The 114,294-nt window shown below is 70.0% G+C and carries 93 protein-coding genes and 1 pseudogene (2 of these 94 running past the window's edge); 41 read left to right on the top strand and 53 right to left on the bottom strand.

The features are described 5' to 3' along the window. A protein-coding gene (locus tag BLU09_RS30510) for an FG-GAP-like repeat-containing protein (RefSeq protein ID WP_090493720.1) crosses the window boundary here: on the bottom strand, positions 1–506 show its beginning. Its footprint begins 2,362 nt before the window's first position; the window shows 506 of its 2,868 coding nt (coding positions 1–506); the start codon lies at positions 504–506; its stop codon lies off the left edge, out of view. Between the two features lie 175 nt (positions 507–681). On the opposite strand from BLU09_RS30510, the gene BLU09_RS30515 reads away from it, so the two are divergent. The 4 genes from BLU09_RS30515 to BLU09_RS30530 all read left to right on the top strand — a co-directional run bounded on the left by BLU09_RS30515 (position 682) and on the right by BLU09_RS30530 (position 5,636). Continuing rightward, positions 682–1,308 (top strand): hypothetical protein, encoded by a 627-nt coding sequence (locus BLU09_RS30515; protein WP_090493722.1) that lies wholly within the window; start codon positions 682–684, stop codon positions 1,306–1,308. Positions 1,309–1,407: 99 nt separating this feature from the next. Beyond that, positions 1,408–2,445, top strand: a complete 1,038-nt coding sequence (locus BLU09_RS30520; protein ID WP_090493724.1) for a DUF2169 family type VI secretion system accessory protein — start codon at positions 1,408–1,410, stop codon at positions 2,443–2,445. A gap of 116 nt (positions 2,446–2,561) precedes the next feature. Next, positions 2,562–3,026 (top strand): DUF4150 domain-containing protein, encoded by a 465-nt coding sequence (locus BLU09_RS30525; protein ID WP_090493726.1) that lies wholly within the window; start codon positions 2,562–2,564, stop codon positions 3,024–3,026. A gap of 75 nt (positions 3,027–3,101) precedes the next feature. Continuing rightward, positions 3,102–5,636, top strand: coding sequence for a TIGR02270 family protein (locus BLU09_RS30530; RefSeq protein WP_167371194.1), 2,535 nt, complete (start codon positions 3,102–3,104; stop codon positions 5,634–5,636). A gap of 8 nt (positions 5,637–5,644) precedes the next feature. On the opposite strand, the gene BLU09_RS30535 is transcribed toward BLU09_RS30530, so the two are convergent. From BLU09_RS30535 to BLU09_RS30560, 6 genes are all read right to left on the bottom strand, one after another. Further along, positions 5,645–6,379 (bottom strand): immunity 49 family protein, encoded by a 735-nt coding sequence (locus BLU09_RS30535; protein WP_167371195.1) that lies wholly within the window; start codon positions 6,377–6,379, stop codon positions 5,645–5,647. A gap of 55 nt (positions 6,380–6,434) precedes the next feature. Further along, on the bottom strand, positions 6,435–7,037 hold the full coding sequence (locus tag BLU09_RS30540; RefSeq protein ID WP_143043227.1) for an imm11 family protein: 603 nt from the start codon (positions 7,035–7,037) through the stop codon (positions 6,435–6,437). Between the two features lie 148 nt (positions 7,038–7,185). Continuing rightward, a complete protein-coding gene (locus BLU09_RS30545; protein ID WP_143043228.1) occupies positions 7,186–7,788 on the bottom strand; it encodes an imm11 family protein in 603 nt (200 codons plus the stop codon). A 16-nt stretch (positions 7,789–7,804) separates the two neighbouring features. After that, positions 7,805–8,491, bottom strand: coding sequence for an AHH domain-containing protein (locus BLU09_RS30550; protein WP_090493738.1), 687 nt, complete (start codon positions 8,489–8,491; stop codon positions 7,805–7,807). Between the two features lie 17 nt (positions 8,492–8,508). Continuing rightward, the gene (locus BLU09_RS30555) at positions 8,509–9,066 is read right to left on the bottom strand and encodes a DUF6484 domain-containing protein (protein WP_090493740.1); all 558 of its coding nucleotides are present in this window, start codon (positions 9,064–9,066) and stop codon (positions 8,509–8,511) included. Positions 9,067–9,137: 71 nt separating this feature from the next. After that, a complete protein-coding gene (locus BLU09_RS30560; RefSeq protein WP_090493742.1) occupies positions 9,138–9,632 on the bottom strand; it encodes a CinA family protein in 495 nt (164 codons plus the stop codon). A 299-nt stretch (positions 9,633–9,931) separates the two neighbouring features. On the opposite strand from BLU09_RS30560, the gene BLU09_RS30565 reads away from it, so the two are divergent. Next, positions 9,932–11,779 (top strand): penicillin-binding transpeptidase domain-containing protein, encoded by a 1,848-nt coding sequence (locus tag BLU09_RS30565; protein WP_244172154.1) that lies wholly within the window; start codon positions 9,932–9,934, stop codon positions 11,777–11,779. Positions 11,780–11,876: 97 nt separating this feature from the next. On the opposite strand, the gene BLU09_RS30570 is transcribed toward BLU09_RS30565, so the two are convergent. Then, positions 11,877–14,453 (bottom strand): glycoside hydrolase family 15 protein, encoded by a 2,577-nt coding sequence (locus BLU09_RS30570; protein WP_090493746.1) that lies wholly within the window; start codon positions 14,451–14,453, stop codon positions 11,877–11,879. Between the two features lie 219 nt (positions 14,454–14,672). Between BLU09_RS30570 and BLU09_RS30575 the strand changes: the two genes are divergently transcribed. Further along, positions 14,673–15,224, top strand: a complete 552-nt coding sequence (locus BLU09_RS30575; RefSeq protein WP_090493748.1) for a hypothetical protein — start codon at positions 14,673–14,675, stop codon at positions 15,222–15,224. On the opposite strand, the gene BLU09_RS30580 is transcribed toward BLU09_RS30575, so the two are convergent. The 6 genes from BLU09_RS30580 to BLU09_RS30605 form a co-directional block, all read right to left on the bottom strand. Continuing rightward, positions 15,212–16,555: a sensor histidine kinase gene (locus tag BLU09_RS30580; RefSeq protein WP_090493750.1), complete on the bottom strand. Its 1,344-nt coding sequence runs from the start codon at positions 16,553–16,555 to the stop codon at positions 15,212–15,214. The genes BLU09_RS30575 and BLU09_RS30580 overlap by 13 nt on opposite strands. Further along, the gene (locus tag BLU09_RS30585) at positions 16,552–17,985 is read right to left on the bottom strand and encodes a sigma-54-dependent transcriptional regulator (protein WP_090493754.1); all 1,434 of its coding nucleotides are present in this window, start codon (positions 17,983–17,985) and stop codon (positions 16,552–16,554) included. Before BLU09_RS30585 ends, BLU09_RS30580 begins: the two co-directional genes overlap by 4 nt. Before the next feature lie 62 nt (positions 17,986–18,047). Further along, positions 18,048–18,725: an ABC transporter ATP-binding protein gene (locus BLU09_RS30590; RefSeq protein ID WP_090493756.1), complete on the bottom strand. Its 678-nt coding sequence runs from the start codon at positions 18,723–18,725 to the stop codon at positions 18,048–18,050. A 7-nt stretch (positions 18,726–18,732) separates the two neighbouring features. Then, positions 18,733–19,494, bottom strand: coding sequence for an ABC transporter ATP-binding protein (locus BLU09_RS30595; protein ID WP_020478064.1), 762 nt, complete (start codon positions 19,492–19,494; stop codon positions 18,733–18,735). A 57-nt stretch (positions 19,495–19,551) separates the two neighbouring features. Then, the gene (locus BLU09_RS30600; protein WP_186817765.1) at positions 19,552–21,981 is read right to left on the bottom strand and encodes an ABC transporter permease; all 2,430 of its coding nucleotides are present in this window, start codon (positions 21,979–21,981) and stop codon (positions 19,552–19,554) included. After that, the gene (locus tag BLU09_RS30605) at positions 21,981–23,225 is read right to left on the bottom strand and encodes an HlyD family secretion protein (RefSeq protein WP_090493761.1); all 1,245 of its coding nucleotides are present in this window, start codon (positions 23,223–23,225) and stop codon (positions 21,981–21,983) included. Before BLU09_RS30605 ends, BLU09_RS30600 begins: the two co-directional genes overlap by 1 nt. Positions 23,226–23,407: 182 nt before the next feature. Here BLU09_RS30605 and BLU09_RS30610 point away from each other — a divergent pair, with 182 nt between their 5' ends. From BLU09_RS30610 to BLU09_RS30620, 3 genes are all read left to right on the top strand, one after another. Beyond that, positions 23,408–24,967 (top strand): AMP-binding protein, encoded by a 1,560-nt coding sequence (locus BLU09_RS30610; RefSeq protein ID WP_090493763.1) that lies wholly within the window; start codon positions 23,408–23,410, stop codon positions 24,965–24,967. A 101-nt stretch (positions 24,968–25,068) separates the two neighbouring features. Then, positions 25,069–26,613, top strand: a complete 1,545-nt coding sequence (locus BLU09_RS30615) for an RAD55 family ATPase (protein ID WP_090493765.1) — start codon at positions 25,069–25,071, stop codon at positions 26,611–26,613. Continuing rightward, a complete protein-coding gene (locus tag BLU09_RS30620) occupies positions 26,610–26,978 on the top strand; it encodes a response regulator (RefSeq protein ID WP_090493767.1) in 369 nt (122 codons plus the stop codon). Before BLU09_RS30615 ends, BLU09_RS30620 begins: the two co-directional genes overlap by 4 nt. Here BLU09_RS30620 and orn read toward each other — a convergent pair. From orn to BLU09_RS39575, 5 genes are read right to left on the bottom strand one after another with little or no spacing between them, the layout of a single operon-like run. Further along, positions 26,975–27,526, bottom strand: coding sequence for an oligoribonuclease (gene orn / locus BLU09_RS30625; protein ID WP_090493768.1), 552 nt, complete (start codon positions 27,524–27,526; stop codon positions 26,975–26,977). The two genes, BLU09_RS30620 and orn, sit on opposite strands and share 4 nt — an antisense overlap. 39 nt (positions 27,527–27,565) lie before the next feature. Then, the gene (locus tag BLU09_RS30630; RefSeq protein WP_090493770.1) at positions 27,566–28,762 is read right to left on the bottom strand and encodes a bifunctional alpha/beta hydrolase/OsmC family protein; all 1,197 of its coding nucleotides are present in this window, start codon (positions 28,760–28,762) and stop codon (positions 27,566–27,568) included. Between the two features lie 3 nt (positions 28,763–28,765). Continuing rightward, positions 28,766–29,257 carry an archease gene (locus BLU09_RS30635; protein WP_090493772.1) on the bottom strand — a complete coding sequence of 164 codons (492 nt, stop codon included), beginning with the start codon at positions 29,255–29,257 and terminating at the stop codon, positions 28,766–28,768. Then, positions 29,254–29,946 carry a dienelactone hydrolase family protein gene (locus BLU09_RS39570; protein WP_090493777.1) on the bottom strand — a complete coding sequence of 231 codons (693 nt, stop codon included), beginning with the start codon at positions 29,944–29,946 and terminating at the stop codon, positions 29,254–29,256. Before BLU09_RS39570 ends, BLU09_RS30635 begins: the two co-directional genes overlap by 4 nt. 25 nt (positions 29,947–29,971) lie before the next feature. Continuing rightward, on the bottom strand, positions 29,972–30,655 hold the full coding sequence (locus tag BLU09_RS39575; RefSeq protein WP_090493779.1) for a phosphoribosyltransferase: 684 nt from the start codon (positions 30,653–30,655) through the stop codon (positions 29,972–29,974). 135 nt (positions 30,656–30,790) lie between these two features. Here BLU09_RS39575 and BLU09_RS30650 point away from each other — a divergent pair, with 135 nt between their 5' ends. Continuing rightward, positions 30,791–31,696 carry a ribose-phosphate diphosphokinase gene (locus tag BLU09_RS30650; protein WP_090493781.1) on the top strand — a complete coding sequence of 302 codons (906 nt, stop codon included), beginning with the start codon at positions 30,791–30,793 and terminating at the stop codon, positions 31,694–31,696. A 499-nt stretch (positions 31,697–32,195) separates the two neighbouring features. Here BLU09_RS30650 and BLU09_RS30660 read toward each other — a convergent pair whose 3' ends face one another. From BLU09_RS30660 to BLU09_RS30670, 3 genes and pseudogenes are all read right to left on the bottom strand, one after another. Then, complete coding sequence (locus BLU09_RS30660) at positions 32,196–34,091, bottom strand: M12 family metallopeptidase (protein WP_090493785.1); 1,896 nt, start codon at positions 34,089–34,091, stop codon at positions 32,196–32,198. A gap of 282 nt (positions 34,092–34,373) precedes the next feature. Further along, a pseudogene (locus tag BLU09_RS30665) lies at positions 34,374–35,048 on the bottom strand (IS30 family transposase); the annotation flags it as partial. A 42-nt stretch (positions 35,049–35,090) separates the two neighbouring features. Further along, entirely contained in the window at positions 35,091–35,507 is a 417-nt protein-coding gene (locus tag BLU09_RS30670; RefSeq protein WP_090493789.1) for a hypothetical protein, read from the bottom strand. Positions 35,508–35,841: 334 nt separating this feature from the next. Here BLU09_RS30670 and BLU09_RS30675 point away from each other — a divergent pair, with 334 nt between their 5' ends. After that, the gene (locus BLU09_RS30675) at positions 35,842–36,594 is read left to right on the top strand and encodes an enoyl-CoA hydratase (RefSeq protein ID WP_090493791.1); all 753 of its coding nucleotides are present in this window, start codon (positions 35,842–35,844) and stop codon (positions 36,592–36,594) included. A gap of 64 nt (positions 36,595–36,658) precedes the next feature. On the opposite strand, the gene BLU09_RS30680 is transcribed toward BLU09_RS30675, so the two are convergent. Next, positions 36,659–39,412 (bottom strand): M1 family metallopeptidase, encoded by a 2,754-nt coding sequence (locus BLU09_RS30680; protein WP_090493793.1) that lies wholly within the window; start codon positions 39,410–39,412, stop codon positions 36,659–36,661. A gap of 95 nt (positions 39,413–39,507) precedes the next feature. Between BLU09_RS30680 and BLU09_RS30685 the strand changes: the two genes are divergently transcribed. Beyond that, complete coding sequence (locus BLU09_RS30685) at positions 39,508–40,551, top strand: lysophospholipid acyltransferase family protein (protein ID WP_186817758.1); 1,044 nt, start codon at positions 39,508–39,510, stop codon at positions 40,549–40,551. On the opposite strand, the gene alr is transcribed toward BLU09_RS30685, so the two are convergent. Further along, the gene (alr, locus tag BLU09_RS30690) at positions 40,508–41,737 is read right to left on the bottom strand and encodes an alanine racemase (RefSeq protein ID WP_090493797.1); all 1,230 of its coding nucleotides are present in this window, start codon (positions 41,735–41,737) and stop codon (positions 40,508–40,510) included. The two genes, BLU09_RS30685 and alr, sit on opposite strands and share 44 nt — an antisense overlap. 205 nt (positions 41,738–41,942) lie before the next feature. Between alr and BLU09_RS30695 the strand changes: the two genes are divergently transcribed. From BLU09_RS30695 to BLU09_RS30705, 3 genes are read left to right on the top strand one after another with little or no spacing between them, the layout of a single operon-like run. Continuing rightward, positions 41,943–42,842: a sigma-70 family RNA polymerase sigma factor gene (locus BLU09_RS30695; protein ID WP_090493964.1), complete on the top strand. Its 900-nt coding sequence runs from the start codon at positions 41,943–41,945 to the stop codon at positions 42,840–42,842. Positions 42,843–42,854: 12 nt separating this feature from the next. Beyond that, positions 42,855–45,833: a tetratricopeptide repeat protein gene (locus BLU09_RS30700; protein ID WP_090493799.1), complete on the top strand. Its 2,979-nt coding sequence runs from the start codon at positions 42,855–42,857 to the stop codon at positions 45,831–45,833. A gap of 60 nt (positions 45,834–45,893) precedes the next feature. Beyond that, complete coding sequence (locus BLU09_RS30705) at positions 45,894–46,559, top strand: metallophosphoesterase (protein WP_090493801.1); 666 nt, start codon at positions 45,894–45,896, stop codon at positions 46,557–46,559. Between the two features lie 25 nt (positions 46,560–46,584). On the opposite strand, the gene BLU09_RS30710 is transcribed toward BLU09_RS30705, so the two are convergent. Both BLU09_RS30710 and BLU09_RS30715 read right to left on the bottom strand, forming a co-directional pair. Continuing rightward, entirely contained in the window at positions 46,585–47,880 is a 1,296-nt protein-coding gene (locus BLU09_RS30710) for a universal stress protein (RefSeq protein ID WP_186817757.1), read from the bottom strand. A gap of 35 nt (positions 47,881–47,915) precedes the next feature. Continuing rightward, positions 47,916–48,974 carry a 2-hydroxyacid dehydrogenase gene (locus BLU09_RS30715; protein WP_279627381.1) on the bottom strand — a complete coding sequence of 353 codons (1,059 nt, stop codon included), beginning with the start codon at positions 48,972–48,974 and terminating at the stop codon, positions 47,916–47,918. Positions 48,975–49,185: 211 nt separating this feature from the next. Between BLU09_RS30715 and BLU09_RS30720 the strand changes: the two genes are divergently transcribed. The 3 genes from BLU09_RS30720 (at position 49,186) to BLU09_RS30730 (ending at position 52,979) form a co-directional block, all read left to right on the top strand. Further along, a complete protein-coding gene (locus BLU09_RS30720) occupies positions 49,186–50,532 on the top strand; it encodes a nicotinate phosphoribosyltransferase (RefSeq protein ID WP_090493804.1) in 1,347 nt (448 codons plus the stop codon). A gap of 64 nt (positions 50,533–50,596) precedes the next feature. Beyond that, positions 50,597–51,745 (top strand): leucine-rich repeat domain-containing protein, encoded by a 1,149-nt coding sequence (locus BLU09_RS39580; protein WP_244172155.1) that lies wholly within the window; start codon positions 50,597–50,599, stop codon positions 51,743–51,745. A gap of 136 nt (positions 51,746–51,881) precedes the next feature. Continuing rightward, entirely contained in the window at positions 51,882–52,979 is a 1,098-nt protein-coding gene (locus BLU09_RS30730; protein ID WP_167371196.1) for a hypothetical protein, read from the top strand. Between the two features lie 15 nt (positions 52,980–52,994). On the opposite strand, the gene BLU09_RS30735 is transcribed toward BLU09_RS30730, so the two are convergent. Beyond that, positions 52,995–53,759, bottom strand: a complete 765-nt coding sequence (locus BLU09_RS30735; RefSeq protein WP_244172156.1) for a YIP1 family protein — start codon at positions 53,757–53,759, stop codon at positions 52,995–52,997. Between the two features lie 210 nt (positions 53,760–53,969). Between BLU09_RS30735 and BLU09_RS30740 the strand changes: the two genes are divergently transcribed. Beyond that, positions 53,970–54,401: an energy transducer TonB gene (locus BLU09_RS30740; protein ID WP_244172157.1), complete on the top strand. Its 432-nt coding sequence runs from the start codon at positions 53,970–53,972 to the stop codon at positions 54,399–54,401. Positions 54,402–54,439: 38 nt separating this feature from the next. On the opposite strand, the gene BLU09_RS30745 is transcribed toward BLU09_RS30740, so the two are convergent. Beyond that, a complete protein-coding gene (locus tag BLU09_RS30745) occupies positions 54,440–56,665 on the bottom strand; it encodes a serine hydrolase domain-containing protein (RefSeq protein ID WP_090493810.1) in 2,226 nt (741 codons plus the stop codon). Beyond that, positions 56,662–57,963 carry an SGNH/GDSL hydrolase family protein gene (locus BLU09_RS30750; protein WP_244172158.1) on the bottom strand — a complete coding sequence of 434 codons (1,302 nt, stop codon included), beginning with the start codon at positions 57,961–57,963 and terminating at the stop codon, positions 56,662–56,664. Before BLU09_RS30750 ends, BLU09_RS30745 begins: the two co-directional genes overlap by 4 nt. Positions 57,964–58,453: 490 nt before the next feature. Here BLU09_RS30750 and BLU09_RS30755 point away from each other — a divergent pair, with 490 nt between their 5' ends. From BLU09_RS30755 to BLU09_RS30770, 4 genes are all read left to right on the top strand, one after another. Beyond that, positions 58,454–58,744, top strand: coding sequence for a helix-turn-helix domain-containing protein (locus BLU09_RS30755; protein ID WP_316565019.1), 291 nt, complete (start codon positions 58,454–58,456; stop codon positions 58,742–58,744). 134 nt (positions 58,745–58,878) lie between these two features. After that, on the top strand, positions 58,879–60,402 hold the full coding sequence (locus BLU09_RS30760; protein ID WP_244172159.1) for a GspE/PulE family protein: 1,524 nt from the start codon (positions 58,879–58,881) through the stop codon (positions 60,400–60,402). A 26-nt stretch (positions 60,403–60,428) separates the two neighbouring features. After that, a complete protein-coding gene (locus tag BLU09_RS30765; protein ID WP_090493819.1) occupies positions 60,429–61,088 on the top strand; it encodes a PEGA domain-containing protein in 660 nt (219 codons plus the stop codon). Beyond that, the gene (locus BLU09_RS30770) at positions 61,085–61,450 is read left to right on the top strand and encodes a response regulator (protein ID WP_090493822.1); all 366 of its coding nucleotides are present in this window, start codon (positions 61,085–61,087) and stop codon (positions 61,448–61,450) included. The genes BLU09_RS30765 and BLU09_RS30770 overlap by 4 nt, the downstream gene beginning before the upstream one ends. Positions 61,451–61,462: 12 nt before the next feature. Here BLU09_RS30770 and BLU09_RS30775 read toward each other — a convergent pair whose 3' ends face one another. Both BLU09_RS30775 and BLU09_RS30780 read right to left on the bottom strand, forming a co-directional pair. After that, positions 61,463–62,068, bottom strand: a complete 606-nt coding sequence (locus BLU09_RS30775) for a hypothetical protein (RefSeq protein ID WP_090493824.1) — start codon at positions 62,066–62,068, stop codon at positions 61,463–61,465. 122 nt (positions 62,069–62,190) lie between these two features. After that, the gene (locus BLU09_RS30780) at positions 62,191–63,651 is read right to left on the bottom strand and encodes a sensor histidine kinase (protein ID WP_090493826.1); all 1,461 of its coding nucleotides are present in this window, start codon (positions 63,649–63,651) and stop codon (positions 62,191–62,193) included. A 274-nt stretch (positions 63,652–63,925) separates the two neighbouring features. Between BLU09_RS30780 and BLU09_RS30785 the strand changes: the two genes are divergently transcribed. Continuing rightward, positions 63,926–64,309: a serine/threonine protein kinase gene (locus BLU09_RS30785; RefSeq protein WP_186817755.1), complete on the top strand. Its 384-nt coding sequence runs from the start codon at positions 63,926–63,928 to the stop codon at positions 64,307–64,309. Here BLU09_RS30785 and BLU09_RS30790 read toward each other — a convergent pair. From BLU09_RS30790 to BLU09_RS30805, 4 genes are read right to left on the bottom strand one after another with little or no spacing between them, the layout of a single operon-like run. After that, on the bottom strand, positions 64,299–65,357 hold the full coding sequence (locus BLU09_RS30790; protein WP_090493830.1) for a hypothetical protein: 1,059 nt from the start codon (positions 65,355–65,357) through the stop codon (positions 64,299–64,301). The two genes, BLU09_RS30785 and BLU09_RS30790, sit on opposite strands and share 11 nt — an antisense overlap. Continuing rightward, positions 65,357–65,716, bottom strand: a complete 360-nt coding sequence (locus BLU09_RS30795) for a hypothetical protein (RefSeq protein ID WP_090493832.1) — start codon at positions 65,714–65,716, stop codon at positions 65,357–65,359. Before BLU09_RS30795 ends, BLU09_RS30790 begins: the two co-directional genes overlap by 1 nt. Next, on the bottom strand, positions 65,713–66,411 hold the full coding sequence (locus tag BLU09_RS30800) for a hypothetical protein (RefSeq protein ID WP_090493834.1): 699 nt from the start codon (positions 66,409–66,411) through the stop codon (positions 65,713–65,715). The genes BLU09_RS30795 and BLU09_RS30800 overlap by 4 nt, the downstream gene beginning before the upstream one ends. Next, positions 66,408–67,322, bottom strand: coding sequence for a hypothetical protein (locus BLU09_RS30805; protein WP_244172161.1), 915 nt, complete (start codon positions 67,320–67,322; stop codon positions 66,408–66,410). Before BLU09_RS30805 ends, BLU09_RS30800 begins: the two co-directional genes overlap by 4 nt. Positions 67,323–67,435: 113 nt before the next feature. On the opposite strand from BLU09_RS30805, the gene BLU09_RS30810 reads away from it, so the two are divergent. Continuing rightward, the gene (locus BLU09_RS30810; protein ID WP_090493836.1) at positions 67,436–68,677 is read left to right on the top strand and encodes a glycosyltransferase family 4 protein; all 1,242 of its coding nucleotides are present in this window, start codon (positions 67,436–67,438) and stop codon (positions 68,675–68,677) included. Here the strand turns inward: BLU09_RS30810 and BLU09_RS30815 are convergent. The 8 genes from BLU09_RS30815 to BLU09_RS30850 all read right to left on the bottom strand — a co-directional run bounded on the left by BLU09_RS30815 (position 68,608) and on the right by BLU09_RS30850 (position 77,693). Then, positions 68,608–69,801, bottom strand: a complete 1,194-nt coding sequence (locus BLU09_RS30815; RefSeq protein ID WP_090493838.1) for a glycosyltransferase — start codon at positions 69,799–69,801, stop codon at positions 68,608–68,610. The two genes, BLU09_RS30810 and BLU09_RS30815, sit on opposite strands and share 70 nt — an antisense overlap. 114 nt (positions 69,802–69,915) lie before the next feature. Then, positions 69,916–70,713, bottom strand: a complete 798-nt coding sequence (locus tag BLU09_RS30820; RefSeq protein ID WP_186817754.1) for a hypothetical protein — start codon at positions 70,711–70,713, stop codon at positions 69,916–69,918. 107 nt (positions 70,714–70,820) lie between these two features. Continuing rightward, the gene (locus BLU09_RS30825; protein WP_090493842.1) at positions 70,821–71,885 is read right to left on the bottom strand and encodes a cysteine hydrolase family protein; all 1,065 of its coding nucleotides are present in this window, start codon (positions 71,883–71,885) and stop codon (positions 70,821–70,823) included. Positions 71,886–71,943: 58 nt separating this feature from the next. Beyond that, positions 71,944–73,821, bottom strand: coding sequence for a hypothetical protein (locus BLU09_RS30830; RefSeq protein WP_186817753.1), 1,878 nt, complete (start codon positions 73,819–73,821; stop codon positions 71,944–71,946). A 4-nt stretch (positions 73,822–73,825) separates the two neighbouring features. After that, entirely contained in the window at positions 73,826–74,629 is an 804-nt protein-coding gene (locus tag BLU09_RS30835) for a protein phosphatase 2C domain-containing protein (protein WP_090493846.1), read from the bottom strand. A gap of 207 nt (positions 74,630–74,836) precedes the next feature. Next, positions 74,837–75,538: an NUDIX hydrolase gene (locus BLU09_RS30840; RefSeq protein ID WP_020478054.1), complete on the bottom strand. Its 702-nt coding sequence runs from the start codon at positions 75,536–75,538 to the stop codon at positions 74,837–74,839. 59 nt (positions 75,539–75,597) lie between these two features. After that, positions 75,598–76,605, bottom strand: coding sequence for a diacylglycerol/lipid kinase family protein (locus tag BLU09_RS30845; RefSeq protein ID WP_090493847.1), 1,008 nt, complete (start codon positions 76,603–76,605; stop codon positions 75,598–75,600). 83 nt (positions 76,606–76,688) lie between these two features. Then, positions 76,689–77,693, bottom strand: a complete 1,005-nt coding sequence (locus BLU09_RS30850; RefSeq protein ID WP_090493849.1) for an SDR family NAD(P)-dependent oxidoreductase — start codon at positions 77,691–77,693, stop codon at positions 76,689–76,691. 365 nt (positions 77,694–78,058) lie between these two features. On the opposite strand from BLU09_RS30850, the gene BLU09_RS30855 reads away from it, so the two are divergent. The 5 genes from BLU09_RS30855 to BLU09_RS30875 all read left to right on the top strand — a co-directional run bounded on the left by BLU09_RS30855 (position 78,059) and on the right by BLU09_RS30875 (position 88,268). Beyond that, positions 78,059–79,864: an Ig-like domain-containing protein gene (locus BLU09_RS30855; RefSeq protein WP_244172162.1), complete on the top strand. Its 1,806-nt coding sequence runs from the start codon at positions 78,059–78,061 to the stop codon at positions 79,862–79,864. Then, entirely contained in the window at positions 79,839–81,425 is a 1,587-nt protein-coding gene (locus BLU09_RS30860) for a PEGA domain-containing protein (RefSeq protein ID WP_090493853.1), read from the top strand. Before BLU09_RS30855 ends, BLU09_RS30860 begins: the two co-directional genes overlap by 26 nt. A gap of 156 nt (positions 81,426–81,581) precedes the next feature. Further along, positions 81,582–83,000: an IgA Peptidase M64 gene (locus BLU09_RS30865; RefSeq protein WP_186817752.1), complete on the top strand. Its 1,419-nt coding sequence runs from the start codon at positions 81,582–81,584 to the stop codon at positions 82,998–83,000. Positions 83,001–83,119: 119 nt separating this feature from the next. Beyond that, positions 83,120–85,087, top strand: a complete 1,968-nt coding sequence (locus tag BLU09_RS30870) for an Ig-like domain-containing domain (protein ID WP_090493855.1) — start codon at positions 83,120–83,122, stop codon at positions 85,085–85,087. A 163-nt stretch (positions 85,088–85,250) separates the two neighbouring features. Next, positions 85,251–88,268 carry a putative Ig domain-containing protein gene (locus BLU09_RS30875; RefSeq protein WP_090493857.1) on the top strand — a complete coding sequence of 1,006 codons (3,018 nt, stop codon included), beginning with the start codon at positions 85,251–85,253 and terminating at the stop codon, positions 88,266–88,268. Positions 88,269–88,302: 34 nt separating this feature from the next. On the opposite strand, the gene BLU09_RS30880 is transcribed toward BLU09_RS30875, so the two are convergent. From BLU09_RS30880 to BLU09_RS30890, 3 genes are all read right to left on the bottom strand, one after another. After that, positions 88,303–88,833: a hypothetical protein gene (locus tag BLU09_RS30880; RefSeq protein ID WP_090493860.1), complete on the bottom strand. Its 531-nt coding sequence runs from the start codon at positions 88,831–88,833 to the stop codon at positions 88,303–88,305. Positions 88,834–89,470: 637 nt separating this feature from the next. Continuing rightward, entirely contained in the window at positions 89,471–90,217 is a 747-nt protein-coding gene (locus BLU09_RS30885; protein WP_090493862.1) for an SIMPL domain-containing protein, read from the bottom strand. A gap of 169 nt (positions 90,218–90,386) precedes the next feature. After that, entirely contained in the window at positions 90,387–91,022 is a 636-nt protein-coding gene (locus BLU09_RS30890) for a hemerythrin domain-containing protein (protein WP_090493864.1), read from the bottom strand. A 279-nt stretch (positions 91,023–91,301) separates the two neighbouring features. Here BLU09_RS30890 and BLU09_RS30895 point away from each other — a divergent pair, with 279 nt between their 5' ends. Next, positions 91,302–92,273: a PDR/VanB family oxidoreductase gene (locus tag BLU09_RS30895; protein WP_090493866.1), complete on the top strand. Its 972-nt coding sequence runs from the start codon at positions 91,302–91,304 to the stop codon at positions 92,271–92,273. Between the two features lie 17 nt (positions 92,274–92,290). On the opposite strand, the gene BLU09_RS30900 is transcribed toward BLU09_RS30895, so the two are convergent. Continuing rightward, positions 92,291–96,397, bottom strand: a complete 4,107-nt coding sequence (locus BLU09_RS30900) for a two-component regulator propeller domain-containing protein (RefSeq protein ID WP_244172163.1) — start codon at positions 96,395–96,397, stop codon at positions 92,291–92,293. A 410-nt stretch (positions 96,398–96,807) separates the two neighbouring features. On the opposite strand from BLU09_RS30900, the gene BLU09_RS30905 reads away from it, so the two are divergent. After that, positions 96,808–97,479: a hypothetical protein gene (locus BLU09_RS30905; RefSeq protein ID WP_244172164.1), complete on the top strand. Its 672-nt coding sequence runs from the start codon at positions 96,808–96,810 to the stop codon at positions 97,477–97,479. 31 nt (positions 97,480–97,510) lie between these two features. Here BLU09_RS30905 and BLU09_RS30910 read toward each other — a convergent pair whose 3' ends face one another. Next, positions 97,511–99,853 carry a serine/threonine-protein kinase gene (locus BLU09_RS30910; protein ID WP_090493873.1) on the bottom strand — a complete coding sequence of 781 codons (2,343 nt, stop codon included), beginning with the start codon at positions 99,851–99,853 and terminating at the stop codon, positions 97,511–97,513. A 349-nt stretch (positions 99,854–100,202) separates the two neighbouring features. Between BLU09_RS30910 and BLU09_RS30915 the strand changes: the two genes are divergently transcribed. Both BLU09_RS30915 and BLU09_RS30920 read left to right on the top strand, forming a co-directional pair. Then, complete coding sequence (locus BLU09_RS30915) at positions 100,203–101,936, top strand: S8 family serine peptidase (protein WP_244172165.1); 1,734 nt, start codon at positions 100,203–100,205, stop codon at positions 101,934–101,936. Positions 101,937–102,046: 110 nt separating this feature from the next. Further along, positions 102,047–102,724, top strand: a complete 678-nt coding sequence (locus BLU09_RS30920) for a hypothetical protein (protein WP_244172166.1) — start codon at positions 102,047–102,049, stop codon at positions 102,722–102,724. 59 nt (positions 102,725–102,783) lie between these two features. On the opposite strand, the gene BLU09_RS30925 is transcribed toward BLU09_RS30920, so the two are convergent. Then, a complete protein-coding gene (locus BLU09_RS30925; protein WP_090493880.1) occupies positions 102,784–103,242 on the bottom strand; it encodes a DUF2267 domain-containing protein in 459 nt (152 codons plus the stop codon). 424 nt (positions 103,243–103,666) lie between these two features. Between BLU09_RS30925 and BLU09_RS30930 the strand changes: the two genes are divergently transcribed. The 6 genes from BLU09_RS30930 (at position 103,667) to BLU09_RS30955 (ending at position 110,200) form a co-directional block, all read left to right on the top strand. Continuing rightward, positions 103,667–104,077, top strand: coding sequence for a hypothetical protein (locus BLU09_RS30930; protein WP_186817750.1), 411 nt, complete (start codon positions 103,667–103,669; stop codon positions 104,075–104,077). A 173-nt stretch (positions 104,078–104,250) separates the two neighbouring features. Continuing rightward, the gene (locus BLU09_RS30935) at positions 104,251–105,414 is read left to right on the top strand and encodes a cytochrome-c peroxidase (protein WP_090493885.1); all 1,164 of its coding nucleotides are present in this window, start codon (positions 104,251–104,253) and stop codon (positions 105,412–105,414) included. Positions 105,415–105,514: 100 nt separating this feature from the next. Then, a complete protein-coding gene (locus tag BLU09_RS30940; protein WP_244172167.1) occupies positions 105,515–106,015 on the top strand; it encodes an RNA polymerase sigma factor in 501 nt (166 codons plus the stop codon). Continuing rightward, positions 106,012–106,803 (top strand): hypothetical protein, encoded by a 792-nt coding sequence (locus BLU09_RS30945; RefSeq protein WP_090493889.1) that lies wholly within the window; start codon positions 106,012–106,014, stop codon positions 106,801–106,803. The genes BLU09_RS30940 and BLU09_RS30945 overlap by 4 nt, the downstream gene beginning before the upstream one ends. After that, the gene (locus tag BLU09_RS30950) at positions 106,800–108,332 is read left to right on the top strand and encodes a caspase family protein (protein ID WP_090493891.1); all 1,533 of its coding nucleotides are present in this window, start codon (positions 106,800–106,802) and stop codon (positions 108,330–108,332) included. The genes BLU09_RS30945 and BLU09_RS30950 overlap by 4 nt, the downstream gene beginning before the upstream one ends. Positions 108,333–108,397: 65 nt before the next feature. Further along, entirely contained in the window at positions 108,398–110,200 is a 1,803-nt protein-coding gene (locus BLU09_RS30955; RefSeq protein ID WP_244172168.1) for an Ig-like domain-containing domain, read from the top strand. A 57-nt stretch (positions 110,201–110,257) separates the two neighbouring features. Here the strand turns inward: BLU09_RS30955 and BLU09_RS30960 are convergent, their stop codons facing one another. The 4 genes from BLU09_RS30960 to BLU09_RS39585 all read right to left on the bottom strand — a co-directional run bounded on the left by BLU09_RS30960 (position 110,258) and on the right by BLU09_RS39585 (position 114,178). Continuing rightward, positions 110,258–111,664 carry a M24 family metallopeptidase gene (locus tag BLU09_RS30960; RefSeq protein WP_090493893.1) on the bottom strand — a complete coding sequence of 469 codons (1,407 nt, stop codon included), beginning with the start codon at positions 111,662–111,664 and terminating at the stop codon, positions 110,258–110,260. Positions 111,665–111,785: 121 nt separating this feature from the next. Next, positions 111,786–112,160, bottom strand: a complete 375-nt coding sequence (locus BLU09_RS30965) for a hypothetical protein (protein WP_011557140.1) — start codon at positions 112,158–112,160, stop codon at positions 111,786–111,788. A 121-nt stretch (positions 112,161–112,281) separates the two neighbouring features. Further along, positions 112,282–113,472 carry a Kelch repeat-containing protein gene (locus BLU09_RS30970; RefSeq protein WP_090493974.1) on the bottom strand — a complete coding sequence of 397 codons (1,191 nt, stop codon included), beginning with the start codon at positions 113,470–113,472 and terminating at the stop codon, positions 112,282–112,284. A 178-nt stretch (positions 113,473–113,650) separates the two neighbouring features. Next, the gene (locus BLU09_RS39585; RefSeq protein WP_244172169.1) at positions 113,651–114,178 is read right to left on the bottom strand and encodes a hypothetical protein; all 528 of its coding nucleotides are present in this window, start codon (positions 114,176–114,178) and stop codon (positions 113,651–113,653) included. A 51-nt stretch (positions 114,179–114,229) separates the two neighbouring features. Here BLU09_RS39585 and BLU09_RS30980 point away from each other — a divergent pair, with 51 nt between their 5' ends. After that, a protein-coding gene (locus tag BLU09_RS30980; RefSeq protein ID WP_090493897.1) for a hypothetical protein crosses the window boundary here: on the top strand, positions 114,230–114,294 show its start. Its footprint extends 133 nt past the window's final position; the window shows 65 of its 198 coding nt (coding positions 1–65); the start codon lies at positions 114,230–114,232; its stop codon lies off the right edge, out of view.

A 114,294-nucleotide genomic window follows, 5' to 3' on the forward strand; every position in this document is an offset into this window, starting at 1 on the left:
GCGGAGAGGGCCACCTCGCCGTTCGCCCACTGGTAGGCGGGCGCGGCGGTGATGAGCTCGCGCGTGAAGAGCAGCGACATGGCCACGCCGAACATGGACGGGTTGAAGACGTGGCGCCCCTGGAAGGTGAGCACGTACTTCGAGCCGATGGCGATCCACACCGGCAGGAGGAGCAGCCAGCTCGAATGCGAGTAGTTGAGCAGCAGCGCCAGCGAGCAGCAGGAGATGTACGCGCTCAGGGGGACGACCTTCTGCCGCTTCAGCCCCCAACCCAGCGCGACGTCCAGCGCGCTGCCCGTCACCACGATGGCGGCCATCTGCCACGGGCTGCGGTTGAAGCCGAAGAAGGTGAAGCCGAGCACGCCGTAGAGCGTCAGCAGGAAGGCGAAGGGCAGGCGCGGGTCGTTCCAACGAGGCCAGACCCAACCCCAGCGCTCGACGCGCGGCGCCGTGTGTTGCGGGATGTACACCTGTGCAGCCGGGCTCACCCCGGGACCAACGCTCATGGAAGCCCGCCTCCCGCCGAAGCGCGTCGCCGCGCGCGTGCGGAGCGTGCCCCGTGGAGCGCGCCCTGTCCAATCAGGTCAGGGGCTTGCAAGCGCCCCTCCTGTCCATGCATCCATGCCATGCCCGGGGCATTGCAAACTCCGGGCACAGGTCCTTCAGCACGCGCGCTTTCCGATGCCCTCTCCGCACACCCGAGCCCTTCTCGCCATTCTGGCCGCTGTCTGCATCGTGGCGGCGGCCGGGTTCCGTCACGCGCAGAATGTGAAGGGCTCACGCGGCGGACGCATCTCCGGCCCCAAGCTGGCGTGGCTCTTCTACGCGGTGTTCCTGTGGTTCCTCGCGTGCCCGCTGGTGGCGCTGGACGTGGCGGTGCCGGCGGAGGCGCGAGGCGTGCTGGGCGCGTTCGCCGCCTTCATGTGGCTGCGTGGCGTGGCGGAGCTGTACCTGCTCTACGGCGTGAAGCGCTGGCGGCCTCCGTATGGCGTGGCCCATGACGTGGCGTGCATCGCGCTGGTGCTCGGCGGCCTGTTCTGGGGCCGGGCGCGGTGGCTGGGCGTGCTCGGCCCCGAGGACCTGTGGGCCCTGGCCTTCCTGGGCCTGGTGCTCGTGAGCCTGTTCGTCGAGGTCGCCTACGCGGCCCTGTTCTTCCACGCCGTGGAGGGACGCACCACGGGCGAGGACGGCATCTGGTTCGCGGACGAAGAGCAGGCCCGGTTCCGCCGCATCAACCGGCTGACACTTGCGCTCAACGTGCCCCTGTTCGCGGGACTCGTGGGACTGCTGGCGGTGGGGGCGTGGTAGGCGAAGTGACGGCACGCTCGGAACAGCCTGGGGCATGACTGCTACACTGCGCGTCTGCGCTGGCGCAGCCGGACCTCCTGCCCGCCGAGTCGAAAAGCCATGGGACACCCCACCCTCGAGAACGAAACGCCCTTTGCCTTCGACATGATGGGCCTCGCCGACGAGGACGGGCGTCCCCTGCTGCTGCTCGTCGTGAAGGCCACCTATGCCATGGGACCCTCCGGGCTGAAGCTCGCCGACACGCAGGCGCCGGTGACGTGGAGCGGTGAGTCCTGGGGCAAGCCCGGCGAATCCAGCGACAAGTTCGAACCCGAGAGCGCCTTCATCAAGCTGGCCACGGACGTGGCGCTGATTGGCCATGCCTACCCGCCCCAGAAAGGCGCCACCGAGGCGCTGGTGGCGCTTCAAGTCGGGCCGCTGAAGAAGGCCGTGCGCGTCGTGGGCGAGCGGACCTGGTTCAAGAGCATGGGGCACGTCACGGCCACCAAGCCGCTCCCCTTCGACAAAATCCCGCTCACGTGGGAGCGCGCCTTCGGCGGCTGGGACAAGACAGACACCGCGAAGCCGGCCTTCGAGCCGCGCAACCCCGTGGGCGTGGGCTTCCGCGCCAGTCCTCGCCACTTCGAGGAGGGGCTGAAGCTGCCCAACCTGGAGGACCCCGCCACGGAGCCCCTGCGCCACTTCGGTCAGAAGGTGGTGCCCGCGGGCTTCGGCTTCACGTCTCCCCATTGGCAGCCTCGCGCCCGATACGGCGGGACCTACGACGAGGCCTGGAACAAGACGCGCAAGCCCTTGCTGCCCAAGGACTTCGACCGGCGGTTCTTCAACGCCGCCGCGCCGGGCCTCATCGCTCCCGGCTACCTGAAGGGGGACGAGCCGGTCATCATCGCTGGCGCCTCTCCCAAGGGCCGGCTGTCCTTCTCGCTCCCAGGACAGTCCGCGCCGGTCGTCATCGTGACGCTCGCGGGCGGCAAGGACGCGACGCCCCCCATGCACCTGGACACCGTGACCCTGGACACCGATGAGGAGCAGGTGACGCTCCTCTGGCGTGGACACGTCACCCTGGCCGAGGGACTCCACGATGTGCGGGGCCTGAAGGTCACCGCCCAGGGTGCGCGCGCGCCCAAGGCGGCCTGAACGGAGCCTGCGTAGGGACATGTCTCCAGCGGCGCCGCCGCGCTCCAGCTTCGCGGGGGCCTGGCTCGCACCGCGTGGCCCCGCCAGGGTATTCTGTTCCCCTGGAGGTGACTGGCATGGCGGTCAATACCGGTGTGAACAAGATGTCCGTGGTGACGAAGGACAGCGGCGGCGTCACCGTGGCCTTCCCGGATGTTTGCAAGACACCCAGCCCGGCCGGGCCCGTGCCCATCCCCTACCCCAACGTGGCCCAGTCCTCCGACACCGACAAGGGCACGAAGAAGGTCTCCGTGGCCGGCAACCCGGTGTGCGTGAAGGACTCCAACTTCAAGATGAGCACCGGCGACGAAGCCGGCACCGCGGGCGGGGGCGTGGCCTCCAGCAAGACGAAGGGCAAGGCGGAGTTCGTCAACTTCTCCTTCGACGTGAAGTTCGAAGGGAAAAACGTGGCGCGCGCCTTCGACCTGATGCTCCACAACGACAAGAACACGCCGCCGTTCCCCGTCATGCAGGGGCCCGTCATCGCCATGGGTGGCAATGAAGGCAAGCCCCAGTGCCTTGTCTGCGAAGAAGACATCTAACAACGCGCCACGATGTCACCTCCTCCCGGTAGCCCCCTTCCCTCCGAGCGGCACGACGCATCCATTCGGATGGACATGGCCAGAGACTTCCTCGCGGACGCGTCCTTCTTCTGGACGCTGCGTGAGCAAGGGCTCCTCGCCCCCGACTATTCCCTGCAGGAAATCCAAGCAGGGCCCGAGCAACGGCTGCTCGCGTGCCTGGACGCGTTGCTGCTCGGTGGTCCTCGGGTCACCCGGGAGTTGTTGCTGCCAGCGCTGTCGTCGGACGAGCCGGAGCAGGTGGCCTGTGCCGCCAGCGTCCTCCTGTCACAGCCCGGGCAGGAACACCTCGGCGCCGTGCTCTCCACGCTGGCGGACGAAGGCGGTGCCCATCCTTCGAGCCACGGAGCCGCATGGGCGCTGGAGCTCCACCCAAGCCCTCGCGCTGTTCCCCAACTCCTCGCGTTGCTCGATGAAAGCGCCCCCGCCGTGCAGGCACGGGTGCTCGACATCCTGACGGCGTGGGGGACGGCTCCCTCCCGGAAACTGGATGAGGCCGTTACGTCGAAGGACAGCGCCCTGGCCCAGGCGGGACTGCGCGCCGCCCGTCGCGTCCCTTCCCGGCTGGAACGCGCCGCGCTTCAACGAGCCCTGGAGTCCAACGACGCGGAGGTTCGCAACACGGCGCTGGAGACCGCCTTGCGTCTGGGCCACGGCTCCGCATGGCCCCACTGCGTCGACGCCGTCCGTCGCAAGGATGCAGGCTGGGGACCTTCCGCGGCACTCCTCGCGATGGGGGGCGACCCTCAAGAGTTGGACCTGCTCCTGAAGGCACTCCAGGAGCCAGCGCTGCGAAAAGAGGCGCTCTGGGCGCTGGGGCTCAGCGGGCGCGTCGCCGCCGTGGGCCCCCTCCTGGAGGCCATGAAGGACGAGTCGGTCTCTCAGGTGGCGGCGGAGGCCTTTTGCGCCATCACCGGCCTCGTCCTCACCGGACCGTTCGTGTCGGAGGCGGAGCCCTGGACCCCCGATACACCCGAAGATGAAGAAGCGCCGCCCCTGGGCCCTGAGCACGCCCTCCCCGTGCCTGCGCCGGGAGCCGTGGCGAACTGGTGGCAGCAGGTCCAGAAGGATTTCTCGCCCCAGGTCCGATACCTCGGCGGGAAGCCCTTCAGCACCGAGACGCTCCTCGATGCCCTGATGACGGGCCCCATGCGCAGACGCTCAGCACTGGCGCTCGAGCTGGCCATCCGGAGCCAGGGCGCATTCCAGCTTCGGGTCCGCGATTGGGCTCCGAGGCAATGGAAGACACTCCAGGCAGCGAAGGCGGGCTTGCAGGGGCGATTGCCGCTGGGGCCATTCCGCGCCTTCTCGCCGTCGGCCGTCCTGGCTGACGAGTCCCCCATTCAAGCGGACGCACTCTTCCAGCGCGTGGTCTGGCAGCGCCCGCCCCCACCGGGTGCGCTCGCCATCACGGGCCTTGGGATGGTGTCGTCGCTGGGCGATGGCGTGGTGGGGAGCTGCGCGGCCGCTCGCGTGGGCGTGGCCCGGCCAGACGGGCTCGAGGACCTCACCTTCGTGGACGAGGACTCGGGTGAGTCGCTCCCCGTGACGGGGCATGCCATCCCGCACCTCACGCAAGGGTACGCGGGCGTGGGGCGCCTGGTACGGCTGGGGACGGTTGCCCTGGCGGACCTCCAACACCACTCCGGCATGCAGGCGGGGCCGCGCACGGGCATCTTCCTCAACCTTCCCAGTGGCTTCCTCCTGGCGGCCGCGGAGCGACAGGAGCGACAGGCCGCCAGCGAAGAGACGGAGCCCGACGGCGAGGCAGAGGACGCTGATGCCTCCTCTGATTTCGACGAAACGCCGCTGCTCGCCGAGACACTTCGCGAGCGCTACGCCGAGACACTCCTGCCCCGGCTGCTCGCGCAGGCCGCCGTACCGGGGGGCGTCACCCAGCAGGCCGTCTTCTTCGGAGACTCCCCCGGCTTCGTCACGGCCATGCGTGCCGCGGAACGCGCGCTGCGGTCCGGCGCGCTGGACCGATGCATCGTGGGAGGCATCGACAGCATCGTCGAGCTCGAGTGGCTGGACGCGCTGGACGCGCTCCGAATGCTGAAGACGCGTGAGCGGCCCACCGGGCTGATGCCTGGTGAGGGCGCGGCCTTCGTGCTCCTGGAACTCGCGGACGCGGCCTCTCGCCGCGGCACGCCGGCCGTCGCCTACGTCGACGCCATGGCTGCGTCCTCCGAACCCGAGCACCTGTTCGCAGGCAAGCCGCACGTCGGCGTGGCCCTGTCCTCCGTCATCGCGGAGGTGCTCGGGAGCCTCGAGGACCGTGGCCAGACGACGGGGCTCGTCATCGCGGACCTCGACGGCACCGTGCCCCGAGCGCAGGACTGGGGCTACGCGCAGCTACGGCTGAACAGCGCGCCCCTGAAGGAGGCTGTCACCTGGTACCCCGCGGATGTGTGGGGAGGGCTGGGCGCCGCGACCGGTGCCGTCGCGGTCTGCATGGCGGCACGCGGGTTCGCGAGGGGCTACCTGCCCACGTCAGGCGTCCTGACCTGGCTCTGGGGATGGAACGGGGAGCGGGCAGCCTTCCACCTGCGCCCGCCCTCCGCACGCTGAGGCAGACGTCAGCGCGCGAGCCGAGGAAGCATCCGGTACTCGGGGTGGGTCCGCAATTGCCGGCCCTCCGCCAACCGGAGCAGGGCGAGACCCTCGACGAAGATGTGGCGCTCGGTCTGGAAGCGCTCTGGGTGGGACGGCACGCCCGCGTCCTTGAACTCTTGGGCCCGCTCAACCAGCAACTCATCCAGCGCCAGGTCGAACGCGTTCTGGTCCGCTGACGCGAGGGCTTCGCACACGGCGAGCCGCGTGGAGCCCGTGTCGGCGGAGCACTGCTGGAAAGCGGAGAGGGCACGCTCGGCCCCAGCGGAGAGCCCCTGGGTTCCCGCGAGCAGGAGTTCGTGGAGGAAGTCCGCGTAACGGAAGTCATCCTCGAACTCGTCCTTCTCCGACCATTGGCGGGGCGAATGCCGGGCGATTTCCTGCGCCAGGCCGGCCTCGCCCGCGGCGAGCGCATCGAACAGCGGCTCCGTGCGGCTGGCACACGCGAACCGCCCTGGAGTCGCGTCTGAACGCGCTTGGGCTTCGGCCAGCAAGTCCCTGCGAGCGGTGGCGGACTGACGCAGGCATCGCTGGAAGGCGAGCGTGTCCGCCTCCACCAGCAAGGTGCTGATGGCGGCGATGCGAAGGTACGTAGAGAGCCGCGTCAGCAGCGTCTCTCGCTGGATCGCTGTGAGCGGCTGCTTCAGCCCTTTCTCCAGCTCCTCAACCGCAAAAAACGCATTCTCGCGAATGAAGTCCATCTTCAGCATCGACGAGCCCCCGCTGACTGTTCCAGCTTCAAGGTGAGTGCACGACTCAGGCCCGCCCGCGGAACTCGGAGCCGAAGTCCTCCAACTCCTGGAACAACACGCCCAGGCAGTCCTCGTCCACGATTCGCTGGCCCAGGTCTTCACGAACCAGGATGAGGCTGGTCTGCTCCGCGAGCCGGAAGATCTTCACGTCCTTGGGGATCTTCTTCTCATTGAGGGCCAATCGCCGGAAATACAGCACCTGATCCTTGGCGATGTCGTTCATGTCGAAGTCGGACTTCTTCGCGTTCATGCACGCGACCGACCCCAGCACGTTGGCGATGTAATACGGCGTAGTCAGGACTTTCTTGCGGGGCGTCCGGAGACGAATGGACAGGTATTCGATGGAACCCGCTAGCGTCTCCTGCTCCAGGATACCCTTGAGCTTTTCGGAGACCACCAGCATTCCGAACGCGTTCGGGATGCTGTCCGTCAGCGTGCTGCCCCGCTCTTTCGACAGGTCGAACACAAGGCCCTTCGGGAACCATCCCTCACAGCGGACGCCCTCCGAGAGGAGGTAACCGCGCCCATCCAGCTCTTCCTTGCGGAAAGAGTCCAGCCACGCGAAAGACTCGTCCTCATCGTCATCCACCCAGGGGTAGTAACTCACGCCAATCCGCTCCACTTTAGCGTTTCTTCGCCAAGCCCCGCTTCTTCGGATCTGCTGACTCCCCACACGCGGTGGGGCAGCCGGTGGAACTCCGAGTCGCGCGCCCCCGAGGGGAGGAGCCAGCTCCAACCTCAAGGAGATGCACTGCTCAGGCCCGCCCGCGGAACTCGGAGCCGAAATCCTCCAACTCCTGGAACAACACGCCCAGACAGTCCTCATCCACGATTCGCTGGCCCAGGTCTTCACGAACCAGGATGAGGCTAGTCTGCTCCGCGAGCCTGAAGATCTTCGCGTCCTTGGGGATCTTCTTCTCATTGAGCGCCAATCGCCGAAAACGCCTCACCTGCGTCTTGACGATGGAACTCATGCTGAAGTCGGACTTCTTCGCGTCCATACACGCGACCGACCCCAACACGTTGGCGATGTAATAGGGCGTGGTCAGGACTTTCTTGCGGGGCGTCCGGAGGCGGATGGGCAGGTATTCGATGAAATCCGCCGGCGTCTCCTGCTCCAGGATGCCCTTGAGCTTTTCGGAGACCACCAGCATCCCGAACGTGTTCGGGATGCTGTCCGTCAGCGTGCTGCCCCCCTCCTTCGACAAGTCGAACACAAGGCCTTTCGGGAACCATTCCTCACAGCGAACGCCCTCCGTGAGGAGGTAACCGCGCCCATCCAGCTCTTCCTTGCGGGAAGAGTCCAGCCACGCGAAAGACTCATCCTCGTCGTCATCCACCCAAGGGTAGTAGCTCACGCCAATCCGCTCCACTTCAGCGCTTCTTCGCCAAGCCTCGCTTCTTCGGAGCGGGCTTCGTGAACAAGTTGATGTTGATGGGGCCTGCTGTGGACACCATCTCCCAGTAATCCAACTGGAAGTCCATCAGCTCCGTCTTGACGTCTTCCGGAGGATTCCACTCCTTGTGCTTCTTGTCCTTGGCCAGCGCGTTATCCAGCAAGTTGCGGACGCGGCGCATATCGTCACTCACCAGTCTGGAATAGGCCGGATGACTCCCCATGTGGTGGGGCAAGCGGTGGAACTCCGAGTCGCGCGCCACTGCGGGAAGGAAGATGATGTTCTCCCCATTGTTGATGTTGTAGTCCACGCCCCGAAGCATCCGCATCTGGTCGCTGGTGAAGTTCTTATCGGAGAAGGCCTCCTCCGGAAGCAGATGGTGTGCCTGGTTGATGTACGGGGACTGGCCAATCTTGAAGTTCTGGCCGTGGACGAAGGTGTACCGGCGCGCATGCGTCAGGCTGCCAGGCTTGATTCGCTTGTCCCCGCGCACACGGGTGCCTCGCGCCTGAAGCACGCCCTGGATGATCTCAAGGTCCGCGTAGATCTTGTTCCGGCCACCATTGCCCTTGATGTGCTTGTGGCCTTTATCCCGATAGTCACGCGAGCGCCTGAGCCGGGCCTTCAGCTTGCCCATTCCAGCGAGATGATCTGCCTTCGCCATGCGTGCCCCCGTGGAACTCAGTTCAACTCAATCTTACCACCGCGAATGAGCTGGAGCCCCGAGGCCCGGCTCTCCACTCGAACCCCTCGAAGAAGGATGGTGCCGTCCCGGCGCAGCGTGATGCTTGCCTCGCCTACACGCAACACGATTTCCTTCTCGGCGCCGAGCACCAACCGGTCCTCCTTCGGGGTGTCCTTCGCCTCGGGTACAGAGGGCGCCGGAGCGCCAGCAGCGGCGTCGGGACGGCTCGCCACCTCGAGCAACTGCTCCAGCAGCGAAGGAGCGCTGGTGGCTTGAGCCAGTGCGACCAGAAGCGGACGTGCGGGGTCACCGTCCTCGAACAGCAGCACGACCTCTCGGCGCTCTTCCACCGCCGAACGCAACTGCTCAGCCCCGAGCGAGACGAAGCTCCGGGCCGCGACCGGCATGGACGTCGGATTGCCCGCGAAGTCCACCAGCGCCAGCCCCTCCGGATTCACCCCCATGAGCCTGCCAACACGCGCCCCTGTGATGGGCTCCCGGTGAGCGGCTTGGAGCGTCTTCTCGGGCTTGGCGCCATCATCATTCGAGGCCATGGGCCCCCCAATCCGACGTCGTGCCGTACAGTGCGACCTTCGCCCCAAGGAGACGGCGGACCTGAACGATATCAGGCCCTTCCCAGCCGCTCCACCAGCAGCGCCAGACTCCGGCCCACGATGGAGCGCCGGATCTGCCCCCGGTCCCCAGTGAAGGCGTGCCGCTCCACCGTGGCCTGTCCACCCCGCTGGAGCACCGCGAGGTAGGCCAGGCCCACGGGCTTCTGCGGCGTGCCGCCTCCGGGTCCCGCGATGCCTGTCTCCACCAGCACCCAGTCCGCCGTGGAGCGCGCCAGGGCACCATGGGCCATGGCCTCCACGACCTCGGCGCTGACGGAGCCATGCGCTTGCAGCAACGCCAACGGGACGCCGAGCTGCTCCACCTTGGACTCATACGAGTAGGGAATGAAGCCACGCTCGACCACCGCGGAGGCGCCGGGCACCTCCGTCAACGTCGCGCCCAGCAGCCCTCCCGTGCAGGCCTCCACCAACGCCAGGCGAACGCCCGCCGCGCGACACCGCTCCAGCGCCTGCCGCGCCAAGGCCTCCAGGGATGCTTCCGTCATGCGCCCCACTCCATCCCATCCGCGGCGGACCTGCACGCCCAAGAACGGTCACGCCGTGCGTTCCCGGCCGTGTCCTCGCTCGGGGCGCTGCGTCCGAGGCCACCGTAGCAGCCGGACGTGAGGCCCAGTCGGCGCACCGGGGCGGGGACACCGTCCACGGTCGCGCAGTCCGTTGACCGACATCCCCTGGCCGCACTCCGGGTGCCCTCGGCGGCGGATTCCTTGACCCATCCGCGCTCGTGCGCAACAGAGTGCCGCCCGTGTCCTGGCGAGCGTGGAAGGTTGGAGTCCTGGCCCTGATGGCCGCATTCCTGGCGGCCTGTGCGTCCAGGCCGGTGGCCCCTGCCCCTGTGCCAGTCCCAGCAGAACCGGTCGTCACGGGCCCGGTCGCCGAGGCCGAGGGCTATCTGCGCGCCTGGGCCGCGGGGGATGTCGCCTCCATGCGGCGCGCCGTCGTCAACCCGCCCGCGTACTTCGAGGTGATGCACCAGCAGTTCCGCGACGGGCTGCGCATCGTCTCCTCCCAGTTCGAGCTCGGACCGTTCCAGCGCGATGGCGACGCCAGGGTGGCCACCTACCGCGCCGTGCACCTGCTGCGCGGGCTCGGGGAATGGGAGCTGGAAGGAGCGCTGCGCTTCGTCCGTCACCAGGGCCAGTGGCGCGTCCAGTGGACTCCCGCCACGCTGCACCCCGAGGCCCGCGAGGGTGACCTCTTCTCCCGCACCCGCACGGCCCCGCAGCGGGCCGACATCCTCGACTCGCAGGGAACGCCACTCACCCTCCACGGAGAGGTCATCACCATCGGCGTCGACCCCACCCGCGTCCGGAACCACGCGGACGTGGCGGCGGCGCTCCAGGCACATACCGGCGTGAGCACCGCACAGTTCGACGCGGCGCTGAGCGCGGCGGGCACGGCGACGAGCCGCTTCGTGCCCATCATCGACCTGCCCCCCGCGCGCTACCAACAGGTGCGCCCGGCGCTGGCCCCCGTGCCCGGCATCTTCTTCCGCCGCAAGAGCGCCCGTACCCCGACGGACGGCTTCGCGGCGCACACCCTGGGCCGCGTTGGCGAGGTGACGGCCGAGCTGCTACCGCAGATGGGCCCCACCTATCTGCCTGGAGACCTCGTGGGCCTGTCCGGCCTGGAGCGGGCATACGAGGTCCAGCTCGCGGGCAGCCCCTCCGGTGACGTCCTGCTCATGCGCCCCTCGGGCAAGACGCAGGTCCTCTTCCACTTCGAGGGTGAGCCGGGAGCGCCCCTGTCCACCACGCTGCGCCGCGAGGTCCAGGCCGCCGCGGAGGCCGCGCTCGACGGTGTGGCCCACCCCGCGGCCCTCGTCGCCGTGAACAGCGCCACGGGGGCCATCCTCGCCGTGGCCAGCCGGCCGCTCTCGCAGCCGCTGCACCGTGCCCTCACCGGCCGCTACCCGCCCGGGTCCACGTTCAAGGTCGTCACCACGGAGGCGCTGCTCGCCCGAGGCATGCGAGTGGACTCCCCTGTCGCGTGCCCGCCGATGACGATGGTGCGCACCAAGCCCTTCCGGAACTTCGAGGGAGAGTCCCTGGGTGACACCACGCTGCGACAAGTGTTCGCCCACTCGTGCAATACCGCGTTCGTGACGCTCGCGACGGGGCTCGGCGGTGATGCGCTGAGTGCCGCGGCTCGCCGGTTCGGCTTCGATGTGCCCTACTTCCCCGGGCTGACTTCCGCCGGTGCATCGTTCCCCGCGCCCGCGGATGCCATCGAACTGGCGGCCGCCGCCATCGGTCAGGGGCGGGTGCTCGCGACGCCCATGCACATGGCCTCGGTCGCAGCGGCGGCGGAGTCTGGCGAGTGGCGCGCGCCCTACCTCGTGGAAGGACTGGACGGCGGACCGAGCAGCCCGCTCTCGGACGGCGTCCGGGCGCCGCTGTCCGCGCTGATGCGCGCCGTCGTGATGGAAGGCTCCGGGAAGGCCGGCCGGCAGGTGCCCGGGCTCGGCGGCAAGACAGGCACCGCCGAGTTCGGCACCGTGGCGCCGCTGCCCACGCACGCGTGGTTCATCGGGTTTCGAAAGGGCGTGGGATTCGCCGTCCTGGTGGAAGGCGGCGGCGTGGGCGGGCGCGTTGCCGCGCCCATCGCCGCGAAGTTCGCGGGTGCGCTGTAACGCGCCCGAGCGCTCTTTCACACACAGGCTCCGCAACGGCGCAGCGCCACGCGAGGCCACAGCGCGCGGCGCGCCTCCCGCCGCGCGCCGCCGACGCTCAGGCTCCGCGACGACGCAGCGCCATGGCCAGTCCCGCGAACGCCATCGTCACCCACAGCGCCACCGCGCCCGGCCCCGTCGCGTTGCAGCCGCCACCACCCACGTCCGCGCCGCTACCCGACGAAGTGCCCGCGTCGGGCGTCTGCGGCCCCGCGTCCGGTTGCTGCGTGCCCGCATCCAGCGTGCCCGTGCCCGCGTCCGGCGGCTTCGTCAGCGTGCTCTCATCGAAGTACGCGCCACACGCCGGGTCACTCACACCGGCCGCACGGTGGTCCAGCGCCAGCGCATAGGCGCCCGCACCGAAGCCCGCCATGGGCGTGTTGTACTTATACGTGCCGTTCAGCTCGTCATACGTCTCCGCCACGGCCAGGTAGTTCTTCAGCGACTGGTCCGTCACCCACTTCAGCACGCGGTCAGCACGCGCCACATCACCGCCCATGCGCTTGGCCATCGCGCCGCGCAGGCTGACGATGACCCACTCCGCGCTGTCGTACTCGCCGCCCCAAGGGCTCAAGTCCGCACCATCCGGGTGGTCATAGCGGTCATCGTTGCGCTGCCAGCCCGCACCCGCCGGTGAGGACAGGCGCAGGTCCAGTCCATGAAAGGTCGCCTGGGCAATCTTCCCCGCCGGGTCGAACAGCTCGAAGGCGAACGCGTCGAACACCGCCGCGTCCCAGTAGCCCCTGCCCTTCCTCAGCTCCTCCAGGTTCGAGGCCAGCGCGAAGTTCCTGTCCGTCAGCTGCTCCGCCATCGCCCGGCGCAAGGACTCGCCCGCCTGCCGGTAGCGCTGCGCGCGCTCCGTGTCGCCCACCCGCTGCGCCAGCTCCGCCGCGTCACACAGGCCGCGCGCCGCCGTGAGGCTGGTGTACGTCCACGACCGCTGCCGCCCTTTCCAGTGCGTTTCCCAGATGGACGAGTCCGGACGGATGAGCCCCGTCACCGGGTTGATGAGCGCCACCAGCGCGTCCCCCACCTTCGTGGACACCGTGGGCCAGGTCTGGTCCACCAACGTGGTGTCGCCCGTCGTCCGCTCGTAGTGCCGCAGCGCCCACAGGAAGAGACCGAAGCCGTCGAACTCGATGTTCGGCCCCGCCTCGTTGAAGTCCGTCTCCTCCACGCCGAAGCCGTGGTAGCGCGTGAGGGTGATGATGTACGGCGGCATCGAATACGGCTCCAGCTCACGCCAGTGCTGGAAGCGGCCACTGTCCGCGTTGAGGTAGTAGGACAGCGCGTCGCGGGCATCGCTCTGCATGCCCAACGTGGCCATGGCCGCCACCGCGTAGGCCCCATCCCGAATCCAGGCGTACGTCCACTGCCCGGGCGGCAGGCTCGCCAGCACCGCGCCGTGGCCCGCGTGGCGAACCACGCCTGGCAGCGACGCCGGCGTTCCGCCGGGCGCCTTGAAGCGCGTGCGGCGCGGCTCGCCATCCCGTGACAGGAACTCGCGCAGGTACACGTCGCGCGAACGCACCTGCGCCATGTGCAGCACCACCGCCGAGTGCCGCAGCAGGGACTCCTCGTCCGCCGACATGCCCGCCGGCACCTTCACCGTGTCCGACTGGAATGCCGCCCACCGCGCCACTTCCGCGTCCACCAGCGCCTGGGCGCCGGACGCGCCTGCGTACTCCGTCAGCCACTGCCGCACCGTGGCCCCGGCCGCGGGGTCACCGTGGTGCGCGAAGGCCACGCCCACCCACCGCTCCGCGCCCGCCGGGATGTCCCCCAGGTTGAACTGGTACGCCGTCACCCAGCCCGTGCCCGCAGAGGGCTGCGCCGTGAAGTCCTGCAGGTCCTGCCCGCCGCCCCCATTCACCACCGAGTAGGCGTTCTGCGAGCCCGTCGTCGTGGACAGCCACGCCGACTTCCGGGCCACCGTGCCCAGCGGCCGCGCCACCAACACCCCCGCGAAGCCCTTCTCCACGAAGTCGTTGCCGCTCAGCTCCACCGTCTCGCCATTCTCATCCAGGTCCGCCATCACGCCCGGACGGCCGAAGCCCAGGTGGAAGTTGTGGAGCGAGAAGGCACTCACGCCCGTGACGGCCGACGTGCCGGTGTTGCGCACGCGCAGCGCCATGACGAAGGACGCGTGCGGCAGGCCCTGCGGCGCGAAGACGAACGTCGTCGCCTCCAGCGTTCCCACCCGCTGCACCAGCGCGCCCAGCCCCGTACCGCCCGTCTTTTCCGGCGCCCACGCCGCGTAGCCGCTGGCGTCCCGGTCCGCCTCCTGCGTGCTGAGCCAGCGCTGCGTGCCCCCGGAGCGCAGCCCGAAGAACGCGTCGAAGAGCAGGTCGCGGGCGTGAATCACCTTCGGCTGGCCATTCTCGAAGACGTCATTGCCCGCCGCGTCGATGACGGGCTCCTCGGTGGCGAACAGGTGCTCGCGGAAGTGCGTCACCTTGCGCTGCTCCACGTCCAACATCACCGCGCCATGCCCGTTGGACGACGGCAGGCGCAGGAAGGAGCGCTGGATGGGAACCTCCGCGCGGGCGCCGGCGGCGCCCACGGTGCACAGCAGCGCGAGGAGCAGCACGGGCGGCTGGCCAGGTCGGTGATACTGGCGGGGGATGGGAATCATCCGGCGGATTCTGGGACCCTTCCCGTCTCAGGCCAACGGGTGTGAAACCACCTCTCTTGCTGACCTTCCCGGAAAAGGCTGTTTCAACAAGGGTTCAGCCGGGACTCTGGCGCCTCCGCGCAACCACCTGTCGCCACCCTCCCCTCAAGAAATGGGACTCATCACGTACTGACTGGTGACGCGGCACCGGACGACCCACCGCCCGCCGCAGGGGACCTCATGACTTCGCTCGCCCGGCCCGCGAGGCTGACCTGGCAGAACCGCGGCACCTTCCTTCGCGTCCTGCTGACGCAGGTGCTCTACGTCGCCCCGCTCTTCTGGTTCATGGAGCTGGCGCAGAACGTGGCCTGGCGGTGGATGAATGGGGACTGGGGTTGGGTGTTCCCCAAGTCGCCGTACCACTGGTTCTCCTTCGGGAGCCTCATCCTGTGGGCCGGCTGCGTGGCGCTCCTGTGGAGCCTGCACTTCTTCTGGTTCTACCCACGCCGCGTGAAGGTCTGGCCGCGACTGGCCATTGGCGCCGGGGTGTGCTGGGTGGGCGAATGGGTGGGCGGCTACGTCGCGGCCAATGTCTTCAACCATCCGCTCCAGGTGTGGCCCGGCTCACCGCTCGTCTACGTCCACTACAGCGCCCTGTTCTTCTGGGTGAGCAACTGCATCGTCTATCACCTGCTCACCAACGACGTGGTGGACCTCACGCCCGAGTACGACGCGCCTCCGACGACGACGCGCCGCGCCGCGCCCAGGTGGCCTGAGGCTCACGCGCCCTGAGGCAGCTTCAAGCGCGCGCGGCAGCCCTTGCCCTCGGGGCGGTTCTCCAGGCGCAGGCTGCCCCCGTGGGCCTCCGCGATTTGCCGGCTGAGCGCCAGGCCGATGCCGCTGCCCTGGGGCTTGGTGGTGAAGAAGGGCACGAAGAGGTTGCCCGTGTCCGTCATGCCGGGGCCCTCGTCCTCCACCCAGACCTCCACCGCGCCCGGCGACAACACAGCCCACGACACCCAGACGTCCCCCGCGGCATCCGGCGCGGACAGCACCGCGTCCACCGCGTTGCGCACCAGGTTGATGAGCAACTGCTCCAGCTGGTCCACGTCGCCCCGCAGCACCAACCCGGGGCCCGCGCGTACGCCCACCGGCCGGCGCTTCTCCAGCGCGGCCACCCGGCGCACCCACGCGTCCACCTCCACGGCGCCTGGCGTCGGAGGCGGCAACCGCGCGAGGCTGGCGTAGGCGGACATGAAGCGCGCCAGGGATTGGGAGCGACGGGCGACGATGCCCAGCCCGCTCTTCGCGTCCTCTTCCCAGTCGGACGGACGCGGCGCCATGAGCAACGTGTCGCGCAGCGCCTCCGCGATGGAGCCGATGGGCGCCAGCGAGTTGTTGATTTCGTGGCTCAACACCCGCACCAGCCGTTGCCAGGCCTCGCGCTCTTGCTCACGCAATGCCAGCCGCAGGTCCGCGAGCACCACCAACTGGTGCGGCAGGCCACCCTGCCGGAAGGAGCCTCGCCGCAGCTCGTAGGGGCCGCCCTCCTCCGCGAAGGAGCGCGTCAGCCGGCGAGGCACGTCGCCCTCCAGCAGGTCCGTCAGGCCCAGGGCTCCGGCGCCCTTGCCCACCAACTGCGAGCGTGACGCGCCCAGCATCCGCTCGCCCGCGCGGTTCACCAGCCGCAGCGTGCCCGCCACGTCGAAGGCCAGCACGCCGACGTCAATCTCCTCCATCACCTGCTCCAGGAGCGCACCCGCCTCCAGCACGCCCAGCCGCTGCTCACGCAGGGTGTCCCCCAGCGCGTTCACCTCCAGCAGCACCTCGCCCAGCGCGTCCCCCGCCCGCGCGCCCCGGCCGCGCACGGAGTAGTCCCCTTCGCGCAAGGCGGCCAGCAGGTTGGCCACCGCGTGCAGCGGCCGCATCACCCGTTCGCGCACCAGCAGGCCCACGCCCAGGAAGGTGCCCACCACCAGGGAGGTCAGCGTCCACTGCACCTTGGAAGAGAAGTCCCCCAACCACACCAGCACGAGCGCGGCCACCGAACCCGGCAGGCCCGCGAGCCACGCGAGCCCGAGCACCTGCAGGTCATGCGGCGGTGGCCGGCGCTCCTCGCTCACCGAGCGCCCTTGATGCCGTAGTACTGGAGCCGCCGGTACAGCGCGCTGCGCGACAGCCCCAGTCCCTTCGCCGCCTCGCTCACGTTGCCTTCGTGCCGCGCCAGCGCCCGCTCGATGAGGTAGCGCTCCACCTCCTCCAGCGTCATCTCCTCCAGCCGCGTCATGCCCTCACGGCCGGCCCGCTTGAGCAGCAGGTCCTCCTGCGTCACCTCGTCACCCGACGCCATCAGCATCGCGCGCTCCACCGCGTGCTCCAGCTCGCGCACGTTGCCCGGCCACGCATAGGCCAGCAGGGCCTCCAGCGCCTCCGAGGACAGCCGGACGTTGGGCCTGCCGTAGCGCCGGCCCTGTTCGGCCAGGAAGTGCGCGGCCAGCAGCGGGATGTCCTCGCGACGCTCGCGCAGGGGCGGAAGCTGCACCTCCACCGTGTTGAGGCGGTACAGCAAATCTTCCCGGAAGCGGCCCTCCGCCACCGCCCGTGACAGGTCCACGTTGGTGGCGCTCACCACGCGCACGTCCACCCGCCGCGTCTTCGACGAGCCCACCGGGTGCAGCTCGCCCGTCTGGAGCACGCGCAGCAGCTTGGCCTGCTGCGACAGCGGCATGTTGCCAATCTCGTCCAGGAAGAGCGTGCCGCCGTCCGCCAGCTCGAAGCAGCCGATGCGGTCCGTCTTCGCGTCCGTGAAGGCGCCCTTCACGTGGCCGAACAGCTCGCTCTCGAAGACGCCTTCGGACAGGCCGCCGGAGTTGACCGCGACGAAGGCCCGCTCGGAGCGCGTGGAGCCCCCATGAATCAGCCGCGCCACCACCTCCTTGCCCGTGCCGTGCTCGCCCGTCACCAGCACGTTGGCGCCCGACGGCGCCACCCGCTCGATGAGCCGCCGCACCGGCTGCATGGACCGCGACTCGGACACCATGGTGAGCTGATTGCCCTGCCCCCGGCGCAGGTGCTGGTTCTCCTCCTCCAGCCGGCGGCTGCGCTTCAGCGCCCGGCGCAGCTCCAGCTGGGTGCGCAGCGTGGCCAGCAGGCGCGTGTTGTCCCAGGGCTTCTGCACATAGTCGCGAGCACCGGCGCGCATGGCCTCCACCGCGCCCTCCACGCTGCCCCACGCCGTCATCACCACCACCGGCAGGGACGCATCCTGCGCGCGGATGCGGCCAAGCAGGTCGATGCCCTCCTGCCCGGAGGTGGTGTCGCGCGCGTAGTTCAGGTCCATCAGGACCAGGTCCACGTCCTCGGCCTCCAGCGTGGCGAGCGCACCCGCGGGCGACTGCGAGGTGACGACGGTGAGTCCGTCCCGCTTGAGGAGCAGCCGGAGGGCCTCCAGGACGTCCGCCTGGTCGTCGGCGACGAGGACACACGGAGGCCGCGCGGCGGCGCTGGGGGGATTCGGGAGGGGGGGCGCGGATTCAGACACGGGGGACACCAATAGGGGGGAATGTGCCAGAAACAACCGGCGGCGGTCGCGCGGGTTGTGGGCGGCCAGGGACCTCAGGCGCCCTGCAACCAACCATCCGCGAGCTGGATGACGCGGTGGCCGTAGGCGGCGTTCGCCTCCGAGTGCGTCACCTGGATGATGGTGGTGCCGTCCCGGTTGAGGCCCTGGAAGACCTCCATGATTTGCTTCGCCTGCTGCGAATGGAGGTTGCCCGTGGGCTCGTCCGCCAGCAGCACCTTGGGGTTGGCGATGAGCGCCCGGGCGATGCCCACGAGCTGCTGCTGCCCACCGGAGAGCTGCGAGGGGAAGAGGTCCTTCTTCCCCACGAGCTGGAAGCGGTCCAGCATGTCGCCCACCAGGGCCTCGCGCTCGCCGCGCTTGAGGTCACGGTAGGACAGCGGCACCTCCAGGTTCTCCGCCACCGTCAGGTTGTCCAGCAGGTGGTACTGCTGGAACACGAAGCCGATGGTGCGCCGGGAAAGCTCCCCGCGCGCCTTGGGCTTCATGGCATGTACCGCCTGGCCATCCAGCAGGTACTCGCCCGTCCAGTCCACGTCCAGCATGCCCAGGATGGAGAGCAGCGTGGACTTGCCCGCGCCCGACGGCCCCATCAGCGTGACGAACTCGCCCGGCTGGATGTCCAGGTCGATGCGGCGCAGCACCCAGGCCCGGCCGCCAGCCAGGGGGTAGGACTTCTCGACGTTCCTCAGGGAGATGAGCGGAGGTGGCATGTCCGTCTCAGCGGCGTTGCTCGTCCTGGACGATGCGGCCGTCGAAGAGGCTCACCGTGCGGGTGGCCACGCGCGCGTGCGCCGGGTCGTGCGTCACCATGCAGATGGTGGCGCCGCCCTTGTGGAGCTCCGTCAAGAGCTGCATCACCGCCTCGCCGTTCTTCGAGTCCAGGTTACCCGTGGGCTCGTCCGCCAGGAGGATGAGCGGGTCGCCCGCCACCGCGCGCGCCACCGCCACGCGCTGCTGCTGACCACCGGAGAGCTGCCCCGGCATGTGCCGGGCCCGGTGCGCCATGCCCACCTTCTCCAGCGCGCGCTCCACCCGCTGCTTTCGCTCGGCGGCGGGCATGCCCCGGTACGTCAGCGGCAGCTCCACGTTCTCGAACACCGTCAGGTCGCCGATGAGGTTGAAGCTCTGGAAGATGAAGCCGATGTGCCGGTTGCGCACCAGCGCCCGGTCCGTCGCGGACAGGTCCAACACGCTGCGCCCGTCCAGCAGGTAGGCCCCGCGCGTCGCCGTGTCCAGCAGCCCCAGCACCGCCAGCAAGGTGGACTTGCCCGAGCCCGACGGGCCGACAATCGCCACCCACTCTCCCTTGCGCACGTTGAGGTGGATGTTGGAGAGCGCGTGCGTCTCCACGTCCTCGGTCTCGAAGACCTTGGTCAGTCCGTCCAGGTGGATGAGCGCCTTGCCGGGCTCCGCGCCCGCGTCCTCCTGCGCCACCGCGCCTTCCGGGGAAGCAGCCGTCTTCGTGTCGTTCGTCATCATCGCTGACCCACCCGCTCCACCGCGTTCCACGCGGTCATGTCTGAAGTCTCCATCGGGCTACTCCGCTCGCAGGGCGATGGCCGGGTCCACCCGCGTGGCCCGGCGCGCCGGAAGCCAGGCGGCCAGCACGGCCACCGTGCCCAGCAGCAACGCCACGCCCACGAAGGTCCACCCGTCGTACGCCGCCACCCCATACAGCATTGCATCCAACAGCCGCGCCAGTCCCAGCGACAACCCCAGGCCCAGCACCACGCCCAGCGCGGTGAGCCGCAGGCCCTGCCCCAGCACCAGCGTCAGCACGCGGGTCCGCGAGGCCCCCAACGCCATGCGGATGCCCATCTCCCGCGTGCGCTGCGCCACCGAGTAGCCAATGACGCCGGAGATTCCGAGCGCCGCCAGCAGCAGCGCCGTGCCCGCGAACAGGCCCATCAGCAGCGCCGACACCTGGCGGGAGCTGATGGACTCATCCACCAACCGCGTCAGCGGCGCCACCGCGTACAGCGCCAGGTTGCCATCCACGGCGCGCAGCTCCGCTTCGATGGCGGTGCGCAGCGCCTCCGGGCTACCGCCGGACTTCGCCCGGACCGCGAGCGACAGGAAGGGTGTGGGCACCTTCGCCGCCGGGTAGTACGCGGCGGGCCGCGCGGGCGTATCCAGGCCCCATTCGCGCACGTCGTCCACGATGCCCACCACGGTGGTCCACTGCGCCGCGTCCCAGTGCAGCTTCAACCGCTGGCCCAGCGCATCCCCCTGGGGCCAGTAGAGGTCCGCGAAGGTCTTGTTGATGACCACCTGCCAGGGCGCGTCCGGCCCCTCCATCCCGTCTCCCTCCAGGAGGTGCCCCTGGCGCGGGGTGACGCGCAGCGTACGCAGGTAACCCGGGCTGACGGCGCGGAACTCCACCGCGGGCCAGACCTCCCCCGGCGCCTGCGGCCGTCCCTCGATGTCAAAGCTGCTGTCCGAGCGCCCTCCCAGCGGCAGCAGGTTGGTGACCCCCACGGCCTCCACACCCGGGAGCGACTGGAGCCGGCCCAACAGCTCCCGCTGGAAGGCCACCTTGTGTGCCGCGTCCGGGTACCGCGCGGAGGGCAGCACGAGCTTGCCCGTGAGCACGCCCTCGGGCGTGAAGCCCGCGTCCACCGCGCGCAGGGCCAGGAAGCTCTTGGTGAACAGCCCCGCGCCCACCAGGAGCACCAGCGCCACCGCGACCTGCCCCACCACCAGCCCCGCGCGCATCCGGCCCGAACCCTGGCCCTCCGTGCCCCGGCTGCCCTCGCGCATGGCGGCGCTCAAGTCCTCCCGGCTGCCATGCAGCGCCGGACCGAGCCCGAAGAGCACGCCCGTGAGGAGGCTCACGCCCATGGTGAACGCCAGCGGCCGCGCATCCAGCCGCACCTGGCTCGCGCGAGGCAGCGCATCTCCCACCAGCGCCACCAACGCGTCCGTGCCCCACAGCGCCAGCAGCATCCCCAACACCCCGCCCGCCAGGGACAGCACCAGGCTCTCGGTGAGGAACTGCGCCACCAGCCGGCCCCGGGTCGCCCCCAGCGCGGCGCGGATGGACACCTCGCGTCCGCGCGCCGCCATCCGGGCCAACAGCAGGTTGGCCACGCTGCTGCACGCCGCCAGCAGCACGAAGCCCACCGCGCCCAGCAGCAGCCACAGCGTGCCGCGCACGTTGCCCACGACCTTTTCGTCCAGCGACGTCACCGAGAAGGACCAACCCACCTTCCGGTACCGCGAGGGGACGGCCTCCTCCATCTCCAGCCCCACGCGCGCCAGGTCCGTGCGCGCCGCGTCCTGCGTCACGCCGGGCTTCAACCGCCCCACCACCGACAGGAACCGGGCGCCGCGCTGGTCCTCCTGCCGCTGCGCCTCCGTGGGCACGAAGGGCACGTACATCTCCGCCCAGGCGGGGTAGGCCACCCCGGGGGGCAACACGCCCACCACCGTGTACGGCTCGCCGTCGAGCTGCATCGTCTGGCCCAGCACCTGCGCGTCCCGGGCGAAGTGCACGCGCCACGCCGTGTCGGTGAGCACCACCACCCGCTCACGCCCCTGGACGGCCTCCGCCTCCGTGAAGGCGCGGCCGAGCACCGGCGACACACCCAGCGTGGCGAAGAAGGACGGCGTGGCCACCACCGCGGCGAGCTGCTGGGGGGTGTCCCTGCCCGTGAGCGTCAGGTTGCCGCCCCGGTAGGCCGCCACCGACTCGAAGGCGCGCGACAGCGTCGCCAGGTCGAAGTACTCCGGCACGGACAGGGAGATGTCCTCGAGCCCGGCCTGCGCGATGTTCCCCTGGAGGTGCACCACCCGCTCGGGCTCCGAGAAGGGCGGCGGCGTGAGAAGCACCCCGTTCACCACGCTGAAGACGGCGCTGTTGGCGCCAATCCCCAGCGCCAGCGCGAGCACCGCCACCAGCGCGAAGCCGGGGCTCTGGCGCAGCGAGCGCAGCGTGTGCCGCACGTCACGGCGAAGTGCGTCCATCATCGCAGCCGCACCCGCTCCACGGCGTCCCACGCGGCCATGTCCGACAACACCACCTGGTCACCTTCTTGAAGGCCCTGCAGCACCTCCACCGCGTTCACCGAACCCCGGCCCAACTGCACCGGCACGCGGACGGCTTCATCACTGCCCGGCATCAAGCGGAAGAGGGCCATGGTGGCATTGGGCTGCGCGCCAGCCGGGCGCCCCACGGACAGCACGTCGCCCAGCCGCTCCAGCTCCACCGTGCCCTCCACCGTCAAATCCGGCCGCGCGCCGCGGGGCAGCTCCGCGGGCAGCGACACCTCCACGCGCACCGTGCCCTGGCTCGCCGCGGGCGCCACCCGCGCCACCTGGCCTTCCACCACGCCGTTGCGGGTGTCCACCAACGCCTTCAGCCCAGGCTGGATGTCGCGCGCCTGCGTCTCCGCGATGCGCAGCTCCGCCTTCAGCCGCTCCGGCTTCACCACCTTCGCCAGCAGCACGCCCGGCGTCACCCACTGCCCCAGCTCCAGCGGCAGGTCCTGGAGCACGCCATCCTCCCCCGCGAGCACCTTCATCGACTCCACCTGCGCGCGGCGGAAGCGGGCCACCGCCTTCAGGCGCTCCACCTGTCCCTGCTGCGCGGAGAGCTGCTCCTTCATGCTGGACGCCACCACCTGGAGCTTCTTGCGCTCCAGCTCCAGGCGACGGCTCAGCTCCGCGGCCTTCTCGCGCGCCTGCTGCATCTCCAGGTCGCCGATGTGTGCCTTCTGGTGAAGGGCCTCGTTCGCGTCGGCGCGGCGTCCCGCCTCAGCGGACTCGTTGATGAGCGACGCCACCATGGCCTCCTGGGCCAGTCGCTGCGTCTCCAGCTCCATGCGCACCTGGATGAGGTCGGCCTCCACGCTGGCCAGCTGGCGCTCGGCCTCCAGGGCCTGGAGCTGCACGTCCGGGTTCGACAGCTCCAACAGGAGCGTGTCCGCCGTCACCGTGGCCCCAGGCCGCACGTGGATGCGCTCCACCCGGCCCGCCGTGTCCGCGGTGAGCCAGCGGATGTACTCCGGCACCAGCGTGCCCGCGCCCTTCACCTGGCGCACCATGGGTCCGCGCTTCACCGTGTCCAACCACACCGAGGCCCGCTCCACCGTGGGCGCCGCCGGGCGCAGCCGTGACAGGCCCACTGTCACCAGCAGGAGCACGCAGGCTCCACCGATGGCGAGCACCCAGGGCTTGCGACGCGGCTTCTTGGCTTTGGGAATGTCCACGCCCCTGCCCAGAGCGAGGCGCGTGCCAAAGCCACCTCCCACGCCAACCCCCTGGAATTGCTCAGGGCAAAGGACTGCCTCGCGGAGGCCGTGCCCACTTGCGGAAAGTGCCGTCCCAGAAGCGGACAGCGGCCGGAAGGGGGTGGAGGCCCCCGGGGGCGCCAGCGCTAAGGTGCGCGCCCATGCCGGCCTCCCTTCTCGAAGTGTTCCTGGACCATGCACACCGCGCGCCCGAGCGGCCCCTGCTGACGTTCGAGCAGGAGCGCTTCACCTACGGACAGTTCGCCACGCACGTCACGGCCTTCGCCCGGAGCCTCAAGCAGCGCGGGCTCCAGCCGGGGGAGCGGGTGGCGCTCTTCCTGGAGAACAGCGCCCGCTTCGCCATCGCCTACCTGGGCGTGCAGGCCGCGGGCGGCGTGGTGGTGCTGGTCAACACCGCCTACCGGCAGGTGGAGCTGGCCCACATCCTGTCCGACGCGGAGGTCTGCGGCTGCGTCACCGGCGCGGCGGGCGCCGCGGAGCTGGTGCCGCTGCGGGCCCAGCTGCCCTCGCTCCAGTGGCTCATCACCGTGGAGCGCCCCACCACCGCGCTGCCCGAGTCGCTCACGGAGGTCCCCTTCGACACGCTGCTCGCGGAGGGCGCCTCCGCCACCGCGCCGCTGGTGGTGCCGCGTCCGGAGGACCTGGCGGTGCTCGGCTACACCTCTGGCACCACCGGCCGCTCCAAGGGCGCCATGCTGCTGCACCGCAACCTGCTGGCCAACGTGCGGGCCGTCACCGAGGCGTGGCGGTGGACGGAGAGCGACAGGCTGCTGCTCACCCTGCCGCTGTTCCACACCCACGGCCTGATGGTGGGCCTGCACGGCACGCTGTTCACCGGCGCCAGCGTGGACCTGCGCCGCCGCTTCAACGCCGCCGAGTCCCTGACCGCGCTGCGCGATGACGCCTCGCTCACGATGTTCTTCGGCGTGCCCACCATGTACAGCCGCCTGCTGGAGGAGGCCCGCGCGTCACGCGTGAAGCCGCGCGCGCTGCGCCTGTGGGTGTCCGGCTCGGCGCCGCTCAGTCCCCAGCTCTTCGCGGACATCGAAGCGGAGCTGGGCGCCCACATCCTGGAGCGCTACGGGATGACGGAGACCCTCATGAACACCACCAACCCCTACGAGGGCGAGCGCCGCCCCGGCACGGTGGGCTTCCCCTACCCCAGCCAGGAGGCCCGCGTGGTGGACGTGCGCACGCGTCAGCCGCTGCCGCGCGGCGAGACGGGCGAAATCGAGGTGCGGGGGCCTCACGTCTTCGCCGGGTACTGGCGCCGCCAGGACGCCACCGCCGAGTCCTTCGACGCGGACGGGTGGTTCCGCACCGGCGACCTGGGGGATGTGGACGCGGACGGCTACCTGCGCATCACCGGGCGGGCGCGCGAGCTCATCATCAGCGGCGGCTTCAACGTGTACCCGCGCGAGGTGGAGGAGGTGCTCGCCATGCACCCGGGCGTCGCGGAGGTCGCGGTCCTGGGCCTGCCGGACGCGGACCTGGGCGAGCAGGTGGTGGCCGTGGTGGTGCCTCACGCCGGGGCGACCCCGCCGGAGTCCCAGGCCCTGGTGGACTGGTGCAAGGACCGGCTCGCCAGCTTCAAGAAGCCGCGCCAGGTCATCTTCACGGATGCGCTGCCGCGCAATGCGTTGGGCAAGGTGCAGAAGCACCTCCTCCGGGCAGCACTGGTGCCACCTGGCACGCGATGAGCCGCGCATCCACCGCACGGTTCCGAACAGACGCCGCGCAATTGCATGGCGTGGGCACCTTGCTGGCCTAGGGTTCGCGCCCAGGACGGAAGGAGCATCGTGTGACGGACACCTCTGAGCGGCCGGACGAACCCGACGCGCGGGTTCCCAGCGGCGTGCCAGGGCTGGACGCGCTCCTGCGCGGCGGCTTTCTTCGCGGAGGCACGTACATCATCACGGGGGCGCCGGGGACGGGAAAGACCATCCTCGGCAACCAGTTCTGCTTCGCCACCGTGGCCCAGGGTGGCCGCGCCATCTACCTCACGGTGCTGGGGGAATCCCACGCGCGGATGATGCTGCACTTGCGGAGCATGCGCTTCTTCCACGCGGAAGAGGTCGGCCGCGCGCTGAACTACGAAAGCGGCTCCGCCGCCCTCAAGGCGGAAGGGCTGGCGGGCCTCAGCAAGCTCATCTTCCGCGCGGTGCGCGAGCACGGCGCCACGGTGCTGGTGGTGGACGGCCTGGTCGCCATGGAGGAGCGCTCCGAGGACCCGCTGAGCTTCCGGGAGTTCCTCCACGGCCTCTGCGTCCACAACGCGCTCGCGGGCTGCACCACGCTGCTGCTCACCGGGCAGAGCGGCGACCCGTCCGACCCACGCTACGCCATGGTGGACGGCGTCGTCGCCCTGGCCCAGGAGCGCGTGGGCGTGAAGTCGGTGCGCCTGGCCGAGGTGACGAAGTTCCGCGGCGGCCCCCAGGTCCCCGGCCGTCACGGCTTCGAGATTTCCGACAACGGCCTGTCCATCCATCCCCGCATCGAAGCCCTCCACACGCGGCTGCCCACGCACACGCCCTCGACGGACGCGCGGCTCGCCTTCGGCATCCCCGCGCTGGACGAGATGCTCTCCGGCGGCCTGGTGCGGGATTCGTCCACGCTGGTGGTGGGCCCGCCCGGCTGCGGCAAGACGCAGCTGGGGCTGCAGTTCCTGGCGGAGGGCGCACGCCGACAAGAGCCCGGGCTGTACCTCGGCTTCGTGGAGCCGCCGGCCCGGCTGGTCAACAAGGCGGAGCGGCTGGGGCTGGGATTGGGCGCACACGTGGAAGCGGGCCGGGTCCACCTGGAGTCGCGCGTGGCGGCGGAGACGCAACCGGACGCGCTGGCCGAAGCGCTGTTCGGGTGGGTGAAACGACACGGCATCCAGCGGCTGGTGCTGGACGGACTGGAGTCCTTCTGTCAGGAACTCACGGACTCCGAGCGCACGCCCTGCTTCCTCGCCGCCCTCATGCACGAACTGCTCAACCTGGGCGTCACCCCGCTGGTCCTCCAGCAGACGCACGCGCTCGCCGCACCGGAGGCGGACGCGCGGCTGGACGTGGAGGCGCTCGTCGACAACGTCCTGGTGCTGCGGATGGTGGCGCTGCGCTCGCGGAACTACCGCGTGCTCTCCGTGCTGAAGGCGCGGGAGAGCGACCACGACACGGCCCAGCGCCTGTTCTCCATGACGCCTCGGGGCATCGAAGTCGCGGCGGACAGTGAGAGCGCGGAGGCCCTCTTCAACGGGCAGGCCCCGTCCCACGCGGCGCCCCCGCGGAAGCCGAAACGCAAGACAGGGAGCAAACCGGTCCGGCGCGGCAAGCCGTCCCGGCGTGGGGGGCGTGGCGTATGAAGCGGCTTCTCATCGTGGACGACGAGCTGGCCATCGTCGAAGCGCTCCAGGACATCCTGTCCGTGGAGGGCTACGACGTCGACACCGCCTTCAACGGCGCCGAAGGTCTGCACCGCATGGCGGACGCGAAGCCGGACCTGGTTCTGCTGGACTTGATGATGCCCGTCATGGACGGCCGGGAGATGCTGCGCCGCATGCGCGAGGACGACGGCCTGCGCGGCATCCCCGTGGTGGTGATGAGCGCCGGCCGCATCTCCGACGAGGAGCGCCGCTCCAGCGCGCGCTTCCTCGCCAAGCCCTTCGAGCTGGACGTGCTGCTCGACACCATCGCCGAGCTGCTCGTCGAGCCCCAACCCAGCGCCTAGGCCGGCGTCCCGCGGAAGAGGGTGTCGCGGTAGTACTGCAGCTCCGAGATGCTGGCGCGCACGTCCGCCAGGGCGGTGTGCCCGCTGGGCGCCTTGCGCGGCTCCACCAGGTTCGGATACCAGGCGCGCGTCAACACCTTGAGGCTCGTCACGTCCACCATGCGGTAGTGCAGGTAGCGCTCCAGCAGCGGCATGTAGCGGATGAGGAAGCGCCGGTCGGTGTGGATGGAGTTGCCGGCGAGGATGCCCTCGCCCAGGGCGCAGTGCTCGGTGACCAGCGCCATGACATCCCGCTCCGCCACGCGCAGCGAGGTGTTGGAGGCACGCACCTTCTCCAGGAGCCCGTTGCGGGTGTGCATCTCCCGGACGACGGGCTCCATGCGCAGGAGCACCTCCTCCGGCTGCCAGATGACGCGCTCAATCTCCGCGAGGGGCCGCAAATCCGGACCGGTGATGATGACGCCCACCTCGATGATGGAACACGTCTCCGGGTCCAGCCCGGTCATCTCCAGGTCCAGCCACACGAAGCGCTGCTCACTCGAAATCATGCGGCGGACCCTACCAGCCCGCGCGTGTGCCCGGGGTGCTCATTGCTCCACGTCCGTGTGGACATCCACATCCGAAGCCAGCGTCCGGTGCACCGGGCAGCGGTCCGCGATGGCCACCAGCGCCGCGCGCTGCGCGTCCGTCAGCGGGCCCTCCAGCTTCACCGTTCGTTGCAGCCGGTCCATCTTCCCGTCCTTCGTCTCGCACTCCTCGCACGCCTTCACGTGCACCTTCTCGTGGCTCAGCCGCACGTGGACATGCTCCAGCGGCCAGCCCTTGCGCGCCGCGTAGAGTCGCAGCGTCATCGCGGTGCACGCCCCCAGCGCGGCCGTCAGCAGTCCGTAGGGCGTGGGGCCGGTGTCCTCGCCGCCCACCGACAGCGGCTCATCCGAGCGCAGCCGGTGCGCCCCCACGCGGATGTCCTGGGCGAAGCGGCCCTCACCCGCCTCGGTGACCTCCACCACGCCCGGGGGCAGGGGCGCCTCACGCTCCCGCACCGGTGTCACCTGCCGCGCGGCCCACACCCCCAGCACGTCGGCGGCATGACCCGCGTCCGCGTCGTGGGACAGGAAGTGGTCCGCGCCCTCCAGCAGCATCAGGCTGGCCGGACGGCGGGCCATGGCCATCCACCGCCGGGCGTGTTCGAGCGGCACGTACCGGTCCGCCGGCGCCTGCAGCACCAGCAGCCCGCCCGGAAAGGCGTTCAGCGCCCGCCGCAGGTGCGCCTCGTCGATGTCCTGGAGGAAGCGGCGCGTGAGGCGCAGACGGCCCGGCCCGAAGTCGAGCTCGCCCTCACCCGCCTCCCGCGCGGTGGAAGACAGCCGTTCGAGCAACGGTCCACCGCCCACTGGCGCATTCACCAGCGCCAGCGCGGCCACCTCCGAAAGCCGGGGCAGCGCCGCGGCCGCCGCCGTGCCGCCCAGGCTGTGCCCCACCAGCAGGCGCACCGGTGGGTAGCGCTCCCGAAGCCACGCCGCTGCGGCCTCCACCGCCTCCACCGAGGGCACCGTGTCCGGCCGCGTCCCGGCAGCCGCCGGCGCGGTGAAGTCCAGCGACAGCACCGCGAAGCCGCGGGCCACCAGCGAATGGGCCAGCCGGGAGGGTGCCGGTGATGGCCCCAGGCACGCGAAGCACCCCACCCGCACCGCGCTGGCCACGGGCCTGCCGGGTGGCAGGTCCAGCCGCGCCGTCACCGTCGAACCCTCCGCACCTCGCAGCGTCACGTCCCGCGCGCCCATGCGTCACAGCTCCACTTCGCACTCGGCCGTCCACAGGCCATCCGCGCCCTGGGACACCCGCGTGTCCACCAGCGACACGCCCCGCACGTCTCGCGCGAAGGGGTGGCGCTCCCGGTCCAACGGCTCACCGAAGGCGTGGCCGAAGAGGCGCGTGCCGTCCATGCGCACCGCGAAGCACCGGAAGCACAGGCGGCGCGCCGCCATCTTGTGGACGATGGCGCGCAGCCAGTCCGCCAGCAGCCGCTCCGGCGCCGTCGCCTCGCACACCAACTCCACCTCCTCGCGCACCTCCACCGACGCGGGGTCCACGACCAGCGCGCACAGCGCCACCGCGGCCTGCTCGAAGGACTCCTCCAGCGAGCGCCCCCGCCCCCGCACCACGCGCTCCGAGCCGCGGGTGAGGTGCTCCCACCGAGGCATCGCCTCGCGCGCCGCCGACGCCTGCCCCGTCTCCATGACGCCTCCTTCGTTGGTGTGTCCCGACGCCAGATTCACGTGCGCGCCTCCGCGCCGACTCCGCCGAGGAAGCGGAGGAACCACGCGGCCGCCTGGCGGGCCACCTGCTCCAGCGCGCCGGGCTCCTCGAAGAGGTGCGTGGCCCCTGGGATGATTTGGATGCCCTTCAGGCCCTCCATCCGCGCGAGTGACGCCTCGTTCAGCTCCAGCACGCCCACGTCCTGCCCGCCGACGAGCAGCAGCGTGGGCGCCTGCACGCGGGGCAACACCGGTCCGGCCAGGTCGGGCCGCCCGCCACGCGACACCACGGCGTGGATGAGGTCCGGATGCAGGGCCGCCGCGACGAGCGCCGCCGCGGCGCCGGTGCTGGAGCCGAAGTAGCCCATGCGCAGCACGGCCAGCGCCGGCTGCCGCTGCGCCCATTCCGTCACCGCCGCCAACCGCCGGGCGAGGAACGGGATGTCGAAGCGCAGCTCCCCGGTGCGCGCGTCCTCCACCTCCTCCGCTTCGCTCAACAGGTCGAACAGCAGCGTGGCCAGCCCCTGCGCGCGCAGCGCACGCGCCACCGCGCGGTTGCGGGGACTGAAGCGGCTGCTGCCGCTGCCATGGGCGAAGATGACCAGGCCTCGCGCGCCGTCCGGGACGCCCAGGCTGCCCCCCAGCACCACGTCGCCCACCTGGACCTCGACCTCCCTGACGTCCGGGTCCGTATTTCCTCCCTGCCACATGTCGTCCGTGCCTCCTTGTCTCCCATCACATCCAGAAGCCGCCCAGGTCCGTGGACTCGAGGACCTCGCGCGGCTGCACGGGCTCCCGGGCCCGCACGAGCAACTGCCGCAGCTCCACGTCCGGCAGCGGCCGGTAGTCGTCGTAGGCCTCCGACACGTCGCGCATCGCGGGCAGCACCTCCACGCAATGCACCGCGTCCGCCTCCTGGCGCACCCGGGCCAGCCCATGCGGGGTCCCCACGGGGACGCCCAGCACCAGTCGGGCCGGGTGTTGCCGCCGCAGCACCTGGAGCGCGGCCATGGCCGTGGCGCCCGACACCAGCCCGTCATCCACCAGCAGCACCGTGAAACCACCCATCGCGGGCTCCGAGGTGCCCCGCAGCCGCTGGACCTGACTGTCCACTTCCGAAGCCTCCGCCCGCGCCAGGCTCCGGGCCTCCACCTCCGGCAGGCCCAGGCTCCGCAGCGCGTCCTGGTCCAGGTAGATGCCGCCCCCTTCCGACACCGCGCCCAGCACCGTCATCCGGCCCGGCACGTCAATGCGGCGGGAGACCCAGACGTCCAGTGGCGCCTCCAACGCGTGGGCCACCTCGTACGCCACGCGGAGCCCGCCTCGCGCCAGGCCCAGCACACGCACCTCGCCACCCCGGTAGGGCAACAGCCGCGCCGCCAGCCGGCGGCCCGCATCTGCTCGGTCCCGAAAGCGCATTGCGTCCATCCTCCTTCCCACAAGGAAGTCACGGGGCGCGCGACTGGCGGCGGAGGGCCATGCGAGGGCCGTCCCGGAGGGATGCTCGCGGGGGGACCTCCGGAGACGCGCCGTCCGACCGGCAGGCGCGCTAGGGTGCGGCCCATGGACCCTGTCCTCCTTGTTGGCACGGCGAGCCCCCACCTGGGACGCGCGCTCGGGCAAGCCCTGGGCGTCGCGCCCGCTGACTGCCACTTCGAGCGTTTCCCCGACGGGGAAATGCACGTCGAGGTGCCCGAGCAGGTGCGAGGCCGCACCGTCATCCTGGTGCAGTCCACGACGCCCCCCGCGGGCGAGCACCTGCTGGAGCTGCTGCTGATGGCGGACGCGTGCTGGCGCATGGGGGCCGCCCGCCTGGAAGCCGTGGTGCCCTACCTGGGCTATGCGCGGCAGGATCGGCGCGCCAGGCCAGGAGAGCCCCTGGGCGGCCGGCTGGTGGCAGACCTGCTGTCACAGGGCCGCTTCGCGCGCGTGCTGGTGGTGGACCTGCACAGCCCCGCGCTGGAAGGCTGCTTCGGCGCGCCGCTGGAGCACCTCACCTCGCTGCCGCTGCTGGCGGACGCGCTGCGCGAGCACGTCACCGACACCTCCGTGGTGGTGGCGCCGGACCTGGGCGCGGTGAAGCGCGCGGAGGCCCTGGCGCGGCTGCTGGACCGGCCGTGGGCGGTGATTCACAAGGTGCGGCTGAGCGGAGACGAGGTCCACGCCAGCGGGCTGATGGGCGAGGTGCGCGGACGCCGCCCGATTCTGGTGGATGACATGGTGTCCACCGGTGGCACGCTGGCCGCCGCCGCGGGCACCCTGCGCGACGCGGGCTGCGCGGAGGACTTCACGGTGGCGACGACCCACGCCCTGCTGGTGGGCCCCGCCGTGGAGCGCCTGCGCACCTTGCCGCTCACCCGGCTGGTGAGCACCGACAGCGTGGAGCCTGTCCTGGGGCTGCCGTTCCAGCACCAGGTGGTGACGCTCGCGCCCCTGGTGGCCCGGGCCCTGCGGCCCTGATGGCCAGCGGACACTTCCGAGCACACCTGGCCCGGAGGGTGAAAGGCGTCACGGACACCGAGACGGGGCGGGCTGCCACCTCTGGGATACGACCCTCTCGGCGCCCCCGTGCGTCGGGCCGTTGTAGCGCGTCTCTTGCCTGACGCGATGAACTCGGGAGTGAGGAGACGGAGCAGCACCTGAAGCGGAGGTTGCTTCGAGGGCTCGACGTCGGCATCCGCTGCACGGACTTTCACGGAAGACGAGACACCGGCTCCATGGATGTCCCTGGCACCCCTCGCCCGCCGAAAAAGCCGATGGGGCGCCGTCCTGGCGGTCAGCCGGGACACAAGAAGCACGAGCGAAGTCTCTTGCCGCCCGAAGCCGTTGTCATGGGCCGCGCCAATGGAGGAGCGGAGCTGACGGGCTCCCGCGCGAGGCCGACCGCGTCCCTTTCTTTTGGGAAAGGGAGCATGAGACCGCGCCGGCCCGGAGCTGCTCCGGGCCGGCGCGTGTGACATCAGGGGTCGCGGAACGTCGTGTTCGCGACGATGCCGGGGAGCGTCAGTCCCGAGGCCGAGGAGCGCACGAGATGGAAGGCGCCATCGGCGTCACGAGCGATGAGGTCATCGTCGCCATCGCCGTCCACGTCCGCGACGAAGAAGCGGTTGGCGTCGTTCCAGGCGTCCGCGTCCGTCAAGTAGCTGCTGGAGAGCAGGGACACCAGGGACAAAGCGCCTGCGTTGGCGTTCAGCGCGACGAGCTCACCACCGGCGAACCTCAACACGAGGTCGTCGTCGCCGTCCCCATCGTAGTCGGCGGCAAAGATGCGGTTGCCGGGCCCCCATCCGTTTGCGTCCGAGAACGCGGCGCTCCCGTAAAGCAACGACATCCAGACCAACTGCGTGCCGTTCGAGCGCAGCGCATTGAAGTCACCACCACCGTTCCGGGTGATGAGGTCGTCCCTGCCATCGCCGTCGTAGTCGGCCACGAAGAAGCGCAGCCCGCTGTTCCAGTTGTTGGCATCAGAAAGCATGGTGGTTGCGAGGGCGGGGACGCTCGTGAGCGTGGTGCCGTTCGAGCGAAGTCCCACGAACTCCCCACTCGGGTGGCGCGCCACGAGGTCGTCGTCGCCGTCCCCGTCGTAATCCATGACCCAGAAACGGTTGCCCGTACCCCAGCCGTTGGCGTCCGAGTAGGTCGTGCCCGTCAGGAGGGGACCCGCGTTGACAAAGTGGGTGCGCTCGGAGCGTAGGGCGGAGAACTCTCCAGCAGCGTTTCGGATGACGAGGTCGTCGTCGCCATCCCCGTCGTAGTCCGCGACAAAGAAGCGGTGCGCCTCGTTCCAGCTATGACGGTCCGACAGGTCCGTCGTCATGAGATCTCCGAGCGCGCGGGTGAAGGTTCCCGCATTGGCGACGTAGGCGAAGAACTCGCCGCCCGGGCCACGGATAACGAGGTCGTCGTCGCCGTCCCCGTCATAGTCCATCGTGAAGAAGCGATTGCCCATGGGATATGCAGGAACCGGGTACATCTGATGGGTAGCCGCGATGTCCCCGTCGCTCAGGCCAATACGTTGCCCGATGATCGCTCCGGGGGTCAGCACAGTGATAGTCGGCTGGTCATTGTGGGAGAAATCGTGGGTGCCGTAATGCATGATGGAGCCGTAATCGTAAGCCCCCACGTCATCGCCATCAGCGATGTGCTGATTGAAGGCGTACTCTAGCCCCACTTTGACGTTGCTCAGATTGATGGTCACGAAGCTGTTGCGGTCCTCGCGGCTGTGCTCATGCCAGAAGCCGAGGGCATGGCCAATCTCGTGAATCGCATTCCCCGTGCTGCACCCGCTCGCCAGGTTGATGAACTGCTGTCCTCCCCGCTTACCGACGGGAGAGCTGCATGCGTCGGCGTGAGGCTGGAACGTGACGAAGTCCGGGAAGAGCGCCGCATTGCTGGCATCCCGCAGGATGAACCGGACGTTGGTCCGTTCCTGCCAGTGCCGGATGGCTGTGGTCACCCGGGCCTGATTCGTCAGGCCCGCGTCGATGGTGTATGGCACCAGTGCGCTAGGCCAGCGGTAGCCAGCACCGGTGATCGCCACGCCCTGGGCGGTCACCTCCGCTGGGCTCTTGGGGAGCTCGGAGACCGCGCCCAGGATGATGTCTCCCTGAAAGACGGCGAGACCATCAACCACTGAGTACTTCAGCTCACTTGGAGCGGAGTTCGTTCCAATGCGCAGATAGGTGACGCCCTTGGGAGCATCGGTGGGGACCCAACGACTCTCCGCCTCGGATTCGGAGCCGATAATCGCGGGGACGGAGGGCTCGAAGGCGCTGCAGCCCGTCAACAGGGCAGTCGTGGAGAGAAGCAGGCGGAGCGAAGTCCGTCTGCGCGCGCAGGTTGAAATGTCAATCATGACGAAAAAACCCTGACCTACTGTAAAGATAAACCAGATAAGGACACTCGCAAATGCGAGCCACCTACGGCAGACAAAGTGTCAAGCGTCACCGACATGGAGCGCCGGCGAGCATTTGACTATAGACGGAACCGGGCTTACCTATCAACAACTCAATCGCTGCATCATGGGGGCGTCAAAACTCGCATCATGACGATCGAGTGGTGCGCGTGACGAACCGCAAGCTCCGCCCTCATGTTTGATGCGCGCAGGAAATTGCGTCCCAATGGTGCACTCAATCGCTCACGGCAACACCTGATGCAGTTTGGCTGATGGGGTCTCGCACTCCTGGGTCTTCCCGGGGCGCCGGTTCAGTCTGAGTAACACCTCGTCCAACGACCTCTGGGTGAACGTCTAAACGTCCGTTCCATCCGGGAAGTGCTGTCGAAAAAACCGGTTGGTGTTTTCGTTCGTTCCACGCTGCCAAGGCTTCTGGGACTCTCAGAAGCAGATAGAGAAGTCGGTCGCCATCGCGAGCGTTCGGCGCTTCGACAGTTCCGTTCCGCGGTCCCACGTCAGAGAGCGCCGCAACTCCCGGGGTAACTTGCGAACTGCCTGCGGCAGAGAGCGGACGACGCTGGTGCCATCCTTGCCGGCTACCTTCACGAGCATCGTGAAGCGAGAGTGTCGCTCGACAAGCGTGGCGATGTGGCTGTTATCCGCGCCAGCAAGCAAGTCCACTTCCCAGCGCCCCCACACCGCGCTGTCCTCCTCTTCTGTTGGCCTATCGCGAATCGACACCGCGTCACGGATTTGGCCGCGTTGCCAGCCAGCCGTCGTCGCCAACTTCGAACGCCTCATCTTCCAACGGAAACGCAGATGCTCGAGCAACTCCTTCTTGAGCACTCCACAGGACTGGACGAAGAGGCTCTTGTAAATCCTCTCATTAAAAACCCGCATCGATTGCTCCTGTGGGAACCTGGAGCCTGTCAACGCAAGTGGAACAGTGCGTTCGAGAGGTTACTGCGCAGCTTCCTGTAAGGCGGAGAGCCGCGCGGGGTCGTTTATCCAAACAGCGATTGGCGGGGCCTTCGACATGGGGTGAACCGCGAGGGAAGCGCTCAGGGAGCACGGCGTAATGAACTTCGCGGCGGCGCGCGCCGCGAGGAGGGCTTCGCGTTGCCTGTGAGTGAAGGCTTGGGTGGGGATGGCGTGCCGCCTACTCGTGCGAATGGCCAGCACCTGGCGGCGCCGCATGGGACTGGACTCCAACGCCTCCACCAGCACCGGACCGGAGAAGGGCTGCGCCAGCAGTCGCTCCTCGCGCGTTGCCTTCTCTTCGACGGTGACGTCAGCCGCCTCCAGCGCCCTCTCCCACTGCAGCCACCGAAATCTAGCCTCGTCGAGATGCTCCTCCAGCACGTCAACCCAAGACATGGTGCCTGCTTCCCCCTCTATCCCAGGGAGAATAGCCGCAAGGACTGACATGGAGGCGCGAGAGCCCCCTGCTCCGCTTGAGTTCGGCACCCTGCAGCCTTGAGCCGCCTCGTGCTCCGGCGCAAGCCGCGATCGGCGACTCCCGAGGGTGAATCACCTCACAACGCCCCCATCAGCGTCGGTGCCGCCCGCCGTGCGTGCCCGTGGAGGATTGCACGCGTTCCATTATTTTTCAGCAAAACCCCATGAACAAGCCGGACCGTGGTCCGTCATGGAACATCAACGCACGTGCGCGGCAACAGTGAGCACGGAGTCGGTTAGGCTCCCCGGCACCATGTCCGACACGCTGCTGACGAAGCTCGACTCGGGGGTCCTCACCCTCACCTTCAACCGGCCCGAGAAGAAGAACGCCTTCACGCATGCCATGTACGAGGCGGCCACCCGCGCGCTGAAGGACGCGGAGGGCAACGTCGACGTGCGCGCGGTGCTGCTCACCGGTGCGGGCAACGTCTTCACCGCCGGCAACGACATTGGCGACTTCATGGAGCACCCGCCCGCGGGCGAGGACAGCGCCGTGTTCCGCTTCCTGCGCGCGCTGGTGGACGCGGACAAGCCGGTGCTGGCGGCGGTGGACGGCCCGGCGGTGGGCATCGGCACGACGATGCTGCTGCACTGTGACTACGTGGTGGCCAGCGAGCGAGCGCGCTTCCACATGCCCTTCGTCCAGTTGGGGCTGTGCGCGGAGGGCGCCAGCAGCCTGCTCATCCCCAGGACGGCGGGCTTCGCGCTGGCCAGCGAGCTGCTCCTCTTCGGCGAGCCCTTCGACGCGGCCACGGCGCTGCGCGCGGGCATCATCAACAAGGTGGTGCCGGACGCCAGCCTCCAGCAGGTGGCCACCGAGCGCGCCACCACGCTGGCCTCCCGCCCCGCCGAGGCGGTGCGCGTGACGAAGCGGCTGATTCGCGAGCCCCTGCGCGCCCAGATTCGCGAGACGCTGGCCCGCGAGGGCGGCGAGTTCATCCAGCGCCTCCAGTCCACCGAGGCGCAGGAAGCCTTCATGTCCTTCATGTCCCGCGGCCGGAAGTAGGGCCTGGCGGAACCTCCGGGCCCGGACACCCCATGAGGGATGCCGGGCCCGGCCGACCGCGCGACTACCGCGACGTGGGTGCCCGCGGCGGACGCGGCGGGGTGCCCTTCGCGAGGAAGGACTCGACGCTGGCCGCCTGCGTCTTCTTCAGCGCGATGCACTGGTCCACGAGCTCCAACACCTGCGCCAGCACCCGGGGGCCACCCGGCGCCTTCGCGCTGCGCTCGGAGAAGAAGTCCTCCACCTGCTGACGCTTGCCCGCATCGCAGAAGTTGCTGCCGATGTAGGCCATGCGGCCGGCGGCATCGAGCGGCAGCAGCGCCTCGGGGGAGTCCCCCACCAGGCGGTCGTAGTTCTCCTTCACGAAGTCGAAGGCCACATCCTGGGTGCGCAGGCCCTGCGAGGCCGCGAACGCCATCCACATCGTCTCACGCGGGTCCAAGCCCTTCTCGAACACCAGGGCCAGGTTCTGCTTCACCAGCTCTGGGTCCGTGAAGCTGCTCAGCGCGCCGATGAGGTGCTGGCGCGTGCGCCGCTCCTTCTCCGAGCGCACCGCCACGACGAGCTGCTCCCGGAAGGCCGCGTCGTTCTCGGTGGCGGCGAGGGCGAGCACCACGTCCACCATCTCCGGCGCCACCGCGCGCTTGTCCTTCAACCACTTGTTCGCGAGGACACGCGCCTCCGCGAGCAGCTTCGGGTCCCTGCCGTCCCGTCCCGCCAGCCGCACCAGCCGGGGCCGGAGCAGGCGCGTGTCCTCGCTCTCGCCCTGGCGCGGGGCGAAGCCGAGCTGCCGCGCCCGGGGGCCATAGGTCTCCCGCAGGAAGCGGGCCCGGTCCTTCAGCTTCTCGTCCGGAAGCAGCCGCGAGCTGACCAGCTCCAGCAGGTCCAGCGAGGCCAGGGTGACGACGCGGTCCGGCTCATTCGCCAGGCGGCTCGTCAGGGCCAGGGCCTCGGCGGCGGGAATCGTCCCGGCCAGGGCCAGCGCGCGCACGTCCGTCAGGAACGTCACCTGCTCGGCGCGCGACAGCCGCTTCATCCCGGACTTCGCCAGCTTCGCCGCCGCGTCCCCATCCAGTTGGACCCGGAAGTAGCCCGCGCCCTCCGCGTTGGGAAACACCCAGTCCGGGCACGTCTTCGCCTCGCGCAGGGCCACCTCGGCGCGCTCGCCCTCCAGCAGCGTGCAGGTCCGGGCCTCCTTGCCGCCCGCCGCGTACTCCACGCACACCGGCACCTTCCACGTCTGCGGGCCCGGCGACGCGGCCCCCAGCCGCAGGTAGCGCTGCTGCGTGAGCACCACCTTCGCGCCGTCCGCGCCGCACGCCAGCGACGCGGTGACGAGCGGCGCCCCGCTCTGGTCCAGGAAGGTCCCCAGCATGCCCGTCACGTCCTTGCCCGCCTCGGCGGACACGGCGTCCAGGAAGTCCTTCGCGGTGGCGTTTCCACCCGCGTGCTTGCGGAAGTAGCGCTGGATGCCGCGCTGGAAGACCTCCCGGCCCAGCCACTCCTCCGTCATGCTGAGCACCGCGGAGCCCTTGCCGTAGGTGATGCCGTCAAAGGCGTTGTGGATGTCGTTGGCGCTCTCGATGGGCTGGCGGATGCGGCGCGCCGACAGGAGGCTGTCCACGTCCAGGGCCCGGGCGCGGTCGTGCACGCGCTCCACGGGCGCGTCCCAGGCGGGGCGCCACGTTTCGACGATGCGCGGGGTCATCCACGAGGCGAAGGCCTCGTTGAGCCACAGGTCATCCCACCACTGCATGGTGACCAGGTTGCCGAACCACTGGTGCGCCAGCTCGTGCACCTGCGTGTCGGAGAAGGCACGCTGGCGGCCCAGCGAGTCTTCCTCCGGCTTCGCGAGGATGAGGCGCGAGTTGAACGTCACCAGGCCCGGGTGCTCCATGGCGCCGCCCAGCAGCGGCACCGCCAGCACGTCCAGCTTCTCGTACGGGTACGGGATGCCGAAGTAGTCCTCCAGCGCGGCGAGGATTTCCGGCGTCACCTGCGCGGCGTAGGCGCCCTCCGCCGTGCGGCCGCGCGGGGTGATGATGCGCGTCTTCACCTTCTTCTGACCCGCGTCCGCGGCGGGGAGGAAGTCGAAGGGCCCCACGCCGAAGGCGATGAGGTAGCTGGGCAGCGGCTGCGTGCGCGCGAAGCGGTAGGTGCGGCCACCGTCCGGGCGCACCTCCTCCGACTCCTGCGGCGTGTTGGTGACGGCCACGACGCCCGCGGGCACGTGGAAGGTGAGCTGCCACGGCACCTTGAAGCCGGGCTCGTCGAAGGAGGGGAACACGCGGCGCGCGTCCACCGGCTCGAACTGGGTGTAGATGTACCAGTCCCCGCCTTCCTTGACGCGGAAGGCGCCGTCCGTCTCCTTCTCCGACGCGACGCCTTCATAGTTGATGCGCAGCCTCGCCGGGCCGGTGGCCAGCGGCTTCGCCACGGAGAAGCCGAGGAAGTCCTCCTCGCCCTTCACGGGCGTCCCGAAGAAAGCCGAGCCGTTCTGGATGAACACGGCCCCCGTCACGTTGAGGCTCTTGGCGTGCAGCCACACCACGGACGTGGGCGTCGTCACGTCGAGCGAGATGTCCATCACGCCCTGGAACGAGGACACCTTCGGGTCCAGCGTGAGCTCCACCTTGTAGCCGGTGGGGCGCACCTCCGTGGGCAGGCGCAGCTTCGGTGACGGCGGTGTGGCGGAGACGGCCTGTCGTGACGCCTGGGCCGGGAGGGGTTCAGCGGTGGCGGGAGGGTTCTGCCGGGCACCGCACGCACTGAGGAGGGCGACAGCGGCCAGTGCCGCTGGACGGAGCAGGTTGGGCATGGCGCGCAGTGTGTCCCATGCCGGGCGAGCAAGGTAGCGCGCAACAAGCAGGTGTGGCCTTGCCGTCATCTCCACTTCGAGGTGGAGTGCGTCACGTGTCCCAGATTGCGCCTGCATCCCCGCCCCCTGACTCACCCGCCGTGACGCAGAAGCTCCCGTCAGAGCACCTGCGCCGCATCGTCGGCACGCCACCCGGACGGGTGGTGGGATTCCTCACGCGCTTTGTCTGGGCGTTCTTGACGTGGCTGTCTCCGGAGTCGCGTGACGCGCTCGCTCGCTTCGTGGGCAACCTCGCATACAGGCTGGGTATCCGTCGTCGCGTGGCGTTGGAAAACCTGGCCCTGGCGATGCCGGAGAAGAGTGACGCGGAGCGCCGGGAGATTGCGCGCGGCGCCTACATCAACATGTCGCGCGTGGTGCTGGAGTCGCTGCCCTCCGGCGACCGGCTGCCGCGGGACTGGGCCGAGCAGGGCGTGGAAGGCGATGCGGCCTGGCAGGCGCTGAAGGCGCGCGTGGCCACGGGCAAGGGCGCGCTGCTGGTGACGGCGCACTTCGGCAACTGGGAGTTGCTGGGGGACATGCTCATCCGCCATGGCATCCCGCTGGACGCGCTGGTGCGCCCGCTGAAGGGCGCGCTCAACACGCGCATCGCGGAGAACCGCGTGCGCGTGGGCGCCGGCCTCATCTATCCGCGAGGCGCCATCCAGGAAATCATCGACGCGGTGAATCGCGGCGAGTCCCCCTTCATGCTGCTGGACCAGGCGCTGCCGGCGAAGGGGGCGGCCTTCGTGCCCTTCTTCGGCAAGCTGGCCTCCACCACGCCGGCCATGGCGGTGGCGGCGGCGCGCACGGACGCCCCGGTGTTCGTGGTGATGGGCGTACGCAACGGCCGAGGCGGCGCCCGCTTCCGCATGGAAGTGGAAGGCCCCATCCTCCCGCCCGCGCCGGGTGAGTGCGCCGACCCGATTACGGAGCACACCGCGCGCGTGACGGCCGCGCTGGAGCGCTGCATCCGCAAGTACCCGGACCAGTGGATGTGGCTGCACCGCCGCTGGAAGGTGCAGCCGCCACCGGAGGCCGCCCTGCCCGCCGGGACTACGCCACCACCGTCCGCTTCAGGTGCGCCCCCAGCCGGGTGACCAGCTCGTAGTGAATCGTCTGGGCCCAGCCGGCCAGTGACTCGGCGGGCACGGACTCCTCGCCGTCGCGGCCCATCAGGGTGGCCGTCACGGGGTGCTCGTCGGACGTGGCGCGGGTCACGTCCACGATGAGGTGATTCATCATCACCCGCCCCAGCACCGGACACCGGCGGCCATTCACCAACACGTGCGCCTTGCCCGACACGAGGCGCGGGTAGCCGTCGTAGTACCCCACCGGCAGCACCGCGATGCGCGTGGGCTCCGGACACCGGTACGTGCAGCCGTAGCCCACGTAGCTGCCCGCGGGCAGCCACTTCACCACCTGGCTGCGGCACCGCCACGACAGCACCGGCTTGAGCACCGGAACCTCGCCCAGCACCAGCCGCGCGGACAGCCGCGTCTCCGGCGACGGCCACAGCCCGTAGAGCGAAATCCCCACGCGCAGCGCCTCATAGCGGGCGCGGGGCAACACCAGCGTCGCGGCGCTCGCGGCGATGTGCCTTTGCAGCGGCCGGACCGGCGCCAGCTGCTCGGAGAGGAACGCCAGCCCCTTCTCGAAGGCGTCCACCTGCGCCAACGCGTACCCCTGCTCCGTCACGTCCTCCGTGTTGGCGAAGTGGCTGAGCACGCCCACCACCTCCAGCACGTCGCGGGACTCCGAGAGGAAACGCGACTCCGTGGGCAGCCCCTCCAGCGTGAAGCCCTCGCGCCCCAGGCCGGTGTCGAGGTGGACGTGGACCCGCAGGGGACGCTCCAGCTTCGCCGCGCGCAACACCGCCGCCGCGTCCGCCCAGCCACGGTCCGCCACCACCGCGTCCACGCCCTCGCGCGCCAGCACCACCGCTTCATCCGGCGCCACCGCGCCCAGGACGAGCACCTGCCGCGGCGCCAGTCCCTGTGCCCGTTCGTACTCCCGCACCTTCAGCGCGTCCTGCGGGGCAATGACATAGAGGAGGTCCACCTCGCCGTGGACCACGGGCAGCACCTGCGCCAGCCCGTGCCCATACGCGTTGCCCTTGAGCACCACCCCCAGGGCGCGAGGCGCCCCCTGCCCCCCCAGGGCCCGGAACACGGCGACGTTGTGCCGCAGGGCGGACGCACTCAACTCCAGCCACGAGGAATGGACCGCGTCTCCTGGGCCACTGCCGATTGACTCCACGTTCACCTCCACCACGCTCGCAGCCATACCAGCAATGCGCGGGCCATGCGCCAGGCGCGGCCCATACGCCACACCCGCCCGCGCGCGGAGCAGGCGGACGGCGGTGGCAGCGCCCCGGGTCCAGGTCGCCTCCTTGCTGGAAGGGCCGCTGGGGAAGCATTGTCGCCCCCGACGGTTGAGCCGCCCGGAGCGGTTTCCCGGAGGCGGTGCCATCGACTCGCGCGTGTCCCCCATGGACTTATCCCTGGCCCAGGCCTTCGTCGCGGCGCGCGGTGGCGCGGAGGCGTCTTCGCCGGAGTCGCTGGCCCCACTCCAAGCACGGCTGGCCCAGGCCCTGGACATGGCACGCGCGCCCTGGCCCGGGGTGGACCTGGAAGGCCACCGCTTCGTCAGTCACCTCGCCCGGCTGCTCCCCGGTGACGGCACGGCGGTGGCGGTGGAGACCCTGAGCCTGCCGGACGTCTACCTCGCTCGCGCGGCGGCGGACGGGCTGCCCACGGCGCTCTCCGCGTTCGAGGCGCGCTACCTCCCGGAGGTGAACCTCGCGGTGGTCCGGCTGAAGCTGCCGCCCTCGGGCCTGGACGAGGTACGCCAGCTTTTGCGACAGCGCATGCTCGTGGGCAGCGCGGAGACACCGGCCCGGCTGGCGGCCTATCCGGGCACGGGCCCGCTGAGTGGCTGGGTGCGCGCGGCGGCGCTGTGGCTCGCCCTGGACTGGCAGCGGCAGCGCGGCGGACCAGCGGCCTCCACGGACGACGGCGACCTGTCGATGCTGGTGTCTCCCGAGGACGACCCCGAGCTGGCCTACCTCAAGCGCACGTACCGCGCCGAGTTCAGCGACTGCTTCTCCACCGCGCTCCTCGCGCTGGAGCCGCGCCAGCGCAACGTGCTGCGCCTCAAGTACCTGGACGGCCTGAGCATCGACCAGCTCGCCGCGCTGTACGGCGTGCACCGCTCCACCACGGCGCGCTGGGTGCTGGGCGCGCAGGAGACCCTGCTCCAGCAGACGCGGCAACGGCTCACCGAGCGCCTGCGCCTCACGTCCTCCCAGCTCGACAGCGTGCTGCGCCTCATCTCCAGTCAGCTCGACGTGAGCCTCAGCCGCCTGCTGCGCTCGCGGATGAACGATTGACGCGCGCGCCCCATGGCCTGCCTGGATGAAAACACGTTCGTGGCGCTGCTGATGGGGGGCCTGCCTCCCGCGCGGGCGACGGAGGTGGATGCGCACCTGGACACCTGCTCCGCCTGCCGCCGCATGGTGGCCGAGGCCCTGCGGGCACAGGCCCCCGACGACGACCCGCCCGAGGCCACCACCGCGCTGACGCACGCCCGGCCGCCTTCGGGAAAAGGCCCCTCGCTGGAGCGAGGCACCGCGGTGGGCCGCTACCTGGTGTTGGAGCGGCTGGCCTCCGGAGGCATGGGCGTCGTCTACAGCGCCTACGACCCGGAGCTGGACCGGCGCGTGGCGCTCAAGCTGCTGCGCGTCGCGGCCCTGGGCCTGGAGGCGGAGCAGGGCCGCGCGCACCTGCTGCACGAAGCGCAAGCCATGGCACGCGTCTCCCATCCGCACGTGGTGCCCGTCTACGACGTGGGCACCTTCGGGCCGCAGGTGTTCCTCACCATGGAGTTGGTGGACGCGCGGACGCTGCGCCCCTGGCTGAAGGACGCGCCTCGGACGTGGCGACAGGTGCTGGCGCTGTTCCTGGACGCGGGCCGGGGACTCGCGGCGGCGCACGCGGCGGGCGTGGTCCACGGGGATTTCAAGCCGGAGAACCTGCTGGTGGGCCAGGACGGCCGCGTGCGCGTCACCGACTTCGGGCTCGCGCGCAACGCCAATCCATTGGACGACGTGTCCCCCCTGGCGGGAGGCACGCCCGCGTACATGGCCCCCGAGCAGATGGAGGCCCACGCGCCCGCGGATGCCCGAAGCGACCAGTTCGCCTTCTGCGTCACGCTGTACGAGGCCCTCTACGGCGAGCGCCCCTTCGCCGCCACCACCCCGCTCGAACTGCTGACCGAGGTCCGCGCCGGCAAGGTGCGGCCCGCGCCCCGGGGCACACACGTCCCGCCCTGGCTGCGGCGCGTGCTGCTGCGGGGGCTGTCCGCCAGCGCCATGGACCGGTACACGGACCTGAATGCCCTGCTGGTCGCGCTTCAGCACGACCCGGCCTCGCGCTGGAAGCGCTGGTTGCCCGCGGTGGGCGGCGCGGCGCTGCTGCTGCTGGCGGTGGGCCTCACCCACGCGGTGCACGCCAGCCGGGCACGGGCATGCCAGCGCGCCGACGAGGCCATGGCCTCGGTGTGGGGGCCGGAAGCGCAGCAGACCATCGAGTCCGCCTTCCTCGCGACGGGCAAGCCCTTCGCGCCCGCCGCATGGCTCCGCGTGCGGCGCTCGCTGGATGCGTACACCGCGGAGTGGGCGTCGATGCGAACCTCCGCTTGCGAGGCCACGCGCGTGCGGGGAGAGCAATCCGAGCAGGTGCTCGCGCGGCGCATGCACTGCCTGGATGGGCGGCTGGCGGAAGTGGCCGCCCTCACGCAGCTCTTCACCCGGGCGGACGCGGGCACCGTGGAGCTGGCCGCGCGCGCCGCGGAGGCCCTGCCGCCGCTGGGCAGGTGCTCGGACCTGGCGGCACTGGCGGCGCGTGAGCCCCAACCCACGAACGGCGCCTCTCTTGAACGGGCACGGATGCTGGTGCGGGTGCGAGCCCTGAAGGCCGCGGGCAAGTACACGGAGGCGGTGGCGCTACTGGAGCCCGTGGTGAAGGCGGCGAAGGACGCGGATGACCGCCACGGCGGCGCGGACGCCCTGCTGCTGATGGGACAGCTGCGGGAGGAGACAGGCCAGCCGCGCGACGCGGAGACCACCTACTTCAACGCCGTGTGGAACGCGGAGGCCGGGCGCAACGACGTGGCGGCCGCGCGCGCCTGGACGCGACTGGTGCACGCCTCCGGCTATGTGCTGGACCAGCACGCCCTGGGACACCGGTGGCGTGAGCGCGCGGAGGCCGCCATTGAACGGCTGGGCGGTGACGGCGTGCTGCGCGCGCAGCTCCAGGCCCGGGTCGGCGCGCTCCTCTTCGCGCAGGGGCGCTACACGGAGGCGGCCGAACAGCAGGAGTCCGCCCTCTCGCGCTTGGAAGCCACCTATGGGCCTGACAGCCTGGAGGTCACCGACGTCCGGCTCGAGCTGGGCGCCACGCGCATGGCGCAACTGCGCGCCGACGAGGCGATGCGGCTCTTCGAGCAGGCACTGAGCACGCGCCGCGCGGCCCTGGGGCCCAGCCATCCGGACGTGGCACGTGCCCAGCTGGAGCTGGCCTATGCGCACTGGCGCAGGTCTGACGTCGAACAGGTGGAAGCCCTGGCCCGCGGCGCGCTGGAGGTCTTCGAGCGCGCGCTCGGCCCCGAGCACCCGGACGTCGCCTCCGCCATCAATCCCCTGGCCGCGGCCCTCCAGCGGATGAACCGCTCCGATGAGGCGCTGCGGCTCCAGGAGCGCGCGCTGGACATCGCGCTCAAGGTCGAAGGTGCGGACGGCGCGGGGGCGCTCATCACTTCGGGCAACCTGGCCACGTTGATGGCGCGCGCCGGCCGCTCCGAAGAGGCCCTGACCCGCTTCCACACCATGCTCGCGCCGCTGGAGCAGCGGCTGGGCGCCCAGCATCCCTACGTGGCCCAGACGCTGCGGGCCACGGGCAAACTCTTGATGATGGACCAGCGCTACACCGAAGCCCTGCCCTACCTCGAGCGCGCCCGCGCCATCCTCGACGCGCGCGAGGACGACGCCTTTGGCTACCGGACGGGGACGCTGATGGACCTGGGCCGCACGCTGCTGGCGCTGCACCGGCCGCTTCAGGCCGCCGAACTCCTGGAGCGGGTGGTGGCCAGCGGAGCCCGGTCGCCGCAGGCGCCCAGCGAGCAGGCACGCGCGCGATTCCTCCTGGCGCAAGCGCTCTGGGACGCGAAGCGGGACGGGCCCCGTGCGCTTCAGCTGGCGGAGGAAGCCCGTGAGTCATTGGTGACGCTGGGGGCGTCTGGGCAGGAGGCGCTGGAGGAAGTGGATGCCTGGCGGGCACGCCTGCCCAGGCCCACACACATTCCCGCCGCGCGAGCCCCCTGAATGCCTGACACCCGACAGAGGGTTTCCGGATAGATGCAAAGCGCATTAAAGGGAGAGCGGATGCGAACGCTCTTCATTGGAGACGTGCACGGGTGCGCGGAGGAGCTGGACGCGCTGCTGACGCAGTGCGCCTGGCGGCCGGACGACCGCGTGGTGCTGGTGGGGGACCTGGTGGCGAAGGGCCCGGACTCCGCCGGTGTGGTGCGCCGCGCGCGTGAGAAGGGCTTCCTGGCGGTGCGAGGCAACCATGACGCCCACGTGCTGCGCTGGCACGCCGGCCGGGGACCGCGCGGCAAGAAGCTGAAGCCCGAGCATCAGCAGGTGCTGGACACCCTGACGCCCGAGGACTGGGCCTGGCTGGAATCCCAGCCGCTGTACCGCTTCTTCCCCGAGCTGAACGTGGTCGCCGTGCACGGCGGGTTGGTGCCAGGCGTGCCGCTGGAGGCGCAGAAGGAAGACGAGCTGCTCAACCTGCGCAGCATCCTGCCGGATGGGACGCCGTCGAAGCGCGTGGACGCGGGCGCGCCCTGGGCCAGCCTGTGGCAGGGGCCGCAGCTGGTCATCTTCGGCCATGACGCCATGCGGGGCATCCAGCGGCACCCGCATGCGGTGGGGCTGGACTCCGGCTGCGTGTACGGCGGCAAGCTCTCCGCCTACGTGATGCCGGAGGGCCGCCTCGTGTCCGTCCTGGCGAAGCGCGCCTACGTGGACGTGGACGCCTCCTAATCGAAGGAAGCGTCCACGCGCGTCATCACGACGTCGCCGGGGGCCGCACCACCAGCACGGGCCGGTCCGTGCGCAGCAGCAGGGACTGCGTCACCGAGCCCAGCACGGCGCGCTTCCAGCCCGACCGCCCATGCGTGCCCATGACGATGGCGCTCGCGCCCAGCCGCTCGGCCGTCTGCGCCAGCGTGGCCACCACGTCCTTGCTGCCGGGGATGATGTTCAGCCGCACGTTCCGGTCGTTCGCGCTCTTGGGGACGAGCGCCGAGAGCTGCTCGCGCATCTGGGCCTCCTCCTCGACTGACGGCTTCGATTCCGTGGCGTGCACCAGGTGCACCGTGCCGCCCGGAGCCGTCAACGCAAAGGCATGGGCCACCGCGCGGTTGCCCGTCTCCGAGAAGTCCGTGGCCACCATCACCTCCCGGTACTCCGGCAGCGGCGTGTCCGCGCCCACCGCCATCGCCTGCGCGGGCACGCACACCACGGACATCCGCGCCAGCCGCAGCGCATGGCGCGATACACTCCACAACCGCCCCAGCGCGCGCCGATGGTGCGTGCCCACCACCAGCAGGTCCGCGTGCTCCTGCTCGGCCAGGTCGACCAGGTGGTCGGCGATGCGCCCCACGCCCACCTCCACGCGAGTGCGCACGGGCGTTCCGCCCTGGGCCAGCGGGGCCAGCAACTCCGCGCACTCCCGCTCCAGCACGTGCTGCAGCTCGGGCAGGGCCTCACCGTAGGCCAAGGCCTGCCGCAGCCCCAGGCGGCGGGCTTCCTCCTCGGGCCAGTAGACGCGTCCGCCCACCACGTCCACCCGGCCCCCCTTGCTCAGCGTCATCACCCAGTCGCGCGCCGCCTCGAAGGGCAGGGAGCGGTCCACGCCGAGGAACACCTTCAGGGACCGCTCGCCCCGGACCCACGCCTCCAGCGGTTCAGGGTCACGCATGACGAGCAGGGGCACCGTCAGCGTCTGCGCCATCCGGTCCACCGTGCCACCTTCGCCTCCGAAGGGGGATTCGTCCGCGGCCCGCGAGGCCACCACCAGCGAGGCACCCTGCTCCCGGCAGAACCCATCCAGCATCACCGCCGGCTCGCCGGTGAGGAGCACGGGCTCCACCTTCACCCCCAGCTGCGCCAGGCGCTTCGTCTCGTCACTCAGCACCGCCTCGGCGGACCCCAACAGGGCCTTGCCGAAGGCGCGCACGGAGTCGGGGTTGAGGACATGAACCAGCCACAAGGACGTACCGGCCTTGCGAGCCAGCTCCGCGGCCAGCGTGGAGGCCCGCCGCGCGGAGTCGGAGAAGTTGGTGGCACAGACAATGGACATGGCAGCTCCAGGTTCGAAAGGGCGTGGAGTGGAAATCAACGCGCGCGGAGCACCTGCTCGGCGCGCACCTCGTTCACCAGGGGCTCGCCCCGCTCAAAGGCCTGGAGGCTCGCCAGGGTCGTCTCGGCGATGTTGGCGAGCGCCTCATGGGTGAGGAAGGCCTGATGCGACGTGACGAGCACGTTCGGAAAGGTGAGCAGCCGCGCCAGCACGTCATCCTGGAGCACCTGCCCGGAGAGGTCCTGAAAGAAGACGCCCTCCTCTTCTTCATACACATCCAGTCCGGCGCCGCCGATGTGGCCGGACTTGAGCGCGGCGACCAGCGCCTTGCTGTCGATGAGCGCGCCGCGGCCGGTGTTGACGAGCACCACGCCCCGCTTCATCCGCGCCAGCGCCGCCGCGTCCACCAGGTGCCGCGTGCCCGGCGTCAGCGGGACATGCAGCGAGAGGATGTCCGACTCGGAGAAGAGCGTGTCGAGCGGGGCGTAGCGCACGCCCAGCTCGCGCTCGAAGGCCGCGTCCGGCGCCACGTCGTAGCAGAGCACGTTGCAACCGAAGCCCTTGAAGATGCGCGCCGCCACGCGGCCGATGCGGCCCGTGCCCACCACGCCCACCGTCTTGCCGGCGAGGTCGAAACCCACCAGCCCGTCGAGCGAGAAGTTCCAATCACGCACGCGTGAGAAGGCACGCGGGATGTGACGGTTGAGGGACATCACCAACGCCACCGCGTGCTCGGCCACCGCGTGGGGTGAGTACTCCGGCACGCGCGTGACGCGCATGTCCAGCCGCCGCGCCGCTTCGAGGTCCACGTGGTTGTAGCCCGCGGAGCGGGCCGCCACGAGCCGCACCCCACCCGCGTGCAGCACCTCCAGCGTGGCCGCGTCCACCTTGTCGTTGACGAAGGAACACACGGCGGGGAAGCCCTCCGCCAGCGGCGCCGTCTGGAGCGTCAGGCGCGGCTCGAAGTAGGTGAGCGCATGTCCGAAACGTGCGTTGGCGGCCTCCAGCGCGTCCCGGTCGTATCGGTGTGTGTCGAAGACAGCCACCCGCATGCCCGCTCCCTTGCCCGGCGAGCCATCCTCGCCGCGTGCCACCAGCGTCAATGCAAGGCCTGCTCCATGCAGCCCCCCAAGCCGCCGGACCTCGACAGCCGCGCAAAAGATGCGCAGCCAGGGGGCGTGCGGCAAAAGCTGCACGAGCAGCGGGCGCCTGCTCGCCGGGCAGCGGACTGGTGGGAGCGCGCGTCGAGGCCAGGGCCTAGCTTGAGTTTCAGGCGCCAGTGCCCCTTCGAGCGGAGCCCCCGACATGACCTGGCCGGAAGACACCGCGCTGCTGACGGACCTCTACCAACTGACGATGACGGAGGCCTATCTCGAGGAGGGAATGTGGGACGAGGCCGTGTTCAGCCTCTTCGCGCGCAAGCTCCCGCCCCGGCGGAACTACCTGCTGGCAGCGGGGCTCGACGATGCGCTGAGGTACCTGGAGCAGCTGCGCTTCGGCGCGGAGGCGCTGGACTGGCTGGCATCTCGAGGCCGCTTCTCGGACCGGCTGCTCGGGTGGCTCGAACGCTTCCGCTTCAGCGGTGACGTGGACGCCGTCGCGGAGGGCACGACGGTGTTCGCCCAGGAGCCGCTGCTGGAGGTCCGCGCGCCTCTGCCAGAGGCGCAGCTGGTGGAGACGTACCTCCTCAACCAGGTGCACTTCCAGACGACCGTGGCCTCGAAGGCCGCGCGTGTGGTGACGGCCGCCGCCGGACGCCACGTCATGGACTTCGGCTTGCGGCGCTACCACGGCACGGACGCCGGGATGAAGGCGGCGCGCGCGGCGTACGTGGCGGGCGTGGACTCCACCTCCAACGTGCTGGCGGGGAAGGTGTATGGGATTCCGCTCGCCGGCACCATGGCGCACAGCTACGTGCAGTCGCACGACGACGAACTGGAGGCGTTCCGCGCCTTCGTGCGCGTCCATCCCAACGCCACGCTGCTGGTGGACACCTACGACACGCTGCGCGGCGTGCAGCACGTCATCCGGCTGGCGCGGGAGCTGGGCGAGGACTTCCAGGTGCGCTCCATCCGCCTGGACTCGGGCGATTTGCTCGCGTTGTCGAAGGCGGCGCGGGAGATGCTCGATGAAGCCGGCCTGGAGCAGGTGCGCGTGTACGCGAGCGGCGGACTGGACGAAGACGCGGTGGAGAGGCTGGTGACGCGCGGGGCGCCCATCGACAGCTTCGGCGTGGGCACGGCCATGGGCGTTTCGTCGGACGCGCCCGCGGTGGACATGGCCTACAAGCTGGTGGCGTACGCAGGGCGGCCCCGAGTGAAGCTGTCATCGGGGAAGCTGCTGCTCCCGGGCGCGAAGCAAGTCTACCGGCGGGAGGTGGACGGCGTGGCGCGCGGCGACGTGCTCACGTGCAGGCAGGACACCGCGCCCGGAAGGCCCTTGCTCCAACCGGTGATGCGCGGAGGACAGCGGTTGTCCGAGGCCTCACCAACGCTCGAGGACATCCGCGAATACGCGCGACGCGAAGTCTCACAACTTCCGCCCGAGATTCGCGCCTTGTCACCCGCCCGGCCGCCCTATCCCGTGGAGCTGGGACAGGCGCTGCTGCGGGCTCGCGAGCACGAAGTGGAGCTGTGGTCCGCGGCGACGTGAGCCGCGGTGATGCACACGGCACGGAGTCCCTTGCCGGCATTTCGCCAAGGCGGTAGGCAACGCCATGGCGACCAAGAAGACCGCTCCACCACGAGCCTCCTCGGCGAAAGCGAAGAAGCCAGGCAAGGCGCCGCCTGTCCCCATCGAGACCGCGTGGCAGGACCTGGAAGCAACGCTGCGGAACACCTTGGGACAGAACGCCGCGGGCCAGCACCCGGCGGACCTGGAACCCATGCACATGACCTTCGAGCATGCGCCCGACCTGAGCTCGCTCCTTCCGGAGGACTATCAGCGCTTCGTCGAGGCCGTGGGCTATCGCTGGGTGACCACCGGCAAGAAGGGCCTGAGCTTCCTGCCCCCGCGCTGGCGCATCCAGGCCTCGGAAGGCATGGGCGAACCAGGACGACAGTGGACGACCGTCCGGGAGGAGCGCGAGGCGGGCCGGCACACCTACCGCTTCGTGATGTTCGCGTCCGAGGACCTCAATGACGTCAACGGCTACTGCTTCGGCAGGAGCGCGCACGACGACGCGCTGGTCGTCTGGTCCGTGGAAGACAGCCTGCCCACGCTCGAACTGGGGCCCTTCACGCCGTGGCTCACCAAGAAGCTCGCGGCGCTGAGCAAGGGCGCCTCCACGAAACCGAGCGGCAAGAAGGCCCCTTCGTTGGGCGATCCGCTGGGCCTGATGCAGGAGTCCCTCGGTGAAGCCGCCGCGAAGGCCCGCGACCAGGGCGCCGCGGCCATCCTGGACACCTTCCCCCGAGACACGAAGGACATCTTCCTCCTGGGGCGGAAGCTCGGCGTCGTCCCGGAGCTGATCGGCGAGTTCTCCGAGCTGGAGCGCCTGACGCTGAAGCACGCACAACTGACGCAGGTGTCCGGCGCGCTGAGCCGGCTCACGAAGCTGAAACAACTCGACCTCGCCTGGAACCCGAAGCTGGAGACGCTTCCTCCCGAGCTCGGGCAGTTGGAGGGACTGGAGTCCCTCAACCTGGACAACACCGGCGTCCGCACGCTCCCGGAGGCGGTGGGCCAGCTCACGCGCTTGAGGAGCCTGGGCCTCAAGGCCACGCCCATGACGACCCTGCCGCCATGGCTGTCCCGGATGAGCAGCCTCAAGCACCTGGACCTCTACCAGACCTCCCTTCCCCCCGAAGAAGTCGAGGCCCTGCGCAAGGCGCTCCCCGAATGCAACGTGGGCTTCCGGGCTTGAAGCGCGAACCCACCAGGGAGGCGAGCGACGAGGTCCAGATGACCCCGGCGCACCCTTCGGGTACTCCTGGGGTGGCTTCCTCTGAGGCCCAACCATCTGCCATGGTGAAGGGCCGTTTTTTCCGCTGGAGCGCAACATGAGTCTCCGTCTCGGCCCCGCCGTCATCCTTGGCTCGACGCTGCTTCTGGGCAGCGCCTGCAAGAAGTCCGAGGACCCCGCCCCCGAGCCCTCCGCCACTCCGCCGCCGGCGCCCACCGAGCCCGCGCCTGGCTACACCCTGTCCTTCCTCGAAGCGGCGTCGCCCTCGGGATGTACCTGGATTCGCCATGAGTCGTCGGGCACACGCAAGCCGCTCGCCACCGTGGACGCGGCGTGCGAGCGGCTCAAGCTGGCCTGGGGGCCGCGTGGCCGGCAGGGCCTGGTGATGGACCGGGGCAACGGCGAGCTGCCTCCGCGCGCCTGGCAGGTGGACTTCGAGTCCGGCCAGAGCACCCGGCTGCTGCTGCCCGAGCTCGGCCACACCGACACGCTGGGCTTCGACGAAGCGGGCCACGTCGTCGCGCTGGTGTCGCAGCTGGAGGACCTGCCGCGGAAGATGGAGAGCGGCAGTGAGTACTTCCTCTTCGACGGCAAGCGCTTCCTCCTCCCCGAGGCGGAAGGCAGCCCGGGCCTGGCGCACGCGTACCGCTACGAGGCCGGCCAGTGGAAGCACCTGGAGACGGTGGCCACGCTGTATGAGATGGACGGTGCCCTGGGCACGGAAGCCCTGGCCACGGCCAGCCGGCTGACGTCCTCCACCTTCAGCCAGGATGCGGACCGGCTCTCCGAGTCGGAGCTGGAGGAAGGCAACGAAGACGCGGCCCGGCTGGACGCGGTGGTGAAGGACCGGGGCCACACGGCCTACGGCATGTGGGTCTCCATGGAGACGCACCAGGGTCCGCTCTACTCCTGGGAAGCCACGGGCGAGCTGCCCACGCTCATGCTCCCGCTGCGCTGGGAGGTGAACGACCGGCTGGTGGAGCCTGAGCAACTGGCGCTCGCGCCCACGTCAACCGTGGCGCTGCGGATGCGCGGACGCCTGCTGCTGGTCTCCGCCGAGCAGGCCGCCCGCGTCTACGACGCGAAGACGAAGAAGCGCATCGCCGCGCTGGAGAACGTCCACGGCACGCGCTTCTGGCCCCAGCAGCGGACCGTCACCGCGGCGGCGCCCGCCAGCACGGTGACGGGGCCGTAGCGCTCGCGCGCCGGACTACCTGCCGGTGCTGGCGCCCACGACCGCCATCACCGCGTAGGCAGCGAAGAACAGACCACAGGAGAGCAGCGGCACCGCCAGGGCGGCCACCGCCGCGGTGCCCCAGCCCGTGCGGTGCAGGCTCCGGTACGCGTAGATGCGCAGCCCCAGGGCCCAGAAGGGCCCGCCATACATGCCACAGAAGGGAATCAGCCCCATCATGTAGGGCGACAGCGACAGGGCATTGGCGCGCAGGGTGACCTCGAAGGGCTGACCGGTGCCCTCCATCCGGAACACGAGGTGGTCCAGCGCGGAGTTGATGAGCGCGACGAGCATGCCCACGACGGGCACCAGCACCATCATCACCCCGATCACCCCGACTCCGGCCAGCCGGAACCGGTTCTGGGAGACGTTGTCGCCATCCATCATCTCACGCGGGATGGAGAAGAGGAGGGCCATGTAGAGAAGCGCCGTGGTGAAGGAGGCGGCCAGGTTGGACAGCGCCACGAAGCCCAGGGAGCTGCCCACCGAACCCTTCGGCCGCGCGCGCGCGAAGGTGGCCGAGGGACGCAGCATCACCGCCACACAGGTCTGCCAGTACGCCCGCAGGGTCCCCAACTCATCGCGCCGGTCCCACGGCAGGGCATCCGCGGGCACGCGGTCATGACACGCGGCGCACAGGGGCTCGTCCCCGGGCCCCTTCCGCAGGCACTGCGCGCACGCGAAGCTGCCGCACCGGCCACACGCATGCAGGCTGAGCAGCTCCGGGTGGACGGCACACACGGGGTCCGCGGAGCCTGGCGTGGCCTCCTGCAGAAGAGACGCGCCGCACCACGCGCAGCTTTGCGCACCTGGGACGACGAAGGCCTGACAACGAGGACACGGGATGCGCATACGTGCCCGCATCCTCGCACGGGTGCCCGCCGGGAAGTCAGGGTGTCAGCATCACGCTTTCGCCCCACCCCACTCACGCTTAAGGGAGAGACCATGCACATGCCCGGGCTTGTCTCCCTCCTCCTGCTGTCCGCGCCCGTCCTGGCCGCCGAGCCCGCGACTCAGGACCAGGCGGCATTCGAAGCCGAACTCCAGCGCAACCTGGAGGCCTTCGAGCAGAACATGGACCGCAGCATGCCCATCCCCTGCGGCCGCCCGCCGATGCGCCCCGAGCGAATCAAGGGAGAGGACCTCCAGTTCGACCCTTCGCGACTCACCCACATCAAGGCGACCACCTATCAGCTCAGGTGCACCATCCATCTCGACGGGACGGCCACCGACTGCCTGATGCTCAAGCCCGGAGTGGGCCTGGACGCGAAGAACCGGGAGACCATCAAGCAGTGGCGCTTCAAGCCGGCCCTCTACAAGGACAAGCCCACCGCGACGACCTGCATGCTGTTCGGCAAGCTGACGCCACGGCCGGAGAACTGAGCCGCCTCCGCCGGAGTCACGGGCTCCGGCGGTGACGCTCACTTCCCCGCGGGCACCAGCCCATGGTCATCCGGCACGGGGCCGCTGGCGCCCGGCACCTCGGGGACGGAGGGCGCCGGCGCGGCCTCCAGCCTGGGCGCCTCACGCGCCCGCTTCGCCTCACGCAGGGCCGCGGTGGCCGCCGCCTTCCGGCCCAGGGACTGCTCCCGCTTCGCCAACGCATCCCACAATTCGGGCGCATCCGGATGCAGCGCCACGCCCGCGCGCAGCAGGCCCGCCGCCACCGCGGTGGACTCCGCGTTGATGAGGCGCTTCAGGAAGTTCCGAGGCGCGAGCGCCAGTGTGCCCTGCGGCGTGGCCACGGCCTCGCGCAGATGCGGCAGCACGGCCTCCTCCGGGTTCGCCGCGAGCAACGCCTCGGCCAGGGCCCAGCGCGCATCCAGCCCCCGGGGCTGCAGCTCCACCGCCCGCTCCAACCAGCGCCGCCGCGCCGCGGGTTGCTTGCGCCAGGCGAAGCCCTCCGCGATGCGCAGCAACTCGTCTGAGTAATCCGGATGGAACCCCGGCGACGCGGTGACGGACTTGCGCAGCGAGGCCCAGCGCGCCTCCGGGTTCTTCTCCTCGTCCAGGCGCAGGCGCTGGAGCTCGGGCAACTGCGCGCGCTTCCAGCTCGCGGCCAGACGGAGCACGTCCGCGCGCAGCGGCTCGCCGATGCGCGCCGCCTCTGGAACCTGCTTCGCGTCACAGGCGGCCAGGTAATCCTCGAAGAACGCCAGCGGGCCTTCGACGGTGTAGGCCTTCAGCCGCGCCGCGCCGTGGACCTTCTCCAACGTGCGGGCCATGTGCGCCCCCACGCGGATGAAGAGGGCGCGCAGACGCGGGTCATGCCCGCTTCGGACGCGCTCCAGCGCCACCCGGGTGTCCCGGCCAATCTCCTTCCGGTTCAGCATCGCGGACACCTGGGCGAAGGCGCCGGGCAGGTCCGTCTCCTCCGGCAGCACGCCCGGGCCTCGCGTGGCCCACTGGTGATAGGACAGCCCATAGCTGGCGACGCGGCTGAGCCCTTCGTGCACCACCGCGTCCACCGGGTCCGCCACGTAGGCATCGCGGCGGGTGTTGCCCTCCTCCAGCACCTGCTCCAGCAAGCGGATGGACAGCCGGCGCATGCGCCGCGCCTCGCCCTCCACGTTGGAGGCCAGGGCAATCACCGTGTCCTCGGCGGGGAGCATCATCAGCAGCGTGGTCGTCTCGGGCTGGCCGCCCGCGTGGGCCACCACGTAGTGGCCGCGCAGCGGATACGTCGCGAAGCCCATGCCGTAGTCGGTGAGGCGCCCGTCGGTGGTGGACATGGACGTCTGCATGCGGCCCATCGTCTCGCGCGACACCAGGGTGTGCGACAGCACGGCGCGGCCGAAGCCCAGCATGTCCCCCACCGTGGCGCGGGTGCCACCACCGGCGAAGCGGCTGGACACGTCGAGGAAGCGCGACGGCTTCAGCGCCGCCCCCTGGATGCGGTAGCCCTTGGCCTGGTGCTCATCGCGCGTGGCGGTGATGTCCAGGTCCGCGTTCGGCATGCCCGCGGGCTTGAAGATGTGCTCGCGCAGGTAGTCGCGGTAGGACTGGCCGGAGGCCGTCTCCACCGCCGCGCCCAGCAGATTGTAGCCCCACGTCGTATACAGGTAGCGGGTGCGCGGCTCGAAGGCGAGCGGCTTGCCCGCGAAGGCGGCGATGGCCGCCTCCGTGCTGACCGCCTTCACGTTGCGGGTGGACGCAACCCCGTCATAGGTGGGCACACCGCTCACGTGGCCCAGCAAGTCCCTCACCGTGACAGGCCACTGCTTGGCCGGATAGGCCGGCACCAGGGTGGAGATGTCCGCGTCCAGGCTCAGCTTCCCCTGCTCCACCAACTGCAGCACCGCCACCGCCGTGAAGGACTTGGTGACGGACGCCATGCGGTACGTGGTGCGCGGCGTCGCGGGCAGCTTGCGGCCCACGTCGCGAAGACCATAGGCACACACCCAGCGCTCCGCGCCGCGCGTCACCCCCACGGACAGCCCCGCGACGGGCCCCTGTGACAGCTCGGCGCGGACGACCGCGTCCAGGGCGCCGCGCACTTCCTCGGAGAAGGCCCGAGGGGACTGCTCGGCGTCGAGACTGGCGGGCTCACACACCATCCCCAGCGAGGCCCGAGGCGCCGCCAGGGACACGGGCCCCGCGAGCCCCAGGAGCACCGCGGCCCCATACCGCACGAACGCAAGTCTCATGGCGTCGCCTCCGCGCTGGGCTCGGACACCCCGGCGGGCGTGGCTCCCGCTCCCGAGGGCGTGGGCATCACCGCCGCGACACCCCGCGCGGGCGGCGGCGTCTCCACATAGGCGCGCAGCAGCGCGTCGGTGACCAGGTGCCCCAGCACGTCCAGGCCCGCGCCGCGCGGGTGCACCAGGTCGTCATGCATGTAGCCGGACGCATGAAAGCGCGCGAGCGCCCCCTTTCCGCCCATGGCGGCGTAGAAGTCAAAGAAGGCACACCCTTCGGCGAGCGCGACCTCCCGCTCCGCGGCGTTGACCGCCTCCAGCGAGGGGCGCTGCGTCAGCGCCTGAGCCTTCGCGCCGGGCCCCTTCACCGCGTCCATGGGCCCCACCAGCAGGCACGCGCTTCCGGGCGCCGCCTCCCGCGCGCGACGGAGCAGCGCCCGCAGGTCCGTGCGCAGCTTCTCCATGTCCAGGCGCTTCCATTCGATGCGCTTGGACTCGTTGCCCCCCAGGAAGAAGACGAGCAACTGGGGCGAACGCTCCGCGAGCTGGGACGTGAGCGTGGCGCCGTCGATGCGTGCATAGAGGCTCGCGTCCGACGAAGGCACGCCCAGCGTGTCCAGGACGATGCCGGGCCGCGCGTGCTGCAACACCACGCCCTGCACCACCGCGCCCTGTCCCTCGGCCACCACGTCCAGCGTCTGTGCGTCCTCGGGCAGCTCGAAGTGGGTGGCGCGCGACAAGCCGCTTCCCGTGGGCTCGGTCCGTGCCAGCACCTTGCCGCCACTGGAGAGGCTGACCGCGCCCGCGCCTGGCACGTCCAGCCACCACAGCGTTCCGCGCGGCTCGCCATCCAGCTTGAAGCGGCTGCGGGCCTTGGCGTTCGTGGCCACGTGATACACGCCGGTGATACCGAAAGAGTGCGGAGGCGCGCGCAGCTCGCCCAGGGTGCGCGGCTGCCACCCGCTGCTGCTGGCGCTGGTGCGGCCTCGCCCGCCGTAGGGCGCCATGCGGTCCACGAGCAACACGCCCCGGCCCGCGCTTCCGAACGCCGTGGCCAGGTCGTCGCGCAGGACGTCCACGATGCGGTCCCCCGCAATCAGCGAGTTGCCAAAGGCCTCGATGACGACGGGTCGGGTGGCGGTGCCCGCGGCCAACGCATCCAGCGACGCGAAGAAGGGCGCCAGCGCCGTGCGCGCGCAGCCGTTCCCCAGGGGTGCCACGCAGGGGTCTTCCACCTTCGCACCGGGCGCGCCCAGCTTCTCGGCCAGGGCCTGGACCTCGGCGGTCCGTTCGGGACGCACAGGCATCCGCCGGCGGACCTCTGGCGCGGGGGACGGTCGCGGCGGTTCAGCGGGGCGCGCGACCGGTGCCTCTGGCGCGGAAGCAGGGGGTGAGGCGGCGCGAGGCGAGGACCCGATGTCACAGGCGGTCAACAGGCCACCGAGCAGGACCGGGAACCAGGTCCGCCGGCCGCTCCGCCCGACTTCCGAATGCGTCATGTAGTCGGCAGCGTAGACGAAAGCCCCTGCGTGCGCATGTTCCCGGCCAGCGTCTCCCCGCCTGCTGGAGGAGCAGCCCCAGCGCCCACGCTCCGCGGTCCTGGCAGCGGCGGAGTGGATGCCTGTGAGTCAACGGAAGTTGCGGGAGAAACAGCCCGGCGCAAATGCAAGGTCAAGCCCCGAACATCCTCCCTTCACTTGCGACCGAGATACCCCAAATTATCCGCTCCCTCTTATGGAGAAACGGAACAACAGGGTCGCGAACTGGACGCGGTTGCACCGCCGGTTTGGCGACCACGTGCGCAAGCTTCGGACGACCCGGGAGCTCACGCAGGAAGCGCTCGCGGAACGCAGCGACCTGTCCGTGGACGCCATCCGCCGGATTGAGCGCGGTTCGTTTTCTCCGTCCCTGGACACCCTGGGCAAGCTCTCCAAGGGGCTCGACGTCTCCTTGAAGACGCTCTTCCAGGGCTTCGAGCGCGAGCGCTCCAACGCAGTGGCGGAGATCTGCGACTTCCTGTCCCTGCGCTCGGGCCGCGAGGTCGAGCTCGCCTGGCGCGTCATCCAGGCCATGTTCGAGGAACGCTGAGCCTCACAGGGGTTCCCAGGGGGTCAGGACACGCCCATCCGTCCTGACCCTCCGGGGTCCGCACGCCAGCCCCCGGGGACTTTTGAGAGCGCGCCAACCCCGATGGTAGCGTGCGGCGTCTCATGACCCCGCTGATGAATCGAGTCGCGAGCCTGCTGTGGACCCTGACGGTCCTCGTGGTGGTGGGCGGCGTCGGTATGTGGGCCTACCGGCATTCGTCGCTGGGCGCCGCCACGCTCCTCCAGGAAGGCGGACGCTACCTCCAGGCCGTGCTGTCGCCGCTGCTCGCGGGCAGCGTGGCCCTGGCGTTCGGTCTGAGCTACGCCTCCGGCGTGGTGGCTCGCCGCGCACGGCACCACGCCCCCCGGCCCAAGCCCCTGCCCAAGGGCCCCAGCATCTCCCCGCTCGAGGTGCTCACCCATGACACGGCCACCGCCGTCAGGACGCTGCTCAAGGACCTGGGCCAGCGGCTGGGCCGCATCGCCGCGAAGCCGGATCCAGACATCATCGCCTTCATGGGCCAGTTGATGGACGGCGCCATCCGCCTGGGCGCCAGCGACATCCACATCCATCCGCTGGAAGCAGGCACGCGCATCGCGTTCCGCCTGCACGGCGTGCTGGAGGAAGTGCTCTCCTTCCCGCGCGAGCACCACTCGCGGCTCATCAACCGCGTCAAGGTCCTGGCGAAGCTGGCGCTGTACGACCTGGACAAGCCCCAGGACGGGCACTTCCCGTGGACCACGGACGACGGACCCGCGGACATCCGCGTGTCCATCCTCCCCACCAACCACGGCCCCGCGGTGGCGCTGCGCATCGCCCGCACCGGCGTGCGGCTGCCCCAATTGCCGGCGCTCGGCTTCCCCGACGCGTTGCTCGCGAAGTACCAGGAGCTGCTCGCGCTGCCGCAGGGCCTCATCCTGGTGGCGGGCGCCACCGGCAGCGGCAAGACGACGTCGCTGTATGCCTCGCTGGGCCACATCCAGCAGTCACGCGGCGAGCTCACGCGAATCGCCACCATCGAAGACCCCATCGAGTTCGACGTCCCCCTCTTCGCGCAGACGCAGGTCAACGCCGCGCAGGGCTTCACCTTCGCGCAGGGCCTGCGCGCGGTGCTGCGGCAAGACCCCAACGTCATCATGGTGGGTGAGATTCGCGACTCGGAGACGGCGCGCACGGCCATCCAGGCGGGCCTCAGCGGCCACCTGCTGCTCAGCACCATCCACGCCAACTCCGCCGCGGGCGCGTTCAACCGCTTCATCGACATGGGCGTGGAGCCCTTCCTGCTCGCCTCCGCGACGGTCGCCACCCTCTCGCAGCGACTGGTGCGCAGCCTCTGCCCCCACTGCCGCGCGCCCCTGCCCCTGACGCCCGAGGAGGCGGTGCGGCTGGACGCCGCCGGAATCCGGCGCGGGAACTTCTTCGGCCCCGTGGGGTGTGAACGCTGCGAGGGCAGCGGCTACCTGGGCCGCACCGCCCTCTACGAAATGCTCGTGGTCTCCCAGGGCATCCGCGACGCCATCAACGCCAAGGTGCCCAGCTCCCGCATCCAGGAGCTCGCGGTCCAGGAGGGCATGGTGCCCCTGCTGGCCGCGGGCGTCGAACGCGCTCGCACGGGCGACACGTCGCTGCGTGAAGTGTTCCGCGTCGTTGGCGGCTGAGCCCTCTCTCCAGGAAGCGACCTCACGTGAACACCCCTCCCTTTCCCCGCGGCCCCGTCACGGATGCATCATCCGACCCCGATGCCTGGTCCCAGTCGCTGATGGGACGCACCGAGGAGCTGGCCCACCTCCAGGCGCAGACGCCCCAGGAGGCCGAGCCCGCCGAGTCACCCGCGCCCCAGGCCCAGCCCCGGAAGCGAACCTTCCAGGCGCCGCCACCGCCGCCGCCCAGCCCGCTGGCCGCCGTCCTCAAGCTCTGCGGCGCGGCCGCGGGCCTGCTGGCCGCGAGCCTCCTCGTGCTCCCCGCGCTCCGGCACTTCGGAGCGCCCCCCGTCACCCCGGAGGAGGTGGCCGCCGCCCGCCCCGAGACGACGCTGGCCCCGAGCTTCGACCCACCCTCGGAGGTCCGCGAGGGAGAGGTCCGTGAGCAGCGCGCGTTCATGGAAGGCGCCAGCCTGCTCATGGTCGACTCCGCTCCGTCGGGCGCGACAGTCTTTGTGAACGGTCGAACCGAAGGCACCACGCCGCTGTCAGTGACGCTGGAGTGCGTGACAGACGCTCCGGTTACGGTGAAGCTCACGCGCCGAGGCTTCAGCTCCCTGGAACACACGCTCCCATGCCGTCACGACACCATGACCCAGCTCTTCGGAAGGCTGCGCAAGGGGAAGAGCAGCGCGAAGCCGTGAGCGCCGCGTCCCCTACCGTGCTCGTCGTGGACGACGACGCCGACATCCGAGAGGCCGTCCAGGACATCCTGTCCTTCGAAGGCTACGCCGTGGCCCAGGCCGCCAACGGCCAGGAGGCCCTGGAGCTGCTGACCGGCCCCCACGCGGTGCGGCCGTGCCTCATCCTGTTGGACCTGATGATGCCCGTCATGGACGGCGAGGAGTTCGTCGGCCGGATTCAGCAGGAGCAGCGCCTGGCGGAGGTGCCCATCATCCTCGTCACGGCGAGCGGCCTCGCCCACCTGCCCGGTGTCCGCGCCATCCTCAAGAAGCCCTTCGACATGGACGTGCTTTTGAGCACGGTGGGCGAACACCGCCACTGACGGACGTCCCCTTCAGGAGCGCCGCTCTCCCATCAACATCGCGGCCACCTGCGGGTCCAACTGGAAGGACTCGAAGAAGCGGTCCGCGTCCTGGGGCGGCTTGCCCTCCGGGTGTAGCAACAACTGCTGGTAGAGCCGGGGCCCCACCAGGAAGAAGCGGCCGCGCAGGTGGCGTGGGCCGGACACGCCCTCCACCTCCCAGCCCGGGAAGCCACTCAGCACCAGCGGCCGCGCGGACAGCCCGGTGGCGCCCAGCGCCTCCAGCGCCCCGTGGCTGGCCCGGGCCACCACGTCACGCGGGTCCGCCTGGGACACCGCGGCCGCGGGGAAGTCCGTGTAGGAGACGTAGTAGGCGGTATCCACCTCCGGCCGCACGGCGATGAAGGTGTGGAGTGTCACCGCGCCGACATCCGTCTCCTGCGAACGGCGCTCCTCGCTCACCGGCCCGGGAATCGCGACGGAGAAGCCCCCTTCCGTGGACCGAACGACAGGTTCGGCGGCCCGCGGGGCTTCGGGCTTCGCGGCGGCGGTCGGTGCCTGCTGGCGGGAGGCACACGCCCCCAGCCCTCCCAGGGCCAGGAGGGCGGCGAGCGGCGCGGCGCGGCGCGGGGTCTTCATAAGGGCAGGCGACTCCTGAAGGTTGGACCCCGAAGGTACGTCGGGCCTTGCGGGAACGCATCCGCCGTCTACACGCGGACGCGCGCCATGCGACGCTTCGCGCCAACCCGGGGGCAGCCCCCTCAGTGCAGGGTGTCCTCGGGGGACGTCAGCCCCGCGTCTTCTTCGACATGCCGGGCGGCCTCGGTGGCCACGGCCAGCCGCACGCAGAAGACAGAGCCATGGCCAGGCTGGCTCGTCACGTCGATGCTGCCCCCATGCCCCTCGACGATGCGCCGGGCCACCGACAGGCCCAGGCCCACGCCCGGAGCGCGCTGACGGGCGTTGCCGGCGCGCTGGAAGGGCGCGAAGAGCAGGCGCATCTCCTCCTCGGAAATGCCGATGCCCTGGTCCGTCACGCAAAGGACAGCCGTGTCCTGTTCGCGGCGCACGGACACCTCCACGGTGCTGCCCGCCGGCGAGTACTTCAGCGCGTTGCTGATGAGGTTGTGGAGCACCTGCTCCAGCCGGGCCGGGTCCGCGCGAACCGGCACGGACACGTCCGGCAGGCTGAGACGGAGGCCATGGCCGGTGTCGCCGGAGCGGTAGAGCTCCACCACCTCGCGAGCCAGCTCACGCGCGTCCCGCACCTCCGGGCGCAGCTCCAACCTGCCGGCTTCGATGCGGGTGGCATCGAGCAGGTCGCCCACCATGCGGTCCAGCCGCTCCACCTGCCGCCCCACCAGGGACAGGGTGCGGTCCATGCGCTCGGGCGTGAGCTGGGCGCGGCTGCGGTCCGACAGGGCTGTGGACAACTTGAGGGCGGACAGCGGATTGCGCAGCTCGTGCGCCACGCCCGCGAGGAACGCGAGCTGCTGCTCCTGCTGGTGGGCCAGGCTGTTGGCCATCTCGTTGAACGTGCGAGCCATGTCCCGCAGCTCGGTGGGCCCGGCCTCCGGGGCCCGGGCGCGCCTGCGGCCCGCGCCGAAGCGGCGCATGGACTGGCTGATGTCCCGCAGCGGCTGGAGCGCCACGCGCCGCAGCAGCACGCTCACGACGAGCACGCCCAACAGCAGCAAGCCGCAGAGCACCACGCCCACGGAGTCCGCCATGTTGTTCCACCGCTCCGCTTCCGAACGGGCCACGCGCGCGCGCTCCACGTTGATGGAGCTGACCTGCTCCAGGCCACTCAACGCGGCGTCCAGCGCCGGGCCCGCCTCCTGCTCCGCGCGCACCGGGTCCCACTGGGCGGAGAAGTAGACGTCCACGTCCTCGCGGACAGCGTCGAGCCGCTGACGCTCCGCCTCCGTCGAGGCGATGCGCCGCAGCTCCCCCATCTGCCGGTACAGCGAGGCCTCCAGCTCGAACCGCGACAGCCCGCCCGGGCCACGGGGCACCTTGACGGGGCCTTCCCGGACCATCCGGTCATGCGCCAGCAGACCCACCTCCAGCTCCTCGGACACCCGGATGCCCCCGAAGGCGACCCCCAGGGTCGCGGCCGAACGGTCGAGCACGCTCGTCAGGACGATGAGCAGGGCGGCGGCCGCCAACGTCACCAACGTCAGCACCCCCATGGTGGCGGCGAGCCAGGAGCGCAGGCTCATGGAGCCGCCCCGGGCGGAACGAGGGCCATCTGGAACACGGGGCAGACCCGAAGAGACCTTCACGCACGCTCCTCACGGGGTTCCCAGACACGAGGGCCACCCCCATTGCTGAGAGGAGCAACACCGCCAATGCCCACGGGATTCGCGGACCGGACGGCAAGCGGACACGCCTGACCCGTTCCCTGAAAGGGGACATCACCGGATGGCGCCAGCCGTGCTAGGGAGGGGCGATACGTGGCCGGCAAGCGCCCTGGCCGACGAGCGAGAGGTCTCCATGGACATCATCTCCCAGCCGGTACGCACCTTGAAATTCGATGGCTTCTGGCGCTGGCTCCAGGAGCACACGCACTGCATCCTGCGGTGCGGCTCCGTGGACGCCATGCTGTATGACCACGACGACTTCCACTGGGCCCTCCTGGAAGAGGAGCGCCAGCACATCGTGCAGGTCCTCAAGGGCAAGGTGCTGGTGGGCGAGCTGGTCATCCCCGGCCGCGAGGTGACGGAGGTGAACATCGCCCCCGACCCGGACACGGGCACCCAGGGCCACTTCCTGGTGGAGCTCATGGGCGGGCCCAAGGAAGACCCGCAGGCGCTCTACCACTTCATCATGGCGCACGGCATCGACCCGGCGCCGGGGCACAAGGACCTCAAGCACTGAGGACGGTGCGCTCGATGAGCGTCACCGCGTCGTCCGTCCCGTTGACGTAGGGCCTCGTGCTCCGAGCCGGCCGGGCACGAGCGAGCCCGGCGGCGCGCGCCACCAGCGCCTCCACGGAGCCCGCCCGCTCCTCGGGGCGCAGCCGCAGGGCCTGCCTGTCGTAGAGCCGGGGCCGCGCGAGCGCCACGAAGGGCGTTCCGGTGACGCGGGCCTCCTGCACGGTGTTGTACCCTCCCGCGCCGACGAGCACGTCCACGCCGGGGAGCACCGTCAGCGCGGGCCACGTGGGCATGCGCAGGGTCAGGCCCTCCTCCTGGGAAGCCCCTGCCCGGCCACCCTGCTTCGCGCGCGGCGCGGGCACATCCATCGCCGCTCCGGGCGGCACCAGCCACCGGACCACGGCCTCCGGCCCCAGCATCGCGTCCAGCCGGGCGGCGATGTGCCCCGCCTCCCCCACTTCCTCGGGGGTGCCACAGCCCATCACCGCCACCAGGGCGCGCGGGTCCTCCGCGGGCACGCCCAGCCGCGCGCGGGCCTTGTCACGGGGCAGCAGCTCGCTGGCACGCAGGAGCAGCCAGGGCGCGGTCCTCACGGCGCGAGGATGGTTCGCGAAGGGCGCGGCCTCACCTGGGACGAGCAGCAGGTCGAACGCGTCCACCGCCCGCGCCAGGCCGTACTGCTTCACGTACGTGGGGTTCACGTCGCGGTGAATCAGCACCTTGCGCGCGCGCACGGAGGGCAGCAGCGGCGCCAGCTCGCCACCGAGCCCCCGGGGAAAGGTGTCCACGACGAACAGGTCCGGGCGCACGTCCGCCAGGCACTGCGCCACCACTTCGCCCACGGCCTCGCGCCCCAGCGCGGGGTTGAGCCGGAACACCTCGACACCGGTGCCCAGCACGTCCTCCAGTGGCAGCCCGCTCGCGAACGGGCTGTTGGTGAGCAGGACGACGGCGTGCCCTCGGCGCGAGGCCGCACGAGCCAGCGCGGAGGCGCGGGTCAGGTGCCCCATGCCGCCTCCCAGCGCATAGACGAGCCAGCGGCCAGCCATCAGCTCCCGCCCATGTCCTCCTCGAAGGAGGCGTCGTCCTCGTGGCGGAGGCTCTCGCCGTCAGCCTCGGTGAAATCGTTGGCGTCGTGGGCCCTGCCGCTCCCCGACGAGGCGGAGGCGCCGTAGTACCCGTAGTCGTCGTAGTAGTAGCTCGGGTGGTCCTCGTCCACGCCGTTCCGGTCGCCCGTGTAGTCCTCGTGTTGCCGCGCGCACGTCGCGCAGAGCATCTCCGCGCCCACGGACGTCACGTGCTGCTCACACAGCGGCATCGCGCACTGCATGCACGTCATGGCAGCGGGGCTCCCACAGCCATGGGAGAACAGGAAGCCCACGTTCTCCTGGCAGACCAATCCACTCATGGCTGGGCCAGCTCCTGGGACGGCGGCGCCTGGAGGTGGAAGAGCAGCGCCATGCGCAGCGGCAGCTCCAGCGCCTCGAAAGCGAGACACGCGGCGGCCTCCGCCGCCAGCAGCGACTTGGTGGCGAGCAGCGTGCGCCCCTGCGCATCACGCAGGGAGACCTTGCCCTCGCGCACCTTCACGCGGGCCACGTCCGCGCCCGCGCCGTCCTGGATGCGAGCACCGTCGTCCTCCGGCCACACGGAGTACAGGAGCGTGCCCTTCATGTCGTTGAGGCGCCAACCCGGCCCCTGCCGCGCGAGCGTGAACAGCACCTGCCGCTGCTCACCGTCCCGCACGGTGAGCGCCCCGCCCGCGGAGCCGACGACATACCCCAGCGCCACGTCATCCGGGCCGGAGACCTTCAGCGCCGCGTCCTTCCACTTGTAACGTGCCAGCTCGCGCTCCTCGCCATCCACCAGCTTGGCGCCGTCATCCTTCGGCTTGAGGGAGAAGCGCTCGCGGTCGGCGTCGTCCTTGAACTTGAGCTTGCCCTCGAGGCCCTTCACGTCCGCGGCGGCGACGGGGGCGCTGGCGGCCTCCTGAGCGCGAACGGCTCGCGGCGCCTCGGCGTCACCGGGCTTGGAGCACCCGGCGGCGCCCGTGAGCGCGACCAGGGAACAACAGAGAAGGAACCGGCCCATGCCCATCATCACGAAGCCTTCGCCTGCTGACGCAGTTGTCTGGAGGAGTTGAGGACCTGGTAGAGGCTCAGCAGCATCATCACCACCGTCTTCGGTGCATCCACCGCGTCCCCCTGCACGTTGGGCCCGGCATCCCAGTCCTTCTCCACGAGGGTGCGCAGGAACATCCGGTCCTCGCCCAACTGGAGCTTGTCCACGGCGACGTCCTCCGGCAGGCGCATCGCCCGACGGGCCTCCGGCTCGAGCAGCGCCAGGTCCTGATGACGTGCCGCCTTCACCCGCAATTGGACCTGGAGCAACGCCCAGCTGTCCTGCCGGTGCTTCGTCTTGTACTTGCCGCTGGCGCTGCGCCGGGTGCGCGACCGCTTCATGAGCCGCTGCACCATGGCGATGCGCAGGTGCGTGCCGTCCAGCAGCCGCGTCTGGAGGGAGAACCACGGGTCGCTGAAGTTCTCCGCATTCCAGCCGCTGGGCGTGGTGTGCTTGCCGAGCAGCTTCTCCGAGCTGTCCGCGGGCGTGAAGTCGAGCTCCAGCCTCACCGACGCATCAGGGCCGATGTCACGGCGCAGCCGGTGGATGACCTGAGAGGCCAGCGTGTATCGCCGGTTCTCCAGGTCCAGGCGCCGGAAGCGAAGGTACACGACGAAGCACCCCACGGTCCCCGCGAGCAGCACGAGGCCCGGCCACAGGGTGAGCCGCTGTGCGAGCGCGTCCTCGAGCCCCTCATCCAGCGTCATCCGGTAGATGAAGATGGCGACGGTGGCGGCCAGACACCCCCAGGCCGACTTCCGCCACTTCCGCCGCGACTGCTCCACATCCATGTCCAGGAGGCGCAGCCGCTCGAGGTCTTCTTGCAACTCCCTGATGGGGCCGCTGCATCTGTAGACGCGTTCCTCGCGGAAGCGGTCGATGTTGAATGCCACGGTGAGTCGCGCCCCCTCGGCGGAACGAAAGAAAGGGAAGCGTAAGGGCCCGTGCCGTAGGGGTCAAACCCTCCTGTTTGCCGGCCCGGCCGAGCCGCGATAGCAACGCGAGTGTGTCTCCCCCTCCCGGCACCGGCATCGTCTACGCGTCGTTCGACCGCTTCCCGTCGCCCAAGGGCGCCGCGGTGCACATCCGGGCCTTCGTGGAGTCACTGGGCGCGGCCTTTGGCCGGGTCGACCTGGTCGCGCTCCGGGACAACCCCACCGCGCCCACCGGGCCGCTCGCGCTGGCGGAGGGCGTGACGTACCACCCGCTGGAATCACGCGGGAAGGACCTGATGGCCCAGGCCCTGTCGTTCCGCTCGCACCTGGCGGCATGGTGGCGCGAAAGGCCGCGAGCCTCCGTCGTACACGTGCGCTCCATCTTCGAGGGCTACCCCGTCGCCTGCCGGAAGGAAGCGCTGACGGACGCGCTCGTCTTCGAGGTGAACGGCCTGCCCTCCATCGAGCTGAAGTATCACTACCCGGACGTGGCGGATGACGCGGAGCTCTTGCGCAAGCTGGTGGCGCAGGAGGACGTCTGTCTCTCGCGCGCGGACCTGGTGGTGACCCCGAGCACGGTGACGGCGGAGTACCTCGTGACGACACGGGGCGTGGACGCCTCGCGGGTGCGGGTGATTCCGAACGGCGCCGACCTGGAGGTGTTCCGGTACGCGCCGCCGCGCTCTCTGGAGCCCGGGCGTCCCGTGCGGCTGCTGTACAGCGGGACGATGACGTCCTGGCAGGGCGTGCACCATGCCATCGAGGCCTGCCGGCTGCTGCGGCGGGACATGCCCACGGTGCTGACGCTGGTGGGCCCGCTGCGCCGGCACACACGACGGGCGCTGATGGACCGGTGCGGTGACCTGCTGCTGGAGGGCACCGTGGAGTTGCTGGAACCCCTGCCCCAGGCGGAGCTGGCGGCGCTGCACCATGCCTGCGACGTGGTGCTGGTGCCCCTGCCCTTCAACGACCGCAACTGCGTGCAGGGCTGCTGTCCGCTGAAGCTGCTGGAGGCCATGGCCACCGGGACGCCCGTGGTGGCCAGCAACCTCCCCGTGGTGAGCACCCTGGCCGCTCCGGACGAGGTGATGCTGATACGGCCGGGCTCCGCGAAGGCGATTGCTGAAGCGGTGAAGGCCCTGCGGGCGGACCCCACCCTGGGCCCCGCGCTGAGCGCGAAGGCACGGGCGCGAGTGGAGCGCGACTTCCCATGGAGCCGCGCGGGCGAAGCCCTGGTGAGCGCCTATGAGGAGCGGCTCGGGATGGCGCGGGCCAGTACGCGACGAAGCACCGCTGCCTCCGCGTGCGCCTGAAAGCGCTCCTCGATGCGCTGACGGGCGGCGGCGCCCATCGCGGCGCGCTGTTCGAGCGGCAGGGAGAGGACGTCCAGGCACGCCTGCCCCAGGTGATTGAGCAGGGCCTTGGAGACGATGAAGCCGTTGCGTCCGGCGTCCACGGCTTCGGGGATGCCGCCAGCGTCGCTGGCGATGACGGGCCGGGCACAGGCCATGGCCTCCAGCAAGGCGTTGGGCATGCCCTCCCACAGCGACGGCTGGAGGTAGACGTCACACAGGCGCAGGTGCGCGGCGATGGCCTGCGGTGTGTCCAGCGGCCCGGAGATGAGGATGCGCGCGGCGTCCTCGGGATGCTCGGCGCGGAAGGCGACCAGGTGCTCGGCGTCGCGCGGCCGCACCTCGCCGATGACGAGCAGGCACGCGGGCCGGACGCGGCGCACCTCGGTGAGGGCGGAGAGCAGGAAGGGCAGCCCCTTCTTGTGCCGCAGCTCACCGGAGAAGCCGAGGACGGCTTCATCTGGCGCGATGCCCAACCGCTCCCGAAGCGCCGGGTCCGCGGGACCAGGGGAGAAGATGCCGGTGTCGACGGCGTTGGGGATGACCTCCACGGTTTCGTCCCGTCCCAGGAGCATGCACATCTTCCGGCCCAGGTCCGCGGAGGCCGCGGTGAGGACGCGGGCACGTTGCAGCGTCCACAGCAGGCGCGCGAAGTCGCCCGGGGGGAACATGAGCTGGTCCACGTCATTGCCCCGGGCGCTGACGGTGGAGGCAATGCCCACGGACTCGGCGAAGGCGACGGCGAGGAACCCGGGCGGAGACAGGTAGTGCCCCCACACCAGGTCATAGCGTTGCTTCGCGTGCAGGTAGCCGAGCACGTCGAGCGTGTGCTGCATGGACAGGTCCGTGCTGCCGAACAACCCCAGCCGGTGGAGCGTCACACCCCGCGCGAAGGGTGAGACGTCCCCGGCGTCCTCCACCGTCTGGAGCGCGCCTGGCGCCGCCGTGCGCGTCCAGGCCAGCACGTCCACCCGGGCACCCAGCTTCACCAGCGAGCCCGCGGTGCGCGCGCCACTGCGGGCCAGGCCGCCGATGTCGGGAGGAAAGCGTTCAGCGATGAGGAGGACGCGCGGGCTGTCGGACATGGCCGCGCAACGCTACCTCCATCACGCGCCATCGCCACCCGCAACCTGGGCCTGGAGCCGGCATCTTGCGTAAGACGCCCAGGCGCACGGCAACTGCCCCCTGGGCGTGCTCCCTCACTGCCCGAAGCCCCCCAGCGCCGTCCGGCTGAAGCTCGCGGCTCCCTGACTCACCCGCGCAGCGGACTGGCTGAACACCTGGAACGCCGCGCGAATCTCCTGCGCGCTCTGCCCTGGCGTGAGAATCCACTTGTCGTCGATGCCCATCTCGCGGAACACGCGCCGGAAGTCCGTGCTCCCATCGTTGATGCCCATCGCCGCGACGATGTGATTCTCCGCGCGCTTCAGGTCATTCACCAGCGCCGTCACGTCCTTTGCCTTCGCCGATGTCGAGTGCTGGTCCGAGCCATCCGTAATCAACAGTGTCACTGTCCGCACCGGCACGCCGTTGGCGCTGAACTCCTGCGCCTTCGCCAGCACCGTGCCCAGCAGCACCACCGACTGGTCGTACAGCGGCGTGCCATGGTCCGCCCGGTAGTTCTTGCCATGCATCCGCACCACGTCCTCCACCGGCCGGTACGGGTTCAGCACGAACCCGTTGAGGTAGCGCGTGTGGAAGAGGACGCCGTCCTTCTGCTTGCTCGCCAGCAGCGCGTCCAGCACCAGGTTGTGCCCGTCACACACCGTCTTCGAATGCCCGGAGTAGTCGATGCTCCCCGAGTCATCCGGCATGACCGTCACCAGCACCACCTCGCTGGACTGCACGTCCTCCACGCAGACGCCGAGCCCCGCCTGAATCTGCGCGCCCAGGTCCACCACCGTCAGCGCCTGCAAGCCCGCCGGGCTCAGCACGCCCTCCGCGTGTGCGTCATCGAAGAGCTTCCGGATGCCACTGCCATTCGCCTTGCTGCTCATGTCCCGTGCTCCTTCTCCCTCTCCCGAGGGCAGGGCTCCGCCTGTCCCGCTCGCGCGAGCGCAGGCGAAGCGATTGCTGTGTGTCGTCACGCCTCGCGCCGCGAGGCTCAGGCGATGCGCAGGTCCGGCCAGCTCGCCAGCGGGTCCGTGGACTTCACCAGGTGCATCCCCGCGTCCGCGAAGCGCTTCAGCGACGCCTCCGCCTGCGGGGTGAAGTCCGCCGCGAAGCCCCCCTTGCCGTCCGGCACCGTCACCGACGACATGCAGTCCGTCAGCAGATACACCTTGCGAGCCAGCGCCGCGTCCTGCGCGACAATCTCCCCGAGCAGGTCGTCGATGGAGCTCTTCACGCAGTGGCTCGCCGCCTGCCCTGCAATCACCACCGCGTCCGCGGTCAGCAGCGTCTTGAGGAACTGGGTATTGCGCTGCGCCAGCGGCTGGCCGTCATGCCGCCCCAGCACCTCCGGGCGCATCACCGAGTAGTTCTCCGTCAGCGGATTGCCCCCCTTCACCTCCGCCCACGACTGCATGCCACGCGCGAAGGCGTGGAACAGCCGCGCCTCCTGCACCACCCCCGCCAGCGCGTGCCCGTCGCTCCCCAGCAGGCAGTGCGGCGGCCACAGGTACAGCGTGTACTTGCCCGCCCGCTCCAATTCCTCGCAGTAGTACTTCACCTGCTTGAGCAGCCAGGGGTAGTTGCCACCGCACAGCCACTTCGCCATGGCGGGGTTGGGCCGCGCCTGCCCACGCTCAATCTGCTCGCGTGTCACCTCGCGGTACGGCGTCAGCGGCTGGTCGTCCTGGTCCACCCAGAAGGACGGGAAGAAAATCTGGTACGCGAAGTGGGTGTCGAGCGTCGCCGTCACGTTCGTCAGCGCGCCGAGGTTGCGGTAGATGAACTCCGCGATGCGACGGCTGTCATCCACGGCGCCGCGCCCACTGCGTCCCGCCACGTAGAGCGAGCCCTCCGGGAAGCAGAAGTCCTTCTGCACGTCGATGAGCAACAGGTGCAGGTTGAACGCGTCCGTCGCCGACATGGAGACGTCGTTCGCCGCGCGCCAGCGCTGGGCCTCCACCTGGAGCTTTCCCGCGTCAGGGCTGTATCCGAACTGCCCGGCATGGGCCGCGTCGTAGAACCTCGGAAGCGGAAGCGCCTTCACTTGCGTCTTCATCGTCCTACCTCCTGTGAGGCGTGGAGGCACCCGCTCCACGCGGTTGAGAAACGTCCCTTCAGTTCATTCGCAGCACGGTGATGTCCTGCCGCCCCACCACCGCCAGCCCCTGCCGCACGAGGAAGAGCGAGCAGCCCGCGTCCACGAAGGGCTCGGCATCCGGGAACTCGCGCACCGCCTCCAGGCGGCCCTGCCGAAGCTCCACACGGGTGAGCCCCGTATCGGTGGCGCAGAACAGCGCGTCGCCCGCCGCGCACCGTCCACGTGGCGCGCTGCCCAGCCACGAGCCGTCACCGGCCTCCGCCACCGCGCTCGCGCGCACGGCCCCGTCGTGGCCCACCACCACACAGTGATGCAGCGTGCGCCCACCGGCTTCCTCCACCAGGAACAGCCAGGCGGAGGGCCCATCGAAGACGCAGTCCACGTCCACGAGCTTTCCCGTGGGCCAGGGGAGCGACAGTCCATCCTTCAAGCCCAGGCGCTCCGCATCGAAGACGAAGGCGCCGCGCAGACCGCCCGCGCGATGGAAGCCCAACCCGAAGCGTGGCCCCACGAAGAGCCGCGTCTGTCCTTCGAGCACCGCGCCCACGCGCTCCGGCCCATATGCGCCGTCCCGCCACAGCCCGCCGCCCACCGCCCAGTACCGGTGCCGCGCGTTGGTGGCGAAAGCGGACTGGCCCTCCGGCGCATCCACGCCCACGCGGTCTGGGGGCCGGCCGGGTGCCAGCACCGCCACCTCACCTCCCCGGCCCACCAGCGTCACGTCCCCTTGCAAGGCCCAGCGCAGCGACGGGTCCAGCGCCCCGCGCAGCACCACGCGTCCGTCCTCGCGCCGGTACGCGCCTTCCGCGTGGTAGAGCCAGCGAAGGGTGCCCGCCTCGTTGCTCGCGTGCACCAGCACGCCTCGCGTGGAGAACAACCGCGTCGCCGTCACCTGGCCTCGGACCGACGTCACCGGCGTGGCAGTCGCGGTGGCGTGGGGCTGACACGTCGGGCAGGCCGCTCGCGCATGCTCCACGCCGCACGACGCGCAGGGGGTGAAGCGCAGCCCCTCCAGCAGCGGATACGGAAAGACGCCGCGAAGGTCCTCCACGAAGACGCGGTGCAGATGGTGCAGCACGTCGTCCGGCAAGGTCGCCAGCGGCAGCGCGGGCTTGGGATACTGCACTTCCGGATGGAACACGGTGATGCGTTGGAGCACCCGGCCCGCGGGCGTCGTCCGAGCGGCCGCGCTCCTGGGCTTGTAGACGCCTCCGTGCGGCCCCACGCACAGCAGCGACTGCATCACCGCGACGGCATAGGCATACCAATCACTCTCGATGGAAGCGGGGCGGCTGGGTACCAACCCTTGCGTGCCCGTGCTCCCGAGCCGCAGCGGGTCGAGGAAGCGCTCCGTGAACACCGGACAGAGGAACCCGCCGAACTGGAAGCTGTCCGCGTCGATGAGGTACGCCTCCGACGTCCCCGCCACGAGCACGTTGAGGTCGTTGAAGTCCCCCACCACCACGCCCGACGCATGCACCGCGTCGAGCGTCCGATGCAGCTCGCGCAGCAGGTCCACCACCCGCCCGGACGCCGCGCCGGCCCTGCGGAACGACGGCTCTCCGAAGCGCCGCAAGGGCTCCACGTCGTCCAGCTTGCGCATGGCGTAGCCCAGGACCTCGCGCGCCTTCTTGTCCGTCGCCAGGGCCTGGGGCACCACCACGCGGCCGGGCAGTCCTGTCGGGAAGACGCGCAGCTTGCGTTGGTGCTCGTCCAACCGGACGCGCGCCGCGGCCTGCTCCGCGGGCAGGCCCGTGTAGTCGGGGTGCTCGGGTGGCTTGAACACCTTGAGCGCGCGGCCATCCCCCAGGTCGAACACGTCCGCCTCGCCGCCCTTGCCCAGCGCTCGCGCGGGGTTCAACCGCACCTTCTTGCCTTCGAGCCAGACGTCCATGGCCTCACGCCCTCCCCATGCGGCGACGCAGCACCACCAACGTCGTGTCATCCGGCAGCAGGCCCGGAGTTCGCGACAGTTGCTGGGAGGCGAAGTCCGCGCGCACGGCTTCCCGGTTGAGCAAGGCCAACCGGCGGCGCAGGGCATCCGGGTTGGCGAAGTACCGGTCCTCCGTCCAGAGCCGCGACAGCGGCCCGACGAGCTCGTCCCCCGCCGGCATGCGCGTGGTGGCCAGCCGCTCCAGGTCCGCCACACCGTCGGTGCCCAGCAGCAGCGCGTGGACGTCCTCCGTGGGCACCAGGGCCCGCGTGGTCAGCGCGACGTCCTCTCCGTGCATCAACGCATAGGCGAGATAGGGCGGCGCGTTCCCCGGAAACGGCCCGAGCGGATGCACCTCGCCATTGAGCGCCCACACGCCGTCTCCCGCGGAGAAGACGAGCGTCAGCGAGGGCGTCACCACCGCGCCCACCACGGTGAAGAGGAAGTCCCCCATTACCTCCCGCCCCAGGTCCGCCCGGAGTTCACTGAGCAGACACAACACGTCCTCACGAAGGCCTGGGAGGAAGGTGGGCTCATCCACGCGCTCACCGTCCGCGAGCCGCACCAGCGCGGCCCGCGCCAACCTGCGCGCGCCCAGCTGTGCACCCAGCTCACTGCAGGGCTGGCTGCCACAGCCATCCGTCACCACGGCCACCAGGCCATGCTCACTGGCGCGGATGCACAGCGCATCCTGGTTGTTGCGACCCGCTCGGGCGTGCTCCCGGCCCAGCACCGAGGCAGCGGCGACGTCGAAGGGCAGCGCGGACATGGCTCTCCCGTGGCCCTGAAAGGGCACGTGCGGCGAGACAGGCGGCGATACGGCGGCACGCTTCAGCCAGTGGACACCCCACGGGCAGCGGCCTCTCACGAACCTGGGTTGCGCCCATGTTCGTGTCTCAATGACACCAACATAGTGTCCAAATTACACGATGTCAATGTCACGAGCTGCCGGGGCCTCCCTCGAGCCCGCAGCGGGTCAGAGCTCGAAGTTGAAGCCCGCCTTCTCCAGCTGCTTGTACTTCTTGTGGTCGAACCGGTAGAGGCGCGCGGCCCGGTGGGAGACGTCCTGCTCCACCTCGTCCAGCTCCTCGAGCAGGTCCATGGCGAGGATCTTCTTGCGGAAGTTCCGCTTGTCGAGCTCCCGCTCCAGGATGACCTCGTACAGCCGCTGGAGCTGCGTCAGCGTGAACTTGGGAGGCAGCAGCTCGAAGCCGATGGGTTGATAGCGGACCTTGCCCTTGAGCCGCTGGAGCGCCGTGCCGAGCACGTCCACGTGGTCGAAGGCCAGCTTCGGCGTATCCCAGACGGAGAACCACGCCGCGTCCCGCGCGTCCGTCGCCGCATGCGGCACATGGTCACTGAGCTTCACCAGCGCGAAGTACGCCACCGTGACGACGCGCCCGCGTGGATCTCTCCCCGGGGCGCCGAACGTGTAGAGCTGCTCCAGGTGGTTCGGCCGGATGCCCGCCTCCTCATCCAGCTCCCGGCGCGCGGCGTCGTCGAGCGACTCCTCCATCCGCACGAAGCCCCCCGGCAGCGCCCACCGCCCGGCGAAGGGCTCCACCCCGCGGCGGATGAGCAGCACCTTCAGGTCCTCGTCATCCAGACCGAAGACGACACAGTCCACCGTCAGCGCCGGCCTCGGGTACTCATAGGTGTAGCTCACGGGTCCCGGCATAGTGTCCGGAACACACCCGGGTCAAGTCGCGGACGGAGTGGCCGCCGGGCCCGCGCGGCCTAGGTCCGGACCATGCGCGACAACTGGCGCCAGTCGACGAGCTGAACGCTCTCCTCGGCCAGGTCGAACTCCAGCGAGCGCCGCATGCCGATGACGTCGCCGCCCATCTGGAAGGGCACTTCCCGGTCGAAGTCCATGCGCAGGCGCTGGACGAACCAGTCATGCATGTGGGGCATCGGGTGCTCGCCGCGCCAGAGGCGGAACATGTTCCGTGTGGCCTCGACCACCCCGGCGCCATAGACGCGCACGGACAGCCGGTGGGGCACCGCCTGCGCGAAGGGGAAGGCCTTGAAGCCGAAGCCCCACTCGGGCGTGGTGGCCGCGCCGGCGACGCCCGCGGGCCCTCGGTACAGGAGCGCGCCCTTGTCCCCATGCGGCACGGGCTGCACGGAGCCCCGCGCGTCCACCGTGAGGGCGGGGTCGCCCAGGTTGTAGACGGACACCGTCGGGTTGCCCTCGCCGAAGAGGTGGCGAGGCACCGTCCGGGTGAACATGGCGCCCAGGTAGCCGCGCAGGCCGGCCTGGGTGCTGCGCAGCGGACCGGAGGCGGCGAGCTGGTTCTTGAAGTCCTGAATCATCTCCGCGTCCCAGCCGGTGCCGGCGAAGGGGGCCACCTTGCCCTCCACGCGAACCAGGGCGAAGGGGCGCAGGGGCGGCAGGCGCTCGCCCACGGCGGCAATCTGCTTCAAGGCCTCCGCGGGCCGGGGCGCGCCGGTGACGCGGGCCCAGGCGTTGCCGGTGCCCATGGGGAGGACGCCAATGGCCGGCAGGGCCACCCCCGCGGTGCGCAGCTCGTTGAGCAGCCCCGTAATCGTCCCGTCACCGCCGCCCGCCAGGAGGAGGGAGGGCGGATTGGGCCGGAGCGTGTCCGAAATCCAGGCACGGGCCTCGTCGAGCGAACGGGTGAGCGCCACGCGAGCCCGGGGCAGGAAGCGCTGGACCAGCCCTCCCATGCCTTCGGAGCCCCGGCGTGCACGCAGGTTGACGAGGACGGCGATGTCATTCATGGCGAGCGGGACTCTCTCCACGCTTTGTCATGGCCCGGTCACGGCGCAGCAACCGGTGACGCGTCGTGACGCAAAAACGACCCTCATACTCCCAGTGCATGGGCGAAACGGGCCTTCAGCCCCCGTGCCTCCCGCTTCTTTCCGAGGGAGAACGCCGCCGCGGCCACGCCCCCGGCGACCAGCAGCCGGCGCAGCCATTGCTTGCCCGCAGCGTGATGGCCCCCCGAGGTCCCCGTTCCCTCCGCCATCGGCCGGAAGAGCGTCCCAGAGGTGTGGCCCTGGCGCTCCTTCTCGAAGTGATGGGCCTCGGTAACGCCATTCATGGTGCGCTCGAAGGTGCGGGGCAGCAGGCCGTGCATGGCGGCGAAGCTCCGAGCTGCGGGGCCGACGAAGACCTCGTGTCTGGGGCTGCGGAGGACCCGGAGGATGGCGCGCGCGACGCGCTCCGGCGTGTAGACGGGCTCCACGGGACGGATGCGCCAGCCGGTGTAATTGGCGGTGTGTTGCCACAGCGGGGTGTCGATGGCCGCGGGGAGCACGGTGCACACGTCGATGCCGGTGCCGAGCAGCTCCTGGCGGACAGACGCCGAGAAGCCGCGCACGGCGTGCTTCGAGGCCACGTAGGCGCTGACATACGGCGCGGCGACCGTCCCGAAGGTCGAGGAGACGTTGACCAGGGTGCCGTAGCCCTGCCGGCGGAACTGGGCCACGGCGGCGCGGGCGCCGCTGACAGTGCCGAAGAAGTTCGTCTCCATCACCTGCCGGAAGGCGTCATCCGGTGTCTCTTCGAGCCGGCCCATGAGGTAGACGCCCGCGTTGTTGATCCACGCATCGAAGTGGCCGAAGACGTTGCGCGCCTCGTCCGCCAGGTGCTGCACGGCGGCCACGTCGGACACGTCCGTGGGCACGACGTGGGCCTGGACGCCGAGCCCCCGGCACTCGCGAGCCAGGTCCTCCAGCGGCTCCTCGCGCCGGGCGGCCAGGACGACGTGGGCCCCCTTCTTCGCCAGGGCCAGCGCGGTGGCGCGGCCAATGCCACTGGACGCGCCGGTGACGACGACGACTTGGTTCTTCCAGGCTCGCTTCATGTCCGCGTTCTCCTTGTCGGGCCGAGCCCCAGCGCATGGCCTGAGTTCCCCTCGCGAAGATGGCGATTGCACACAGCGACGCACCGGGTCATCGAACACCTGGCTGGAGGGCAGGCGGCAGGGCGGCGCGAGGGTCCACGTCCCAGACCGCCGCCGGGGATGGGGGTCCACTGCCGGGACGGGGGCTGGGCGCGAAGCGGTGCGTCCGCACGGGACGTGGAGGCGGGGTGCTACGCGGGTAAGGGGTGGAGATGGCTCGGCTTTTCGCGGAGCACGGGTGGGTTGGAGGAAGCGGAGCGGGCTTGGTATGTGCGAGCGACTGTCGGGCAGGAAACGGAACGCAACCTGCACTCGGCCCGCGAGCCATGAACATCTCCGAACGCTTCCTTCCGCCGCCCTGGACGGCGGCCGTCGTCCTCCTGTGTGCGTCCGCCTGCATCAACGTGCCGGCCGTCGAGCCCGCACAGGCAGAGGTGCGAATCACCGCGCCGGCGGGAACGGCCTACACGAATGGTGTGGTCGAGGTCCGACTCGACGTGACGGGCCATGCGCCGGACCGCGTGGAACTGCTCAAGGACGGCGAAGTGATGGCGGAGTTGGCGCCGCCATACACGTACACCTGGGACACGGCGGGAGAAGCGGAAGGGACGTACCGGCTGGAGGCGCGCGCGGCGCTGGGAGATGTCGCGTACGTGAGCGCGAACCGCGAGGTGGTGGTGGACCGGACGCCGCCGCAGGTGGTGTCACGCGTGCCGGAACCTGGCGCCCAGGAGGTCTGGGTGCAGAGCCCCATCCGCGCCGCGTTCTCCGAGCCCGTGAAGCAGAGCACCGTGACGACGGAGTCCGTGCACCTGACAGTGGGCGACGTGGCCGTGGCGCACACGGTGTCCCTGTCGGAGGACGGGAAGACGGTGACAGTGGTGCCCGTGACACAGATGACCGCGCCGAGCACCGTGACGCTGGCCTTCTCTGGGACGGTGACGGACCTGGCTGGGAATGCCGCTGTGAATCTGGGGGAGGCGTGGAGCTGGGCTGTTCCTGAGTTCGTGCCGTATCCGACGCACTCAATCGTTCCACGCCATCCCTATACGGGAGTTACTGCCTACCTCAAGCTTGGCCCAAGCGGGCACCCTACAGTTCTGACACATCGATTTGATGGTCAGGCCGGGAACCTTTTCGTGAGCCGATGGGATGGTGACAACTGGGAGCAACTCGGAGGCGGGCTTAAAACCAGCCCAGAAGAATTCAGCATCTTTTCCCCCAATCTTCGGATCCTTCCAGACGGAAACCCTATCGTCGCTTGGACGGAGAACCTCGGCGCAGAGTTCAACAATTACATTCACGTCGCACAATGGAATGGCGAAACATGGGAACGACTTGGAGGCAGCGAAGGAATCGTTCCTGAACGACCCCATGCTTGGGATGTCGCACTCGCGCTCACCAGCGACGGTCGGCCTGTCGTTGCAACCAGTATGGACCCAGAAGACGCCGAGGGCGGTATCCAAGTCTATCAATGGACCCATGAGCAGTGGCAGCGAATTGGTCCTCCTGTTTATGACTCCCTCTACTCGGTACGGACGCCCCAGCTCGCGCTAGACTCTCTTGACAACCCCACGATCGCCCTTGCGCATCCCGCAACTGAGATGCGGGGACGCATCGTCGTTTGGCGTTGGACGGGAAGCGAGTGGACGCAACTAGGAGAGTCCGTCAACAGCAGCGCAAACCAAACCTCCTATTCCTCCGGTCTCAGGTCACTCCTTTTCAACTCAGCTGACGAACCCATCATCTCCTGGACGGGTAGCAGCACAGGCACACAAGATGACCTGTTCTCCAGCATTTGGTCCAACAACCAATGGGTCTCGCTAGGAACTCCGCCGCGGACGGACGCAACGAGCATCCGAACAGTCCGTGGGAGCACTCTCACCACCAACGATGCGCTCCTCCTGGTGTCGACCGAAAATGACACCCTGGGGGGAATGATCAACATCCATCGCCGAGAGAACAATCACTGGCAGCTCGTATGGAACAGCCGGGCGGCCTTTCCCGGGACGCGCACCTCCATAGGAGCGCACAGCTTCGACGCAGACACCTCCGGGAATCTGGCATTGGCCTGGACCGAGCCAAGAGAAGAACAACACGTCGAAATTGTCGTGTATCGGCGAAACCAATAAACCAAGTCCCAGCCCATCCGCTACGTATCCAAGAGAGTCAAAGATGAGGATCGCAACAGCAATTGTCGCATGCCTTGTGTCCACGACTGCATACTCGGCCCCCCGTCGTACGGTGGTGGCCAGTGGTGACTGCAAGGACGCGGAGCTGAGCGGGCAGGCCAAGGCATTTTTGGGAGCCCTCGCCTCGCGCCCTGAGCAGGACACACTCAGCGCCAGCCAGTTCAGCGACCGGCTCTTCCCGCAGCCCACCAAGAGCTATGAGGACCTTCAGCGGCAGCTCGAAGCGGCCCAGGACCAATTCTACGAAGGCCGCAACGCCAGGACGCTCCAGGCCGTCGACGAAGCCCTGCAGCAGATCACTCGACTCCCCGTGGGAGACGCCCGCTGGAAGCTCTACGTCGAAGCCCAGCTCCTCCACGGCCTCAACTACCGCGCCATGGGCAAGCTGAAGGAGAGCGACACCGCGTTCCGCAACGTGCTTCGGCTCCAGCCCGAGTACCAGCTCAACCCGGACTACTTCGCCCCTTCTGTTCGACAGAACTTCGACAAGCTCCGGAAGGAACTCGCCCAGACGCGCAAGGTGAAGCTGTCCGTGAAGTCCACGCTGCCTGCCGCGGACGTGTACCTGGATGGGCTCAAGCTGGGGCAGACGCCGCTGTCGCTCGATGCGGTCCCGGGCACCTATCACCTCACGCTCGTCAAAGGCGCCACCACGAGCTTCCCACGGCACATCCAGGTGCAGGGCACGGAGACGCCGTTACTCGTCGACGTGGCCTATGAGGGCGCTGTCTCCGCGAGCCCCTTCCCCTGCCTCGCCACCTCCGACGGCAACGACGAGCGCACGCTGAGCCATGCGGTCCGGCTGGGCGGCACGCTCGGCGTGGAGGAAGTCATCGTCGTCCGGCTCGAGCGCCCGAGCAGCGGGCCCAAGTGGTTCGCGGCCACCGTCCTCAATGTCGAAGGAGGACAGAAGCTCCGCGAAGGCGGCTTCAAGACCCAGGGCGCGGACGCGCCGGACGAGGCACTCGCGGCGCTGGTCGACTTCGTCACAACCGGCCGCTCACCCTCCAACCTCGTGGTGATGAACGCCAATGGAAAGGCCCCGTGGGAATCTTCTGGGAACGTGGGCCGGAACGGGAGCGCGTCAGCAGGCGGCATGGACCTGACGGCCCCCAACCTCATGTCAGAGGGTGACGCGTCCGGGACACGCTCCACCTCCGGACTTCGCACGGCCTCGTATGTCGCGCTGGGAACAGGTGTGGCCGCATTCGGTGGCGCGGGCATCGTCCGGCTTCTTGCCCAGAAAGATGTGAACGCACTGGAGAAGCGGCTCGACAACGGCCGGATTCTGTCCAGTGACAAGGAGGCGATGGGGCTTCGCGACTCGCTGGTTCAGAAGAGCAACGTCCTCAATGGGTTGCTCATCGGCGGAGGCGCGGCAGTTGTCACGGGCGCGGTGCTCTACCTCCTGTCTCCTGATTCGAGCTCGGCACCACCCGTCTCAGTCGGACTCTCCGCGGACAGCCACGGCGCGGCGGCCTCACTGTCTGGTTCGTTCTGACGCACTATTCACGAATCCAAAGACACGCATTCCGCGAGAGGTGGACCATCCGAGTCAGTCCACCTCTCGCGCAGGCAAGCAGACACGTCGAGTGCTGGATAGGAGAGACGCGTCAACAAACACCGCCGGGCCCTCACGGCGCATAGAGTGCCGCGCATGATGCGAGCCCTCTTCGTCCTGCTGCTGGCCACGAGCGCCTCCGCGGCCTCTCCCCGAACCCTCCGAGTCGACTACTTCCACACCGGGAACGCCACCGAGGAACGGTTCAGCCTCGACAAGGTCGTCATCGAGCCGCTGCCCTGGCCCGGCCACCCGGAACGGGCCATCGACGAGACGAACCTCGGCAAGTACCTCTTCGAGGTCCGAGACCGGGAGAACAACCGGCTCCTGTTCTCGCGAGGCTTTGCGTCCATCTACGGCGAGTGGGAGGTCACGAACGAGGCGCGCAGCAGCAACCGCACCTTCCATGAGTCCCTCCGCTTCCCCGCGCCTGCGCGCCCCGTGCAGGTGCTCCTCAAGAAGCGGGATGCCCAGAATGCCTTCCGCGAAGTGTGGTCGCTGGTTGTCGACCCGAAGGACATGTTCGTCGACTCCTCGTCTCCTCCCGCGCCCGGGCCGCTGTTGAAACTGCTGGAGAACGGGCCGTCAGCGCAGAAGGTCGACCTGCTCATCCTGGGGGACGGCTACACGAAGGCCGAGCACGCCAAGTTCGAGAAGGATGCCCGGCACATGGTGGACATCCTCTTCACCTTCTCTCCCTTCAAGGAGCGCAAGTCGGACTTCAACGTGTGGGGGCTCGTCCCCGCCGCGGCCCAGTCCGGTATTTCGCGCCCCTCCACCGGCGTCCACCGGCGCTCGCCCATCGGGGCCACCTACGACGCCTTTGGCAGTGAGCGCTATGTGCTCACCTTCGACAACAAGGCCTTCCGCGAGGCAGCGTCCTTCGCGCCCTACGAGTTCGTGGAGATCCTGGTCAACGGCAACACCTACGGCGGCGGCGGCATCTTCGGGCTCTACGGCACCGTCGCCTCGGACAGCCTGTGGGCGCCCTACGTCTTCGTGCACGAGTTCGGCCACCACTTCGCCGGGCTGGCGGACGAGTACTACACCTCCGAATCCGTCTATGCGCCCGCCGCGGACCGCCTGGAGCCCTGGGAGAAGAACGTCACCGCGCTCCACTCCCCGGAAGACCTGAAGTGGAAACACCTGGTGTCACCAGGAACACCCCTGCCTACCCCCTGGAACAAGGAGGGATACGAAAAGCATGCCACCGCCGTGCAGAAGCAGCGCGGCCAGATTCGGGCACAGCGAAAGCCCGAGTCAGACATGGACAAGCTCTTCCTGACCCAGCGGGACTGGGAGGAAAAGTTCCTTTCCTCACAGAAGTATTCAGGCCGGGTCGGGGCCTTCGAGGGGGCCATGTACGAGTCGAAGGGCTACTACCGGCCACAGGTCGACTGCGTGATGTTCACTCGGGATCGCGTCCCATTCTGCGCGGTGTGTCAGAGCGCCATCTCCGAAGTCATCGACCTGTATTCCGGCCCTCCGGCCAGGTCTCCCCAGGCCAATCCCTGAACGCCTGAAAATCCGGGCACCTCTTGTGTGAAATGCCCATGTCACCAGGAGCGGACATTGGATTGCCCTCCGGTTCAGGTGTAAGGGGGACGCAACCTGCTTCCCATGGAGGGGAACTCATGCAGAGACGATTTTGGCTCCCGGCGGTCGTCACGGCCGTGATGGTCACGATGGGCACGGGATGTGGCGACGAATGCGTGGACCAGTTTGACTGCCGCACGGACAAGGGCCCCCCGGCCGCCGGCAAGCAGTGGACCTGTAACTCTGGCACGTGCGAGCAGCGCGACATCACCCAGGGCCCGGATGCGGGCACCGAGGAAGACGCGGGCACCGAGCCGGATGCCGGCGAAGGTGATGCGGGCACCGACCCGGAGGGCTGCACCAGCAACGCGACCTGCGGTCTGACCGAGACCTGCAACACCACGACGAGCACGTGCGAAGACTCGGGCTTTGCCACGCCGGTCGCGACGACCAGCACGCAGATCCAGGCGGTCCGGGATGCGGCGGATGGCGCGCTCGACCCCGCGCTGCCCATCGAGGGTGCGTTCGTCACGTTCATCAAGCCTGCCGTCACGGGCAGCAACGAACTCCCCGGCTTCTTCGTCCAGGCCGAGGCCCAGGGCCCCGCCCTGTTCGTGTCCGACGCGACGGCGCTGGCCGCGGTCGCCGTGGGTGACCGGGTCAGCTTCTCCGTGTCGTCGAAGGCGACCACCGGCGGCCTGCGCTCCGCGGCCACCGTCACCGGGACCACGGTCATCAGCCAGGGCCACCCGGTTCAGAACCAGTCGACCGCCACCCCGGCCGGCCTCGCGGTCAACCGCTCCGCGGACACGTCGGACACGCTGGTGAACGGCCTGGACTCCGTAGAGTCCGAGCTCACCTACCTGACGGGCGCGATTGCCGCGGCCGGCAGTGGCATTGGCGCCGGCTACACTGGGTTCCAGATCACCACCGAGGGTGTCATCGCTGGCACCGCCAACTTCCGGCTCCGCGTGCCCACGACGCTCGCCACCGAGCTCGACCTCATCCAGGGCTGCACGTTCACGCTGAACGCGGGCCCCATCTGGCGGTTCGATGCCGCCGCCCAGCCGTCCGCGTTCACGGCCTCCGAGCTCACCCTGTCGGGCTGCGCCGCGCCGACGTTCAAGTCGGCTTCGGCGACGTCGCTGACGGAGCTCGTGCTCAGCTTCAGCCGCAGCATCTCAGCGGCGAGCATCACCAACGCGCCGGAGCAGTTCACGCTCACCGAGGGACTGACGATCTCCGAGTTCCGCGTCGAGGGTCAGCGGGTCATCCTGACCACGAGCGAGCAGACCCCGGGCACCACCTACTCCGTCACCGTCGCGAACACCGTGACGGACGTGGCGGGAGGCTCTGTGGCTTCGGAGGCCAGCACGCAGACGTTCCGTGGCTACCGCACGCCGGCCGTTCTCCAGCTGACCGAGGTGCAGCCGAACGCGACTGGGTCCGGCAGCGCCAAGGACCTGGTTGAACTGCAGGTCCTCACTGCGGGAACCACGGCAGGCCTCATCTTGGTCCAGGACAGCGTCACCGCCAACCCCGGTACACTCGCCAGCTTCCCCGACGTGGACGTCGCGGTCGGCGACATCATCGTGGTGCACCTCAACCCGGTCGACACCCAGGAGAATCCTTTCAGGGCCGAGACCCTGACGAAGGATGAAGCCCCGCGGAGTGCCAATCCCACGCACTACGACACTGCATGGGATTTCAGGGGCATTGGTACCAATGCCATCACCTACTCGAGCCGGATCATTCTCGTGCAGGACGCGGCTGGAACCATTCAGGACGCGGTGCCGTTCCGGACGACGGGGACCCCTCCCGGTGCCTTCCCGGGCCACCTGCAGGCCATTCAGGCTGCCGGCCAGTGGCTACCAGCCGATTGCGAAGGTGCCCCCTGCACCAACACGTCCACGCCTTCCGCCGGTGACGTGTCCGCATCCTGGGCAGGTATTCCGAACAACGCCGATCCCACGAGCAACAGCGTCCGCCGCCTCAGCGCGACGGACACCAACACGAAGGAAGACTGGGCGGTGGGCGCTCCTTCGTGGGGCCTGCCCAACTTCTAGTCTGACGGCTTCCACATGAAGCATCCGGGCCGCGGCTCCTTGTGAGCCGCGGCCCTTTTCTTTGCCCTGGGTTCGGTAGGACCCTGTGCGTCGTCGTCATGGCTGCCTCTACAGTGCCGACACTTCATCCGTGGGCCCGACTCCTTCGCGGGCCGGAGTCTTCATGCGCGCCCATCACGCCCTGCTCCCCATCCTCGCGCTGCTGCTGACCGCATGTTCTGACTCCGCGCCTCACCGCACTGACGACACCGGACCGGAACTGGCCATCACCACGGAGGCGCTCCCCGCCGCATCCGTCGCGCAGGTCTATCGCAGCTCCCTCACCGCTTCGGGTGGCACGCCTGCCTATTCGTGGCGCGTCGCGCAGGGCGCACTGCCCACCGGACTCAGCCTCTCCACCCTGGGCGAAATCACCGGGACGCCCCAATCGGCAGGCACCGCCTCCTTCGACGCGGAGGTCCGTGATTCCCGCGGACGGACTGTTCGCGCCACGTTCGAGCTCGCGGTGCTCAACGCCGGCCTCCAGGTCGCATCGTCCACGCTCCCCGATGCATACGTCGGCGACAACTACGCCGCGCAACTCGACGCTTCGGGCGGCACGGCGCCGTACACGTGGACGCTCGCGGAGGGCACCCTCCCGTCGGGCGTGCGCCTCGACGCACAGGGGCACATCTCCGGCGTTCCCGCCAACTCCGGCACCTTCTCCGTCACCGTCCACGTGCAGGACGCCACCGGGCTTTCGAGCCAGCGTGTCCTCTCGCTCTCCGCCTTCACCGCGCCCTATCTCGCGGGCGGCACGCTCCCCTCCGCCTCGCTCGGAGCGGCCTACTCCACGGAGCTTCACGCCGTTGGCGGGCGACCACCGCTCACGTTCCGCATCACCTCGGGTGCCTTGCCCACGGGCCTCCAACTGGATGACAGCCTTGTCCGAGGGACGCCCAGCGAACCAGGAGCCGACTTCTTCACGGTCGAGGTCCAGGACGCCAATGGCCGTGCGGCGTCCGCCACGTTCAACCTCACCGTCCAGGGCGGCATCACCCTCACCCCCAGCGCGCTACCGGATGCCTATACCGATGCCGCGTATCGACAAGGCCTGTTGGTGATGGGTGGACGCGCGCCTTATGCCTGGGTGCTCAGCGCGGGTTCGCTTCCCGCCGGCATCCGACTCACCAGCGCCGGCCTGCTCGAAGGCACCGCGTCCACGACGGGTACCTTCTCCTTCTCGGTCCAAGTCACCGACGCCGACGCACGCGTCGCCACCCGGGCGCTCGACCTTGTCGTGTACCGGCCTCCGTCCGTGGATGGACCTGCGATTCAGCTCGACGGGTATGTCTCGCAGTCCTTCAGCGCCACGTACTCCGTCACCGGCGGAAAGGCGCCGTATTCGTTCGCTCCAGCCAGCCCCCTCCCTTCCTGGCTGCAGCTCTCCGCCTCCGGACGACTCTCAGGCACGCCCCCCGCTCCCGGCGCCATCAGCGGACAGGCCGTCGTCACCGACGCGAACGGACGGACGGGCACACGCGCCTTCACCCTCACGGTCTACGCACTCCCCACCGTCGTCACCACGTCGCTGCCCGATGCGCGCAAGGACCTGCCCTACTCCACCCAACTGCAAGCATCCGGCGGCAAGGCGCCGCTTTCCTGGCACATCGTGTCGGGGATGCCGCCTTCGGGGCTCACCCTCTCAACATCAGGAATCCTCAGCGGCACCCTCTCGGAGCTCGGGTACTCAGCATTCACAGTCACAGTGACGGACGCCACGGGCCAGCAGGGTTGGCACGCGATGGTCCTCCACGTGCGCACCGCCAGCGCGCCCCTCACAGTGGGCCATTGGAACCTCGAGTGGTTCGGTGCCCCCACCCAGGGCCCGCCGGACTCCACCTCGGAGGGCGGAACGCCGGACGACCTTCAGATTGCCCACGCGCGCGACATCATTCGCGACTCGGGGGCCAACGTGTGGGGCCTCGTGGAGATGGTGGATGCCGCGGACTTCGCCACCCTCAAGGAGCAGCTCCCCGGCTTCAATGGCTTCCTCGCCAATGACACGTCCTTCGTCCCCAACGGAACCGCCTACTACAGCCATGGCGAGCAGAAGCCCGGCATCCTCTACGACAGCACCCTCACGCTTCAGGAGGCGCAGCTCATCCTCACGGCGAACGCCGCGGACTTCGGTGGCCGGCCACCGCTGCGCGTGGACTTCACCACGACCGTCCAGGGCGTGAGCACCCCACTGGTCGTCATCGTCGTTCACCTGAAGGCGTTCGACAACGAGACCGCCTACGGACAGCGGCAACGCTCCAGCGCGGCGCTCAAGTCGTACCTCGACACATCCCTGCCCACCGAACGCGTGCTCGTCATTGGCGACTGGAATGACGATGTCGACCAGTCCATCACCCAAGGCAGCGACGGCGCCCAGCTGCCCAGCCCCTTCGCTCCGTTCGTGGCCGACACGCAGCGCTACACCTTCATCACCGAGCCACTGTCCCTGCGCGGCTTGCGCACCACCGTCGACTATCACGACGCCGTCGACCACACGCTCGCCTCCAACGAGATGGCCGCGAACTACCTGCCCGGCTCCGTCGAAATCCTGCGCCCGGACGCGTGGATTCCCAACTACGGCGACATCGTCAGCGACCACTATCCCGTCATCAGCAGCTACGACCTGGGAGACTCCGGCGGCGTCACGGACCCGGAGCCCTTGTCCAACCTCATCATCAACGAGGTCCTGCCCAACGAGCCCATCCCGCCCGGGCAGACCGTGTCGGACACCCATTACGAATTCATCGAGCTGTACAACGCGGGGACCGCCACCGCGGACCTGTCCGGCTGGAGCCTGTCGGACTCCGCATCCGTGCGGCACGTCTTCGCCCCTGGCACCACGCTCGCTGCCGGTCGGGTCTTCGTCGTCTTTGGTGGCGCTCGAGGCTTCCCGGCCGGTACGCCCGATACCGTGGCCGCATCCTCGGGCGGCCTGGGCCTCAACAACGACGGCGACGTCGTCAGGCTCCTCTCGCCCGATGGGAGCAACGTCGATGAGATGTCCTACGGAGGCACCTTCGACAACATCTCCTTCAACCGGTCGCCCGATGCCACGCCCGGCGCGGCGTTCGACTATCACCACCTGATAACCCCAGGTCTCAGCTCATCCCCGGGCCTCCGCGTGGATGGCCGGGCGTTCTGACCCGCGCCCGCGAGAGGCGCCTCCGGCCTCGGTTTCAGCGAAGTGAATCGAGCGGCGCGCCTGGGCCCGCGGTGTCCTCGCGTGGGGCTGACTCTTGCGGACGCGGCGGTTCGGCACCGGTCCCCGGCATCCCATCCACGCGGTGCGCCACCAGACCTCCGGGACCATCGCCGTAGGTGACACGAACCTCGTCTCCCTCGTGATACTCCCGCAGGCCCGTGACGAGCTCGCCCTTCATGAAGAGGCGGGTCTGCTCATCCACTCCGACGTCGTACTCCACGCCGTCATCGCCGCGGATGAGCAGCTCGTTGTCGCCCACCCACTCCACGCGGCCATGGAGCTGGTCCGTGGGCGCTGGCCGTCCCGAACCGCCCTGCCCCGCCCCCAGCGTGCCCACGGGAAGCGAGCCGGAGCCAGGCGCCCTGGATTCAGGGGGCCGCTCGCGTGAGGCCATGAGGCCGCGAAGGACATCCGAGCGGCCTTCTCGCTCGCTCGCGGATGGAGGCCCCCGGCTCTCGCTCCGCTGGCCGCAACCGAGCCACACGGCGAACAGCCCGAATGCCATCAGCCTCCAACCGCGCGTTGCCCTCATGCGCTCGTGCCCCCCGCGTGTGGAAGTTCATCGCGACGGCCGGCCGGCCCGCACCGGCCCGCGCCTGTCTCTTCCTCAACATGCGGATGGCCCTGGCGGCCGAGAACCCAGTGCTCCCCAAGGCGCACCTTGATGGCGACCAGGGAGGCGGTAGAGCGCTCCGTCTCACGGCATCTCAGCCTGCGTGGATGCCTCGACCTCGAACGCACCAGCCGGCCATCATCCTCCTGAAGCCTGCCCGAGGAGGACCTCCCGCGCGGGTGTGTCAGCGCAACGAAGCCCTCTCGGAGCGGCTGCGCGCCAGTGAGAAGGAGCAGGCCATGCTGCTCGACGAATCACCGCCCTGGCCTCGTTCGTCAGCGCGGACGAGTGCTACGGCCGCGTCAACAAAGCGCATGAGGACGGGTTCGGGCTTTCGCAGGAGCAACTCGGAGGGGCTGCCTGCGGCGTGCCGAGCCCCTTCGTGAAGCGGAGGGAGCGAAGTTCGAACAGCAATCCATGCGCTCGTCCGGACCGCCGTGCAGGAAGGGGGAGAAGCCGCGCGTCGTCCCACGTCTCGACGCGCGCACTCCCGTCGGGGGCACCAGCCAGCCCCCGACGGCCCTCGCAACTACTCGATGGCGAAGATGAGCGTCACCTTCGCCTGCACCCTCTGCTCCTCGGGCTGGATGGGCGTCGCCATCGCGCGGGCATCCGCTACCTCGGCCATCGCGAAGCGCGCCGGGTAGAGCTGCGGCGGCTCCGTCACCGTGCTCGCGTCGAGCACCGCGCCCAGCTTCACGTTCAGCGACGCGGCCAGCACCTCCGCCGACTTGCGCGCCCGCGCCACCGCCTGCCGCAGGGCTTCACCCTGCACCGCCTCCTGGCGGCTCAGGCCGAAGCGCACCGAGTCCACCCGGTTCGCGCCCGCCGCCAGGGCCTGGTCCAGCAGGTTCCCCACCCGCGACAGGTCCTTCACGTGGACGCTCACCAGGTTGCTCACCCGGTAGCCCTTCAGCTTCGGCTCCGTCTGGTTCGGCAGCGGCGGCGCGTACTCCGGGTACACCGAATAATTACGCGTCTGGATGTCCCGCCGCGCGATGCCCGCGGACGTCAGCGCCGCAATCACCTTCTCCATCCGCTTCGCGTTCTGCTCACCCGCCGCCTTCGCGTTCGGCGCCAGCGTCTCCACCGCCACGTCGATGAAGGCCTCGTCGGGCTGCGCCTTCACCTCACCGGTGCCTTCCACGCGAATCGTCCGCATGCCCGCCGGGGCCTGCGCACGCGGCGCGGAGACGGGCTGTGGCTGCGCGAAGGCCGTCAGGCCAGTGAGCAACATCGCTGTCAGCAACAGGGGTCGAACAGGTCGAGCGAACATGGTGCCTCCTCAGGAATGGGCCGCTGCGGGTCGTACTGCAACGTCCTTACCCCTTGGAACGGCCGTCAACGGGTGACATTCATATTCCTCGTGCTCGTGCCCGGGGCGCTCCTTCTTCCTCCTGGAAGAAGGAGCGCCGGACGGGCCGGAATCCTGTCCCGGCGGAATGTCACGGACCGGCGGCTTCGGCGCCGGCCATCTCCCGCACCACCTGACCGGGGCCCCGGCTCGCCACCGAACGCACCTTCGTGGTGGCCTTGCGCCGCGCGGCCCTCAGCGCATCCCGGCCCATGTCCATCACCGCCGACACCGCGCCCACGACCAGGTTGCCGGGCGGCGTGTCCGGCGCCATCGGGTGCGGCCGCGTGGGCGCCGCCTTCCGCGACATCTCCAGCACGTCGCCCATCGTCCGAAGTTCCTGCGGACGGAAGACCTTCTTCAGCGCCGGGAAGAGGTCGCCCTCCTCCTGCAGGACGTGCGCGCGCACGTTCTCCATCAACACCTGCACCTTCGCGTCGAAACGCTCGGCTTCCGGAGACATTCCGTCCAGCTCCGCCAGCAGCCACTTCACCACGTGGTGCTCCTCCAGCGAGCGCAGCACGTCCGGCCCCAACTCCTCCGAGCGTGAACGAACCGCGGGGTAGAACACCTGCTCCTCGATGACGGCGTGCACGGCCAGTTCGGTGACCATCTGGTCCACCAGCCGACGCTTCAACTTGTGTGCATTGGGGCCCGCCTTCTCGAACTTCCGGAACAGCTGCTCCACCGTCTTGTGGTCCGCCTTCAGCAACGCGATGGCATCCATGGACTCACCTCCTTGAGCGTTCGTTGGCCGCTGGCGTCCTGGCGCAGCGCGGCATGTCGTGGATGGTGGGGATGACGCCGCTGGGATGCGCGGGCGGCGCGCGGGCGGCCTGACCGCACGGCCGCCCAACGGGCAACCCGCCACGCCGCTGAGGATGTGACGGGCTCCGAGACTCCCGGGCAATCACCCGTGGGCGTTTCGCGGGCCAATGTCCGTGCCACCGTACCTCGGGAGGATGGGGTGCGCCGCTGGTGGGACTGGGGAAGGGAGAGCACCGTGATGAATGACATCCTGCGCGTCCGGGTCGCGCGCGTGACTCGCGAGGCCGAGGACATCCTGTCGTACGAGCTGGTCGCGACGGAGGGCGGCACCCTGCCCCCCTTCGAGGCTGGCGCCCACCTGGAGGTCCGCGTCCCAGGTCCGGGAGACTTCCTGCGCGCGTATTCACTCTGCAACGACCCGGAGGAAACCCACCGCTACGTCATCGCCGTGGCCCGTGACGCCAAGGGCCGCGGGGGCTCGAACGCCATGCACGAACGGGTGCACGAGGGGGACGTGCTGGAGGTGAAGCCTCCTCGCAACAACTTCCCCCTGCTGTTCGCGCGCAGCTACGTGCTGGTGGCGGGAGGCATCGGCATCACCCCCATGCTGTCCATGGCGCGCGTGCTCCAGCGCACCGGCGCGGACTACACGCTGCACTACTGCGCGCGCGCGCCCGGCCGCACCGCCTTCCACGAGCTGCTCTCCCAGGCGCCCTTCGCCGAGCGCGTGCGCTTCTCCTTCGACGGAGGGGACCCGGCCCGGGGCCTGGACGTGAAGGGACTGCTGGCCACGCGACAGCCGGGGGCCCGGCTGTACTGTTGCGGTCCCACAGGGTTGATGAAAGCCGTGCGCGACGCGGCCACCCTGCACCGCTGGCCTTGGGAGAAGGTGCACTTCGAGTCCTTCACCTCCGAGGGCACCAGCGCCGCCACGGGCCGGGAGGAGCAGGGTTTCGAGGTGACCATCCGCAGCACGGGCCAGGTGCTGCAGGTGCCCGTGGGCCAGTCGGTGCTCAACGTGCTGCGCCGCAACGGGGTGCGCGTCCCCAGTGACTGCGAGGCCGGGACGTGCGGCACCTGCGTCACACGGGTCTGCGACGGCCAGCCCGACCACCGCGACACCTTCTTCCAGACGGAGCCCGCGGGTGACCAGCGCATGCTCGTCTGCGTGTCACGCGCCCGCTCCAAGCGGCTGGTGCTGGACCTCTGACACGGCCGGGCCGGGAGCTATGCCGCCCTGCCCGACGCCTCCCGGCGAGCACGCGCCACTTCGGACCGGACGAGCTGACGCAAGGCTTCCGGGTCGAAGGGCTTCTCCACGCGCGGATTGCCCACACGCTCCAGGAACGTCCGCGCGGTGGCCGTGAAGGCGCCGCCGGTGATGAACACGATGCGCTCCGCCGCTCGCGAGTCCACCTGCGCGAGCGCGTCGTACAGGTCCATCCCGGTCATCTCCGGCATCATCAGGTCGCAGAGCACCACGTCGTAACGGGCCTCTGTCCCGGTCAGCTTCTCCAGGGCTCGCCGCGCGCTCACCAACACATCCACGTCGTTCTCTCGCGCGAGGGTGCGACGGATGGCGCCACTCACCAGGGCATCGTCGTCCACCACCAGCACGCGGCCTCGCGTTGCCGCCTCGGCGGGCGCTGGAGCCGGAGCGGCCTGGGCGGAGAACCGCCCACCCTCGCCCGCGCCGTCTGAAGGCGGCCCATCCGCGCTCCCGTGGGTGGACGACGGCGCTCCCAGGTGCGAGCCCACGGTGCCCACATCCGATGACCGTGACATGCCGGAGGTGACACTGGCGTCCTGCGCGGCCATCCGCCCTCCGTTCTCCTGGCTTGCCGCCGGGGCGTCGGAATCCGCTGCCCGGCCGTCCGTGGACTTCGCCTGCGGAGGCGTGATGCCCCCTCCAGCGCCTTGCGCCCGCTCCGGAGCAGAGGCTCGCGGCGCCGAGTCCAGCTCGCCACGCAGGCGCATCGTGGTCGCGTCGCTCGCCGCCACACCGTGCTCGACAGACACGTCGGGCGCCGTTGCGATGTGTCCCGAAGACGCTGGAGTCCCAGGCACCGCGGTCCCCGGCACGCCTCGCTCCGACGTCGCGGGAGGCTCCACCGAGGCACCGTCCCCGCCAGCCCGCTGCGCCTCCGCCGCGGCCCTCAGCGTCACGCGGAACACCGAGCCCCGCCCGGCCTCGCTGTCCACGACGATGGTGCCGCCCATGGCCGTCAGGTAGGCGTGGCACAGCGACAACCCCAGCCCCGTGCCCACGCCCACCGGCTTCGTCGTGTAGAAGGGGTCGAAGATGCGGCCGAGCAGCTCCGGCGAAATCCCGCTGCCCGTGTCGCGCACCTCCGTCACCACCCGCCCATCCGGGCCCCTGCGCGTGACGAGCCGCACCTCGTTCGACTCCGCCTGTCCCTCCGGCAGCGCCTGCGCCGCGTTGATGAGCAGGTTGAGGAACACCTGCGCCAGGCGCGCCTCGTTGCCCTCCACGCGCGGCACGTCGCCGTAGTCGCGCACCAGCTTCGCGCGTGGGCGCAGCTCGCCCATGGCAATCTTCACCGCCGAGTCGAGCACCGCGTGCAGTTCCACCGGCCCCTGCTTCTCGTCATCCGGCCGGGAGAACATCTTCAAGTCCTGGACGATGCGCCGCACGCGGTCCGCGCCCAGCAGCGCGTCACGCAGCGCCTGATTCACATCCTTCAAGCGAGCGCCCACGTCGCGCGTCCCGTCCAACTCCCGCGCGAGCGCGTCCGCCTCCTCGCTGGCGTGCTCCAGGTTCGACACGATGTACGCCAGCGGGTTGTTGATTTCGTGCCCCACGCCCGCCGCGAGCTGTCCCACCGCCGCCAGCCGCCCCGTCTGCACGAGCTGCGCCTGCGCCTGCCGGAGCGTGCGCATGTTCGCCTCCAGCTCCGCGTTGGCCCGCGCCAGCGCCTGCGTGCGGTCCTTCACGCGCTCCGCCAGCCACCGCTCGCGGTCCTTCAACTGCCCCACGCGCAGCAGGTACACGCTGACGCCCAGAATCCCCACGCCCAGCACGCACAGCAGCCAGAAGCCCGTGCGCTGCCACAGCTTCGGCTCCAAGACGACGTCCAGGGACACCGGCTCGGTCCATCCGCCGTCCCGGCCCTTCGCCTGGACCTCGAAGCGGTAGCTGCCTGGCCGCAGGCCGTTGTACAGGGCCCGCCGCGACTCCGCGTGCACCCAGGTGTCGTCATGGCCCGCCAGCCGGTAGCGGAAGGGCAGCCGCGCCGCGTCCACCGGCGTGAAGGCCGTGAAGCGAATCTCCAGCCGCGAGGCCCCGGGCTCCAGCTCCACCGGCCCCTCCATCGGCACCGGCGTGCCCTGGACGCGCACCTCTTCAATCCGCACCTCGGGCGGCTGCCGGCTCTCGCGCACCCGCACCGGGTCCACCACGATGGCGCCGCGCAGGTTGGTGAACCACAGCCGCCCGTCCTCCCCCCGCCACGCCGACGGCTGCGTGTTGCCGTTGCACTCCGCGCTGCGCATGCCGTCGCGCGTGTCGAAGTCCAGCGTCGTCAGACGCGGACGCACGCCAGCCGCCACGTCCTCCAGGTCGCGCCGGGACACGCGGGACACGCCCTTGTTGCTGCTCATCCACAGCGAGCCGTCCCCGTCCGGCACCAGGCTGAACACCGCGTCGTCGTACAGGCCCTGCGCGACGGTGAAGCGCGCCCAGGTGCCCTCGCGCCACCGGCCCAGCCCCGTCTCCGTGCCCACCCACACCGTACCGTCAGGGTCCGCGTGCAGCGCCAGCACCAGGTCGCCCGGCAACCCGTCCTGCTGCGTGAAGCGCTGGAAGCCCTTCTGCTCGCCGTCCCAGCGCACCAGCCCCGTGTCCGAGCCGAACCACACCCGGCCGCGCGAGTCCTCCACCATGACGATGATGGGGTTGGTGAAGCCCTGCTTCGGGCCGTACACCGTCACGCCGCCGCCATGCATCCGCGCCAGGCCCGCTTGCGTGCCCAGCCACGTGTCCCCCCGCGAGTCGACCAGGATGGCCGTCACCACGTCGTGCGGCAGCCCCTGCGCGCGCGACACCCGCGTGAAGCGCTGGCCGTCATACCGGTATGCACCGGTGAGGGTGCCCACCCACAGCGTCCCGTCATGCGCCTCGTGCATCGCGGGGATGACGCTCTCCGGCAGGCCCTGCTCGGTGCCCACGTGGTGGAACGTGTGGTTCTCGTACCGGAACAGACCGCTGGTGGTCCCCACCCACAGCGTGCCGCGGCGGTCCTCCAGCACGGCGCTGACCGTCTCGTCGGCCAGCCCCTCGGGGATGCCATATGTGGCGAAGGGACCGTCACGCAGGCGCATCAGGCCCGAATAGGTGCCCACCCAGAGGTGGCCGTCCCGGTCCTCCAGCAGCGACAGCACCGCGGACTCCGCCATCCACTCCATGCCGGGCACCGGCTCGCTGAAGCCCTTCGTGTTGTGCCGCGTCAGGCCGCCGCGATGCGTGCCCACCCAGAGGTTGCCGTCACCGTCGGCGTACAGCGCGTTGACGGACAGGGACGGCAGGCCATCGTCGGTCGTGAAGCGCTGAGCCACCACGCCATTCCACGAATAGAGGCCCGCCTTCGTCCCCAGCCAGAGCACGCCCGTCGCATCGCGCCGCAGCGCCATCACATAGGGCCGGGACTCCGGCCCGGGGAAGGGGAACGGCGCCGGCTCCACGCGCCCATCCACCCACCGGGCCAGCCCCTCCGGCGTGCCCACCCAGAGCGACGTGCCCTCACCGGGCGTCAGCGCCGTGATGTGGGAGGCGGGCAGGCCATCCGCCACCGTGTACTGGCGCGTCACGCTCTCGCCCATGCGCACCTGCCAGAGCCCCGCGGTCGTGCCCACCCACAGCAAGCCATCCGCCGCCACCAGCGTCTCCACCCGCGCGGTCTCCAGCGGCCCGGCGGCGCCCGGGGCGCGCTCGAAGCGGCCGTCGCGGTACGCCACCAATCCCTGGCCCGTGCCCACCCACAGCGTGCCCGACGCATCCTCCGCGAGCGCCTTGATGGTGTGGTTGCGCAGCTCCGGCGTATTGCGCTTGTCGAACACGGTGAAGCGCGCGCCGTCGAAACGGGCCAGCCCCTCCCACGTGCCCAGCCAGAGGTAGCCGTCGCGCGTCTGCACCATGGACAGCAGGCTGTTCTGCGGCAGCCCGTCGTCGCTGCGCCACATGTCCTGGCTGTACTGCGAGACACGACGCTGGGGGTCCAGGGCCATGCCCGGCGTCGCCAGGATGAGTCCCACGAAGAAGAACCACCCGATGAACCCCCGCCCGAGAGCGCGGGCTCGCTGCCCCGGAGTGCGCATGTCGCACGCAGTGTCCAGCAGAAACGGCCCAGAGGCCACACGCCGCCGAATTCACCGGAGGTGGAACGTTCAGTGAACGGTCTTGGCGGCAGCGGCGAGGGACCGGCCTCCTCCCCCTGTACAGCCCCACCGACTTCCCCCCGCCGCTGCCGCCGCGCCGCCACCACCTGTGGAGCCGGGAACCGCACCCCCGGCTCCGTCATGGCCTTGGCCATTGCGCGCCCGGCGAGGAGGCCCCGGTGGTGGCGGAGGCCTCCGACGCGTCGCGCAGGGGTGAAGATGCGAGCCACGCCCCCACCGCGCCACTGCGGGAATGCGACACCCTGGGTGTCCCCCGGTCGAACCCAGCGGAGCCATGAGGCGCACGTCCTCCCGTCCGGTCTATGCTCCACGCGCCGAAAAGAGGGTGGATGAGCAACGGGTCGTTGTTTGCGACGGACCAGGTGACCACGCAGGGGCGGTACCAGTGGCACCTGTGGGTGGCGGATGTGCTGGACCTGGGGACGTCCGTCCTCGTGGGCTGGGGCGCGTTACGCGCGCTGGAGCAGGACCGCACCCCACTATCGATGCCCCTGGCCATGGCCCTGGCGTGGCTCACCGCGTCCGCCGTGGGCGGATTGACGGGCCGGACCTTCTGGCGACAGGTGGCCGGGGTGAAGCTGGTGCGCGCGGAGCACACGCCCGGGTTGCTCCGTGGCCTGGCCCGCGCCTTCACCACGCCGCTGGACCTGCTGCTGAACGCGGTGCTGATGCGCCGTCCCCTGGACACGCTGCTCGGGCTCCACGCGGAGCCCGTCGTCTCCGGCGCGGGCCCTCGCCTCAAGGGCGTGGCGCTCCAGCTGCCCTGGCTGGCGGTGCTGGCGGGCGCGGTGTGGCTGCTCGTCACCCCCACCAAGGCGGAGATGCTCCAGTACCTGGGCCGCACGCTGACGGGCTGGCACTGCTGCCACGGCACGCGCGAGATGACGTGGCAGTGCCGCACGTCCCTGGACCGCGCGGTGCGCAACGCCCGGAGTGGGGACGCCGAGGTGAAGGCGCTCGTCGCCGACTGCCCCGTCGCCCGCGCGCGGCTGGGGCCTTGAGCCTTCCGCGTCCGTCACGGCGCGGAGCGCCTCAGCGCACCTTCACCCGCAGCTCGCCTTCCTTGCAGATGACGCCCAGATAGCCGGAGCCCACGTCGAAGTTCGGGTTGTGGCGGAAACGGCTGGCCGTCTTCCGCTCCCCGGCCTTCACGACGCCCAGCCACGCCGCTTTGCGGATGTCCTTCACCACGTAACAGTCCGTCCAGTCGATGGACTCGTGGTTCTGGACCTCCACACCCGGGTCCAGGAAGCCGCCCACCCCGCCCTGCTCGCTCGCGTGGCCGCGCAGCGTGCGCTTCGCGGGGGCCGCGGCCACGACGGCCTCCACCTCGCCCTTGTCGGGCTCGGCGGCCTGCGCCTGGGACTCCTCGGTCGCCGACGCGTCGGCGGGGGCGTCATCCCGTCCAGGCGCCGCCACGAAGAGGTCCTCCGAAGCCGCCAGGGCACGGTCATCCAGTTCGATGAACGCCCGCGTCGGTCGCATCACGGCGCCGCGTCCTGGCCGCACCACCCGGGCCCGCCCCAGCACCTCGCGCTTGCCGCTCTTCAACGGCCCCAGCACGTCCATCTCCACACCTGGGAGGAAGCCCCGCCCGATGATGCTCCGGTCGACATAGTAGCGCCCGTTCGCGCGCTGAATCGGGAGCACCTTCGCCGGCGTGGCATAGACGACGGCGGGCTCGACGGGGACCGCCGGCTTCTTCGCGGACGTCTTCACCGACGCGGGGCGTGGCGCCCGAGCCCGCTCGGGCTCCGCCTGGTCGTTCTCGGCGCGCGCCGAGGACGGCGCGGACGCCACCTCTGCGACACCCGGCCCGCCCGCGGCCACCACCGCCGCACCGGCGTCAGCGCCCGTGCCCGCGTCGGACAAGGGCGCTGCTTCCGCGCTCGCCTCCTGCCGCGCGGCGGCGACGGGCGTCTCCACCCCCTCGTCCGAAGCCGGGGGCGACGCGACCTGCCCTGAAGCACCGGCCACGGGGCCGGTGGCCACCGGCGCCACGCCCGACGACTGGACGACGAGCGCGGTGACGGCGGAGGTGGCAATCACCAGCAACACGGCGATGGCGGCATAGAGCCCCACCGGCCGCTTCCGGGACGTCCGTTCCTCCAGCGCCGCCGCGGACACGACGGTGGGCGCGACGACGGACTGGGACGCGGCGGGCTCGCCCCCCGGAGCCACCCCGACGCCGGAGGGCGAGTCGGAAGGCGGCCGCACCGTGGTGCTCCCGGTGCCCAGGTCATCGCCGTCCGCATAGATGGCGCCGGGACGGGCCACGCCTCCCGAGCCGAACCCGGGCTGCGCCGCCGGGCCGCGCATCAGCGTGGGCTCGAAGCCCACGGCCGGCTGCGGCCCGGTGCCATAGCCCGGCGCGGGGGTGCGGCGGTGGTTGGAGGACGAAGACACCTTGGAGATGAGCTTGCGCTGGGCGTCGAACGCCTCCGGGCACAGCGCGCGCACGAAGTGGCCCACCTCCTCGGCGCCCATCGCGGTCCCCGAGCGCACCAACTCCGTGTTGAGCGCGCGCGCCAGCTCGTCCGAACGCATGTAGCGGTCGTCCGGGCGGGCCGCCAGCGCGCGGCGCACGACGGCGTCCAGCGCGGCGTCCACGTCCGGCCGCAGCTCGCTCAGCGATGGCACCACCGGCTGCGACATGGCTGCCATCATCTCGCCCACCGTCCCGTGGGGGATGAGCGAGCGGCCGGCCAGCATCTCCCACACCACGACGCCACACGAATAGATGTCGCTGCGGTGGTCCAGGGGCTCGGCGCGCACCTGCTCGGGGGACATGTACCCCAGCTTCCCCATCACCGTGGACGGCAGCGTGTACTTGCTGCGCGCCGCGGACTTGGCGAGGCCGAAGTCGATGACCTTCACCTCGCCCTCGTAGGACACCATGACGTTGTGCGGGGACACGTCGCGGTGGACGATGCCCAGCGGCGAGCCGTCCGGCCCCGTCTTGCGGTGCGCGTAGCCCAGGCCCTCCGCGATGCGCTGGCCGAGGAACAACGCCACCGGCACCGGCACCGCCACGCCCTGCGAGCGCGCCTGCTCCAACAGGTAGGCCAGGTCCACGCCGGCCACGTACTCCAACGCCATGAAGTACGTGCCGTCCGCCTCACCCATGTCGTAGACCTGGGCAATGGACGAGTGCACCAGGTGCACCAGCACCTTGGCCTCGTGGTGGAACCGGTCCAGGAACTGACGGTCCTTCAGCAGCGCCGGCAGAATCGTCTTCACGATGCACGGCTTCTCGAAGCCGGCCGCGCCGCTGATTTTCGCCAGGTACACCTCCCCCATGCCCCCCTGGCCCAGGGGGTGGACGAGCTCATAGCGCCCGAGGAAGCGGGAGGACTCTGTAGGGACGGTACTCATGGCGTCTGGCGGCAGCGAAGCACCCGAAAGCGGACGGAATCAAGAAGCGGGCAACTTCCTTCCCTCTGACACCGCCAGGGCCTTGGACGGAAACTCGCCCTCCGACAGTGCGCCCGCCGCGTACCCGTCGGGCGGGGTGGGTGTTCAGGAGCGCGGTGAATGCCGGGTGCGTGCGTGAAGGCAACCCTGATTTGGGGTTCCCATCCGCCGCTCAACACATGCGGTGTGCACCGCCGCACCTCAGGCAGGGGGGCACCCCCCAGTCCGTTGCCACGCTTTCGCGAAATGCGCTCCCTGGGGGATGCGCGCCCGGTGTCTCCGCCGGGTGCCGTTCGAGAAGGAGCGGCTCATGAAGCGGTGGGGACTCATGGGGCTGTTGGCACTCGCGGCATGTGGGCCGGACGACTCCTCGGACAAGGGAGCCCAGAGCCAGGTCTGCCCGAACATCATCGCGGGCTCCCTGTCCGAACCCGTGGAGACACGGCACGTCCGGGCCCCCCTGACGGATGACGACGGCCGGCAGCGAGTCATCATCCGTTATCGGAATCAGGGGGTGATGGCCACCGCCCGCGTGCATCAAGTGGGTGGACAGGTGACTGCCACCTTCCGCTCCACGCCCGCGGTGGCGGCGCGCATGTCGCTCCAGGAGCAGCGCGCGCTCCTGGCCGAAGACCCGACAGTGGAGAGCATCGAGCAGGACCAGGAATGGCGCGCCCTGGCCCCCGCCACCGCGCCGATTCATCCCATCCTGGCCTCGGTGGCGCGGGGCGCCACGCCGCGCGAGTTCACCCCCGGGCTGCGCAAGGTCCAGGCGCACGAGGTGTGGGACGTGGATGGGGACGGACTGCCGGACCCGGACCGGCCCACGGGCGCGGGCGTGCGGCTGTGTGTCATCGACAGCGGCCTGGATTTGGAGCACCCGGAGCTGCGCGACGCGGTGGTCGCCGGCCGCGACCTGCTGGAGGACGATGACGACCCGTCCGACTTCAGCAGCGGCCACGGCTGGGGCACCGGCCACGGCACGCACGTGGCGGGCATCATCGCGGCGCGGCCAGGCCACGGCGGTCGCGGCTCGCCCCAGCTGTCGGACACCGGGGTGATGGGCGTGGCACCGGGCGTGGAGCTGATCATCACCCGGGTGCTGGACATCCACGGCCGCACGCACATGAGCTTCGTCCTGGCGGCGGTGGAGTACTGCGCGGAGCAGGGCGCCAAGGTCATCTCCCTGTCGCTGGGCGGCGGCGTGCCCTCCAAGACGACGTTCGAGGTCTTCGCGGCGGCCCACGCGCAGGGCATCCTGGTGGTGGCCGCGTCGGGTAACAGCAACGCCCAGCGGGTGGACTACCCCGCGTCGGACCCGCACGTGCTGGCGGTGGGCGCGGTGGACTCCCTGGACCAGCGGGCCACCTTCTCCTCCGGCGGAAGCCAGCTCGCGCTGGTGGCCCCGGGCGTGGATGTGCTGTCCACCTTCCCGCGCGGACAGGGCGCGTTCTCCACGGTGGACGTGCGGGACACCCGGCCGCTGTCGCGCTCACTGCTGTATGCCCCCATCGAGAACAAGTGGGGCAAGCTGGTGGACTGCGGGGGCGGCGCGACGCTGGACTCGTGCAAGGGCAGCACGTGCAGCGGCTTCGTCGCGTACGTGCGGCACGGCGAGGTGCCCACCGACATGGCCATGGTCAACGTGATGAAGCAGGGCGCGCGCGCCGTCATCTTCGCCAACTCGAGCTGGGAGGGCGGCGTGGACATCCTCACCATGCCTCGGCGAGGGCAGTGGGTGCCCGCCGTCACCATCACCCAGGCGGGTGGCACCGTGCTGCACCGGATGCTGGGCGAGCTGGCCCGCATCAGCATGAGCCCGGCGGACTACGCCTATATGTCCGGCACCTCCATGGCCGCGCCCTACGTGAGCGGCGTGGCCGCGCTGCTCTTCAGCGCCCGTCCCTCCGCCACGCCGGACCAGGTCAAACACGCCCTGTTGTCCTCGGCGAAGGACCTGGGGCCTTCCGGCCATGACGAGGACTTTGGCCATGGGCTGGTGCAGGCCCGCGGCGCGCTGGAGGTCCTCACCCAGCTGCCCTGACGGGTGGGAAGGACAGCCGCACCAGGTGCCCCACGGCCCGCGTGGGCCTGATTGCCAGGCCCTCCCACGCGGACCACGTTGCCTTTCGGACGCAAACCAAGGAGTCCGTCATGAAGGCATTCGTACGTGGCGCGCTGTGCGCGGCAGCGCTCTGGGGCGGCGCCGCGCTGGCCCAGGCGGAGGACCGCCCCATCGCGGAGCCGCGCATGCGGTCCGCGGAGACAGTGGAGTTCAACGACAGCGGGCGGAAGCGGGCCGACACCGGCATCTATGCCCAGCTGGGCGGCGGCCTGGAGGGCTACACCGGTCAGCTCGCTCCGGAGGTCACGCCGGGCTTCTCCTATGGCGCCGCGCTGGGCTACCGGCCGCACGCATTCTTCGCCGTCGAGCTGGGCTACAGCGGCGGCCTGAGCGACATCGACAGCCGCATGGGGCTGCTCGACGACGGCGAGGGCGGACCGGACATCGTCCGCAACGCCGGCCAGGCCGTCATCGTGGGCAACTTCACCGACACCCGGCTCCAACCCTACGTCCTGACGGGCATCGGCCTGGACCGCTACAACGTCCGCAACGACGCCCGGGGCGCCGTCCGCGGCTTCTCCGATGACACCAGCGGCTACGTGCCCGCCGGCGCGGGCCTGCGCTACCAGATGGGCAACCTCATCACCGCCGACGCCCGGGTGAACTACAACTTCCTGTTCGACCAGGACTTCGCCCCGGGCGGCCGGGCTCCCGGCGCGCTGGACGGCCGCTACTCGGCGATGCTCTCGCTGGGCGGAACCTACTGACGGCGGCGGCGGAAGCGTCCGGGGCCTTCTCCCCCGGGTGCCCCGCCCCTTGAACGGCCTCAGTAGGGCCGGTCGACATGCATCCGCGCGGCGGCCCACGTCCCCTGGAGCCAGGCGGGGAGCTGCTGCTCCAACTTCTTCGCCTCCCCTTCGGTGATTTGGGCATGGAGCGCGGAGAACACGCCGTGGAGCACCAGCCGCACGTTCTCCGGTTCCGCGTTCAGGTGGTTGGCCACCATCAAGTAGAAGTCGTCACGGTCCAGCTTCGCGGGCGCCTCGCCGTGGTGCCTGTGACAGCCGCGCAACAGCTCGCGCACGTCCGGCGAGAGCTGCTCGCGCAGGTGCGCCACCCACGAACCGGACAGGCGCTCCGACAACGCGCAGAACACCGCCTCGGCGGCCTTGTCCGCTTCGTAATCCGGAATCTGGGAGGATATTGCGTCCAGAAACGATTTGCGGTCCGTCCCCACGCCCAGTCCCGTCCACGAAGGCGTGCGCTCCTGCTTTTGTATCGACATGGTGTCGTCTCCTCTCCCTGCCCTTCACCGTGGGGGTGCGCGGGAGCGCTGACAGCAGACCGCGCGGCGGAGGCTGGGCCGCCCGTTACATGGGAAGAACCTCCGCGCGCCAAGACCAGACATGCCCGGATTCGGGATTTACGTGTCCGTCTTTGGGACCGAGGTGACAGCCAAACGCGTCAAGCGTTTGTGTTTGATTCGACCGATGATTCCATCTGATGGAGCGCCACGCGGCGTGCTCCGCCGGAAACACTTGGCGTTCAAAACTGCCCGGAACTCCTGGGGAACTGTTCAAATCCCGGCCCCACGAAGAATGCGAGGGGTGGCTGGAATGAATTCCCATCGCAATTGTCTTGAGCGCGCATCGTAGACCGCTTGCACGGCGACCTTGCCGCCATCTCAACCATCAAGAATTGAGGAATTCATGTATCGCATTGCCGTAGCCGCCCTGGTCCTTGCCGCGTCCGGTTGCGCCACCACGGGCGGTGGCGGTGGCCGTGAGGGCAACGCCACCATCGCCGGCGTCATCCGCCTGCCGGAGAGCGGGCTGCGTGCCGATGACGCCTGCGGGCAGCTCCAGGTCATCGTGGCCTCGCCGGACGCGCCCACCAACGGGCTGGGCCGGACGATGGTGAAGCCGAGCCGCGGCAACCGCTGCTCCTTCACGGTGTCGGGCGTGCCCAGCAACACCGACCTCCAGGTCGGGCTCGCGGCGGGCGGCGGCCTGAAGTGCGAGACGGGCGCCACGCCGACCATCACCCCGGAGCCTTCCACGGTGAAGGTGGGCGACTACGGCACCGCCACGCGCGACTTCGCCCTGAGCTGCGGCGCCTGAGGTTCTGAAGCACGCCCGTGACGCCGCCCGTCCCGCCCTCCCCATGGGGCAGGCGTAGCGGCGTCACGCCATCAGCACGAACTCGTCCGGCGGGCAAGAGGCCCTTGTGGATTGATTCGCGTCGAAGGGGACGCGAAGCTTCCCGGGTCCTTCGCAGAAAGACGAGTTGGGTGATGAATTCGTACCGCTTGCGCGCCGTGACGCTCGCCCTGGCCCTGGGCGGGTCGGGCATGGCGTGTGAATCCGAAGAGCCGTTCCCCAACCTCGACGAGCTGGACCAGCTCCGCAGCCTCCACAGCCTGGGGCGGCAGCCGCCGAAGGACAGCACCAACCGGATGGACGGGCTCGCTCGCGCCGAGGCGCTGGGCGACGTGCTGTTCCACGACAGCGGCCTGTCACGCTGCGGCACGGTGTCCTGCGCGAGCTGCCATGGCGGCGAGGGCCTGACGGTGCCCACCGCCAAGGCGAAGGGCTGCGACGGGCACCTGTCCGAGCGCAACCCGCCCACCCTGCTGAACGTGGCCTACAACCGCTGGTTCATGTGGGACGGACGGGCGGACCGGCTCTGGAACCAGGCCATCCTGCCGCTGCTCAACCCGGTGGAGATGAACACGGACGCGCAGGTGGTGCGCGCCCGGCTCACCGCGGTGGAGTCGTACACCACGGAGTACCAGGCCCTCTTCGGCAAGGCGCCCGCGGACGAGACGGACCCGGCGCTGCTGGCCAACGTGGGCAAGGTGATGGCGGCCTACCAGCGGACGCTCGTGCGCATCGACGCGCCCTTCGACACGGACGTGCGGCGCTTCATCACGGCGGCCGAGGCCGGCCAGGCGGAGGCGGACCCGGCGTACCTGGGGCTGAAGACGTTCCTGCGCAAGGGCCAGTGCATCGTCTGCCACAAGGGGCCGGCGCTCACCGACGACCTGTTCCACAACATCGGCGTGCAGGACAGCAGCCCGGGCGCGAGCGGGCAGTGGAGCGCGCTGACGCCGCTGCTGGACTGGGAGTTCAACGCCGCCAGCCGCTACAGCGACGCGCCCACCGGCACCATCGCGGCGCGGCTCCAGACGCTGCGCACCCAGGCGGACCCGGCGACGCTGGAAGGCGCGTTCCGCACACCTTCGCTGCGCAACGTGGCCCTGACGGCGCCGTACATGCACACCGGCGCCCAGGCCACGCTGGAGGAGGTCGTCGACTTCTACAACGAGGGCGGCGATGCGGCCGGCAGCTTCGTGGGTCAGAAGACGGTGACCATCGTTCCGCTGGAGCTGACGAACGAGGAGAAGCGCGCGCTGGTGACGCTGCTCCAGTCCATGACGGGCGCGACGCCCCCCTGATGCAGGCGGGGCGGCCCCTGGGGCCCCGGCACCTTTTCACACGGGGAATGTCCCAGTTGTCCCGGCCCCCGTGTCCAAGGTGGCGAAGATGCCGCCAGGGTTGAGCCCTCAGGAACTCCAGGACCTGTACGACCGGTATGCCCCTGGCATGTACCGGAGGGCCTTCGCCTTGCTTCAACGCGAGGCAGACGCCTGGGACGCGGTGCAAGAGTCCTGCATTCGCGTCCTTCAGTCCGCCGCCGACTTCCGGCGGGAGGCCCGGCCGATGACGTTCGTCTACCGGGTGACGACCAACGTCAGCCTCAACATGCTCCGCGCCCGGGCCCTGCGGGACGTCGCTCCGGAGGGTGCCGGGAGCGAGGGCGCCGTCGACGCGCTCGCCGCCACCGAGTGCCGGGACTTCCTGATGAAGCTGGCGCGCGAGCTGGACGAGCGCGCCCTCACGGTGGCGACGCTGCACTACCTGGACGGGATGTCCCAGGAGGAGATTGCCCAGGTCCTGGGGCTCTCGAGGAAGACCATTGTCCGCGACGTCCAGCGCATCAGCGCTCTGGCCCGCGCGCTGGGGGAGCCCAAGGGGATTCGAAGAGGTGCCGGATGAGTGAACACCTGTCGGACCTCGTCTTGGACGAGGTGGTCGCTGGCGGGATGAGACCGCCACACCTGGAGTCCTGTGCCGCCTGCCGTGAGCGGCTGGCGCTGCTGGAATCGCACGCAGAGAAGGTCCGTGCCGGGCCCCACTTCGCCCGCGTCCGGGCTCGCGTCCTGTCGGAGCGGGCGGCCCCGCCACGGAAGCCCGGCGTCCCCTGGCTCACCCGGTGGCTGCTCGTCCCCGCCCTGGCCACGTTGGCCACCGTGGTGCTGGTCCGCGGAGCACGGGCGGTGGACCCGGTGACCTCGCCCGAGGGCCCCTCCCCTGAGGCCCCCTTCGTCCGTCCGGGGACGCTGGAGCCGCTCCTGGGCATGCGGATCAAGGGGCCACCCCAGGTGGAGTTGCTCCGGCTGAAAGACGGCGAAATCAATCCCCTGCTCCAGGAAGGAGACGAGGTGGCCCTCCGGCTGAGGAGTGGGGGGCACCGCTACGCGCTGGTCGTCGCCATGGACAGCGGGAAACAGGTGGAGGCACTGTGGCCCCCCGAAGGACGCCAGAGCGGCGAGCTGGCCGCCGCGCAGCCCGCCCCACTGTTCCAGGTCACCCAAGGAGACTTCGTGGTGCACGCGCTCTACTCGGAGACGCCGCTGCGGCTCGACACCGTCCAGGAGTGGTTGAGCACGCTGAAGCCGGAGTGCCGCGCCGCGCCGATGTCGGCCGCGTGTCTGTCGCTCGCCGGCGTCCCACCGGGCGTGGCGCACGCGGCCGTGGCGCTCCAGGTCGAGGCCCGTCCATGACGCTCGCCCTGCTCCTGGCGGCGATGGTGGCGGCGCAGCCGGCGGCAGCGGTCGCGGACGGCAGCCCGCGCCGGTTCGCCCTGGCGGTGGGCAACAACCGGGGCTCCAGCGCGGACGCGGTGCTGCGTTACGCGGAGCGTGACGCGCGCACCCTGATGGACGTGCTGTACGAAGTGGGCGGCGTGCGGCGCGAGGATGCCGTGCTCGTCCTGGGACATGACGCGGACACGGTGCGCCAGGCGGTGTCCCGCTTCGAGCGCCACCTCCAGGCGCAGGCGCGGAAGGGAGACCAGCTCTTCGTCTACGTCTCCAGCCATGCGGACGCGGGCGAGCTGCACCTGTCCGGCACGAACCTGCCCCTGCATGAGCTGGTGCGTTTCATCGAGCGCGCGCCGGTGAGCGTCGCGCTGCTGGTGGTGGACTCGTGCCAGTCAGGCGAGGCGGTGCGGCTCAAGGGGCTGAAGCCCATTCCCGGTGTCCTGGTGAGCGTGGAGCGGCCGGAGCTGGCGGGACGGGTCATCATCACCGCTTCCGCCGCGGATGAAGCCGCGCAGGAGTCGGACGCTCTTGGGGGCTCCGTCTTCACGCACCACCTGGTCGCCGCGCTGCGCGGGGCGGCGGACGTGTCCGGGGATGGCCGCGTCACGCTCGCGGAGGCCTACACCTATTCCTACGCGCGAACGGTGGAGTCCTCGCTGATGTCCCGCGCGGGCGCTCAGCATCCCAGCTTCCACTTCGACCTCCAGGGGAAGGGGGACCTCGTCCTCTCCTCCCCCGCGCAGGCCACGTCGCTGCTGACGCTCGCCATCGACGAGCCCGGGGACTGGACCGTGTTCACGCTGGCGGGAGAACCCTTCCTGGGCAACCTGCGCAAGGGCGCGGGCACGGCCACGCTCGCCCTTCCCGCGGGTGGGTACATCGTCACCACTCGTGGCGAGCACACCGCGATGACGGCGCGCGTGCAGGTGCCCGACGCCGGGCGCGCGCAGCTCACGCGGGCCCAGCTCCGCCCCCAGCGGCTGGAGGTCAACTCGCTCAAGGGCGAGCAGGCGTCAACGTTGCGGATGCACGTGGGGCCCAGCGTCGGCAGGCCGCTCGTGCCGTCCTTCGGAGCGATGATGGGTGGCACCGCCGCGCTCCAGTACACGTGGGCGGAGGCCTGGGCGAACGTCATGACCGCAGGCGTGGACGTGCGGCATGGACGGCATCCTTCCGGGAACCTCCGGCAGAATGACCACACGCTGCGGCTGGGCGTGGGCCATGACGCACGCGTCTGGCGGAGCCTGCGGCTCCACGGCGCGGTGGAGGTGGGCGCCACCCTGTCCCAGCAATGGCAGCCCAGCAATGGAGAGAAGGCGCTCGCCCTGCAACCCATGGTGGGCGCGGTGGGCGGCGCATGGCTGCCCGTGCACGGCCCCTTCGGTGTGTCGCTGCTCGTGAACACGGGACATACCTGGGTCCGTGAGGAGGCGGGCACCGCGTCCGCGCTGTCGCTCGGGGGCAGTCTGGGAATCAGCTTCGCGCGCTGAGTCCCAACTTCGCGGGTTCGCGTGTCCAAGGCACGACACGCGAAACGCCATCCGAGAGGCTCCTCATGACTCCCCGCCGCACCCGTGCCCGCTGGGCGCTCCCGTTGCTCTATGTGGCACTGGGAACCACCGCTTGTGACAACCTGAAATCAGAGCCTGTCCCGCCGCCTCCTCCCGGCAAAGAGGAACCCCCTCCCGAGCTGCACGTCACCGTGCGGACCGAAGGTCCCGAGTACTGCCGGGAAGGACAGTGGACGCTCTTCGTCTCCGTGGAAGGTGGCACGCCGGAGCGCGTGGAGCTCCTCACGAACGCGCAGGAGCCCATGACGCTGGAGGCGCCGTACCAACACGTCATCGACTGCGCCACGCATGCCGAGGGCCGCTTCTCGTTCGTAGCCCGAGCCGTGGGCGAGGACCGGAACTTCGAGGCGGAGAGCGCCTCCGTAGAGGTGGACCGCACGCCTCCCACCATCACCTCCCGGCGCCCGAGCCTCAGCCACCCGGCGATGACGTCGCCGCTGGCGTTCGTCTTCTCCGAGCCGCTGCTGCCGGGCTCACTCCAGTCCGTGCCCACCCAACTCCGCGACCAGGACGGGTTCTCCGTCGCCCATCAAGCAGTCCTCAGTGAGGGCGGAACGGTCCTCGAGCTAGTGCCGACGTCGCCGGTCCGCCCTCCCACCACGCTCCATGCGGAGCTGCTCCAACGGACGCTGACCGACCGGGCCGGCAACCCGCTCGACCCGCGCCTGCCGGCCGTCACCCTCACGCACAACGCCACCTACTGGCCTTTCCGTCACGCCACGGAACCTTTGGATCCGACGAACTTCTCCGTCTTTCCCATGTCGCTCGCGCTGGGAAGCAGCCTCGGCGGAACAATGCCCGTCGTCGGCTTCGTCAATACCGCGTCGGACACGGAGGATCCTGCTGTCGCGCTGTGGGATGGCCAGTCGTGGCAGCGGCTCCCTCCGCTCCGGGCGGAGGATGCGCGCTCCCGGCTCGCCGAGGGCATCCAGGTCACCGCGAAGGGCAACACCATTGTCGCGGCCTGGCGCGAGCGGGTTGAAGAAACCCAGTCAGAGCAACTCCATGTGGTGCGCTACACCGGCTTGGCCTGGGAACGCCTGGGGACGCCCTACGACACTCCGACCGGGTACACCCAGGTCAAGATGGCGTTGGACTGGGTGGGAAACCCCGTCATCGCCTTGGAGCGAATGAACGGACTGGCCGCAACCGAAGTGCGCATCTGGCGCTGGACAGGCATGGAGTGGCTGGCCCTGGGGGAGCCGCTCAGCGCGAACCCGGCGCCTCACAGCTATGCGCGGCGCTCAGCCATCGCCGCTGACAGGGAGGTGGTCGTGAGCTGGATGGAGGAGTCCGCCGATACCGGCGCCCTCCACATCTACGTTAGCAAGTTCGAGAACGGGGAATGGGCTCTCGTGGGCACGCCCATCCCCATCACTGCAGACACATCCGCGGAGCGCGTCGCGATTGCGCTTGCTCCATACGGGCGCGTCGTCATCGCTTGGAGTGAGATCAACCACACGACGCTGACAAGCACCATCCGATTCTCGTCCGCTGCGATGGCCCCCTGGCAATCCAACTGGTCGCCGCCCGACCCAATCGAAGCCTTGAGCCAGGCCACGACGGACGACTCACTCAGGCTCGTCGTCGACAGCAACGGAGAGCCTTCGGTGGCTTGGACCGAGTATCCGGCTGCCCTCGAACAGAAGAGCTACTACCGCAGGCGCCGCGCCGGAGTTTGGGAGCCCAAGCAACTCATTTCAGGGGAGACGTTGTTGACGTTCCTTCTCGACGAGAACGCGTTCCCCTGGGCCTTGTCGGGCAACACCGTCGTACGGCCTCAGTAGGGTTTTCCGCGAGCGACCTCGGAGTGAGGCCGCTCACCCTGCATCCCTGCACCGTGCTCAGCGCACCAGGTGGAAGTCCGTCTGGCGCTTCCAGCCCCAGTGCACGCGGCCCTCGGCGTCGATGGTGATGTCCTCTTCCTGTGCCGAGCGCACCCGCTGACCGTTCCACTCCGGCACCGCGGACGTGGCCTGCAGCTCGATGGAGTACCACTGGTTCGCAATCACCTTGTGGTCTCCATTGCCGGGCACGCCCTCCTGGCGGTCCCACAGGCCCACCATGGGGCCGGCGCCGTGGCCGTGGAGGCCAATGGGATGCGAGTACACGGTGCCGTCGATGCCCTCGGCGCGCATCCGCTCGCGGGATGCGCGGAGGATTTCGTTGCCCGTGCGGCCGGGACGCAGCTCCTCGAAGACGATGTCCTGCAGCCGGTTGGACGTCTTCAGCGCGGCCTTCAGCCCTTCGGGGACGTCCTTCTCGCCCTCACGCAGCACGTAGCCCATGTGCTGGGTGTCGGTGTTGAGGCCCAGCGCGGTGACGCCGTAGTCGCAGTGCAGCACGTCTCCGCGCTGGATGATGGGGTCGTCGCCCAGCTCCTGCTCGGTGACGCCTTGCCGCTGGATGTCCACCGAGGGCTGGAACCACGTCTCCAGGCCCAGGTCCGCCAGGCGCTGGCGCATCCACCACTCCACGTCACGGGTGGTGGTGACGCCCGGCGTGATGACCTGGTTGGAGAAGGCCGTCTCGATGATGTTCCACGCGAGCTTCGTCTGCTCCTCGTAGAAGCGAGCCTCATCCGCGCTGCGCCAGGCGAGGAGGTCCACCGCCAGCCCATCCACGGAGGTGAAGCGCTTCACCCAGTCCGGGCCGAGCGCCTCCGCCATGCCCTCGTATTCGCCATGGGTGAGGCCGTCCGCGAAGGCGAAGGTGCGCGACACGTTGAGGGCGATTCGCTTCGGCTGGCGCTCCTCCACCACCTGCTTGAGCACCTGCCACTGCTCGGGGCCCCACAGCTCCGCCTGCCGGCTCACACCGCCGCCGTCCACCTGGTGCTGCGCGCGGCGGGGCGTGTAGATGCCTCCCTGCGAGCCACCTCCCAGCGCGAGCCGCTCCACGCCCTGCTCCGGACCTCGGTCGAAGAAGACGTAGATGGTCCGGCGGCGCGCGGCGAACGTCGTTGGCGAGACGAGCGCCTTGAAGACAGGGTCCTCGTTGTACTCGCGCATGGGGATGACCCACATGTCCACGCCGTACTGGCGCATGAGCTGGGGCAGGGCCTTCTCCATGCGCTCGGCCAGCCAGGCCTGCTGGCGCTTCGCCTGCTCACGCAGGGTACCAAAGGGACGCTCGGGTGCCGGGGACTTCGCCTCGGCGGTGGTGGCGTCCGGTGCCTGTGCCTTCGGAGAGACGGTGGCGCAGGAAGTGGAGAGCAGCAACGGGGCAAGCAACAGGGTCCGAGTGCGCATGGCCGCGCAGTCTGTCACGCACCGGCGCGCGGCGCGCGCGGAGTCCGCACGCTGTCAGCGGCTCACGCCCCGAGAGGCCCGCGACTCCGGAACGCAGGGAGCAGCCGTGAAATCGCCGGAGTCAGGGCACGCCCGCACAGGCCGCGCCATCCACGCCGCACACAGCGAGCAGACGGGCTTCGTCGATGGATTGCTGGCAACCGCTCGCGGTGGCCGCGTCGAGCTCATCGATGCGCGCGCGCATGCACTGCACGCAGCCCGCCTTCGCGCCACTTTCGGTTCGCGACAGGTCCGGCTCCACCGCCGCGTAGGCCGCGATGCGGTCCGCCTCGCACTGCTCGCGTGACACCGTCAGGGTTCCGCACTGTTCCTCATACGCGCACGCGGATGCCGCCACGCGCTCCGACCAGCCAGCGTAGGAGCGCTGCGGTGCCTCCGAGCCACCACACGCCACGAGCCACACGCACACCACCAGCGACGCCTTCCACGGGTTCATGCCCGCATCTCACCCGGCGCTAGCGCTGGAGTCACCCTCAACGCCTGCCTGCCCGTTCGCCCCCAGCGACCTCGAGCCTCGCCGCGCTTGTCCACACACAGCGAGGCCCGCGAGACGCGCGTCACTCGACCGGCCCTGCCACGGAGACTTCCATCACGGCCTCGGCGCCCCCCCACTCTCGCGCAGCACACGGCGCCACGACACAAGCGTCCGGGACATAGCGCTCGCTCTCGGACAGCATGCCCGCCGCCTCGTTTCCACCGCCCATCACCAGGACCGCGCCATCTCCCAGCGCCAGGGCGCCCAGCTTCTCGCGCGGCGCGTCCAGCGCGGGCGCGGAAGACCACGTCTCCGTCTTCAAATCGAAGCGCTCCACCGACGCGAGCGCCCCCGTCGTGTAGTGCTCGCCGCCCATCATCAGCACCGCGCCATCCGGCAGCACCACCGTCGCATGATGCTCACGAGGCACCTTGGGCGCGCCCACCAGCGTCCACACACCCGTCTCCGGCGAATACACCTCCGCCGTGGCCGCCGCGCGCGCCGTGGTTCCCCCCACCACCAACACGCGCCCATCCGGCAGCATCGTCACCGAGTGCGCCAGCCGGTGCGTGCCCGCCGCCCCACCGGTGAGCCCCGCCTTCTCCCAGAGCCCCGTCACCGGGTCATACAGCTCCGCCTGCAGGCCGCTCACGAACAGGGCCTTGCCGTTGGCCAGCACCACCGCCGTCTGGGCTCCACCCCGTGAGAAGCCCGGAGGCGACGCGGCGCTCCACATCCCCGTCGCAGGATCGAACAACTCCGCCGAGCGCAGCGGCCGCTGGTCCACATCCGTCCCACCCGCCACCAGCACGCGCCCATCCGCCAGCAGCACCGCGGCCGGGTCATTGCGCGCCACGCCCATGGGGCGCACCTCCGTCCACGTCCCGGTGTCCGGCGCATACACCTCCGCGTCCGCAAGCGCGCCCATCGCCACGCCGTTGGAGCCGCCCATCACCAGCACTCGGCCGTCCGTCAGCCGCACCGCGGCGTGGTTGCGCCGGCGCGTGTGCATGGCCCCCGTCTCACGCCAGCGGCCCGTCTCCGGCTCGAACACCTCGCAGCTCCCCAGCGTTCGGCTCCCGTCATGCCCGCCCGAGGCCAGCACACGCCCACCCTCCATCACCACGAAGGGCAGGAGCTTGCGGGGTGTGGACAAGAACAGGCCCTGCTCCGCCGCCCCGCTCCCCCCGTCCTCCGCGCGCGGACCCGCGCTGCAAGCGAACGAGACAGCGAAGAGGATGACCGTGACACATGATGCCGAAAACCGTTGCATGACCCCACCTGGAATGCCCGTCGAAGCAGTCATGTCTAGACTGACCGTCTGACATTCCAGGGCGGCCCAACCTGAGTGATTCCCGACGCTTACCCGGCACCCGAGGCCCGTCCGGCGACCTGTCCAGAGCGGGCCGGAGCGAGCGTGCAACGCCTTGCGTCACTCGTTTTCTCGCGGCTCAAGACTCCACGTCGACATTCACGGGCTCACGCTCCAGTCCGTTGGAATGGCGAGGTGGGAGCGCGCCGCCGTCGTCATCCACCTCCAGCGTGAGGAGTGGGTGGTCCGCGTTGACCAGGTAGACGTCGTGGCCGCGGATGAAGTCCACGTCGGAGAACTCCACCAGGTAGTCGCGCCGGGGAATGGGCACCAGCCCCTGCTCCAGTTCGAAGTGCGTGTCTCCGATGCCCGCCACGCGCCCGATGACACGGCCCGTCGCCGTCCGCACGGTCATGCCTTCGTGTACGTCGTCTGTCCGAATCATTCCGGCCTCCTCGCGCTCGGGTGCCCGGCCCGTCCGGGACTCCCAGACAACAGTGCGAGCGGGCATGACGGGACGCACCTGCGACGGCGCACACGGTGGAGCGCTCGCGACGACGGCCCGCCGCTCCACCACCGCGCGAACGCAGGGGCCGCCGAGCCGCATGTCCAGCCAGGAGAACGCGAGGCGCCAGGCCGCCAGCCCTGGCGTACTCCGGGCAGGCATCGAGGCCACATGGGCCGGTGCGTGCCTAACGTTCCAGGCAGGAGGTGCACCATGTTGTTGGAACTGTCCGCCGTGGAGGCGCGCGACGTGAAGCAAGCGCTGGACACAGCGCTGCG

Source organism: Myxococcus virescens, assembly GCF_900101905.1.
Taxonomy (GTDB): domain Bacteria; phylum Myxococcota; class Myxococcia; order Myxococcales; family Myxococcaceae; genus Myxococcus; species Myxococcus virescens.

What these genes read in the sequence shown, in the direction of transcription:
- BLU09_RS30930 (WP_186817750.1), top strand. Translation starts at nt 103,667, where the DNA reads ATGTATCGCATTGCCGTAGCCGCCCTGGTCCTTGCCGCGTCCGGTTGC.
- BLU09_RS30720 (WP_090493804.1), top strand. Translation starts at nt 49,186, where the DNA reads ATGACCTGGCCGGAAGACACCGCGCTGCTGACGGACCTCTACCAACTG.
- orn (WP_090493768.1), bottom strand. Translation starts at nt 27,526, where the DNA reads ATGATTTCGAGTGAGCAGCGCTTCGTGTGGCTGGACCTGGAGATGACC.
- BLU09_RS30790 (WP_090493830.1), bottom strand. Translation starts at nt 65,357, where the DNA reads ATGGCTGGCCGCTGGCTCGTCTATGCGCTGGGAGGCGGCATGGGGCAC.
- BLU09_RS30745 (WP_090493810.1), bottom strand. Translation starts at nt 56,665, where the DNA reads ATGAGACTTGCGTTCGTGCGGTATGGGGCCGCGGTGCTCCTGGGGCTC.
- BLU09_RS30660 (WP_090493785.1), bottom strand. Translation starts at nt 34,091, where the DNA reads ATGATTGACATTTCAACCTGCGCGCGCAGACGGACTTCGCTCCGCCTG.
- BLU09_RS30855 (WP_244172162.1), top strand. Translation starts at nt 78,059, where the DNA reads ATGAACATCTCCGAACGCTTCCTTCCGCCGCCCTGGACGGCGGCCGTC.
- BLU09_RS30915 (WP_244172165.1), top strand. Translation starts at nt 100,203, where the DNA reads ATGAAGCGGTGGGGACTCATGGGGCTGTTGGCACTCGCGGCATGTGGG.
- BLU09_RS30675 (WP_090493791.1), top strand. Translation starts at nt 35,842, where the DNA reads ATGTCCGACACGCTGCTGACGAAGCTCGACTCGGGGGTCCTCACCCTC.
- BLU09_RS30825 (WP_090493842.1), bottom strand. Translation starts at nt 71,885, where the DNA reads ATGAAGACGCAAGTGAAGGCGCTTCCGCTTCCGAGGTTCTACGACGCG.
- BLU09_RS30785 (WP_186817755.1), top strand. Translation starts at nt 63,926, where the DNA reads ATGGACATCATCTCCCAGCCGGTACGCACCTTGAAATTCGATGGCTTC.
- BLU09_RS30890 (WP_090493864.1), bottom strand. Translation starts at nt 91,022, where the DNA reads ATGGATGCCATCGCGTTGCTGAAGGCGGACCACAAGACGGTGGAGCAG.
- BLU09_RS30525 (WP_090493726.1), top strand. Translation starts at nt 2,562, where the DNA reads ATGGCGGTCAATACCGGTGTGAACAAGATGTCCGTGGTGACGAAGGAC.
- BLU09_RS30950 (WP_090493891.1), top strand. Translation starts at nt 106,800, where the DNA reads ATGACGCTCGCCCTGCTCCTGGCGGCGATGGTGGCGGCGCAGCCGGCG.
- BLU09_RS30600 (WP_186817765.1), bottom strand. Translation starts at nt 21,981, where the DNA reads ATGGACGCACTTCGCCGTGACGTGCGGCACACGCTGCGCTCGCTGCGC.
- BLU09_RS30845 (WP_090493847.1), bottom strand. Translation starts at nt 76,605, where the DNA reads ATGAATGACATCGCCGTCCTCGTCAACCTGCGTGCACGCCGGGGCTCC.
- BLU09_RS30550 (WP_090493738.1), bottom strand. Translation starts at nt 8,491, where the DNA reads ATGGCGAAGGCAGATCATCTCGCTGGAATGGGCAAGCTGAAGGCCCGG.
- BLU09_RS30610 (WP_090493763.1), top strand. Translation starts at nt 23,408, where the DNA reads ATGCCGGCCTCCCTTCTCGAAGTGTTCCTGGACCATGCACACCGCGCG.
- BLU09_RS30595 (WP_020478064.1), bottom strand. Translation starts at nt 19,494, where the DNA reads ATGATGACGAACGACACGAAGACGGCTGCTTCCCCGGAAGGCGCGGTG.
- BLU09_RS30740 (WP_244172157.1), top strand. Translation starts at nt 53,970, where the DNA reads ATGCCCGGGCTTGTCTCCCTCCTCCTGCTGTCCGCGCCCGTCCTGGCC.
- BLU09_RS30835 (WP_090493846.1), bottom strand. Translation starts at nt 74,629, where the DNA reads ATGTCCGCGCTGCCCTTCGACGTCGCCGCTGCCTCGGTGCTGGGCCGG.
- BLU09_RS30705 (WP_090493801.1), top strand. Translation starts at nt 45,894, where the DNA reads ATGCGAACGCTCTTCATTGGAGACGTGCACGGGTGCGCGGAGGAGCTG.
- BLU09_RS30965 (WP_011557140.1), bottom strand. Translation starts at nt 112,160, where the DNA reads ATGAACCCGTGGAAGGCGTCGCTGGTGGTGTGCGTGTGGCTCGTGGCG.
- BLU09_RS39570 (WP_090493777.1), bottom strand. Translation starts at nt 29,946, where the DNA reads ATGTGGCAGGGAGGAAATACGGACCCGGACGTCAGGGAGGTCGAGGTC.
- BLU09_RS30700 (WP_090493799.1), top strand. Translation starts at nt 42,855, where the DNA reads ATGGCCTGCCTGGATGAAAACACGTTCGTGGCGCTGCTGATGGGGGGC.
- BLU09_RS30900 (WP_244172163.1), bottom strand. Translation starts at nt 96,397, where the DNA reads ATGCGCACTCCGGGGCAGCGAGCCCGCGCTCTCGGGCGGGGGTTCATC.
- alr (WP_090493797.1), bottom strand. Translation starts at nt 41,737, where the DNA reads ATGGCTGCGAGCGTGGTGGAGGTGAACGTGGAGTCAATCGGCAGTGGC.
- BLU09_RS30565 (WP_244172154.1), top strand. Translation starts at nt 9,932, where the DNA reads ATGGCCGCATTCCTGGCGGCCTGTGCGTCCAGGCCGGTGGCCCCTGCC.
- BLU09_RS30840 (WP_020478054.1), bottom strand. Translation starts at nt 75,538, where the DNA reads ATGCCGGGACCCGTGAGCTACACCTATGAGTACCCGAGGCCGGCGCTG.
- BLU09_RS30880 (WP_090493860.1), bottom strand. Translation starts at nt 88,833, where the DNA reads ATGGCATTCGGGCTGTTCGCCGTGTGGCTCGGTTGCGGCCAGCGGAGC.
- BLU09_RS30535 (WP_167371195.1), bottom strand. Translation starts at nt 6,379, where the DNA reads ATGGACTTCATTCGCGAGAATGCGTTTTTTGCGGTTGAGGAGCTGGAG.
- BLU09_RS30760 (WP_244172159.1), top strand. Translation starts at nt 58,879, where the DNA reads ATGAATCGAGTCGCGAGCCTGCTGTGGACCCTGACGGTCCTCGTGGTG.
- BLU09_RS30590 (WP_090493756.1), bottom strand. Translation starts at nt 18,725, where the DNA reads ATGCCACCTCCGCTCATCTCCCTGAGGAACGTCGAGAAGTCCTACCCC.
- BLU09_RS39585 (WP_244172169.1), bottom strand. Translation starts at nt 114,178, where the DNA reads ATGCCTGCCCGGAGTACGCCAGGGCTGGCGGCCTGGCGCCTCGCGTTC.
- BLU09_RS30515 (WP_090493722.1), top strand. Translation starts at nt 682, where the DNA reads ATGCCCTCTCCGCACACCCGAGCCCTTCTCGCCATTCTGGCCGCTGTC.
- BLU09_RS30570 (WP_090493746.1), bottom strand. Translation starts at nt 14,453, where the DNA reads ATGATTCCCATCCCCCGCCAGTATCACCGACCTGGCCAGCCGCCCGTG.
- BLU09_RS30925 (WP_090493880.1), bottom strand. Translation starts at nt 103,242, where the DNA reads ATGTCGATACAAAAGCAGGAGCGCACGCCTTCGTGGACGGGACTGGGC.
- BLU09_RS30870 (WP_090493855.1), top strand. Translation starts at nt 83,120, where the DNA reads ATGCAGAGACGATTTTGGCTCCCGGCGGTCGTCACGGCCGTGATGGTC.
- BLU09_RS30710 (WP_186817757.1), bottom strand. Translation starts at nt 47,880, where the DNA reads ATGTCCATTGTCTGTGCCACCAACTTCTCCGACTCCGCGCGGCGGGCC.
- BLU09_RS30695 (WP_090493964.1), top strand. Translation starts at nt 41,943, where the DNA reads ATGGACTTATCCCTGGCCCAGGCCTTCGTCGCGGCGCGCGGTGGCGCG.
- BLU09_RS30780 (WP_090493826.1), bottom strand. Translation starts at nt 63,651, where the DNA reads ATGAGCCTGCGCTCCTGGCTCGCCGCCACCATGGGGGTGCTGACGTTG.
- BLU09_RS30730 (WP_167371196.1), top strand. Translation starts at nt 51,882, where the DNA reads ATGAGTCTCCGTCTCGGCCCCGCCGTCATCCTTGGCTCGACGCTGCTT.
- BLU09_RS30560 (WP_090493742.1), bottom strand. Translation starts at nt 9,632, where the DNA reads ATGACGGAAGCATCCCTGGAGGCCTTGGCGCGGCAGGCGCTGGAGCGG.
- BLU09_RS30830 (WP_186817753.1), bottom strand. Translation starts at nt 73,821, where the DNA reads ATGGACGTCTGGCTCGAAGGCAAGAAGGTGCGGTTGAACCCCGCGCGA.
- BLU09_RS30935 (WP_090493885.1), top strand. Translation starts at nt 104,251, where the DNA reads ATGAATTCGTACCGCTTGCGCGCCGTGACGCTCGCCCTGGCCCTGGGC.
- BLU09_RS30530 (WP_167371194.1), top strand. Translation starts at nt 3,102, where the DNA reads ATGGCCAGAGACTTCCTCGCGGACGCGTCCTTCTTCTGGACGCTGCGT.
- BLU09_RS30815 (WP_090493838.1), bottom strand. Translation starts at nt 69,801, where the DNA reads ATGTCCGACAGCCCGCGCGTCCTCCTCATCGCTGAACGCTTTCCTCCC.
- BLU09_RS30945 (WP_090493889.1), top strand. Translation starts at nt 106,012, where the DNA reads ATGAGTGAACACCTGTCGGACCTCGTCTTGGACGAGGTGGTCGCTGGC.
- BLU09_RS30555 (WP_090493740.1), bottom strand. Translation starts at nt 9,066, where the DNA reads ATGGCCTCGAATGATGATGGCGCCAAGCCCGAGAAGACGCTCCAAGCC.
- BLU09_RS30575 (WP_090493748.1), top strand. Translation starts at nt 14,673, where the DNA reads ATGACTTCGCTCGCCCGGCCCGCGAGGCTGACCTGGCAGAACCGCGGC.
- BLU09_RS30865 (WP_186817752.1), top strand. Translation starts at nt 81,582, where the DNA reads ATGATGCGAGCCCTCTTCGTCCTGCTGCTGGCCACGAGCGCCTCCGCG.
- BLU09_RS39580 (WP_244172155.1), top strand. Translation starts at nt 50,597, where the DNA reads ATGGCGACCAAGAAGACCGCTCCACCACGAGCCTCCTCGGCGAAAGCG.
- BLU09_RS30970 (WP_090493974.1), bottom strand. Translation starts at nt 113,472, where the DNA reads ATGCAACGGTTTTCGGCATCATGTGTCACGGTCATCCTCTTCGCTGTC.
- BLU09_RS30885 (WP_090493862.1), bottom strand. Translation starts at nt 90,217, where the DNA reads ATGTTCGCTCGACCTGTTCGACCCCTGTTGCTGACAGCGATGTTGCTC.
- BLU09_RS30620 (WP_090493767.1), top strand. Translation starts at nt 26,610, where the DNA reads ATGAAGCGGCTTCTCATCGTGGACGACGAGCTGGCCATCGTCGAAGCG.
- BLU09_RS30905 (WP_244172164.1), top strand. Translation starts at nt 96,808, where the DNA reads ATGAGCAACGGGTCGTTGTTTGCGACGGACCAGGTGACCACGCAGGGG.
- BLU09_RS30795 (WP_090493832.1), bottom strand. Translation starts at nt 65,716, where the DNA reads ATGAGTGGATTGGTCTGCCAGGAGAACGTGGGCTTCCTGTTCTCCCAT.
- BLU09_RS30520 (WP_090493724.1), top strand. Translation starts at nt 1,408, where the DNA reads ATGGGACACCCCACCCTCGAGAACGAAACGCCCTTTGCCTTCGACATG.
- BLU09_RS30775 (WP_090493824.1), bottom strand. Translation starts at nt 62,068, where the DNA reads ATGAAGACCCCGCGCCGCGCCGCGCCGCTCGCCGCCCTCCTGGCCCTG.
- BLU09_RS30850 (WP_090493849.1), bottom strand. Translation starts at nt 77,693, where the DNA reads ATGAAGCGAGCCTGGAAGAACCAAGTCGTCGTCGTCACCGGCGCGTCC.
- BLU09_RS30670 (WP_090493789.1), bottom strand. Translation starts at nt 35,507, where the DNA reads ATGTCTTGGGTTGACGTGCTGGAGGAGCATCTCGACGAGGCTAGATTT.
- BLU09_RS30895 (WP_090493866.1), top strand. Translation starts at nt 91,302, where the DNA reads ATGAATGACATCCTGCGCGTCCGGGTCGCGCGCGTGACTCGCGAGGCC.
- BLU09_RS30630 (WP_090493770.1), bottom strand. Translation starts at nt 28,762, where the DNA reads ATGGGCGCGCGGGACGTGACGCTGCGAGGTGCGGAGGGTTCGACGGTG.
- BLU09_RS30820 (WP_186817754.1), bottom strand. Translation starts at nt 70,713, where the DNA reads ATGAGCAGCAAGGCGAATGGCAGTGGCATCCGGAAGCTCTTCGATGAC.
- BLU09_RS39575 (WP_090493779.1), bottom strand. Translation starts at nt 30,655, where the DNA reads ATGCGCTTTCGGGACCGAGCAGATGCGGGCCGCCGGCTGGCGGCGCGG.
- BLU09_RS30955 (WP_244172168.1), top strand. Translation starts at nt 108,398, where the DNA reads ATGACTCCCCGCCGCACCCGTGCCCGCTGGGCGCTCCCGTTGCTCTAT.
- BLU09_RS30920 (WP_244172166.1), top strand. Translation starts at nt 102,047, where the DNA reads ATGAAGGCATTCGTACGTGGCGCGCTGTGCGCGGCAGCGCTCTGGGGC.
- BLU09_RS30960 (WP_090493893.1), bottom strand. Translation starts at nt 111,664, where the DNA reads ATGCGCACTCGGACCCTGTTGCTTGCCCCGTTGCTGCTCTCCACTTCC.
- BLU09_RS30680 (WP_090493793.1), bottom strand. Translation starts at nt 39,412, where the DNA reads ATGCCCAACCTGCTCCGTCCAGCGGCACTGGCCGCTGTCGCCCTCCTC.
- BLU09_RS30875 (WP_090493857.1), top strand. Translation starts at nt 85,251, where the DNA reads ATGCGCGCCCATCACGCCCTGCTCCCCATCCTCGCGCTGCTGCTGACC.
- BLU09_RS30910 (WP_090493873.1), bottom strand. Translation starts at nt 99,853, where the DNA reads ATGAGTACCGTCCCTACAGAGTCCTCCCGCTTCCTCGGGCGCTATGAG.
- BLU09_RS30750 (WP_244172158.1), bottom strand. Translation starts at nt 57,963, where the DNA reads ATGCCTGTGCGTCCCGAACGGACCGCCGAGGTCCAGGCCCTGGCCGAG.